132 protein-coding genes, 5 tRNA genes and 2 pseudogenes (1 of these 139 cut by a window edge) are annotated in these 109,903 nt (G+C 70.1%); 93 read left to right on the forward strand and 46 right to left on the reverse strand.

From position 1 onward, the window contains the following. Positions 1-226: pseudogene (locus BM204_RS22715) on the forward strand (HNH endonuclease); the annotation flags it as partial. Positions 227-242: 16 nt separating this feature from the next. On the opposite strand, the gene BM204_RS15760 reads toward BM204_RS22715, so the two are convergent. Then, positions 243-815 carry a helix-turn-helix domain-containing protein gene (locus tag BM204_RS15760; protein WP_091115295.1) on the reverse strand — a complete coding sequence of 191 codons (573 nt, stop codon included), beginning with the start codon at positions 813-815 and terminating at the stop codon, positions 243-245. A 47-nt stretch (positions 816-862) separates the two neighbouring features. Here BM204_RS15760 and BM204_RS15765 point away from each other — a divergent pair, with 47 nt between their 5' ends. Together BM204_RS15765 and BM204_RS15770 are read left to right on the forward strand one after the other, a co-directional pair. Next, the gene (locus BM204_RS15765) at positions 863-1,726 is read left to right on the forward strand and encodes a class I SAM-dependent methyltransferase (RefSeq protein ID WP_091115297.1); all 864 of its coding nucleotides are present in this window, start codon (positions 863-865) and stop codon (positions 1,724-1,726) included. Positions 1,727-1,789: 63 nt separating this feature from the next. Then, positions 1,790-1,865 (forward strand) — tRNA-Arg (locus tag BM204_RS15770). A 26-nt stretch (positions 1,866-1,891) separates the two neighbouring features. Here BM204_RS15770 and BM204_RS15775 read toward each other — a convergent pair. The 4 genes from BM204_RS15775 to BM204_RS15790 all read right to left on the reverse strand — a co-directional run bounded on the left by BM204_RS15775 (position 1,892) and on the right by BM204_RS15790 (position 4,252). Next, the gene (locus BM204_RS15775; protein ID WP_170259187.1) at positions 1,892-2,788 is read right to left on the reverse strand and encodes a tyrosine-type recombinase/integrase; all 897 of its coding nucleotides are present in this window, start codon (positions 2,786-2,788) and stop codon (positions 1,892-1,894) included. Positions 2,789-3,016: 228 nt separating this feature from the next. Beyond that, positions 3,017-3,364, reverse strand: a complete 348-nt coding sequence (locus BM204_RS15780; RefSeq protein ID WP_091115302.1) for a hypothetical protein — start codon at positions 3,362-3,364, stop codon at positions 3,017-3,019. After that, positions 3,361-3,834 carry an ImmA/IrrE family metallo-endopeptidase gene (locus tag BM204_RS15785; RefSeq protein ID WP_218031257.1) on the reverse strand — a complete coding sequence of 158 codons (474 nt, stop codon included), beginning with the start codon at positions 3,832-3,834 and terminating at the stop codon, positions 3,361-3,363. Before BM204_RS15785 ends, BM204_RS15780 begins: the two co-directional genes overlap by 4 nt. Before the next feature lie 28 nt (positions 3,835-3,862). Next, positions 3,863-4,252, reverse strand: a complete 390-nt coding sequence (locus tag BM204_RS15790) for a hypothetical protein (RefSeq protein WP_501037383.1) — start codon at positions 4,250-4,252, stop codon at positions 3,863-3,865. A 301-nt stretch (positions 4,253-4,553) separates the two neighbouring features. Here BM204_RS15790 and BM204_RS15795 point away from each other — a divergent pair, with 301 nt between their 5' ends. From BM204_RS15795 to BM204_RS15925, 29 genes and pseudogenes are all read left to right on the forward strand, one after another. Continuing rightward, positions 4,554-4,814 carry a helix-turn-helix domain-containing protein gene (locus BM204_RS15795; RefSeq protein WP_091115306.1) on the forward strand — a complete coding sequence of 87 codons (261 nt, stop codon included), beginning with the start codon at positions 4,554-4,556 and terminating at the stop codon, positions 4,812-4,814. Beyond that, entirely contained in the window at positions 4,811-5,332 is a 522-nt protein-coding gene (locus BM204_RS15800; protein ID WP_091115309.1) for a GIY-YIG nuclease family protein, read from the forward strand. Before BM204_RS15795 ends, BM204_RS15800 begins: the two co-directional genes overlap by 4 nt. After that, a complete protein-coding gene (locus BM204_RS15805) occupies positions 5,329-5,535 on the forward strand; it encodes a helix-turn-helix domain-containing protein (protein ID WP_091115310.1) in 207 nt (68 codons plus the stop codon). The genes BM204_RS15800 and BM204_RS15805 overlap by 4 nt, the downstream gene beginning before the upstream one ends. A gap of 78 nt (positions 5,536-5,613) precedes the next feature. After that, entirely contained in the window at positions 5,614-5,892 is a 279-nt protein-coding gene (locus BM204_RS15810) for a hypothetical protein (RefSeq protein WP_091115312.1), read from the forward strand. Positions 5,893-5,894: 2 nt separating this feature from the next. Further along, entirely contained in the window at positions 5,895-6,248 is a 354-nt protein-coding gene (locus BM204_RS15815; protein WP_091115315.1) for a hypothetical protein, read from the forward strand. Further along, positions 6,245-6,706 (forward strand): hypothetical protein, encoded by a 462-nt coding sequence (locus tag BM204_RS15820; RefSeq protein ID WP_143099795.1) that lies wholly within the window; start codon positions 6,245-6,247, stop codon positions 6,704-6,706. The genes BM204_RS15815 and BM204_RS15820 overlap by 4 nt, the downstream gene beginning before the upstream one ends. After that, positions 6,703-6,840, forward strand: coding sequence for a hypothetical protein (locus BM204_RS22720; protein ID WP_170259189.1), 138 nt, complete (start codon positions 6,703-6,705; stop codon positions 6,838-6,840). Before BM204_RS15820 ends, BM204_RS22720 begins: the two co-directional genes overlap by 4 nt. Then, positions 6,837-7,814 carry a hypothetical protein gene (locus tag BM204_RS15825; RefSeq protein ID WP_091115321.1) on the forward strand — a complete coding sequence of 326 codons (978 nt, stop codon included), beginning with the start codon at positions 6,837-6,839 and terminating at the stop codon, positions 7,812-7,814. Before BM204_RS22720 ends, BM204_RS15825 begins: the two co-directional genes overlap by 4 nt. Further along, the gene (locus BM204_RS15830) at positions 7,811-8,749 is read left to right on the forward strand and encodes a hypothetical protein (protein WP_091115323.1); all 939 of its coding nucleotides are present in this window, start codon (positions 7,811-7,813) and stop codon (positions 8,747-8,749) included. The genes BM204_RS15825 and BM204_RS15830 overlap by 4 nt, the downstream gene beginning before the upstream one ends. Continuing rightward, a complete protein-coding gene (locus BM204_RS15835; RefSeq protein ID WP_091115325.1) occupies positions 8,749-8,985 on the forward strand; it encodes a hypothetical protein in 237 nt (78 codons plus the stop codon). Before BM204_RS15830 ends, BM204_RS15835 begins: the two co-directional genes overlap by 1 nt. 2 nt (positions 8,986-8,987) lie before the next feature. Then, positions 8,988-10,187 carry a recombination directionality factor gene (locus tag BM204_RS15840; protein WP_091115328.1) on the forward strand — a complete coding sequence of 400 codons (1,200 nt, stop codon included), beginning with the start codon at positions 8,988-8,990 and terminating at the stop codon, positions 10,185-10,187. After that, positions 10,184-11,089 (forward strand): 3'-5' exonuclease family protein, encoded by a 906-nt coding sequence (locus BM204_RS15845; RefSeq protein WP_091115330.1) that lies wholly within the window; start codon positions 10,184-10,186, stop codon positions 11,087-11,089. Before BM204_RS15840 ends, BM204_RS15845 begins: the two co-directional genes overlap by 4 nt. Continuing rightward, the gene (locus BM204_RS15850; RefSeq protein WP_091115332.1) at positions 11,086-11,349 is read left to right on the forward strand and encodes a hypothetical protein; all 264 of its coding nucleotides are present in this window, start codon (positions 11,086-11,088) and stop codon (positions 11,347-11,349) included. The genes BM204_RS15845 and BM204_RS15850 overlap by 4 nt, the downstream gene beginning before the upstream one ends. Continuing rightward, on the forward strand, positions 11,346-11,963 hold the full coding sequence (locus tag BM204_RS15855; protein ID WP_091115335.1) for a hypothetical protein: 618 nt from the start codon (positions 11,346-11,348) through the stop codon (positions 11,961-11,963). The genes BM204_RS15850 and BM204_RS15855 overlap by 4 nt, the downstream gene beginning before the upstream one ends. A 252-nt stretch (positions 11,964-12,215) precedes the next feature. Then, positions 12,216-12,770: a RuvC family protein gene (locus tag BM204_RS15860; protein ID WP_091115338.1), complete on the forward strand. Its 555-nt coding sequence runs from the start codon at positions 12,216-12,218 to the stop codon at positions 12,768-12,770. After that, the gene (locus tag BM204_RS15865; protein ID WP_091115340.1) at positions 12,770-12,955 is read left to right on the forward strand and encodes a hypothetical protein; all 186 of its coding nucleotides are present in this window, start codon (positions 12,770-12,772) and stop codon (positions 12,953-12,955) included. Before BM204_RS15860 ends, BM204_RS15865 begins: the two co-directional genes overlap by 1 nt. Before the next feature lie 41 nt (positions 12,956-12,996). Then, positions 12,997-13,242 (forward strand): annotated as a pseudogene (locus BM204_RS23305) (WhiB family transcriptional regulator); the annotation flags it as partial. A 252-nt stretch (positions 13,243-13,494) separates the two neighbouring features. Continuing rightward, positions 13,495-13,725 (forward strand): Lsr2 family DNA-binding protein, encoded by a 231-nt coding sequence (locus BM204_RS23665; RefSeq protein WP_439895896.1) that lies wholly within the window; start codon positions 13,495-13,497, stop codon positions 13,723-13,725. Next, positions 13,722-14,075, forward strand: coding sequence for a hypothetical protein (locus BM204_RS15875; RefSeq protein ID WP_091115345.1), 354 nt, complete (start codon positions 13,722-13,724; stop codon positions 14,073-14,075). Before BM204_RS23665 ends, BM204_RS15875 begins: the two co-directional genes overlap by 4 nt. After that, complete coding sequence (locus BM204_RS15880; RefSeq protein ID WP_091115347.1) at positions 14,072-14,419, forward strand: MerR family transcriptional regulator; 348 nt, start codon at positions 14,072-14,074, stop codon at positions 14,417-14,419. Before BM204_RS15875 ends, BM204_RS15880 begins: the two co-directional genes overlap by 4 nt. Beyond that, a complete protein-coding gene (locus tag BM204_RS15885) occupies positions 14,416-14,625 on the forward strand; it encodes a hypothetical protein (RefSeq protein WP_091115349.1) in 210 nt (69 codons plus the stop codon). The genes BM204_RS15880 and BM204_RS15885 overlap by 4 nt, the downstream gene beginning before the upstream one ends. After that, entirely contained in the window at positions 14,622-15,236 is a 615-nt protein-coding gene (locus BM204_RS15890; RefSeq protein WP_091115351.1) for a hypothetical protein, read from the forward strand. Before BM204_RS15885 ends, BM204_RS15890 begins: the two co-directional genes overlap by 4 nt. A gap of 178 nt (positions 15,237-15,414) precedes the next feature. Further along, the gene (locus tag BM204_RS15895; protein ID WP_091115353.1) at positions 15,415-17,061 is read left to right on the forward strand and encodes a DnaB-like helicase N-terminal domain-containing protein; all 1,647 of its coding nucleotides are present in this window, start codon (positions 15,415-15,417) and stop codon (positions 17,059-17,061) included. Between the two features lie 529 nt (positions 17,062-17,590). After that, positions 17,591-18,043 carry a hypothetical protein gene (locus BM204_RS15900; RefSeq protein ID WP_143099797.1) on the forward strand — a complete coding sequence of 151 codons (453 nt, stop codon included), beginning with the start codon at positions 17,591-17,593 and terminating at the stop codon, positions 18,041-18,043. Beyond that, positions 18,040-18,306 carry a DUF7352 domain-containing protein gene (locus tag BM204_RS15905; protein ID WP_091115357.1) on the forward strand — a complete coding sequence of 89 codons (267 nt, stop codon included), beginning with the start codon at positions 18,040-18,042 and terminating at the stop codon, positions 18,304-18,306. Before BM204_RS15900 ends, BM204_RS15905 begins: the two co-directional genes overlap by 4 nt. Before the next feature lie 103 nt (positions 18,307-18,409). Next, positions 18,410-18,922, forward strand: a complete 513-nt coding sequence (locus tag BM204_RS15910; protein ID WP_091115360.1) for a hypothetical protein — start codon at positions 18,410-18,412, stop codon at positions 18,920-18,922. Continuing rightward, positions 18,919-19,185, forward strand: a complete 267-nt coding sequence (locus BM204_RS15915; RefSeq protein WP_091115362.1) for a hypothetical protein — start codon at positions 18,919-18,921, stop codon at positions 19,183-19,185. The genes BM204_RS15910 and BM204_RS15915 overlap by 4 nt, the downstream gene beginning before the upstream one ends. Beyond that, entirely contained in the window at positions 19,182-19,514 is a 333-nt protein-coding gene (locus BM204_RS15920) for a hypothetical protein (protein WP_091115364.1), read from the forward strand. Before BM204_RS15915 ends, BM204_RS15920 begins: the two co-directional genes overlap by 4 nt. After that, complete coding sequence (locus BM204_RS15925) at positions 19,511-19,990, forward strand: hypothetical protein (protein ID WP_091115367.1); 480 nt, start codon at positions 19,511-19,513, stop codon at positions 19,988-19,990. Before BM204_RS15920 ends, BM204_RS15925 begins: the two co-directional genes overlap by 4 nt. 29 nt (positions 19,991-20,019) lie before the next feature. On the opposite strand, the gene BM204_RS22725 is transcribed toward BM204_RS15925, so the two are convergent. Continuing rightward, positions 20,020-20,193, reverse strand: a complete 174-nt coding sequence (locus tag BM204_RS22725) for a hypothetical protein (RefSeq protein WP_170259190.1) — start codon at positions 20,191-20,193, stop codon at positions 20,020-20,022. A gap of 86 nt (positions 20,194-20,279) precedes the next feature. On the opposite strand from BM204_RS22725, the gene BM204_RS15930 reads away from it, so the two are divergent. The 34 genes from BM204_RS15930 to BM204_RS16090 all read left to right on the forward strand — a co-directional run bounded on the left by BM204_RS15930 (position 20,280) and on the right by BM204_RS16090 (position 49,222). Beyond that, the gene (locus BM204_RS15930) at positions 20,280-21,695 is read left to right on the forward strand and encodes a hypothetical protein (RefSeq protein ID WP_091115369.1); all 1,416 of its coding nucleotides are present in this window, start codon (positions 20,280-20,282) and stop codon (positions 21,693-21,695) included. A gap of 110 nt (positions 21,696-21,805) precedes the next feature. After that, positions 21,806-22,432: a hypothetical protein gene (locus tag BM204_RS15935; protein WP_143099798.1), complete on the forward strand. Its 627-nt coding sequence runs from the start codon at positions 21,806-21,808 to the stop codon at positions 22,430-22,432. Positions 22,433-22,531: 99 nt separating this feature from the next. Continuing rightward, positions 22,532-24,049, forward strand: a complete 1,518-nt coding sequence (terL, locus tag BM204_RS15940) for a phage terminase large subunit (RefSeq protein WP_246166306.1) — start codon at positions 22,532-22,534, stop codon at positions 24,047-24,049. A gap of 255 nt (positions 24,050-24,304) precedes the next feature. After that, entirely contained in the window at positions 24,305-24,730 is a 426-nt protein-coding gene (locus tag BM204_RS15945) for an HNH endonuclease signature motif containing protein (protein WP_170259191.1), read from the forward strand. Continuing rightward, positions 24,727-25,041, forward strand: a complete 315-nt coding sequence (locus tag BM204_RS15950; RefSeq protein ID WP_091115376.1) for a helix-turn-helix domain-containing protein — start codon at positions 24,727-24,729, stop codon at positions 25,039-25,041. Before BM204_RS15945 ends, BM204_RS15950 begins: the two co-directional genes overlap by 4 nt. Positions 25,042-25,049: 8 nt before the next feature. Continuing rightward, complete coding sequence (locus BM204_RS15955) at positions 25,050-25,511, forward strand: helix-turn-helix domain-containing protein (protein ID WP_143099799.1); 462 nt, start codon at positions 25,050-25,052, stop codon at positions 25,509-25,511. 26 nt (positions 25,512-25,537) lie between these two features. Continuing rightward, positions 25,538-27,106, forward strand: a complete 1,569-nt coding sequence (locus BM204_RS15960) for a hypothetical protein (protein WP_091115380.1) — start codon at positions 25,538-25,540, stop codon at positions 27,104-27,106. Positions 27,107-27,108: 2 nt separating this feature from the next. Further along, the gene (locus tag BM204_RS15965) at positions 27,109-28,170 is read left to right on the forward strand and encodes a phage minor head protein (protein WP_091115383.1); all 1,062 of its coding nucleotides are present in this window, start codon (positions 27,109-27,111) and stop codon (positions 28,168-28,170) included. 163 nt (positions 28,171-28,333) lie between these two features. Beyond that, complete coding sequence (locus tag BM204_RS15970) at positions 28,334-29,581, forward strand: hypothetical protein (protein WP_091115385.1); 1,248 nt, start codon at positions 28,334-28,336, stop codon at positions 29,579-29,581. 1 nt (position 29,582) lies between these two features. Further along, positions 29,583-29,978, forward strand: a complete 396-nt coding sequence (locus BM204_RS15975) for a DUF2190 family protein (RefSeq protein WP_091115387.1) — start codon at positions 29,583-29,585, stop codon at positions 29,976-29,978. A gap of 13 nt (positions 29,979-29,991) precedes the next feature. Next, complete coding sequence (locus tag BM204_RS15980; RefSeq protein ID WP_091115389.1) at positions 29,992-31,143, forward strand: phage major capsid protein; 1,152 nt, start codon at positions 29,992-29,994, stop codon at positions 31,141-31,143. A gap of 77 nt (positions 31,144-31,220) precedes the next feature. Next, positions 31,221-31,592, forward strand: a complete 372-nt coding sequence (locus BM204_RS15985; protein ID WP_091115392.1) for a hypothetical protein — start codon at positions 31,221-31,223, stop codon at positions 31,590-31,592. Then, on the forward strand, positions 31,592-32,017 hold the full coding sequence (locus BM204_RS15990) for a DUF6093 family protein (RefSeq protein WP_091115395.1): 426 nt from the start codon (positions 31,592-31,594) through the stop codon (positions 32,015-32,017). Before BM204_RS15985 ends, BM204_RS15990 begins: the two co-directional genes overlap by 1 nt. A gap of 10 nt (positions 32,018-32,027) precedes the next feature. Further along, positions 32,028-32,405, forward strand: coding sequence for an HK97 gp10 family phage protein (locus BM204_RS15995; protein WP_091115397.1), 378 nt, complete (start codon positions 32,028-32,030; stop codon positions 32,403-32,405). A gap of 5 nt (positions 32,406-32,410) precedes the next feature. Further along, positions 32,411-32,887: a hypothetical protein gene (locus BM204_RS16000; protein ID WP_091115399.1), complete on the forward strand. Its 477-nt coding sequence runs from the start codon at positions 32,411-32,413 to the stop codon at positions 32,885-32,887. A gap of 43 nt (positions 32,888-32,930) precedes the next feature. Next, entirely contained in the window at positions 32,931-33,260 is a 330-nt protein-coding gene (locus BM204_RS16005; protein WP_091115401.1) for a hypothetical protein, read from the forward strand. Positions 33,261-33,271: 11 nt separating this feature from the next. Continuing rightward, complete coding sequence (locus BM204_RS16010) at positions 33,272-33,691, forward strand: hypothetical protein (protein WP_091115403.1); 420 nt, start codon at positions 33,272-33,274, stop codon at positions 33,689-33,691. Position 33,692: 1 nt separating this feature from the next. Further along, positions 33,693-34,202 carry a phage tail tube protein gene (locus BM204_RS16015; protein WP_091115405.1) on the forward strand — a complete coding sequence of 170 codons (510 nt, stop codon included), beginning with the start codon at positions 33,693-33,695 and terminating at the stop codon, positions 34,200-34,202. Between the two features lie 99 nt (positions 34,203-34,301). Beyond that, the gene (locus BM204_RS16020; RefSeq protein WP_091115408.1) at positions 34,302-34,952 is read left to right on the forward strand and encodes a hypothetical protein; all 651 of its coding nucleotides are present in this window, start codon (positions 34,302-34,304) and stop codon (positions 34,950-34,952) included. 32 nt (positions 34,953-34,984) lie between these two features. Beyond that, positions 34,985-35,365 carry a hypothetical protein gene (locus tag BM204_RS16025; RefSeq protein WP_091115411.1) on the forward strand — a complete coding sequence of 127 codons (381 nt, stop codon included), beginning with the start codon at positions 34,985-34,987 and terminating at the stop codon, positions 35,363-35,365. A 43-nt stretch (positions 35,366-35,408) separates the two neighbouring features. Next, positions 35,409-39,506, forward strand: coding sequence for a phage tail tape measure protein (locus BM204_RS16030; protein WP_091115412.1), 4,098 nt, complete (start codon positions 35,409-35,411; stop codon positions 39,504-39,506). Between the two features lies 1 nt (position 39,507). Continuing rightward, the gene (locus tag BM204_RS16035; RefSeq protein ID WP_091115415.1) at positions 39,508-39,927 is read left to right on the forward strand and encodes a hypothetical protein; all 420 of its coding nucleotides are present in this window, start codon (positions 39,508-39,510) and stop codon (positions 39,925-39,927) included. Positions 39,928-39,929: 2 nt separating this feature from the next. Continuing rightward, entirely contained in the window at positions 39,930-41,498 is a 1,569-nt protein-coding gene (locus BM204_RS16040; protein WP_091115418.1) for a hypothetical protein, read from the forward strand. Continuing rightward, positions 41,498-41,695 (forward strand): hypothetical protein, encoded by a 198-nt coding sequence (locus BM204_RS16045; protein WP_091115421.1) that lies wholly within the window; start codon positions 41,498-41,500, stop codon positions 41,693-41,695. Before BM204_RS16040 ends, BM204_RS16045 begins: the two co-directional genes overlap by 1 nt. Continuing rightward, on the forward strand, positions 41,692-41,991 hold the full coding sequence (locus BM204_RS16050; protein ID WP_091115422.1) for a hypothetical protein: 300 nt from the start codon (positions 41,692-41,694) through the stop codon (positions 41,989-41,991). The genes BM204_RS16045 and BM204_RS16050 overlap by 4 nt, the downstream gene beginning before the upstream one ends. Continuing rightward, positions 41,991-43,775 carry a Kelch repeat-containing protein gene (locus tag BM204_RS16055; protein WP_091115425.1) on the forward strand — a complete coding sequence of 595 codons (1,785 nt, stop codon included), beginning with the start codon at positions 41,991-41,993 and terminating at the stop codon, positions 43,773-43,775. The genes BM204_RS16050 and BM204_RS16055 overlap by 1 nt, the downstream gene beginning before the upstream one ends. Before the next feature lie 25 nt (positions 43,776-43,800). Continuing rightward, a complete protein-coding gene (locus BM204_RS16060) occupies positions 43,801-46,269 on the forward strand; it encodes a polysaccharide deacetylase family protein (protein ID WP_091115427.1) in 2,469 nt (822 codons plus the stop codon). 102 nt (positions 46,270-46,371) lie between these two features. Continuing rightward, a complete protein-coding gene (locus tag BM204_RS16065) occupies positions 46,372-46,668 on the forward strand; it encodes a hypothetical protein (RefSeq protein WP_143099800.1) in 297 nt (98 codons plus the stop codon). 4 nt (positions 46,669-46,672) lie between these two features. Continuing rightward, on the forward strand, positions 46,673-46,843 hold the full coding sequence (locus BM204_RS22730) for a hypothetical protein (RefSeq protein WP_170259192.1): 171 nt from the start codon (positions 46,673-46,675) through the stop codon (positions 46,841-46,843). Next, a complete protein-coding gene (locus BM204_RS16070; protein WP_091115432.1) occupies positions 46,833-47,489 on the forward strand; it encodes a collagen-like domain-containing protein in 657 nt (218 codons plus the stop codon). The genes BM204_RS22730 and BM204_RS16070 overlap by 11 nt, the downstream gene beginning before the upstream one ends. A gap of 71 nt (positions 47,490-47,560) precedes the next feature. Next, entirely contained in the window at positions 47,561-47,752 is a 192-nt protein-coding gene (locus tag BM204_RS22735; protein WP_091115434.1) for a hypothetical protein, read from the forward strand. Further along, positions 47,752-48,342 carry a hypothetical protein gene (locus BM204_RS16080; protein ID WP_091115437.1) on the forward strand — a complete coding sequence of 197 codons (591 nt, stop codon included), beginning with the start codon at positions 47,752-47,754 and terminating at the stop codon, positions 48,340-48,342. Before BM204_RS22735 ends, BM204_RS16080 begins: the two co-directional genes overlap by 1 nt. Next, complete coding sequence (locus tag BM204_RS16085; RefSeq protein WP_091115439.1) at positions 48,339-48,998, forward strand: endonuclease/exonuclease/phosphatase family protein; 660 nt, start codon at positions 48,339-48,341, stop codon at positions 48,996-48,998. The genes BM204_RS16080 and BM204_RS16085 overlap by 4 nt, the downstream gene beginning before the upstream one ends. Further along, positions 48,995-49,222: a holin gene (locus BM204_RS16090; protein WP_091115442.1), complete on the forward strand. Its 228-nt coding sequence runs from the start codon at positions 48,995-48,997 to the stop codon at positions 49,220-49,222. The genes BM204_RS16085 and BM204_RS16090 overlap by 4 nt, the downstream gene beginning before the upstream one ends. A gap of 243 nt (positions 49,223-49,465) precedes the next feature. Here the strand turns inward: BM204_RS16090 and BM204_RS22740 are convergent, their stop codons facing one another. Further along, on the reverse strand, positions 49,466-50,314 hold the full coding sequence (locus BM204_RS22740) for a collagen-like triple helix repeat-containing protein (protein ID WP_218031258.1): 849 nt from the start codon (positions 50,312-50,314) through the stop codon (positions 49,466-49,468). 196 nt (positions 50,315-50,510) lie between these two features. Between BM204_RS22740 and BM204_RS16100 the strand changes: the two genes are divergently transcribed. Beyond that, complete coding sequence (locus tag BM204_RS16100) at positions 50,511-50,744, forward strand: hypothetical protein (RefSeq protein WP_091115445.1); 234 nt, start codon at positions 50,511-50,513, stop codon at positions 50,742-50,744. 10 nt (positions 50,745-50,754) lie between these two features. After that, the gene (locus tag BM204_RS16105) at positions 50,755-50,997 is read left to right on the forward strand and encodes a DUF3263 domain-containing protein (protein WP_091115446.1); all 243 of its coding nucleotides are present in this window, start codon (positions 50,755-50,757) and stop codon (positions 50,995-50,997) included. Between the two features lie 38 nt (positions 50,998-51,035). Here BM204_RS16105 and BM204_RS23570 read toward each other — a convergent pair whose 3' ends face one another. Next, positions 51,036-51,251 carry a helix-turn-helix transcriptional regulator gene (locus BM204_RS23570; RefSeq protein ID WP_091115449.1) on the reverse strand — a complete coding sequence of 72 codons (216 nt, stop codon included), beginning with the start codon at positions 51,249-51,251 and terminating at the stop codon, positions 51,036-51,038. A gap of 451 nt (positions 51,252-51,702) precedes the next feature. Here BM204_RS23570 and BM204_RS16120 point away from each other — a divergent pair. After that, positions 51,703-51,800, forward strand: a tRNA-Arg gene (locus BM204_RS16120). 186 nt (positions 51,801-51,986) lie between these two features. Continuing rightward, positions 51,987-53,201: a S8 family peptidase gene (locus BM204_RS16125; protein WP_091115453.1), complete on the forward strand. Its 1,215-nt coding sequence runs from the start codon at positions 51,987-51,989 to the stop codon at positions 53,199-53,201. A gap of 102 nt (positions 53,202-53,303) precedes the next feature. Here BM204_RS16125 and BM204_RS16130 read toward each other — a convergent pair whose 3' ends face one another. The 4 genes from BM204_RS16130 to BM204_RS16145 form a co-directional block, all read right to left on the reverse strand. Continuing rightward, entirely contained in the window at positions 53,304-53,960 is a 657-nt protein-coding gene (locus BM204_RS16130) for a helix-turn-helix transcriptional regulator (protein WP_091115455.1), read from the reverse strand. 183 nt (positions 53,961-54,143) lie between these two features. Beyond that, positions 54,144-55,163, reverse strand: a complete 1,020-nt coding sequence (locus BM204_RS16135; protein WP_174813025.1) for an adenosine deaminase — start codon at positions 55,161-55,163, stop codon at positions 54,144-54,146. A 21-nt stretch (positions 55,164-55,184) separates the two neighbouring features. After that, positions 55,185-55,916, reverse strand: coding sequence for a DsbA family protein (locus BM204_RS16140; protein WP_091115604.1), 732 nt, complete (start codon positions 55,914-55,916; stop codon positions 55,185-55,187). Positions 55,917-55,921: 5 nt separating this feature from the next. Beyond that, the gene (locus BM204_RS16145; protein ID WP_091115460.1) at positions 55,922-56,398 is read right to left on the reverse strand and encodes a MauE/DoxX family redox-associated membrane protein; all 477 of its coding nucleotides are present in this window, start codon (positions 56,396-56,398) and stop codon (positions 55,922-55,924) included. 79 nt (positions 56,399-56,477) lie between these two features. On the opposite strand from BM204_RS16145, the gene orn reads away from it, so the two are divergent. Both orn and BM204_RS16155 read left to right on the forward strand, forming a co-directional pair. Further along, positions 56,478-57,113, forward strand: a complete 636-nt coding sequence (gene orn / locus BM204_RS16150) for an oligoribonuclease (RefSeq protein ID WP_091115462.1) — start codon at positions 56,478-56,480, stop codon at positions 57,111-57,113. Between the two features lie 47 nt (positions 57,114-57,160). Further along, positions 57,161-57,236: transfer RNA gene (locus BM204_RS16155), tRNA-His, on the forward strand. 64 nt (positions 57,237-57,300) lie between these two features. Here the strand turns inward: BM204_RS16155 and BM204_RS16160 are convergent. After that, positions 57,301-57,720, reverse strand: a complete 420-nt coding sequence (locus tag BM204_RS16160) for a hypothetical protein (protein WP_091115464.1) — start codon at positions 57,718-57,720, stop codon at positions 57,301-57,303. 147 nt (positions 57,721-57,867) lie between these two features. On the opposite strand from BM204_RS16160, the gene BM204_RS16165 reads away from it, so the two are divergent. The 5 genes from BM204_RS16165 (at position 57,868) to BM204_RS16185 (ending at position 66,839) form a co-directional block, all read left to right on the forward strand. After that, entirely contained in the window at positions 57,868-58,167 is a 300-nt protein-coding gene (locus tag BM204_RS16165) for a helix-turn-helix transcriptional regulator (RefSeq protein ID WP_091115467.1), read from the forward strand. A 74-nt stretch (positions 58,168-58,241) separates the two neighbouring features. Beyond that, positions 58,242-62,180: a putative inorganic carbon transporter subunit DabA gene (locus BM204_RS16170; RefSeq protein ID WP_091115470.1), complete on the forward strand. Its 3,939-nt coding sequence runs from the start codon at positions 58,242-58,244 to the stop codon at positions 62,178-62,180. 1 nt (position 62,181) lies between these two features. Then, positions 62,182-63,516, forward strand: a complete 1,335-nt coding sequence (gene ccrA / locus BM204_RS16175; protein ID WP_091115472.1) for a crotonyl-CoA carboxylase/reductase — start codon at positions 62,182-62,184, stop codon at positions 63,514-63,516. 296 nt (positions 63,517-63,812) lie between these two features. Next, entirely contained in the window at positions 63,813-65,633 is a 1,821-nt protein-coding gene (locus tag BM204_RS16180; RefSeq protein WP_091115474.1) for a response regulator, read from the forward strand. A gap of 252 nt (positions 65,634-65,885) precedes the next feature. Then, positions 65,886-66,839 carry a DUF5995 family protein gene (locus BM204_RS16185; protein WP_143099803.1) on the forward strand — a complete coding sequence of 318 codons (954 nt, stop codon included), beginning with the start codon at positions 65,886-65,888 and terminating at the stop codon, positions 66,837-66,839. A 53-nt stretch (positions 66,840-66,892) separates the two neighbouring features. On the opposite strand, the gene BM204_RS16190 is transcribed toward BM204_RS16185, so the two are convergent. The 3 genes from BM204_RS16190 to BM204_RS16200 form a co-directional block, all read right to left on the reverse strand. Next, positions 66,893-68,878 (reverse strand): penicillin acylase family protein, encoded by a 1,986-nt coding sequence (locus BM204_RS16190; RefSeq protein WP_091115479.1) that lies wholly within the window; start codon positions 68,876-68,878, stop codon positions 66,893-66,895. Positions 68,879-68,901: 23 nt separating this feature from the next. Then, entirely contained in the window at positions 68,902-69,849 is a 948-nt protein-coding gene (locus tag BM204_RS16195) for a pirin family protein (RefSeq protein WP_091115607.1), read from the reverse strand. A gap of 70 nt (positions 69,850-69,919) precedes the next feature. Beyond that, positions 69,920-71,944, reverse strand: a complete 2,025-nt coding sequence (locus BM204_RS16200) for an ATP-binding protein (RefSeq protein WP_170259193.1) — start codon at positions 71,942-71,944, stop codon at positions 69,920-69,922. Between the two features lie 106 nt (positions 71,945-72,050). Here BM204_RS16200 and BM204_RS16205 point away from each other — a divergent pair, with 106 nt between their 5' ends. From BM204_RS16205 to BM204_RS16215, 3 genes are all read left to right on the forward strand, one after another. Continuing rightward, positions 72,051-73,622, forward strand: a complete 1,572-nt coding sequence (locus BM204_RS16205; RefSeq protein ID WP_246166309.1) for a phytoene desaturase family protein — start codon at positions 72,051-72,053, stop codon at positions 73,620-73,622. 79 nt (positions 73,623-73,701) lie between these two features. Further along, a tRNA-Lys gene (locus BM204_RS16210) sits at positions 73,702-73,777 on the forward strand. Positions 73,778-73,918: 141 nt separating this feature from the next. Next, the gene (locus BM204_RS16215; RefSeq protein WP_091115483.1) at positions 73,919-74,731 is read left to right on the forward strand and encodes an SGNH/GDSL hydrolase family protein; all 813 of its coding nucleotides are present in this window, start codon (positions 73,919-73,921) and stop codon (positions 74,729-74,731) included. Between the two features lies 1 nt (position 74,732). Here the strand turns inward: BM204_RS16215 and BM204_RS22745 are convergent, their stop codons facing one another. Further along, entirely contained in the window at positions 74,733-76,310 is a 1,578-nt protein-coding gene (locus BM204_RS22745) for a SpoIIE family protein phosphatase (protein WP_170259194.1), read from the reverse strand. Further along, on the reverse strand, positions 76,307-76,492 hold the full coding sequence (locus BM204_RS23005; RefSeq protein WP_218031259.1) for a hypothetical protein: 186 nt from the start codon (positions 76,490-76,492) through the stop codon (positions 76,307-76,309). The genes BM204_RS22745 and BM204_RS23005 overlap by 4 nt, the downstream gene beginning before the upstream one ends. Positions 76,493-77,004: 512 nt before the next feature. Between BM204_RS23005 and BM204_RS16235 the strand changes: the two genes are divergently transcribed. After that, the gene (locus BM204_RS16235) at positions 77,005-78,501 is read left to right on the forward strand and encodes an MFS transporter (RefSeq protein WP_218031260.1); all 1,497 of its coding nucleotides are present in this window, start codon (positions 77,005-77,007) and stop codon (positions 78,499-78,501) included. On the opposite strand, the gene BM204_RS16240 is transcribed toward BM204_RS16235, so the two are convergent. Genes BM204_RS16240 through BM204_RS16260 form a run of 6 tightly spaced genes read right to left on the reverse strand, consistent with a single transcriptional unit; the run spans position 78,461 to position 83,644 of the window. Further along, entirely contained in the window at positions 78,461-80,887 is a 2,427-nt protein-coding gene (locus BM204_RS16240) for a penicillin acylase family protein (RefSeq protein WP_091115488.1), read from the reverse strand. The genes BM204_RS16235 and BM204_RS16240 overlap by 41 nt on opposite strands. A 60-nt stretch (positions 80,888-80,947) precedes the next feature. After that, positions 80,948-81,196 carry a DUF3618 domain-containing protein gene (locus tag BM204_RS16245; protein ID WP_091115489.1) on the reverse strand — a complete coding sequence of 83 codons (249 nt, stop codon included), beginning with the start codon at positions 81,194-81,196 and terminating at the stop codon, positions 80,948-80,950. Then, a complete protein-coding gene (locus BM204_RS16250; protein ID WP_091115492.1) occupies positions 81,193-81,948 on the reverse strand; it encodes an energy-coupling factor ABC transporter ATP-binding protein in 756 nt (251 codons plus the stop codon). Before BM204_RS16250 ends, BM204_RS16245 begins: the two co-directional genes overlap by 4 nt. Positions 81,949-81,958: 10 nt before the next feature. Further along, positions 81,959-82,627, reverse strand: a complete 669-nt coding sequence (cbiQ, locus tag BM204_RS16255) for a cobalt ECF transporter T component CbiQ (RefSeq protein ID WP_091115494.1) — start codon at positions 82,625-82,627, stop codon at positions 81,959-81,961. Position 82,628: 1 nt separating this feature from the next. Further along, positions 82,629-82,937 carry a PDGLE domain-containing protein gene (locus tag BM204_RS22750; RefSeq protein ID WP_246166312.1) on the reverse strand — a complete coding sequence of 103 codons (309 nt, stop codon included), beginning with the start codon at positions 82,935-82,937 and terminating at the stop codon, positions 82,629-82,631. A gap of 8 nt (positions 82,938-82,945) precedes the next feature. After that, positions 82,946-83,644: an energy-coupling factor ABC transporter permease gene (locus BM204_RS16260; protein ID WP_170259196.1), complete on the reverse strand. Its 699-nt coding sequence runs from the start codon at positions 83,642-83,644 to the stop codon at positions 82,946-82,948. An 80-nt stretch (positions 83,645-83,724) separates the two neighbouring features. Between BM204_RS16260 and bcp the strand changes: the two genes are divergently transcribed. From bcp to BM204_RS16275, 3 genes are all read left to right on the forward strand, one after another. Further along, the gene (bcp, locus tag BM204_RS16265; RefSeq protein WP_091115496.1) at positions 83,725-84,198 is read left to right on the forward strand and encodes a thioredoxin-dependent thiol peroxidase; all 474 of its coding nucleotides are present in this window, start codon (positions 83,725-83,727) and stop codon (positions 84,196-84,198) included. A gap of 10 nt (positions 84,199-84,208) precedes the next feature. Continuing rightward, positions 84,209-84,290 (forward strand) — tRNA-Leu (locus BM204_RS16270). A gap of 30 nt (positions 84,291-84,320) precedes the next feature. Beyond that, complete coding sequence (locus BM204_RS16275) at positions 84,321-85,547, forward strand: hypothetical protein (RefSeq protein ID WP_091115498.1); 1,227 nt, start codon at positions 84,321-84,323, stop codon at positions 85,545-85,547. Between the two features lies 1 nt (position 85,548). On the opposite strand, the gene BM204_RS16280 is transcribed toward BM204_RS16275, so the two are convergent. Continuing rightward, complete coding sequence (locus tag BM204_RS16280; RefSeq protein WP_091115500.1) at positions 85,549-86,130, reverse strand: lysophospholipid acyltransferase family protein; 582 nt, start codon at positions 86,128-86,130, stop codon at positions 85,549-85,551. 62 nt (positions 86,131-86,192) lie between these two features. On the opposite strand from BM204_RS16280, the gene BM204_RS16285 reads away from it, so the two are divergent. After that, complete coding sequence (locus BM204_RS16285) at positions 86,193-87,071, forward strand: bile acid:sodium symporter family protein (protein WP_091115502.1); 879 nt, start codon at positions 86,193-86,195, stop codon at positions 87,069-87,071. Here the strand turns inward: BM204_RS16285 and rdgB are convergent. The 6 genes from rdgB to murI form a co-directional block, all read right to left on the reverse strand. Continuing rightward, on the reverse strand, positions 87,041-87,652 hold the full coding sequence (gene rdgB / locus BM204_RS16290; protein ID WP_091115504.1) for an RdgB/HAM1 family non-canonical purine NTP pyrophosphatase: 612 nt from the start codon (positions 87,650-87,652) through the stop codon (positions 87,041-87,043). The two genes, BM204_RS16285 and rdgB, sit on opposite strands and share 31 nt — an antisense overlap. Beyond that, positions 87,649-88,371: a ribonuclease PH gene (rph, locus tag BM204_RS16295; RefSeq protein WP_091115506.1), complete on the reverse strand. Its 723-nt coding sequence runs from the start codon at positions 88,369-88,371 to the stop codon at positions 87,649-87,651. The genes rdgB and rph overlap by 4 nt, the downstream gene beginning before the upstream one ends. 59 nt (positions 88,372-88,430) lie before the next feature. Beyond that, positions 88,431-89,204, reverse strand: a complete 774-nt coding sequence (locus BM204_RS16300) for an ABC transporter permease (RefSeq protein WP_143099804.1) — start codon at positions 89,202-89,204, stop codon at positions 88,431-88,433. Beyond that, a complete protein-coding gene (locus BM204_RS16305) occupies positions 89,201-90,115 on the reverse strand; it encodes an ABC transporter ATP-binding protein (protein ID WP_091115511.1) in 915 nt (304 codons plus the stop codon). Before BM204_RS16305 ends, BM204_RS16300 begins: the two co-directional genes overlap by 4 nt. A 70-nt stretch (positions 90,116-90,185) precedes the next feature. Continuing rightward, on the reverse strand, positions 90,186-90,941 hold the full coding sequence (locus tag BM204_RS16310; protein ID WP_091115513.1) for an MBL fold metallo-hydrolase: 756 nt from the start codon (positions 90,939-90,941) through the stop codon (positions 90,186-90,188). Beyond that, entirely contained in the window at positions 90,938-91,759 is an 822-nt protein-coding gene (murI, locus tag BM204_RS16315) for a glutamate racemase (protein ID WP_091115515.1), read from the reverse strand. The genes BM204_RS16310 and murI overlap by 4 nt, the downstream gene beginning before the upstream one ends. A gap of 30 nt (positions 91,760-91,789) precedes the next feature. On the opposite strand from murI, the gene BM204_RS16320 reads away from it, so the two are divergent. Both BM204_RS16320 and BM204_RS16325 read left to right on the forward strand, forming a co-directional pair. Further along, positions 91,790-92,857 carry an alkaline phosphatase family protein gene (locus BM204_RS16320; RefSeq protein ID WP_091115517.1) on the forward strand — a complete coding sequence of 356 codons (1,068 nt, stop codon included), beginning with the start codon at positions 91,790-91,792 and terminating at the stop codon, positions 92,855-92,857. A gap of 117 nt (positions 92,858-92,974) precedes the next feature. Then, a complete protein-coding gene (locus BM204_RS16325) occupies positions 92,975-93,310 on the forward strand; it encodes a hypothetical protein (protein ID WP_091115519.1) in 336 nt (111 codons plus the stop codon). Here the strand turns inward: BM204_RS16325 and BM204_RS16330 are convergent. Genes BM204_RS16330 through clpS form a run of 8 tightly spaced genes read right to left on the reverse strand, consistent with a single transcriptional unit; the run spans position 93,276 to position 98,196 of the window. After that, positions 93,276-94,373 carry a DUF3152 domain-containing protein gene (locus BM204_RS16330; RefSeq protein ID WP_143099805.1) on the reverse strand — a complete coding sequence of 366 codons (1,098 nt, stop codon included), beginning with the start codon at positions 94,371-94,373 and terminating at the stop codon, positions 93,276-93,278. The two genes, BM204_RS16325 and BM204_RS16330, sit on opposite strands and share 35 nt — an antisense overlap. A 55-nt stretch (positions 94,374-94,428) precedes the next feature. Continuing rightward, positions 94,429-95,376, reverse strand: a complete 948-nt coding sequence (locus BM204_RS16335) for a PLP-dependent cysteine synthase family protein (RefSeq protein ID WP_091115521.1) — start codon at positions 95,374-95,376, stop codon at positions 94,429-94,431. A 46-nt stretch (positions 95,377-95,422) separates the two neighbouring features. After that, the gene (locus tag BM204_RS16340; RefSeq protein ID WP_091115524.1) at positions 95,423-95,977 is read right to left on the reverse strand and encodes an NYN domain-containing protein; all 555 of its coding nucleotides are present in this window, start codon (positions 95,975-95,977) and stop codon (positions 95,423-95,425) included. A 5-nt stretch (positions 95,978-95,982) separates the two neighbouring features. After that, complete coding sequence (locus tag BM204_RS16345) at positions 95,983-96,267, reverse strand: MoaD/ThiS family protein (protein WP_091115527.1); 285 nt, start codon at positions 96,265-96,267, stop codon at positions 95,983-95,985. A gap of 23 nt (positions 96,268-96,290) precedes the next feature. Further along, positions 96,291-96,725 carry a M67 family metallopeptidase gene (locus tag BM204_RS16350; RefSeq protein ID WP_091115529.1) on the reverse strand — a complete coding sequence of 145 codons (435 nt, stop codon included), beginning with the start codon at positions 96,723-96,725 and terminating at the stop codon, positions 96,291-96,293. 42 nt (positions 96,726-96,767) lie between these two features. Beyond that, positions 96,768-97,268: a hypothetical protein gene (locus tag BM204_RS16355; RefSeq protein ID WP_091115532.1), complete on the reverse strand. Its 501-nt coding sequence runs from the start codon at positions 97,266-97,268 to the stop codon at positions 96,768-96,770. A 29-nt stretch (positions 97,269-97,297) separates the two neighbouring features. Next, positions 97,298-97,882, reverse strand: a complete 585-nt coding sequence (locus BM204_RS16360; RefSeq protein WP_091115534.1) for a DUF2017 domain-containing protein — start codon at positions 97,880-97,882, stop codon at positions 97,298-97,300. 5 nt (positions 97,883-97,887) lie between these two features. Continuing rightward, positions 97,888-98,196, reverse strand: coding sequence for an ATP-dependent Clp protease adapter ClpS (clpS, locus tag BM204_RS16365; protein ID WP_246166314.1), 309 nt, complete (start codon positions 98,194-98,196; stop codon positions 97,888-97,890). A gap of 68 nt (positions 98,197-98,264) precedes the next feature. On the opposite strand from clpS, the gene BM204_RS16370 reads away from it, so the two are divergent. Next, entirely contained in the window at positions 98,265-99,041 is a 777-nt protein-coding gene (locus BM204_RS16370) for an enoyl-CoA hydratase-related protein (protein ID WP_091115539.1), read from the forward strand. A 24-nt stretch (positions 99,042-99,065) separates the two neighbouring features. On the opposite strand, the gene BM204_RS16375 is transcribed toward BM204_RS16370, so the two are convergent. Continuing rightward, entirely contained in the window at positions 99,066-100,928 is a 1,863-nt protein-coding gene (locus BM204_RS16375; RefSeq protein WP_091115541.1) for a bifunctional metallophosphatase/5'-nucleotidase, read from the reverse strand. 175 nt (positions 100,929-101,103) lie between these two features. On the opposite strand from BM204_RS16375, the gene BM204_RS16380 reads away from it, so the two are divergent. Next, positions 101,104-101,616, forward strand: a complete 513-nt coding sequence (locus tag BM204_RS16380; RefSeq protein WP_091115544.1) for an ArsR/SmtB family transcription factor — start codon at positions 101,104-101,106, stop codon at positions 101,614-101,616. Then, positions 101,613-102,860 carry an MFS transporter gene (locus BM204_RS16385; RefSeq protein WP_091115545.1) on the forward strand — a complete coding sequence of 416 codons (1,248 nt, stop codon included), beginning with the start codon at positions 101,613-101,615 and terminating at the stop codon, positions 102,858-102,860. The genes BM204_RS16380 and BM204_RS16385 overlap by 4 nt, the downstream gene beginning before the upstream one ends. Here BM204_RS16385 and BM204_RS16390 read toward each other — a convergent pair. Then, positions 102,823-103,353 carry a DUF1697 domain-containing protein gene (locus tag BM204_RS16390; RefSeq protein WP_091115548.1) on the reverse strand — a complete coding sequence of 177 codons (531 nt, stop codon included), beginning with the start codon at positions 103,351-103,353 and terminating at the stop codon, positions 102,823-102,825. The two genes, BM204_RS16385 and BM204_RS16390, sit on opposite strands and share 38 nt — an antisense overlap. Positions 103,354-103,419: 66 nt before the next feature. Here BM204_RS16390 and BM204_RS16395 point away from each other — a divergent pair, with 66 nt between their 5' ends. Then, positions 103,420-104,073: a TetR/AcrR family transcriptional regulator gene (locus BM204_RS16395; RefSeq protein ID WP_091115550.1), complete on the forward strand. Its 654-nt coding sequence runs from the start codon at positions 103,420-103,422 to the stop codon at positions 104,071-104,073. Between the two features lie 7 nt (positions 104,074-104,080). Here BM204_RS16395 and BM204_RS16400 read toward each other — a convergent pair whose 3' ends face one another. Then, complete coding sequence (locus tag BM204_RS16400) at positions 104,081-104,932, reverse strand: SDR family oxidoreductase (protein ID WP_091115553.1); 852 nt, start codon at positions 104,930-104,932, stop codon at positions 104,081-104,083. Beyond that, a complete protein-coding gene (locus tag BM204_RS16405; RefSeq protein ID WP_246166316.1) occupies positions 104,929-106,269 on the reverse strand; it encodes a cytochrome P450 in 1,341 nt (446 codons plus the stop codon). Before BM204_RS16405 ends, BM204_RS16400 begins: the two co-directional genes overlap by 4 nt. Positions 106,270-106,343: 74 nt before the next feature. On the opposite strand from BM204_RS16405, the gene BM204_RS16410 reads away from it, so the two are divergent. Beyond that, a complete protein-coding gene (locus BM204_RS16410; RefSeq protein WP_170259198.1) occupies positions 106,344-106,985 on the forward strand; it encodes a TetR/AcrR family transcriptional regulator in 642 nt (213 codons plus the stop codon). A gap of 103 nt (positions 106,986-107,088) precedes the next feature. Here BM204_RS16410 and BM204_RS16415 read toward each other — a convergent pair whose 3' ends face one another. Together BM204_RS16415 and hppD are read right to left on the reverse strand one after the other, a co-directional pair. Further along, positions 107,089-107,745 (reverse strand): hypothetical protein, encoded by a 657-nt coding sequence (locus tag BM204_RS16415; RefSeq protein ID WP_174813026.1) that lies wholly within the window; start codon positions 107,743-107,745, stop codon positions 107,089-107,091. Between the two features lie 84 nt (positions 107,746-107,829). Next, positions 107,830-109,062 carry a 4-hydroxyphenylpyruvate dioxygenase gene (gene hppD / locus BM204_RS16420; RefSeq protein WP_091115558.1) on the reverse strand — a complete coding sequence of 411 codons (1,233 nt, stop codon included), beginning with the start codon at positions 109,060-109,062 and terminating at the stop codon, positions 107,830-107,832. 81 nt (positions 109,063-109,143) lie between these two features. Between hppD and BM204_RS16425 the strand changes: the two genes are divergently transcribed. Next, positions 109,144-109,620 carry an Lrp/AsnC family transcriptional regulator gene (locus BM204_RS16425; RefSeq protein WP_091115561.1) on the forward strand — a complete coding sequence of 159 codons (477 nt, stop codon included), beginning with the start codon at positions 109,144-109,146 and terminating at the stop codon, positions 109,618-109,620. 33 nt (positions 109,621-109,653) lie between these two features. On the opposite strand, the gene BM204_RS16430 is transcribed toward BM204_RS16425, so the two are convergent. After that, positions 109,654-109,903, reverse strand: the 3' portion of a protein-coding gene (locus BM204_RS16430) for an IclR family transcriptional regulator (RefSeq protein WP_091115562.1). 386 nt of this gene lie beyond the right edge of the window; 250 of the gene's 636 nt are visible here — the last part of the coding sequence; its start codon lies beyond the right edge, outside the window; its stop codon occupies positions 109,654-109,656.

The following is a 109,903-nucleotide window of genomic DNA, read 5'->3' on the forward strand; positions in this document are numbered from 1 at the left end:
AAAGAAGTCCAGGTCCTGCGACCTCGACCACCTCACCGCCCACACCAGAACCGGTGTGACCTGCGAATGCAACCTCGCACCCCTATGCAGACATCACCACCAGCTCAAGACCCACGCCGGCTGGACCTACCAACAACTCACCCCCGGCACCTTCCTCTGGCAAGAACCCCACGGCCAGACCATGCTCGTCACCCCCACCGGCACAAGAGACCTCACCGACCCCTGAGGTGCGCGCGAGCGTGTCAGCGGCGCAGGTGGGAGCGTTCGCCGTCGGGATCGAGGATGGCGATGATCTCGGCGGGGCCACCGTCGACGCCGAAGGCGTGCGGGACCATCGTCGAGAACTCCGCCGCCTGGCCCGCCTCCACCCTGATGGTGCGCTCACCCAGGAGCAACACCACGGTGCCGGACAGGACGGCGAACCAGTCATGGCCGGGGTGCACGGGCAGCTCGCCGTCGCCGCGGCGCGGAGGCGGTTGGGTGAGGCGAATCTTCACGACCTTCAGACCGTGCGGCCCGTGGTCGCGTGACAGGAGCCAGGTCGTCGTCCCTCGCACCTCGTCCTGGTGTGGCCGGATCACCACGTCCTGGTCGTCCTCGGCCTCGACGAGCTGGTCGATCGAGGTCCCCAACGCCCGAGCGATCGCGGTCAGCTGGTCGAGGCCGATGCGACGATGACCAGTCTCGATGCGACTCAGGGTCGACGCGCTGAGGAAGCAGCGTCCGGCGAGATCGTCGAGGGACCATCCGCGGGACGCCCGGAGACCCCGGATGCGCTGTCGCACGAGGAGGTCGAGCTCACCGTCTTGCGTCATACGCAAGATAGTATGCCAATCGCGCAAGTCGTGCCTACGCTGGACCCATGAACCCTGGCGGCCATCCCCATCCCCACTCCGCACGGCGCTCTCACCCGCACGGCGACGACCGGCCGAGCGGTCTCCCGACACTGCTCGACCTCGATGCGCAGGTCCTCGCGGCATCACTCGCGGACGCTCGCGCCGACGTCCGCACGCTGGTCGAGGGTCGGGTGCGCACCATCCTCGATCTCGGGGCGGGGACCGGAAGCGGGACGTTCGGTCTCCTGCAGTGCTTCCCCGGCGCCCACGCCCTGGTGCTGGACCAGTCCGACGACATGCTGCAGCACGTGCGAGACCGCGCTCGACACCTCGGGGTCTCCTCCCGCGTGTCGACGCTCCGAGCGGACCTCGACCAGGGCCTGCCCGACCTGCCCCCCGTCGACGTGGCCTGGGCGTCGGGCTCGCTGCACCACCTGGCCGAGCCGGACGTCACCTTGGCCGACATTGCATCGGTGATCCGACCAGGCGGCCTGCTGGCGGTGATCGAGCTGACCGGCCATCCTCGCTTCCTTCCCGATGACACAGCGGGGGGTGTCGCGGAGTCCAATGCCCACGCCCTGCTTGCCGGGGACCGAGCGGTCGACATGCCGACCATGGGAGGTGACTGGCGCTCGAGGCTGAGCCGCGCCGGACTCGCCGCGGAGACCGAACGCACCATCGAGGTCGACCTCGCGCCACCACTTCCTCCGGTGGCCGGCGACTACGCCTTCGCCCTGCTGACGCGCATCCGTGATGCGGTCGCTGGTCGACTCGGGCTGGTCGACGACGAACAGCTCGGTCTGCTGCTCGACGGCGGCACGGCCGACGTACGTCGTCGAGGCGACCTCCACGTCAGGGCCGAGCGCCAGCTGCTGATCGCGCGCAGGTGACGCACCGACTGCCCGATGGCGAGGGCTATCCTTGCGCGCGGATCGGTCCTTGACCGATCCCCCGCCCCCGTAGCTCAGTGGATAGAGCAGCGGCCTTCTAATCCGCCGGTCACAGGTTCGAATCCTGTCGGGGGCACCAACCTGACCTGCACGAACACCCCAATGTCACCCAACCCGCCCCCGCACCTGGGGCAAACCTGGGGCACCCAACGCCGCCAACACGCTCTCGTCGTCCCCCGGCTGCAGGTGCGCATACTTCTGGGTCGTCATCGGAGACACGTGCCCCAACAGCTTCCCCACACGCGCCAACGGCACCCCGTCCTGCAGCAACCACGACGCGTACGTGTGCCGCAGATCATGCGGACGACAGTGCCCGATCCCCGCCCGCTCCACAGCCGGCCGCCACACCCGCCCCGACCAGTTCGAATCCCGCAACACCGTCCCGCTGCCCGTGGTCAACACCAGCCCTGACCGGCACACCCCCACCCGGTGCTCGAGCCCACACGACCCCGGGTCGTCCTCGAGCGCCTCCCCCAGCATATTCACCAACCAGGCCGGGACCGGCACGTCTCGCACCCTGCGCCCCTTCGGGTACGCCTTCACCAGCCCCGACTTCTCCTCGAAGGTCTCCACCACCCTCGCGACCCCACGCTCCGGCACGAACCGTGCCCGGTGCCACCCAGCCATCTCGCCCCACCGCATCCCCGTGAACGCCAGCGTGTGCACGATCAGGTGATCCCGCGTCGTCGGCAGCTGAGCGACGACCGCGTCGTACTCCTCCCGGGTCAGGAACCGCTCGACCTCCTGCGCCCCCGGCGGCAGCTTGATCCCGGATGCGGGGTTGACGGTGATGATCTCAGCATCGACCGCGGCCGCCAACGACACGGACAGGAGCCGCACGCAGTGCTGCACCGTGCCCGGCCCGGTCCCGCTCTTCGCCAGGGCCGCGGCCCACTCCTTCACGTCATGCCGGCGGATCGACCCGATCGGAATCTTCGCCCACCTGGGGTCCAGGTGATTGGCTCGACGCCCGGCGTCCGTACGACGGGTCGAGTCCTCCACACCTCGGGTGGGCCACCACTCGTCGCACCACTCCCCCCACGGCCTACGACCGGCGTCCGGGTCGGCGGCCATCGACCTGCGCGCCTTCTCCTCGGCCGCCCCCGCGGCCCGCTCGGCCCGCGCCTTGTGGGTGTAGGTCTGGTCGAGCGACCGGCGCCGTCCGTGGCCGTCACGGTAGACACCGCGGTAACGCCCTGAGTCAAGCCGCTCAGCCCACGCCATGACTGCTCACTTCACCGTGAGCTCGCGAAGGACCCAGTCATCCCCGTCGAGCTCGACGACGCAGAAGTACCGTCCTCCGTCGAAATCAGCTTCGAGCTTCCATCGGTCGCCGATCTGGTTGGCGAGGTCCGGCGCTGAGAAGCCCCCGGCCCCGTACTGCTGCTTCGCGAAGCGCTCGCACGCTACTCGCGCGCCCCCCTCGCCCTTGACGTCGTCGCTGCTGTCGTCACCGTCGAGGAGCTGCCACCCGACCGCTAGGACGATCAGCGCGGTGACGATACCTACGCAACCCAGGCGGCCTCGCGGTTGCTTCTCGGGGGTGGGCACTTCTCCTGCGGTGTCTTCCTGGCTCATTGGTTCCTCGTCTCGCTCGTCGTGTCCTGCTCGTCTGTGCCTTCATCCGCGAGCCGCCGTCGCAGGTAAGCCCGCTCGGCGGGGTGCAGGTGCTGTAACCGGACCCGCAGGAGCGGGACGTCGACCCACAGCTCCTCGGCCGCCTCCTCGAGGTCCCTCGCCCACGCGAGCGCTTCGCCGAGCTCACGGATCCCGATCAACTTCTGTGCCGCGGCCCGCTCGATCTGGCATTCCTCCCGGGTGGTGCACGGCGACCAGCCGCGGTCAATGTGCTCGACCTCGTGCGCGATCGTCGACCGCCTCTCGGCCTGGTCGAGCCCGTGGGCCAGCGTCACCGTCTTCCCGTCGAAGTCGGTGACACCGAGCACCCCCTCGGGCAGGTGCGCCCAGCGGAGCGTGAAGTGAGCGAGATCCCGGAATCGTCCCCATGGGTGATACATGCGACCGAAGGTAAAGGCCTCCGCCGACACCGCCCCGTCCCCACATGAGGGACGGGCGTCAGGCACCGCCGTCAGGAGCGTCGCCCTGGTGTTCCTCGCCGAGCTCGTCGAGCGCAGCTCTCTTGCGCTGCCCTCTCGACGGCTCCCCGATGTCTCGTGCTGCTACCCGCAGATGCGGGGGTGCCGGCTCTCGGGCCGGCACTGTGGTGGCGGTGGTGTCTCCACCAGGCTCACCTCGCTCTCGTTGCTCGGCACGCGCGAACCTGCGTGCGATCTCTGCCAGGAGCTGGTCATCGCTGACGACTGTCAACGAGGGCGGAACCGGCGACCCGGGCTGTTCGCCCTCGAGGTACGCGTAGACCTTGTCGAGCTTCCAATCGAGCACCTTCGCTACAGCGGCGTAGGTGTCCGGCCCGACCCCGGTCTCGCCGTTCTCGAGGGCCTGCACCTGTCGGGCAGATCGCCCTACTTGGGCGGCGAAGTCCTCGCGGTTGGCGTAGCCGGCGTCTTGCCGGGCTGCTCGTACTGCCCGCCCCAGTCGCTTGCGGGCGGATCGGTCGTGTTCCACGGGGCACAGCCTCACAGGAAGAGATCGGAAGAGTCTAGGAGGACTCTGAAGAGGTCAGAAGGACGATAGCCGGAAGAACAACGATGTAGTGCCACCCCCAATAGTGGCTCTGACCTGCGTCTTTCCACTTTCTTCCGGCTTTCTCTAGACACCGCCGATTTCCTCTTCTAGTCTCTTCCGTATGGCAGTGAAGACCAGCAAGCTGAAGCGGCACAATGGGGCCGCGATCCGTGCGCTACGGGTCAAGGACGGCAAGAAGCCGGGCCCGTTCGCGACCGAGACTCTGATCTCGTACTCGACGCTCGACAACATCGAGAACGAGCGCAAGGAGGCCTCTGTTGAGGTCCTCTACCGCATCGCCAACGCGCTGAACGTCCCGGTCGAGGCGATCGTCCGGGACCCCGTGACGTTGGTCGTGCAGCAGGCCCGGGTGCCGGCATGACCGAGCTCTACGACGTGATCTCACACGTTCACTGCAACGCACCTCGGCCCGCCGGCGCCATGCGCACGAAGATCAAGACCACCTACGTGGTGTCCGAGCGGTCTCACAAGAGGTCTCGCGCGCACCGGCCCACCTACGCCGTCCTCGCAACCATCGACGGCCGCACGATCCTCGGAGCACGGTTCGCCTGCGGTTCCGCCAACAGCATCGTGCGGCCCATCGCCGAGCTACCCCAGCATGTGCTGGCCTGTGAGGCGTGCGAGGCCGCCGCCGCGAACCCTGGCGGCTTCGCGGTCTACGCCTACTACGACGCCACGGGACGTGTGCTGTACGTCGGCCAGAGCAACAACCTGTTCAACCGCCACAAGGCGCACCGATCCACCGCGCCGTGGTTCGCCACCGCAATGCACCGAGGGACGCTCAGCCGTCACGAGACGCGCTCGGCGGCACTGGCGGCCGAGGCACTGGCGATCGCTGAGATGCGCCCCCTCCACAACGTCCGGGGGGTGCCGTCATGAAGTCCACGACGATCTGGCTCTCGACCCGCGAGGTCGCCACCGAGACGGGCCGTCACCCCGTGACCGTGCGTCGGGCCCTCGAGTCCGGGGTGCTGCACGGCGGGCAGTCGAAGGCGGGCGCCTCGTGGCGTGTGCACCGCGACTGCATGAGCGCCTGGGTCCTCGGCGTCGAGTGCCCCCACGCCGCCGCGAAGGCGTCCTGAACCACCACCCGAAATAGCCGGCGCCCCGGCCAGAGCTTGTCGGCATGACCAGGGCGCACGAACTGGAAGGAGTCTCCCATGACGGAGACCAGCACCACCAACACCAACCTCGACCTCACCACGGACCAGATCGAGGACATCGCGCTCGACCTCCTCGAGACCCTGGTCGACAACGACCGCGGCTCGACCGTCGACCTCGGCCACATCCTTGGCGACGACACACCGAAGCGCTCCCTGTCGCTCGTCGTGGACCGGAACAGCGGCGAGTGGCTCGCCGTGACGCTCTGGGACGACGAGTCCGAGCCCGACCCCGTCGAGATCGCCGTCGTGCACATCCGTGTCGAGCGGGTGATCTGACGATGAGCACCGCGACCGTCACCCTCCAGGCGCCCACGGCGCTCCTCGCCCTGGTCCAGCACATCCACGACCACGGCCTCGGCGCCCCCCTCACCATCCACTCTCCCTCGACCGCCTCCCCGTGCTTCACGGTCAGCGTCGTCGCCGCGTCGTACGACGCCTGGGTCGCCTCCGGCTTCACCGCCACCGACACGACCTCACACCCGGTCGGGCAGCGGATCAGCGGGAAGCGGTGGGAGCAGGTCGCCACTACCGGGCTCCTGCAGCCCTACGGCATCCGCCTGGTCCTTAAGTTCACCCGCCCCCGCCCTACCGGCCGCCCGCTGGTTGCCGTCACCACCGGGTGCACGGCATGAGCGCCGCGATGCAGCCCGGTTGGGACGACGACCTCATGGCCATCGCTGACGCCGCCGGCGTCATCGCCTCGGCCCACCCCGACTTCGACGGACTGTTCCTCCTCGACCCCCTGGTCGCCGAGGGCCTCACCAACATGGCGATCGAGCTCGGGATCCGTACCTGGGCCACCACCGACCCCGCCGTCATCGAGGACACGATCTACGACCTCGACACACCCATCGACCTCCGCCCCACCGGCTACCTCCACGAGCCGACCGGGATGTGGGTCGAGGACGACCAGCACCACGGCTGTGTCGGCACCGACTGCGACCGCCTGATCTGTGTCTGCCCCGACGCCCTGTGCGCCGGGCACACCGAACGGGCGTGCCCGCACTACGAGTTGCTCTGTGACGAGTGCCGTGGCGAGTGCCGCGACTGCGTCATCGACGGCCAGGACGACGCCGGGGTGCTCGGATGAGTGCCCCGCAGTGGGAGGTCACGGCCGTTCTCGTGCAGTCCGATCCATGGCTCCGCCCACCCAGCGACGCCGACCGGGTTCTGGTGGAGGCCTGCGGCGGCACCGTCAACGAGACCGTGGCAGGTGCGGCATGAGCACCGAGCAGACCCCCGAGCCCACCGACCTCGGCCACCTCGAGCGGACCACCCGCTGGCCTCGCCACGAGTGGGAGAAAGCCCGGAGCTGGTCTTCGGACTTCGAGCAGCTGCTGCCCCAGCTCCTCGAGATCGACGGCCCGCCCGAACTCGTCGCGAAGTCTCTCCGGGCCAGCGCACGCGAGTCCGGCCTGCCGGTCACCTCGCCGGCCGCCCGACGCTACGCCGACGCTCTCGCCCGTGCAGCAGTGGCAGACGCCCGGGTCGACGCCCTGGTCGACCTCCTAGGTGTGGCCGAGTTCTTCCGCGAACAGGCCGAGTCCGAGATGTACGCCGTCCAGTCCCGCGTCGATCTCGGCGGGCGCCAGATCATCAACGGCACCGGTGAGGCGCCGCCCGACGACGTGCACGGGCTTCTCGATCTGGCGGACGGCCGGTGCTGGGTCTTCGATGGCACTGACCACGACGGCATCGCGTACTGGATCCGGGCCGACTCCGACCCTCGCGGTCAGACCCGCTACGCGTGGCCGATCCCGGACACGGGCCCGTTCATCGCCCTGATGGACAACTGGCACCTGGGCCGGGTCAACGACGCGGCCAAGGCATGGGACGTCACGCAGAACGCGCTGCACAACATCCTGCGGAACCTCCCGGGCTACTACGAGGAGGACAAGAGCACCTACATCCGGCCCGACCTGTCGTCGGCCGTCGCTCGCGTCATCCAGGCGAAAGACCGAGCCCGCTTCGACGCCGTGACAGAGCTGCGAACCGCGCTTGATGCTGCGCGGGGTCGCACCCCGTCGGGGTTCTGGTCTCAGCGTCGCTGGGAGGACTGGTCCTCCGAGCTCGCAGGGTTGATCCCTGAGGGAGACGAGTCGAAGTACTCCAACCCGGAGGGCGCTCAGGAGCAGATCGTCCTCGATGTCCTGAAGGCCTACATCGCCGAGCGCGCCGAGGGTGGTGGGCGGGCATGACGGCCCCAAAGCACGCCCGCGACATCAAGGGCAAGGGCCGCTACTACGGAGACTGCGGCACCGAGGGCTGCCCGCTGGCCGACCTGCCCGACCCCGGGTTCATGTCGGTCACCAACGCCCAGGGCGTCGTCGCCAAGCCCGCCCTCGTCCCGGCCGCTGCCAAGGCCACCGCGGCCGCGGCCTGGGACCGGCTCCCCCAGATGGTCGCCACCAGCCGCCAGCCCGCCGAGGGCCCATGCGCCCGCAAGCGGGTCGCCGAGCGGTGCGGAGCCTGCCGGTTTTGCATCACCTCCGCGATCAAGGCCGAGCACAAGAACACGTGGGAGAAGGCCGCCGACTTCGGCACCCTCGTCCACGCTCACGCCCACGCCGTGGTCCTCGGCGGCGCGCTCCCCTACGACGAAGAGGTCGCCCCATTCGTCGAGGGTCACGTCCGGTTTCTCGAGGCGTGGCGCGTTGACCTCGACCGCCACGTCGAGGCCGCCGAGCTCACCGTCATCAGCAGGAAGCACGGCTACGCCGGCACGGGCGACCTGTGGGTGCACCTGCCGCTGGCCTACGACCAGGCGACCGGGCGCACGTCGTTCACCGCATGGGACCGCCGCAAGCTGTGGCTCCTCGACGGGAAGTCGTCGATGACGAAGCCCGTCGACGTGGTCTACGCCGACCAGCCGCTGCAGCTAGCCGCTCTTCGGTACGCCGAGGAGGCGGTGCTGCCGGACGAGTCGGTGGTGTCGGTCCCGAAGTTTGAGGGGGCGGCGATCTTGAACTGGCGGCGTGACTCGCACGCGCTGATCCCGCAGCCGGCGGGGCGTGACGTGTTCAAGGCGTTCCTCGGTGCGGTGGAGCTTCAGCGGCTCTTCCACTCCCAGGAGGTCAAGGCGTGGGAGCGGATCGACGCCCCGGTCGTGGCCGAGCCAAAGGCGGTCGCCTGATGCCCACGACCTACGCCGTCGCCTTCCACGCACGCCGCGGCACCGGCTCGGTGGAGATCACCGTGCCCGACAACGCCGAGCCCCTCGACTACCTCGCGCACCAGATCGCACGCGAGCTCGACCTTATGCGGTTCGAGATCCAGATCGGATCCGACAGCGGCCACATCCGCCTCGTCGGCGACGACGGACCCGGGACCGCCTTCTCGTTCACCCCGCTCCAGACGAAGGACTCCTGATCATGCCCATCTCACCTCTCACCCTGCAGCGCCGCTTCGCCGAGCTCGGCCGCATCCGCCTCGGCGCCAAGGAAGGCGGCAACGGCCGCCCCCTGAAGCTCGCCGCGTTCCGCTTCACCTCGGCGAACAAGCGCTACATCGACGACCTCGCCGTCCTCTACGGCGGCCAGCCCCGAGCCTGGGACAACGGCGGCAAGCCCGAGTTCGAGGTCTTCACCGACACCACCAGCATCCCCGTGATCGCCATGAAGGGCGGCCTGTCGCAGTGGATGGAGTTCTGGGCCGCAGGCGGCTGCATTCACCGGTGCGACGGCGAGCGCACCGCAGACGGCGAGCCCTGCAACACCACCGAGCTCGTCGACGTCGGCCGCAAGCGCCTCAACCCGCACACCGAGGCCAAGCCCACCACCCGGCTCTCGCTCATGCTCCCCGAGCTCGAGGCGATCGGCGCGTGGCGCATGGAGTCCCACGGCTGGAACGCCGCGGCCGAGATTCCGGCCGTGGCCGAGCTCGCCCAGTTCGTCGGAGACCTTGTCCCCGCGCACCTCAACATGATCGAGCGCCGTAGCGTGAAGGACGGCAAGACGTCCCGCTTCGTGGTGCCCGTGCTCGACCTACAGATCGGCGCCGCGCGGCTGCGCGAGATTGTGGCCGAGAAGTCCGGCACCACGACCGAGCTCGAGGGACCCACGCAGGGCCGTGCCGCACTGCCCGCTGGCTCCTCGAAGACGACGGCCGAGCCGGACCCGTACGACGCTTTCTTCGCCCGCGTCGCCGCCGCGGCAAGCACCGACGACCTGATCGTGATCTGGGACCAGGGCAAGGCCGCGCATCTCCTCGGCCCGGCTGCTCCCCAGAACCAGCGGCACGTCGACCTGGTCGCCGCGTGGAAGGCCCGCGCGCACGACCTCAAGGACGCCGCCACCCAGCCGGCACCCGCGCAGCCCGCTGCTGCGGTGCCGGACGAGGACGGTGTCGTCGACGCCGAGATCGTTCCCGACACGGCCGCGGGCCCGTCGGAGGACGAGGTCTGGCAGCAGATCCTCAAGGCCGGCGGCGAGCAGGGCATGTCGCTGCCCGACGTCGAGGACGGCTACAACGCGTTCTCCGGTGGGTTGATGTCCGCTGAGGCATCCGCCGGCGAGCTGCAGGCCTACCTACAGCACCTGGTCGCCCGCCAAGACCAGGCGGTGCCGGCATGAGCGCCCCGAAGTGGCACGACCTGCCCCTGGTCGCCTTCGACACCGAGACCACCGGGATCGACCTCGCCGAGGCCCGCATCGTCACCGCTGCCATCGTCCACATGACCCCCGGCCAGCGACCCCGCGCCATGCGGTGGCTCATCGACCCCGGCGTCGAGATTCCTGACGAAGCCGCCGCGATCCACGGGTGGACCACCGACCGCATCGCCCAAACCATCGGGCGCCCCGGGTGGGCGCACCGCACCATGGTCGACTCCACCGGCAAGACCGTCACCTCCCTGATCCCGGCGCACGCCGCGGTCTTCGAGATCACCGCCCAGCTCGGCGCCGCCATGGGTCGTGAAGCCGGCGTGGTCATCCAGAACGCTGCCTACGACTTGACCCTGCTCGAGGCGGAGAACGGCCGTTACGACGTCCCCACCTTGTCGTCGCGGCCGGCTGGGGTCACTGGTGTCGTCGACCCGATGGTCATCGAGAAGCAGTTCGATCCCTACCGGAAGGCCTGCTACAAGGCGGCCGGCTGCAACCCCGAGGAGTCCCACCACGAGTGCGGGGGGTGCCGGGGCGGGAAGGTGAAGTGCGGGGGCTGCGGGTCGACCGACCGGAAGCTCGAGTCGCTGTGTGGCCACTACGGGGTCCGTCACGGTGGCGCCCACGACGCTGCCGACGACGCGGTCGCCGCTGCCCGGCTGCTGCGGAAGCTGCTTGAGGCGTGGCCGCAGGTCGCGGCGTGGAAGCTGGCGACGCTGCACCACCACGAGGTCGCGTGGCGCCGCGAGCAGATGGACGGCCTGCGGTCGTTCTTCGACCGTGTGGGCAAGGACCACGACGGGTGCTGCGGCGCCTGGCCCCTGCACGACGACGCCTGCGCCGGAGCCCACCGCCAGGCGGTGGCGGCATGAGCAGCCAGCCGCTCCACCTCGTCGGCCGCGTCGTCCCCGCCGCCGAGTTCCAACCTGACCCGGTCGAGGTCGCGATCGCGGCCGAGCGCGCCGACGGGATCGCCCGGTCCCACGCGCACCGGGTGGCCGGGAACCACGGGCGGGCGCACTACGAGATCCAGCGGTCCTTCCAGCGTCAGCTGCGGATCGCTGGGCTCGGCACCCAGGACACGGTCGTCGACTGCGTCTGCGGCGGCCGCTGCAAGGGGGCCCACCGGTGAGGTACGTCGTCCGTCCCATCAGCGACCGCACCGTCTTCTCAGGCAAGCACCGACCCTCACAGTTCGGCTCTTCGCTCCGAAACACTCAGACTCTGCTCTTCAGCGAGGTCGGACACCTCAAGGGCCGCGACTTGGTGCTCGAGGTGGACGTAGCCGAACGCCACATCCGCAACGACGGGATGCTCCGCGCCGACGCCCGCCCAGTCAGCCCGGCCGTGCGGATCGCATTCGAATCCGCGCACGGCCCGCTCACCTACGGCACGGACACCTTCTCCACCTGGCAGGACAACCTCCGCGCGATCGCCCTCGCCCTCGAGGCCCTACGCAAGGTCGACCGGTACGGCATCACGAAGCGCGGCGAGCAATACGCCGGATTCAAGGCGCTCCCGGCCGGCCGAGAGATGCCCGCCTCCCACATGACCCGCGAACGAGCGGTCGCCATCCTCGCGTGCTACGTCAACGTGCCGCCCGAGCACCTCAACCTCGAGCACGACTCGCTGAGGTCGACCTGGCGGAGCGCCCGCCGTCACGCCCACCCGGACCGCCATGCCGGCGACCAGACCAAGTGGGACCAGGTCGAGCAGGCCGCTGTTGTGCTGGGGGTGGACCGGTGATCGGCGTCTTCCTCGACTGGCTCCTCGGCCCCCGCTGCCACGCCTGCCGCACCCGCGTCTTCCCCGCCGACACCAACACCCACTACACCGCCTGCCCCGGGGTGGTCCGCCGATGAACCCCTCCTGCACCGACGACCGCGGCCCCGGCCCCTGCCACAACCCCACACCCCACGACGCCCCCAAAGGGTGCGTCCACCACTCCACCAGCGGCGTCCCCGACCGCCACGACCGACCGGGACGAGGGGACTCAGAGTGAAGATCATCGGCCTCGACCTCTCCCTCACCTCCACCGGCGTCGCCGTCATCGAGACAGGCGACGGCCGCGAGTCCTGGACCGTGCAACGGGTCAAGTCAAACGGCAAGAAGGACGCCACCCTCGCCGACCGCACCGACCGCCTGCGCCGACTCGCAGTCAAGATCCTCGTCCCGGTCAACGGCGCCGACCTCGTCGTCATCGAGGGGCCGGCCTACCACCAGTCCAACCCCGGGATGCACGACCGCTCCGGGCTCTGGTGGCTCGTCACCGAACGCCTCCACGCCTACGGCTGGCCCACCGTCGAAGTCCCTCCCTCGGTCCTCAAGAAGTACGCCACCGGCAAAGGCAACGCTTCCAAGGACCAGGTCCTTGCCGCCGTCGTACGCCGCTACCCCGACGTCGAGGTCGGCGGCAACGACGAAGCCGACGCCCTCGTCCTCGCAGCCATGGGCGCCCGCCACCTCGGCCACCCCATCGAGGCATCCCTGCCCGCCACCCACGCCGCCGTCACCGCATCCGTGCGGTGGCCCTTCGAAGAGGTCCCGTTCTGATGGTCACCCAGCTCGCACACATCCGCGTGTCCCGCGTCGAAGCCGGCGGCGGCTTCACCGCCACCTGCTCCACCTGCAGCTGGCGGACGCTGCGCCCCAGCCGCCTCGGCGCCGACGTCGCCGGCCAAGCCCACCAGCGCGAGCACGTCACCCGCGACCCAACGGACCAGATCACGGCTCTCTGATGGCCATCCATCGCCAAGACCACGCCCCAGCCGTTCTGTCCATCAACCGACCTGGCCACGAGCTGTCCAGCATCGTCGCCCCGCCACCCTGGACCGCCGACGCCCTGTGCGCCCAGGTCGACCCCGAGCTCTTCTTCCCCAACAAGGGCGGATCCACCCGCGAAGCCAAAGCGATCTGCCAGTCCTGCGACGTCCGCGAGCAGTGCCTCGAAGCCGCGCTCGACCGCGACGAACGGTTCGGGATCTGGGGTGGCCTCTCCGAACGCGAACGCCGCGGGCTCAAGAAGAACCGCCAACCCACCACGACACCGGACCCGGTGCCCACACCAGCTGTACCGCTGCACCTCATCACGAAGGACCCGATCACCATGGCCGAAACCCAGCCGTCGTACGCCGACCAGATCATCACCGTCCTGGCAGCCACCGAAGGACACCCAGACCCAACGGTCCGCGCCGCCCGCAAGGTCGTGGCCAACGCCCTGGTCGCACTGAACAAGACGCTGCAGCACCCCGACGCCCCGCCCTCGCCCGTGGCCCCCATGGCACCCATCGCACCCATCGCACCCATCGCACCCAAGGCAACCCGTCAGGGACGGCACCGCAACCACTACAACCCAGCCCAGCGAATCGCCGCCCTCGGCGTCACCTCGAAGAGCATCCGCGAGTGGGCAACAGACCAAGACCTCGACGCCCCCACACGCGGCGTGCTGCCCGCGCACCTGCTCGACGCCTACGAAGCCGCACACCAGCAGACGGCGGCCGCGTCATGACCCTCCCCGACAGCATCGTCGCCTCCCCCGCAACCCGGGCCATCGCCCGCCAGATCATCACCGACACCCAATGGGACGGCGCCGAAGCCACCCTCCGCCACCTCCCCGACCTCCACCCCACCCAGATCCCCGCCCTCATCCACCTCCTCGCCGCCGCAGCAGCCACCGGCGACATCCCAACCAGCCCCGCCGCCACCACCCGCAAGCCCCTGCTCCTCACCGAAGACGAACGCCGCCGAGCACACGCCCGCTTCGTCGCCGGCGCCACCGACCCCGCCACCCGCCGCGGCGAGCAGGAATACCAACGCGCCCGCCGCCGCATCCAACGCACCCAGGACGGTGCCGCATGATCACCGCCCACGACCTCACCATCGTCGCCGACCTCACCTACCGCCAGGTCGACTACTGGACCCGCGCCGGCTACCTCACCCCCACCGGCAACCCGGCACCAGGCAGCGGCATCCCCCGCAAATACCCCGACGACCAAATCGACCTCGCCGTCCAGATGTCACGCCTCACCAAAGCCGGCATCCCAATGCCCCAAGCCCGCGACATCGCCCACGAGCTCCTCGAGCACGGCCGCGCCCGACTCCGCGGCTACCTCCTCTTCCCCATCGCCGACGTCGACCTCGCAGGAGACCCCCTCCCCGACGTCATACGACCCATCAGCCGAACAGGAGACACCGCCGCATGACCCGCCAGTCCAAGACCCCGCACCAGCGCGCAGAGGAAGCCCTCGGAGTCGCGCAACGCCGGGTCGAACGCATCGACCAGGCACTCGCCCACCAGCGCAGCCTCCTCGCAACGTACGAAGCCGACCTCGCCGACGCCCAGGCCCGCCTCGACTACGCCCGCCAAGACCCCGCACTGCCCACCACCTCGACAGGAGCCACCGCATGACCACCACCGCCAAAATCGCCACCAAGGGCACCAGCTCCACCGGCATCACCGAAGAACTCGCCAAGCGCTGCCACGACAACCTCGGCAAGAAAGTCCTCGCCGTCGTCGAGCTCGTCGCCGAAGCCCGCGCCGAGAAGCGCAACGGCGACGAGTCCGTCGTACTCAACATCCTCACCATCGAGCCCGCCCCCAACACCATGACCGAGGACCACCTCCGCGAGCTCGCCCGCTCCTTCCACTACGAGCGCCAACTCGCCGACGGCCAGCTCCGCATCGAGACCGGCGACGACCTCGAGCCCAAGGTCACCGACGTCCTCGCCGCCGGCGCGAAGCACCGCCCCCACACCTACGTCCAGGACCCCGAGGCCATCGACGGCACCACCTGCAACCTCTGCGGCGCCGACGACCAGGCCCCGCTGCACTCCGCCGAGGCCGCGGCCGCCGACCCGTTCGCCAGCACCGACGAGGACCCGGACGACGACGAGGACCTGGACGACCTCGACATCGACGAGGACCCCGACCTCGGCGGCGACGACGACGGCGACGACATCCCGGGCGACGAAGAGATCGACGACGACCGACCAGCAACAAACCCCTTCGCCGTGGCCTAACACCACGCCCGGGGAGTCAACGCCACCGACAGCCCACCAGCGCCGCAGACCAGGGCCCATCGGACCGAAGGACGCCCACCCAGGCCGGACACCTTCCAAGCCGGCCGGCGCACCTGCTCCCCGGGCGAGCACCACCACCCACCATCCGCTTCCCCACGGACCGAGGGACAACCACCCAGTGACACACACCGACGACCGACCACCACTCGTCGACGAACCACCAGCCTGGGAAGACCCACCCGAGCCAGCCACCCCACGCAGCAACGGCACCACCCGACCACCCACGGGTGACCGCACCCCACCCTCAGACCACGCAGCCGAATCCGCCGTCATCGGCGCCATCATGGCCCACCCCGACACCTTCCCCACCGTCGCGAAAATCGTCACCGGCACCGACTTCTACTGGCCCCACCACGAAACCCTCTGGCGCACCGTCTCCCACCTCCACGGCGCCGGCCAACCCACCGAAGCGCCCGCCGTGATCGCCCGCCTCGTCGACACCGGCCAACTCCGACCACCCCTCGACGGCCCCCTGATCTACGACCTCTGGTCCTCCGCCTACGACCGCCCCGGCATCGCCGAGCACTACGCCCACCGCGTCGACCAACTCGCCCGCCGCCGCGCCGCCATCACCCTCCACGAACGCAACCTCCAGAAGCTCCGCAACCCCGGCCCCGACACCGACGTCGACGAAATCCTCAACACCACCGCAGCCGCGTTCATCCAAGCCCGCGACGACCTCGCCAACCCCCCAACCACCACCACCTGGTCACCCGTCGACCTCGAACCCGTCCTCGCCGGCGAACACCTCGACCCACCCCCCACCATGCTCCGCCGCACCGACGGCATCGCACTCCTCTACGACGGCGCCGTCCACACCATCAGCGGCGAATCCGAATCCGGAAAAACCTGGCTCACCCTCATCGCCGCCCACCAACTCCTCGAAGACGGCAAGAACGTCGTCTTCCTCGACTTCGAAGACCGCGCCGACCGCGTCATCGGACGACTCATGGCCCTCGGCGCCACCCCCACCCAAATCCGCGCCCACTTCGCCTACATCCGCCCCGACCGCCCCCTCGACGACGACGGCCGCGCACAACTCGCACCCGCCCTCGCAGGCGTCGCCCTCGTCATCCTCGACGGCGTCACCGAAGCCATGACCACCCACGGCTTCGACCTCAACTCCAACGCCGACTCCGCACTCTTCCAAGCCATGCTCCCCCGCTGGCTCGCCGACCACGGCCCCTCCGTCGTCATGATCGACCACGTCGTCAAGGACAAGGAAAAGCAAGACAGGTTCGCCCTCGGCGCCCAACACAAACTCGCCGGCATCGACGGCGTCGCCTACATCGTGAAGATGATCCAACCCTTCGCCCGCGGCAAACGCGGCCTCGCGAAAGTCGAGATCGCCAAAGACCGCCCCGGCCACGTCCGCGAACACGCCTTCGGCCGCACCATCGCCGAATTCACCCTCGACGCCACCATCTCCGACGTCATCCTCACCGCCCACCTCATGCCCCCCGGAGAGAACTCCGGCCGCACCGGCGACACCTTCGAACCCACCCACCTCATGGAGAAGATCAGCCGCACCGTCCAACTCACCCCCGGCCTCTCCCGCAGCGCCCTCATCGAGATGGTCGGCGGCAACAAGAAAGCCCTCGCCGCCGCCTTCGAGCTCCTCATCGCACGCCAATACATCCTCGCCAAGACCGAGTCCCGCGGCCGCATCAGCCACCACCACATCAAGGCCTACTACCAGGCCGAAGACACCACCCACCCCGCCAAAGACGGCGCCCTCGACGACCCCGAACAGGAAGCCTCATGAACACCATCCACACCCCCAACAACCCACCCCGCCCCACCTCGCCCCACCTCGCCCCGACCAGCAGGGGCGACCTCAAAATCGACCTCGCCCCCCCGTCCCCCTCCCTACGGGGGCGAGGTCGAACTGGAGCCCAACCAGACACCACCAACAACCCCCCACCTCGCCCACCCAAAAAGGGCGACCTCAACACCACCCACGACCACCCCACCCAGCACCTCATCCAGGCAGCCCACGTCGCACGCATCACCGGAGACCCCGACGCCACCCTCGCCCTCCTCCTCAGCTGCTCGAGGTGCTTTCCGTGACCGGCCGGGCCATGCGGCAGGACGACCCCATGCGGCGCTCGGGGGCTGTGTGGTGTGAGGAGCACGACCGGTGGGAGTGCGCCCGGAACGCCAAGCGCACCGGCGATCGCTGCCACGGCTCGGCGATCCGGGGGCGTGATCGGTGCCGGATGCACGCCGGCCGGTCGTCGACGCTCGAGAAGGTCATCGGTGAGGGCAACCTCGCTGCCTGGTCCACGGAGCACGTGTCCGCCGACGCCTCACCGCTCGATCCGGGGACGGTGGTGCTGAACCAGATGCGGATCGCGGTGCTGCGCTCGGACGGGTACGGCGAGCTGCTGCGGATCCAGATCGAGATGGACACGGAGCCGGGTCACGAGCTCGCCGGCCTGGTCGGGACGACGTTCGCGGCTGGTCGTGATGGGACTCGGGTGGAGACGGGTGAGAGGGCCCGGGCGTTGGCGACGGAGGAGCGGTTGTGGCGTGATCGTGCGGTGTCGTACGCGAAGGCGGCGCATGACATGGGGATCGCTGAGCGGCATGTGGAGCTGGAGCAGGAGCGGGCGCAGCTGGTGACCACGGCGTTCTTGGCGGCGCTCGAGGTGGGTGGCCTGTTGCCGGAGGTCCGCAGCCTGATGATCGAGCGGTTCCTGGAGCGGCTTGGTGGGTCGACGGTGGCCGGCGAAGTGGTCGCATGAAGGTCATCCACAAGTACGTCCTGACCGAGGCGGCAAGCCGGGTTACGACCCACGAGGGCGCCCGGTTCATCCACGCCGCGAACCAGTACGAGCAGATCACCGTCTGGGCAGAGGTCAACACCCTCGAGCGCGAGTGCACCGCCGAGCTGCACGTCGTCGGCACCGGCGGTGGTGTGCCTCCCCGGACGCGGCATGTCGGCTCCGTGCTCATGGCTGACGGTGCCTACGTCTTCCACGTCTACGCCCCTGAGGAGACCAGATGAGCACGTGTCGTCCGTCCTGTAACTGCCAGTGCCAGCAGCAGGGGTGCGGGTGCAACGAGCGCCCCAAGCCCTACGTCCCGAACCGCCCCACGAAGGACACCCGATGAGCGACCAGATCACCCGGCCCGACCAGACCGCACCGACCATGCGCCTCGGCCGAATCCGAGGACCTGCTGTCAAGACCGACCAGACCATCCTGGCCAGCGACCCGAACCGCAAGGGCAACTGCGTCGCGGCGTGCATCGCCACGATCTGCGGCGTACCTCTCGCCGAGGTGCCGCACTTCATCGAGTTCGGCATCGCCTACGGCGATTCTGACGACGTCGCCGAGGTCAGCCACGGCAACAACTGGTGGGCGATGGTCCTCGGCTTCCTCGCTGGCCACGGGCTGTGGGTCGTCGAGCACGAGCACGTGACCGACGTCGACCGGTTCGACTTCGCCCTGGTCGCCGGGATGAGCCCCCGCGGCGTCATGCACCAGGTCATCTACCGCGAGGGACGGCTCTGGCACGACCCCCACCCGAGCCGCGACGGCGTGCTCGAGATCCGCGAAGTGCTTGCCGTTCAGGCCCTGCCCGGTTTCGACCACACCCCCACCACCGAGGAGACCCGATGAGGCCCACACCCATCCCCGACGCCGAGGTCTGGGAAGGCGCGACCCGTCTGGTCATCGCTGCTCCGGACGGCGACCTGACCAACCCCGACATCGCGCCAGTCGAGGCTCTGGTCGACCGCGGACCGTCGGGCGCACGCAACCTCTCGGTGCGCTGCGAGCTCGAGGACGACGACCTAGCCAAGCTCGCCGCGGGCGGCACGATCTGGATCACGTTCTGGGGCGGCATGGTGCCCTGGTCGGCGAGCGTGGTGGACGCCCGATGAGGTGCGAAGCGTGCGAGGCCCAGCGGGAGTACGACCACCACGTGCACCCCGAGGGCTGCCTCTGCGAGTGGGACGGCCAGCGCCGCGGGTTCACCGGTGGCATGGTCCGCATCGAGTACTCACGGTGTCCGCTCCACGGGTCGTGTGCCTGGGTCGAGTGCTCGACGCCGGGCTGGCACGAGCACCCCGACCAGTTCGTTTGGGTCAACCCGGGCGACCCGACCGCCGGTGAGGTCCGCGTCCTGGTGAAGGCCGACGGCACGGTCACGATCAGCGAGGCTGCGCTGGCGCAGCTGCTGGTTGACGCCGGCTGGGAGCGGGCCCGATGAGTGCCATCCGCGCAGTCCGTGCCTTCGGCTGGCAACTCGACTGGCGGCCCGATCGCTGGCTCCCGCTCGGTGTGCGGGAGGGATGGCCTGGCGCTCCCCGCTGGTGGATCCTCGACCTCGGCCGCCTGGGGATGGCCACCCTCGGCAAGGTGGTGCCCCTCGGTGAGGTCGCGCCACCCGCACGGCTGGTGTTCCCCGAGCCGACCGACACCCAACGCCGAGCGCAGGCCCGGCTCGCGGCCTTCCTCGGCATCGACCTCGCCCACGTGCACGGCTGGATCCGCGTCAACACCGAGGACTTGCGCCGAGACCGCTACGGGATGCCACTCAACGAGCCGGTCTCGCGCATCACCTACACCGGCACCGTGCACGCTCGACCCCGGCTGGGCCACCTCGTCGCCACCACGGTCGACGAGGGTCTGTTCAGCTGGTCGGTCCAGGTCCTCGCGAAGGACCTGGCGGAGGCGCTCCGATGATCGATCTCACCTGCCCCCGCCGGCAACGCCTACTTCTCGATGACGCTGCTGCCCGGCTGCGCCCCGCCCTTGACGGCGCGGTAGGCAACCGCGGCATCGCGGACCATCTCTGCTCGGGTGTTGCCCGAGTAGTCCTCTGCGTCCTTGAGCAGGCCGAGGATCGCGTCGTAGAGCGCTGCCTGGGCTTCTGGAAATTCCGCCATGTCTGGCCCCTTTCGTCGGGGCGTCCCGTGTGGACGCCCAGTCCGATGACCGTAACTCCGACCGCCGACACCACCCAGGAGCACGCGTGACCGACACCCGCCGCCCACCCGCCTGCCACCACGACCAAGAGGCCGGCCACAGGGTCACCCGCGAGCACCGCGACGACTGCCCTGACCCGTCCACCCACAACGGATGCGTCCCCTGCACCGCACCCCATTGCGTCCTCTGCGGACGTGCGCACGCCGACAACGACCACCCCCTCACCTGCCCCGAATGCATCGGCAAAGTCAGGGTCGACCTCGACGACATCCGCCACCTCTGCCGCCACCTCCGCTGGCAAGCCGCAAGGGGTGGCCGCGACGGCCGCCTGATCGCAGCCGCCCCCATCCCCGGCGGCGACGCCATGGTCCTCATCGCCAGGGCCGGCGCCGACGCCGATGACCTCATCACCAGCTTCGGCCCCATCAAGGGCAACCCCAAGGCCAACCTCCTCGACGAGGACCACCACCCCCACGACGTCGTCCCACCCCTGCTCCCGCTCATCGGGTGGGACTACCAGTGGCGCCACCACTTCGACCACCACCCACCCGCGAAGCCATCGGTCACCGGGATCACTCACTACCTGGCCGACCACCTCACCCGCATGGCCCAGGCCGTCGACGGCCCCGACTGGGTGCGGTTCGCCGACGACATCGCCGCCCTGCGCCGCCAGCTCGAGGGCGTGCTCCACGACGAGCGGGAGCCCGAGCGTGGGATCGGGTGCTTCGAGTGCGGCCGCCAGCTGGTCCGGAAGTTCGGTGACCCGAAGCCGTGCCGGCACCGCACCCCCGGCCGGGTCCACCTCGACCAGGTCAAGGCCGACGCCACGGCCGCTCGCCGGCGGCTGCAGGTGCTGGCCACGTACCCCGAGCTCGGGCCGCCGACGTACGCCGAGGAGCGCGCCGCCCGCCGCGTCCCCACCGCGGCCGAGGAGTCGCGGGCCCGGATCCCCTGCTCGGAGTGCACCAACCAGGGCGGGATCGTCGACCCTTCGATCGGGCAGTCGTGGGAGTGCACCGGCTGCCGGAAGGCCTACACCCCGGGCGAGTACGCCAACGCCGTCCGGTCCCACCTCCTCAAGGGCGGCCCCGACGGCGACGGGTGGACCCACATCACAATGGCGGCCGAGGCCGCGACCACCCAGACGGGGCTGCCGATTCCGGCGTCGACGGTGCGGAAGTGGATGGACCGCGGGAAGGTCGCCGGGGTGTGCCGGTGGACGTCGTCGATCGACGGCCGCACCGCCGTCGTGCCCCAGGCTGCCCCGGGCCGCGCGCACTCCGTGATCGTGGCGGAGTATGCCGGGCGGGTGGTGCCGGCGGCGTGGGGCAGCCGGCTGGTGTTTTGGCCAGACGTCGCCGACCAGGCCGCGAAGATGGTCGTGCGGTCCCACGATGCGGAGGTCGCGCGGCGGCTGCGCGCGGAGAAGGCGGCGCTCGAGGCGACCGGCAAGGCATCATGACCCGCGTGAAGCCATCACCCAGGAAGCGCAGCAGAGCGGCGGACACCCGCGCCCGGGGTGTCCTCGTCCTGTCTTGCGTCGCTGCAGCTCTCCTTGTGCTCAGTCTGGCCATGCTCGCGACCTGGCGATCAGGCGGAGCATGGGCGGACGTCGCCGGGTGGATAGAAGCACTCGCCACTCTCGCCGCGTTCTCGGCTGCCGTGGTCGCCGCGGTGGTCGTGTCACGCACCTTCGAGGTCGAGCGCGCCCGCGACGATCGGGCGCAGGCCTCGCTCATCGCAGCCTGGACAACGGGCGAAACGGAAGGGGACTACGCGATCGACCCAGTCACCGAACTCGAAGTGGATCGTGGGATCACCTTCGTTCAGGTAGCTGTCCGCAACGCTTCCCCAGTCCCAGTTCGCAACGTTCAAGTGCGGCTCGACCTGCAAGCCGTGCCCGTCCGCCCCACGTCTCGCGAGGACAGCGGCACCACGCACGCAAGCCGCTACTTCGGTACGGCCGACATTGAAACCCTGCCTCCGGAGGATGAACGGGAGATTCACTGGGTGACCGCTCGCATGCCGGTCGACCCACTCGCTCCGGAGTTCCCCCGCGAGCACACCGTGCGATTTCACCTGTCGATGCGCTTCACAGACGCTGCTGGCTACACGTGGGAGCGCGACCACATCGGTCGCCTGACCCGTATTGCAGCGCCGCGACCGACCGCGGTTCCGATGGGCCGGCCGGACTACTAGTTGACACGACACCCAGATCGGGTGTCTCATCTCCTCAAGACCTCGCGACCCCGAAACACGGACCCGCGGGGTTTTCGTGCGTCCAGGGGGTGATGGGCCATGACCGCCACCGGCCACGACCTCATGGTCGACATGATCCGCACCCAACTCGCCCCCGAGCTCCGCGAACGCCCCTGGGACACCCCCGGCGCCATGGCCGCGGCCCTCGACCGCACCACCATCCAGACCCCCGCGCTCGACCTCATCGACGCCCACCTCGTCAAGGTCGCGAACGGCGAGATCGAACGGCTTATCATCTCGATGCCACCTCAGGAGGGGAAGTCCGAGCGGGCCTCGCGCAGGTTCCCGCTGTGGATGCTGCACCGCGACCCCAACCTCCGCATCGCGATCGTGTCGTTCGGCCACGACGTCGCCCGCCGGTGGGGTCGCAAGATCCGTGACGACCTCAAGGCCAACCCCCGCCTCGGCCTCACCCTGTCCGAGTCCACCCGGGCCCAGCACGAGTTCGAGCTCGTCGGCTACTCCGGCGGCGTGATCTGCGTCGGCGTCGAGGGCGGCCTCACCTCCCGACCGGTGGACCTGCTGATCATCGACGACCCCTACAAGGACGCGAAGCAAGCCGACTCCGCAGCCTGGGCCGCCACCGTCCGCAACTTCTGGACCGAGGTCGCCCTCCCCCGCCTTGCCCCTGGCGCACCCGTGGTGATCATCCAGACCCGGTGGCGCGAGGATGACCTCGCCGGGTGGCTCGCCACCGAGGGCGACGACTGGACCGTCCTCAACATCCCCGCCCAGGCCGACCACAACCCCGAGAGGGGCGAGACCGACGTCCTCGGCCGGCAGCCCGGCGAGTTCATGGAGTCCGCCCGCCGCCGCTCCACCGCCGACTGGGCCAAGAAGATCCGCGAGGTCGGATCCCGGGCTTGGAACGCGCTCTACCAGGGCCGCCCATCACCGGCCGAAGGGTCGATGTTCAAGCGCGACATGTGGGCCGAGTACGACGTTGCCCAGCACCTCGTCCGCGACGACGGCACCTGTATCGTCACGAGCTTCGACGACATGCTCATCTCCTGGGACCTGACCTTCAAGGGCACCGAGGGCACCGACTTCGTGTGCGGCCAGGTCTGGATGCGCCGCGGTGCCGACGCCTTCCTCCTCGACCAGGTCCACGCCCGCATGGACTTCCCCGAGACCTGCAGGCAGGTCCGGCAGCTCGCCGCCAAGTGGCCGCAAGCGCTGCTGAAGATCGTCGAGGACAAGGCCAACGGTCCAGCCGTCATTGCGGCACTCTCCCGCACGGTCCCCGGGATCGTGCCCGAGGAGCCGCAGGGTGGGAAGGAAGCCCGTGCCGCCGCGGTGTCCCCGCTGGTGGAGGCCCGCAACGTGTGGCTCCCTTCACCCGAGCTCGCCCCTTGGGTCGGCGGCCTGATCGACGAGGCAGCCGGCTTCCCGACGGCCGCTCATGACGACCGCGTGGATTGCCTGACCCAGGCGCTCAACCGGTTGATCCTGCAGCCGCTGATGCACGGTGAGGGCGGGCTGCAGGACCTCCGGCATGGTCTCGGTGCTGACTTCGAGCAGGCCGAGGCGCGAGGGTTCTGGTCCAGTCCCGTCTAGGCCGCCGGATACGTAGACGTCGTGGGCGAATAGTGGGAGAATGAGAGCGGCTCCCGAGGTGCTGGAAACACCGCCGGGAGCCTGACCCACTCACTCGACTACAACGAGGAAAGGGCTGCCGTGAAGGCTACCCACTGCTCGGTCCCAGAATGCGACCGCCCGATCAACGCTCGGGAACTCTGCAAGGCCCACTACTACCGGTGGTCGCGCTACGGCGACCCGCTCGGTACGCCACCACCGCGTGCACCACGACCCTTGAAGGCAAAGAACCCGTGCACTATCGACGGGTGCGACCTGGTCCAGTACGGGCGTGGCTGGTGCGAGAACCACTACGCCCGGTGGCGGCGGCACGGCTCGACCCACGACAAGCGCGCAGAGAGCCGCGACGCCCGTGTTCGCTTCGAGGAGCGAGTCGACCGGACGACCACCCCACTCGGGTGCCACCTCTGGCAGGGACCACCCAACGGGTCGGGTTACGGCTACTTCAACCTGAACGGCCGAAGCGTCGGCGCTCACGTCGCGGCCTGCCTCCTGGCGGGTGTCGACGTGCCTTCGGGCTACGAGCCCGACCACCTGTGCCGCGTCCCACTGTGCGTCCGCATGGACCACCTCGAAGTCGTCACCGCGGCCGAGAACAAGCGCCGAGCGGCGTCGGTGCGTTGGGGCAAGGTGTCGGCATGACCGCCGACCTACGTCATGTCGTCTACGCCAATCTGCGCAAGAACCTCCGCTTCCTGCGCCGCACGACCCGCAGCGGCGACCACTGGATGAAGCAACGCGACCTCGTCGACGCCCTCGCCCTGCAGGGCATCAGCGGCTGGCACCCGCAGACAGTCAGCCAGGTGGAGAACGGCAGTCGAGGCGTCGACGCGGCAGAGCTGGTTGCGCTCTCACGGATCTTCCGGGTGACTGTCGATGAGCTTCTGAACGCGGACGCCGGGCACGACCCGAGGCCCAGCATCGGGATCTACGAGCAGCTGACATGGCCGTGAATCCTGGGGTGCTGCAGCAGTTTGCCGACACGTACAGGGCGGCGTACAACACCAAGCCGCACCACGCCACGTCGATCACTGCCGCCGCGCTGGGGATCTCGCGCGCCACCGCGATTCGTCGCCTTGCCGCTGTCCGTGCGGCCGGGCTCTTCGTCGAGAGCAAGCACGGCCCGAAGCACGCCCGCTGGACTAGCGACGGGCCGTCGTGGCTTGCCTGCCGCCACTGTCGCGAGCCCTGGCCGTGCACATCTGCCCGCGACGGAGAGACCGCCGTCGACGGCCCTCATCTTTGCCCGGAGTTGACGGAGAGCTGCTCTCGCTGCCGCCCCATGCTTGGCTTATCGCCCGATACCCCCGCCCCCGTCGCACCCGGACCGTTGTGTGACGACGCCACCGCGCAGGACATCGCGGCCCACGCCGCCGCTGTCGTCGCCTACACCGTCGCGACCGCTGCTGCGAACCCCGTCTGACCCACCCCACGCCCGAGGAGGTCCACATGCCCGACTGGACCCTCACCGAGGCAGACGAGACCGCCGCCCTGGCGCCCCTGCAGGAGCAGCTGGCCGCCGAGCAGCAGATGGTGTGGCTCCTCAAGGAGTCCTACGCCGACCTAGAGAACCTCTACCGCGACGACCTCGGGTGGAAGAAGCTCGGCGGCGAGTCCACCGCCTTCACAGCCGAGGGCCGCAACCGCATGGCCGCCCTCGCCGACCTCTCCGCCACCGGCAACGCGCTGATCAAGCGCGGCCTGAACCTCCGCATCGCCTACGTGTGGGGCCAAGGCGTCACAGTCGCCGTGCGCGACGACGGCTCCACCGGCCAGGACGTCAACGCCGTGTGGCAGGCGTTCTGGGACGAGGCCACCAACCGCCGCGAGTTCACCTCCTCGGAGGCCCAGACCCGCTACGAGCGGCGCCTCGGCACCCGCGGTGAGGCGTTCTGGGCGTTCCCCACCGACCCGCTCACTGGTCGTGTCCGGGTCCGGCACATCCCGGCGAAGGAGATCGTCGACCGGGTCTGCAACCCCGAGGATGTCGCCGACGTGTGGCTCTACAAGCGGTTGTGGACCGCCGTCACCCTCGACCGTGCCACCGGCCGCAAGGGCACCGAGCAGCGCATCACGTACTACCCGGCGCTCGGGTTCTACCCCCGCCAGCGCGCGCAGTCGTGGGACGGCACCGAGATCCGGTGGGACGCACCCATGCGCCCGGTCACTGTGAACTGCCCCGACGAGGACTGGCGCGGTGTTGGCGACGTCCTCGCCGCGATGCCCTGGGCGAAGATGGACAAGGAGTTCTTGGAGGACCTGGCCGTCTACATGCGGGCCCTGACCCGGATCCTGGGCCAGATCACTGCGAAGTCCGGCCGCGCGGCCTCTGCCGCAGCCGCGGCCGTGAACGCCGCCAACGTCGCCGGTGGCACCCCGGCCGGCGCCTGGGCCGCGACCGACGCTGGGACCACGATGTCGATGGTCTCCAAGTCCGGCGCCCAGATCGACGGCGAGACCCACCGGCCGTTCGCGACCATGGTCGCCGCCGCCCTCGAGGTCCCCCTGACCATGCTGCTCGGCGACCCGGGCGTCTCCGGCTCGAGGGCGACCGCCGAGACCCTGGACCAGCCGACCGAGCTCATGGCCCGGCTGCGCCAGGAGGTCCACGCGGAGTTCTTCCGCGACGTCGCCGGCTACGTCATCGACATGGCCGTCGTCGCACCCCGGGGCTCGCTGCGTGGCAGCGTCGTGCGCGACGGTGACCGCCTAGTCGTGACGCTGCCTGAGGGCGACGACCGCACGGTCGACATCGACTGGCCCGAGTTCGACTCCACCCCGCTCAAGGACCTGGTCGCCGCGATCGCCGAGGCCGACGCCACCGAGAAGGTCCCGCCGGTCGAGATCTTCAAGCTGTTCGCCCGGGCGTTCGGGCTCGACGACATCGACGACCTGATCGACGCGATGACCGACGAGGACGGCAACTGGATCGACCCGGCTGCTAGCGCCGGCGACGTGGCCGCCCAGAGGTTCCGCCGCGGCGGCGACCCGGCCGGCGTGACCGACCCCGAGGCCTGACCGTGGCCGTCACCCGCCGCACCCTGCGCCTCCAGGAGCAGCTCCGCCGCGAGCTGCTGGCCATCACCGACACCCAAACCCGCACCCTGGTCAGCGCCTGGGTCGACGCCTGGAACGAGGTCGAGGCCGACCTCACCGCCGTCCTCCTCGACATGCTCACCGCCGGCGACCAGGTCACCCGCGCCCAGCTGCTCCGATCCACCCGCCTCCGCAAGGCCCTCGGCGTCATCGCCGACCACCTCGAGCGGCTCATCGAGGACGCCGGAATCACCATCACCGGCGACCTGCGCACGGTCATCGACACCGCAGGCGGCGCCCAAGCCTCCGTCATCGACTCCCAGCTCCCGCCCCGCTCCAACCTCCTCGACGACCTCGACTCCTGGTCGCGCGTCAGCGAACGCCAGATCGAGGCGATCGTGACCCGGTCCACGCAGCAGATCACCTCGCTCCTCGACCCCCTCTCCGGTGAGGCGTACGACGCCGTACGCCGCGAGCTCATCCGCGGCGTCGCCTCCGGCTCCAACCCCCGCGCCACCGCGGCGCGGATGGTGCGCCGCGCCGAGAAGGGCTTCAACGGCGGCCTCAACCGGGCACTCACCATCGCCCGCACCGAGACCCTCGACGCGCACCGCACCGCCGCCGCTCTCGGCCAGGCGCAGCACGGCGACGTGCTCGCCGGGTGGACGTGGCTCGCGAAGCTCGACACCCTCACCTGCCCCTCGTGCTGGTCCCAGCACGGCACCCTCCACGACCTCACCGACCCGGGCCCGTTTGACCACCAGTCCGGCCGGTGCGGACGGATGCCCACCGTGAAGCCCTGGTCGGACCTCGGCCTCGACATCGACGAGCCCCCGTCGTTGATCCCCGACGCCGGGGACCTCTTCGACGGGCTCACCTCAGCCGAGCAGCTCGCGATCCTCGGCCCGGCCCGGTACGACGCCTGGGCTCGCGGGGAGTTCCCGCTCACCGCCTGGTCGGTGCGGCGTACGACGCCCGGGTGGCGCGACTCGTTCGGTGTCGCGCCGGTGCCTCAGAGCGGTGGCCGGGTCCGGTCCGTGGCCTGAGCCGGTTCGTACCTGACCGACCCGCAGCGGACGCACGACGACGTGACGTCCAACCGGGTCCTGCGCAGCCCCACCTCGACCAGCCGCCACACGTGCTCGACGCAGTCCGCGTCGTCGTCAGCACCCATCCGCCGAACGCTACCCGTGACCGGGAGGTCTGACCATGCCCAAGCCGCTCACCGAGAGCGTCAACCTCGCCGAGGCTTCCACCTCGACGACCGACGACGCAGGCCTACTCGAGGTCGAGTTCATCACCCCCGGCTGGGGCTCCTCGGGCTACTACTCCCCGAAGGTCATCGAGGCCGCCGCCCCGCTCTTCGCCGTCGGCACCCACATGTACTTCGACCACCCCACCGAGACCGAGCACCACGAGCGCCCCGGTCGTTCCGTGCGGGACCTCGCTGCCGTCATCATCGAGGCCGGCGTCGTCAACAAGGCCACCGGTGGCATCCGCGGCAAGGTCAAGCCCCTCGCTCCCTACCGCGAGCTCCTGACCGATGAGGCATTCGCCTCCAACGTCGGGGTCTCCATCCGCGCCTCCGCCTCCGACATCGTCGTGGGCGAGGCCGAGGGACGCCGCGGACCCATCATCGAGGGCCTGGTCGAGGTCGACTCTGTCGACTTCGTCACCCGCGCCGGCCGCGGCGGGAAGGTCCTCGCGGTCCTCGAGTCCGCCCGGCACGCCGACGTCCATGAGGCCACAGCCTCTGACCGCCACCAGCAGCTGCAGCGCGCCGTCCGCGCCGAGCACGACGGAACGAACGGGTGGGTCTACGTCCGCGACCACGACGCCGACGAGCGCGTCGTGTGGTTCGAGATCTCCGGCGAGGGCCCCACCGAGACCTGGCAGCAGACCTACGACGTCGGCGCCAACGACGTCGACATCACCCTGACCGGCGAGCCCACCCGGGTCTCGGCGCTCACCACCTACGTCCCGGTCACCCGGCCGGACAGCACCATCCCAACCACGGAGTCCCAGGAGGACACCATGCCCAAGATCCAGATCGAGGAGGCCGAGCACGCTCGCCTCACCGAGACGGCCGGTCGGGTGGACGCGCTCGAGTCCGAGAACGTCACCCTGAAGGCCGAGCGCGACCAGCTCCGCGAGGCCGACGCCACCCGCGTCCGCACCGACCGTGCCCGCGAGATCGTCGCCGACCGCGCCAAGGAGGCCGGCGTCGAGTTCACCGCTCTCGAGGCCCGCGGCCTGATCGCTGACCTCCCCATCAAGGACGGCGCCCTCGACGAGGACGCGTTCACCACCACCGTCGACGAGAACGCCACCGCCAAGAAGAGCCCCGGCACCGGCGTCAAGGGCTTCGGCGCCTCCGCCCAGACCACCGAGGAGTCCGCCACCGAGCGGCCCACGACCACCCCGTGGGGCCGCCCCCTCACGGTGAAGGGAGCCTGACATGGCCACCAACGAGAAGTTCCGCCCCGGCGACAAGGTCTCCCTGCCCGTCGCGGCCGGCAAGAAGTCTGGCGACCCGGTCCGCGTGGGCAGCCTCAACGGTGTCTGCGCCACCGACCGCGCCAAGGTCGACGTCTCCCCGACGAACACCGACGGCACCGTCAACGCCACCTACAACTACGGCGGCGGCAACATCACCGGCAACGCGTCGGTGTGGCTCGACGGCGGTCACGAGTTCACGGTCGCGTTCGCGGTCGCGAACATCGGCGACCCCGTCTACATCCTCGCCGACGGCTCCGCCCTCACCGGCACCGTGACCGCGAACAACCTGTACGGCCACGCCCTCACCACGAAGGGCGCGCCCAGCGGGCCCCTGACCGTTCGCATCGCGAACTGATCGGAGCACGACCATGACGATCGAGCTGCTCACCGGAGACGCCGCGGTCAACGCCGCCTCGGACTCCGACTTCTCCGGCACCTTCAACCCCCGCGCCCTGCGCGTCGGGGAGTCGCTCGCCGAGCGTGCCACGACCATGTTGGGCGAGGCCTTCGCCAACAAGTGGGGCGCCGACGTGCGCCTCGCCGAGGCGTTCTCGACCAGCGACTTCAAGCTCGCCGCCTCGGTCGAGCTCGACAAGGAGATGCTCACCCAGTACGACGAGCTCCCCTCCACGTGGGACCAGTACTCCGACACCACCACCGTGCGGGACTTCCGTCCCAAGCGGCTGCAGTCGCGCTGGCGCTCCACGATCGGGATGTCCCGGGTCCCCGAGCTCACCGAGTACCCGGCCGACGACCGCCGCGGTGCCACCGAGTACGCGATCCAGGTCGCCAAGTACGGCCGCCGGTTCGCGATCTCGTGGGAGGCCTGGATGAACAACGAGGCCATCGGTGAGATCGAGGACCTCCCCGGCGAGCTGGCCCGCCAGGCCCGCGAGACCGAGATGATCGCCGCGGTCTCCAACCTGCTGCTCGTCGACCCGGCGACCAACACCGCCACCGACGTCAACACCGGCTTCTTCAAGGCCGGCAACGGCAACACCCCCACGGCACTGCCGCTGAACCGCGCCAACCTCAAGTCGGTGTGGGACGGCATGGCGACCAAGAAGGACCCGAACAGCAAGCGGGTCATCGCCCGGCCTGACATGACCCTGGTCATCCCGAAGTCGCTCGAGGCCACCGTGCTCTCGATCGTGCGACCGACGGTCGTCCGGACCACGGTCAACGGTGTCGAGGTCGAGGAAACCAACGAGTTCTCGTCCTTGTCCTACGTCGTCGAGCCGATGCTCGACTTCGTCAACGCGCACGCGAACGCCGCGACCACGTGGTTCCTCGTTCCCAAGCCGCGCAGCACGCGCCCTGCCCTGTGGGTCGCGAAGCTGGCCGGCCACGAGCAGCCCGACCTGCGCGTCAGGGCCGACACCGGCCAGCGCGTCGGTGGCGGTGACATCTCGGCGCTCGAGGGGTCCTTCGAGATCGACGACATCCAGTACCGCGGTCGTCACATCGTCGGCAACCAGCAGGGCGACCCGCTGTTCACCTACGTCTCGCGCGGCGCCTGAGCCGAGACCTGCACCGCCGGTGGGCGGGGCGGCGATCCCGCCCCGTCCACCGGATCAGCACCACCTGAGGAGGACCCATGGCCACGCCCAACGAGCTCGTCCGGTTCCTCGTCAACGACGTACGTCTCGGGGACGTCACCGGCAACGCCTTCTCTGACCTCGAGATCGACGGCTACCTCGCGCTCGAGGGCGGCAATGTCAAGCGTGCCGCCGCGCAGGCCATCGACACGATCGCCGACAACGAGGCCCTCGCCTCGAAGGTCTACCGCTCCCAGGACGTCGGTACCGACGGCGCGAAGATCGCCGACGCGCTCCGCAAGCGCGCGACCGCCCTGCGCGCCCAGGCTGACCGTGAGGACGACCAGGCTGACGAGAGCACCCACTTCTCGCTGGTGAACTTCGACGGACCCACCCGTTGCGGGCCCGAGCTCACCGAGCGGCCCTGGTGATGCAGCGCCAGCACACCGGCCGCCCCGGCACCCGCGTCCTCCCCAACGAGACCGCCGGCCGCGCCGTGCTCGGCCGCACCATGACCGCCCCTGTCATCCTCCGCGCCCCGGGCACCGTCCAGGCCTGGTCGGACGCCGAGCAGCAGATGGTCGCCACCCCGAACGCCCCCTACTTCGACGGCCTGGCCCGCATCCAGGCCATGACCAACGACGCCCGCGAGACCAACGCCGCCGAGGACACCATCACCGTGTCCGGCTACCTCGTCACCGTGCCCGCGACCGTGGCTGCCTCCGTCGACGACGAGGTCGTGCCCACCAACACCGGCGACACCACCCTCGACGGCCGCGTCCTCCGTGTCCGCGACGTCGTGCGCGGCACCGCCGTGCGGTTCGAGCGCGACCTGATCTGCACTCTCGGGACCTAGGAGACACACCATGGGCGCCAACCTCGACATCACCCAGGCCGTCGCCCACGGGTCCCGCCTCGCCCAAGCAGGCGTACGGATCGGCGCGCCCGCCTCGGCGGTGCTGCGTCGTACGGCGTTCGCGATCGAGGCCGACGCCAAGGCCCTCATCGTCGCGATGGACGCCGTCGACACCGGCGACATGCTCAACAGCGTCACGACCGAGATCACCGGCGACGGCCGCTCCGGGTCGATGTCGGCCGAGGTCGGCCCCACCGTCGACTACGGCATCTACGTCCACGAGGGCACCTCCGTCATGGCTGGCCGCCCCTACCTGGCCAACGCTTTCGACCGCCAGGTCCCCGGCTTCCAGGCTGCCCTCGCCCAGCTCGCCGCGGCCGGGACCTGAGCGCCGTGCCCGAGATCTCGCGCCGTCTCGTCGCGGTCGCGGTCGCGACCCGCCTGGTCGGGGTCACCAACGCGACCGGGTACGTCGGCAAGGTCTCCGCCCTAAGCGGCCTCCCCGGTGTCACCGGCACCCCCGACTCCCCGCCCGTGAAGTCCGCGTCTGACGCCCGCGTGAAGCCCTACTTCGTGCTCTTCCCCGGCGCCGGCACCCCCGGCCCCGAGACCGATCTCGGAGACAGCGTCGTCGACCTGGACCTCCCCTTCCAGCTCACCGTCGCCGGCGGCGACCTCTACGACGTCCTCGCCCTCGCTGACCGCGTCCACGCAGCCCTCCACCGGTGGGCCCCTGTCGTCGACGGACACCAGTGCGGGCCCCTGCGCGTCCCGCCCGGCTACGCCCCCGGGGTGGTCCTCACCGACCGCGACTTCACCCCCCACCGCCTCTACACGCCGCTGCAGTACCAGCTCACCGCGCACACCTGACCCTGGCGCTCGTCCGGGGACCCGCCACCCAAGGAGAACGCTCATGGCAACCATCCCCTACCAGCAGGTCGCGATCCCGGGCACCGTCCCGGCCCTCGCGGCCGCGTCTGTCGGCGGCGACAACGTCGTTCCCAACAACCGCGGCGCCCTCATGGTCCGCAACGGCAGCGCCGCCTCGATCAACGTCACCGTCGCCGTGCCCGGCAACAGCCGGTACGGCCCCGCCAACCCCGACCCCGTCATCGCGGTCGCCGCCGGCGCCACGACCCTCATCGGCCCCTTCCCCTTCGACCTCGCCGACCCCATCGACGGCCTGGTCGCCATCACCTACAGCGCGGTCGCGACGGTCACCGTCGCCGCCGTCCAGATCTGAGAGGCGCACCCATGGACGGCTTCACCGAGGTCTACGACACCCGCACCGGCTTCAAGCAGCGGGTCCCGCAGGGCTGGCTCGCCGACCCTGTCCTGGGCCGACTCATCAAGAAGAGCCCCTCCCAGCGCGCCCTTGACGGCGAGATCGGTCCCGCCCCCACCGCGGACTCCACCGTCCCGGAGATCCGCGAGTTCGCGAAGTCCGCCGAGATCGACCTCGGCGGAGCGACCAAGAAGGACGAGCTGCTCGCCGCCGTCCAGGCCGTGATCGGTACGGACCCCCTGCCCGTCGACACCGCAGCCGCCACCGACGTCGCCGTCGTGACACTGCCCGTCGGCCAGGCCGTCGACAGCCCCGTCGGCGCCCCCACCAGCACGGACCCCGCCCCGGGATCCGGAGAGACCCCGGCCACCGGGGACGAGGAGAACTGACATGCCCAAGAGCCTCGCCGACGGCCACATCAAGCTGGCCATCCTGACGACTGCACCCGCCAACCTCGCCGCGCCCACCGTGGCCGAGCTCAACGCCGGCATCAACGCTGCCTGCCGGATCCTGGCTTCCGACTTCACCTTCGGGCCCACCGACTCCGACAAGGTCGCCGAGAAGGCGCTCTGCGACATCAACAACGTCAACGCCATCGGTGCCTCGAACTACCAGGCGGGTCTCACGATCTTCCGGTACTTCAACGCCGCCACCGGTGTCGCCGACCCCACCGAGGACTCGCTCTTCACGGCCACGAAGGTGAAGGGCACGACCCTCTACATCTACGCCCGCGAGACCGGGAAGCTCGAGACCTCGCCGTGGGCCACGAGTGACGAGATCTTCCTCGGCGGCGCTGTCCTGACCGACACCCCGCAGCGCCCGTCGGACGCGGGTGGCTACATCAAGCGCCGCGTCCCGATGGAGCCGCAGTCGATGTTCCCCTACATCGCCGTCGCCTGACCCGCAGGCCCCTGAACGGGGTGGTGGGCGTTCGTCGAGGGCCGCCCGCCACCCCACTACCTCGACATCCCCTCGACACACCTCGACAGGAGCCCCACCATGACCCAGCACACCGACGACACTGCCCTCGGCGACACCACCCCAGCGCCGGCCGCTCACCCCTTCGGCAACCCCGACGCCCCCCTCGACCTCCCAGATGTGGTGCGCTCCCGCACCGTCGAGGAGATCCTCGCCATGGCCCGCCGCCCGGAGAAGCACGCCCGCGTCTGCCTCCGCGCCGACTTCGAGGCCCGCCTCGACCGCATCCTGGGCGAGCTCGTGACCCTGGTTACCCCGCAGGGCGAGCTCATCGAGGACCCCGAGGCATCCATGGGCGAGGAGAGCACCGCCTCCCGCGCCCGGGCCCTCAACGACGACGCGACCGCGATCCGCCGGGAGATGAACGACGCCATGTGGTTCCCCCTGTTCCGCGGCATGTCCTCCGAAGACATCGCGGTCTTCAACAAGAAGCACTTCCCGAAGAACGCCGACAAGGACGGCAACGTCGACCTGTCCGAGTACAACATCCTGCTCACCGCAGAGTGCTCGGTCGAGCCGAAGATGACGTCCGACGAGGTCCGCGCCCTCAAGTCGACGCTGGGGTCGAAGGCCTACAAGGCGCTCGTCAAGACCGCCCAGGACGTGTGCACCGAGGGCGGGGTGGATGTCCCAAAATCACCGCTCTCATTGCGCAACCTGACGCTGCAGTAGCGCGTCAGGTCATCGCCGCTGCCAGGGCGTCGATGGTCGCTCCGACGATCTTCCTCGGCCTGCGGATGCGGTCCACGACCTACCTGTACGACGACCCCGGCCACCCTGACCGGCCCACCGGGACCATCGCGTCCCCGGACTATGTGGCCGAGGACCGGGCGCTCCTCGTGGCGCTGCAGGCCTACGAGGCAGACCTGTGCCGGTGCGGGCAGCCGCGGTCTGTGGCGTGGCACACCGACATGGACGGGTTCTACGGCGAGGGCGGCGAGGCGCTGCAGGTCGTGTGCTTCGCGTGCACGGCCATTCAGGGCGGCGAGAAGAAGGTCACCTACCCCGTCGTGTGGAACACCCGCCCCGCCTCGAAGGGCCCGCTACCGCCCTTCGTTCTCGGCGTGACCACCACCGACAGCTGACCCCCCTTGTGCTTCACGACGACGGAACGGAGGTGGATGACCGGTGAGTGCTGAGGTCCGCTCCGTCGTCGTGAAGCTCTCCATGGAGAACGCGCAGTACATCGCTGCCGCGATCGCCTCCGGGGACGCCCAGGTCAAGGCCATGGGCAAGGCCAAGGCCGCGACCATGTCGCAGGGCCAGGCCATCGACAGCCTCGGAGGCAAGGCCGGGAAGATCGGCCTCGTCGCCGCGGCGGGGCTGGGCCTCATGGCCAAGGCCGCCATGGACTGGGAGTCGCAGTGGGCCGGGGTCACCAAGACCGTCGATGGCACCGGAGCCCAGCTCAACGAGCTCGAGGGCGACCTCCGCGACCTCGCCACCAGCCTCCCCGCCACCCACGAGGAGATCGCCGGCGTCGCGGAGGCTGCCGGCCAGCTCGGTGTGGCTCGCGAGGACATCACCGCGTTCACCAAGACGATGATCGACCTGAGTGAGACCACCAACCTCACCGCCGACCAGGCTGCGACCGACATCGCACAGATCTCCAACGTCATGGGCACCGGCGTCGACGACGTCGACAACTTCGGTGCCGCCCTCGTTGCGCTCGGCAACGACGGCGCCTCCACCGAGGCGCAGATCCTCGGGATGGCACAGCGCATCGCCGGTGCTGGTGCGCAGATCGGGCTCGCGGAGTCCGACATCCTCGCGATCGCGAACGCCGCGGCGTCCATGGGCATCGAGGTCGAGGCCGGCGGGTCGGCGATCTCGCGGGTCTTCACCGACATGGCGAAGGCGACCGCTCAGGGCGGTGCCGAGCTCGACAAGTTCGCCGCCGTCGCCGGTATGACCGCCGCCGAGTTCGCAACAGCGTTCGAGAGCGACCCGGCCCAGGCGTTCGCGTCGTTCACCACGGGGCTCGACCGGATCAACCAGGCCGGCGGCGACGTCTTCACCACCCTCGACGGCCTCGGTCTGTCCGACGTCCGCGTCTCCCAGGCCCTCCTCGGCATGGCTGCCTCTGGCGACCTCTTGACCGACTCTTTGGCCCTTGGGGCTTCGGCGTGGGAGGAGAACACCGCTCTCGCCGATGAGGCCGCGAAGCGGTACGACACGACCGCGGCGAAGACCCAGGTGGCGTGGAACAAGATCAAGGACGCCGGCATCGAGGCCGGCGGCGCGCTGCTGCCCGTGGTCGCCGAGATCGCCGATGGCGTCGGGATGATCGCGGACGCCTTCGGGTCCCTGCCCGCCCCCGTGCAGGGTGCGCTGACGAAGCTGCTCGCCATCACTGCGGTGGTGGGTGGGGCTGCTTGGTTCGGGTCGAAGGTCATCAGCGGTGTCACCGAGACCCGTGAGGCGATTCGTGGCCTCGGGACCGATTCGGGGACGGCCGGCGGGAAGCTGCGCGGCCTGGGGATCGCCGCGTCGATCGCGGTTGGGCTCTACGCCCTCGACGAAGCCCTAGACGCGATCGCGGAGTCCACCGACCGGGCGGTACCCGGCGTGGAAGGCCTCACGAACAACCTCCTCAACATGGGCAAGGCCGAGGCCATGAAGGCCCTCGCCCAGGACTTTGGTGACCTCGGCGCCGCGATCAGCGCCCTCGACGACCCGGGGATCATGGCGGACATCGCCGGGTTCTACGACTCGATCCCCCTCGGCCTCGGTGGCCTGGCTGACAACGTGATCCCTGGTCTGCAGTCGACCAAGCAGGAGTCCCGTGAGGCGGCCGCGTCTATCAAGGCCCTCGACGACGCGCTGGCCGGGATCGTCGCAGCTGGGGCGCCGGACCAGGCCGCTGCTGCACTCGAGGGCCTGGCGGGTGCCTACCAGCTCACCGAGGCCGAGCAGGCGAACCTGCTGGCGTTGCTCCCGACCTACCGTGAGTCCCTTGACGCCACCGCGAATGCCGCCATCCTCAGCGGGGAAGCCACCGAGGGGGCAACCGGGGCGACCGACTCGTACGTGAGGGCCGCTCAGGCGGCGGCCAAGGCGTCCCAGGAGGAGGCCCAGGCGCTCGCCGACGCTACGGACGCGATGCACGAGAAGCGCGACGCGACCCTGGCCGCGTTTGACGCCGAGACCGCCTACCGCCAGGCTCTCAAGGCCGCCCGCGAGCAGGGTGACAAGAACCAGGCGGGTATCAAGGGCAACTCCGCCGCCGCCTTGGAGAACCGCGCCGTCATCTCCGGTCTCGCGTCTGCGTGGAACAGCCAGTCGGCCGCGGTGAAGAACAACAACGCCAAGTTCCGCGAGGCCCGCTCCGCGTTCATCGAGACCGCGACCGCGATGGGTGTCCCCATCGGCAAGGCCCGCGACCTCGCCCGCCAACTCCTCGAGATCCCCCGCTCCCGTCTCATCGAGATCCAGGCCAAGACGGAGGCCGCGGCCGCACGGTTGGCTGACATCAAGCGCGGCATCGACGTCATCCAGTCGAAGACCGTCACGGTCACCGTGCGGCACCAGGAGTCGGGCACCGCCGACAACGCCCCCTTCGTGTCCGGCGGCTCCACCGTCCCCCGCCGCGCCCGTGGCGGCCCCGTGTTCGGGCCCGGGACCAGCACCTCGGACTCCGTCCCGATCCTTGCCTCCACCGGCGAGTACGTCGTCAGGGCCGCCGCCGTCGACCACTACGGCGTCGACACCTTCGAGCGCATGAACGCCCTCCGTCTCGCCGGCGGCGGCCTCGTGTCGTCGACGTACGCCCGCACACGCGGCACCTCCGGCCCTGGCGACGACGCTCTGGGCCAGCTCCGCGACGACGCCCTCATGCTGGCCGGCGCATTCGCCGAGGCTGCCTCCACCACGCAGGACGCCACGAAGGGGATCCGCCGCAACGTCGAGGAGCGCCTTGAGATCGCCCAGGCCATCTCCGGGATCCGCGACCTCAAGCGGTCCCTCAACGCCGACGGCAAGGACCGCCTCAACGGCCTCGACCGGAAGATCGCCCAGCTCGAGCTGCAGGCCGCCGAGCGGGCCTTGAAGCTCCTCAAGACCCAGGAGCAGCGCGAGGCCCGACAGGAAGCGCGCGACGCACGCCGCGAGGCCCGCGAGGAGCTCGCAAGCCGCCGCGACGCGCTGCGTGGAATCGGCGACAACCTGTCCTTCGACAACATCACCCCCGACAACACCCCCCGCACCGTCCTGATGGACATCAACGCCGAGATCGCACAATTCCGCGCCGACATCATCGAGGCCGGTGGCACCTGGACCGGTGCGCTCAAGGACTGGGCAGCCGAGATGCGCGCCACCGCCAAGGCCTTCGACACCGTCCAGGCCGCACTGGTCGAGGAGACCCGCAAGCGCGACGAACTGATCGAGTCCCTGAACTCCCAGCAGCAGGCCCTCGACCAGCTGATGCAGACGATGTCGTCGTACGCCTCGTCGGTGTCCGGGAACTTCCTCTCCGACCCCTTCAACGGCGGCTACACGACCAGCACACCCGGCACCGGCACGACCCCCGAGCTCGAAGGGCAGCGGTCCGCCCTGGCCGCGGCTGAGGCGCAGCTCATCGCGATCCGCTCTGGCCCCGGGGCGGACTCCGTCGCAGCTGCCGCCGAGGCCTCGCGCCTCATGGTCCAGATCCAGGCCATGCGCGCCTCCGTCGAGGCGGCCGCTGCGCAGGCCTCGGAGCCCGTCGAGACCACCGTCACGGGGCTACAGGCCCTCGAGCAGGTCCTCCTCGCCGACACCGCGGCCGCCGAGCGCATGGCCGCTGCCCTGGCGCTGCTCGAGGAGAAGGGCCTCGACACCGAAGGAGCACTCGGTGGGCTCTACGAGCAGCTCGCCGCATCCGGGGACTTCGCCACGGCCGAGGAGCTCGCGGCCCTGTCCGAAGAGCAGATCGCCTACTACGAGCAGCTCTTCACGACCCGGGAGAACGCCGCGGCGACCGTAGGGGCGCTCGCCACGCAGGCCGTCTACGGGGAGCAGCAGGCCGTCCTGGTCGCGACCATCGCCGCCACCACCGCAGCGATCGCCGCCCAGGACCTCACCATTGCGGCCCTTAACGCTGAGCTCGCGACCCTCGGGGCCGAGGTCCGCGCCGGCGCTGCAGCCGGGGTCCAGGCGCTGCAGCCGATGATCAGCGGTCTCCGCGCCGACGTGCGGCAGATCCCCCGCGAGACCGCCCAGCTCGTCCGCCAGCAGGGAGGCCGCTGACATGCCGATCGTGATCGGCGACGGAGTCGGCGAGCCCGGCGGAACCCTCGCGTTCTGCGCGATCTGGTTCAACCTGGCAGCCAACCCCGCCGACCTCTGCTCCTTCCGCAAGGCCGACGAGAAGATCGGCATCACGATCGACACCCGCACCGAGGTCCGCCAGCTCGCCAACCGGCGACGCATCGTCCGCCGCGGCGTCGCGGCCTACACCAGCATCGACCTGTCGCTGCCCCACTGCGAGCCCGCGCAGATCGAGTGGCTCCGCGACCACGCCGGGCAGCTCGTCTGCGTCCGTGACCATGTAGGGACCAAGGTTTACGTCGTCTACGCCCAGCTCCCCCGCGAAGTCCTCACCCGCGTCCGGGACTGGGCCGACGTGAAGCTCAGCCTCGACGAGATCACCCACACCGAGGCGGTCTGACGATGCAGCCGCTGACCGCCGCGCCGCGCGAGGACCTTACCGACGACCAGGTTCGGGCCCTGCTGACCGGCGACGACATCACCGTCACCGCCGGCCTCGAGCTCCTCGACACCCAGAACCGGGTCGTGGCCGACATCAGCGACGACCTCGCTGCGGGCGGGGTCGTCGAGCACGACGGTCGCGCGGTCGTGCACGGCGTGTGTCGGCTCTCGATCAGCCGGTGGTTGGCGTGGGGCCGCGACCGGGTCCGCCCCTACGTGACCCTGTCCAACGACGCAGTGACGGCGCGGTTCAACTGCGGCGTCTACGTCCTCACCACCCCGCAGTCGCGGCGCAGCGACGACACGCCCATGTACGACGTGCAGGGCTACGACCTGCTGCAGCTGCTCCTCGACCCAGTCGGCGACACCTACCTCGTGGTGCCGTACCCGGGCGCCGACCTGGTCGTGAACGGGTCGGTCGAGACCGACACGACGGGCATCGACTCGAACTCGGGGTTCGGGACCTACACCCCGGCGACCTTCGCGAGGACGACGTCGAAGCACTCCGGTGCCGGGGTGGCCTCGCTCGAGGTGACGTGGCCGACCGCGGCGAACTCGTGGGTGAACTGGGGCCTCTCGGGCCTCATCGTCGGGAAGACGTACCTCTTGACCTGCGACGTGTGGGTCCCCGCCGGTGGCCCCGACGTACGCCTCGACATCCTCTTCGTCGCGTCCTCCCCGTGGCAGACCACAGCGAAGGACCAGTGGGTGACGCTCGACTTCCTGTGGACCGCCACCACCTCGAACGTGTTCTTCGGTCCTGCGGTCCGCATCACCACCGCGGGCATGAAGACGTGGGTCGACCGGATGACGTTCACGCCGCTGTCCACGACGTACCTCGACGCGGTGAAGGCCGCCATCTCTGCTGCTGGTGCCGGTGCACCGGTGCGGCTCGACGGGACCGAGCACGTCGCGGTCCTGCCCTCGACGATGGTGTGGGCGCTCACGGACTCCAACCCCGCGACGTGGCTGCAGATCATCAACGACCTCCTCGCCTCGATCAACTACCGCGAGCTGTGGTGCGACGAGGACGGCACCTACCGGTCCGAGCCCTACCAGGACCCGAAGACCCGACCGGTGGAGTGGACCTTCGACACCGCCGACGAGCGGACCAACCTCGTCGGTGAGGAGTCGACCGTCGACGAGGACGTGTGGTCGGCGCCGAACCACTGGCGGTTCGTGCGCCGCGGCATGGACGTCACCCCGATCGAGGGCGACGGGATCTACACGGTGCAGAACCTCAACCGTGGGGCGTCGTCGCAGGCCTCGATCAAGCGGGTCCGGCGGCGGGTCGTGTTCCTCGACGCGGCGAACCAGGCGGCCCTGGTCGCGCAGGGCGACCGCATCGTCATCGAGGACACCGCCGCGACCAGGACGCTGACGTACGAGATCGACCCGCTCCCGATCGTGGGGCACCTCGACGTGGTCCGGATGATCGACGGCGACTCGAACGACAAGGTTGAGGTCATCAACTCGACGACGAGTCTCGACGGCGCCCCGGGGCGTTGGGTCATGGAGGTCGTGGGCTGATGGCCACTCGTCCGATCACCGAGGTCCAGACGGCCGCGACGGTCACCATCAGCGTCCCGCTCACGATCCTCGTCGACGGCGCGACCACACCGTGCCCCGCGAACGTTCTCGACGCCGGTGTCTACGGCGTCGGGCAGAGGGTCACCGTCACCGTCCGCAACCCCCTGCTGCCGCTAGTCCAAGGAGTCGAGTCATGACCGTGCCCCTGACCCTGCGTGAGATCGCGATCCAGGCCGCTCAGGACGCGAGCGCAGCCCGGACGGCCATCGCCCGGGGTGTGCTCGCGGACGTGCTGCAGCCGGCGGATGTGGCCGGGCTGGACGTGGTCGATGACACCGTCGAGGTTGTGGTGTTCGGTGACACCGACGGGACCCGCCTCTCGGTGCGCGGCGACGCAGTCGCCCTCGTCGACGGTGAGACCGGTGGGGCGTGGACCAACCTCGGTGCGGTGGGGTCGCTCGTCGAGCTCGGCGCGATGCTGGGCGCCGGCTGATGGGCGCCTGGCAGCAGATCGCGCCACTGCCGGTCGCAGTTGCGACGGGCGCGGGTTTGTTCCACGACGGCAAGGTCTACGTCTTCGGTGGCGCTAACAACAGCGGGCTCACGTCCTCGACGTTTATCTACACCCCCGAAACGAATACCTGGGCGAGCGGTGCCCCGGTCCCCGCGGCGCTCTTCGGCTACGCGTTCTCGGTCGGCACCAAGATCCACTTTCTCGGTTTCAGCACGACCAGTGGAGCCGTGAAGCACCACTACCGCTACGACCCGGCGACCAACACCTGGGAGAACCGCGCGACCCCGCCCACGTTCCGCGGCCAGCCCCTCGGCTTCCAGGACGCGGCCGGCCGCATCTACCTGGCTATGGGGCGCGAGGGTCTCGGCGGCAGCAGCGGCTACTCGCCCTCCTACATCGTGGAGCGTTACACCCCGGGATCAAACACCTGGGAGACTCTGACGCCCGCCCCGTACTCTGATGAGCAATACAGCATCACTGGTGTCATGGGTGACGACGGCAAGCTCTACTGCGGCCACCAGACATTCGCCAGCAGGTTGTACGTCTACGATCCGGCAACCGGAGTGTGGTCCCTCACCCCCGAGACCGCATCCCTTCCCGACTGGGGCTCCGGCGCCTACAACCAGCCCGTGTCACGGCTTGCGAGCGGAACGATTCTTGCGCTCCCAGGCAATCACGGAGGCGAACGGCGGAAGCGCGTCGACGGCTACACCCCCGGCGCAAGTGCGTGGGCGCTTGGCGTGATCCCGGACTACCCAGGTGCCGTGCTCGACTATCCGGCTGTCGCGACGGATCCCTCCGGGTTCGTCTACCTCATCGGCGGCGAGGACAACTACGGCGGGGGCTCGTCATCCGCCCAGGCCTACGTCTACCTCGAGAACCGCACCCCCAACGCACCCGTCCTGACAACTATGGTCGGTGGCGCGCTGATCTCGACCGCGTCACCGAACCGTGCCGCGCACACCTTCAACGACCCCGACACCGGCGACTCCCAGTCGAAGTTCGAGCTCCGGCACCGCATTGTCGGCACCGTCACCTGGACCACCGTCGTCGTCAACAGCCCCAACCCGTTCTACGACTTCCCGCCCGGGACCTTCACTCCCGGCAACTACGAGCGCCAGGTCCGCACCTGGGACGCCGGAGGCCTCGTCGGGCCCTGGTGCGCGTCCGGGTTCTTCACCGCGGCCAACCCGCCCGCTGGTCCGTCGATCACGTACCCGATCAACGGTCAATCCGTCGAGCAGACCGAGACCCTCGTCTGGTCCACGGCCGAGCAGGACGCCTACCAGGTCCGCCGGGTCGGCAACACCGCCGGCGCACCGAACACCGCGGTCATCTACTACGACACCGGCGAAGTCGTCGCACCCCTACCGCGATCGATCCCGCTGACCTTCGAGACCAACAACCGCCCCGAGCACCTGCAGGTCCGGGTCAAGTTCGCCGGTCTCTGGTCGGTGTGGATCAGCGTGATGGTGAACGTCGACTACACCGAGCCGATGGTGCCGTCGTTCGTGATCTACCCCGACCCCGACACCGCGTCGCTGCAGATCATGCTCACCAACCCAGCCCCCACCGGTGGCGCCCCGGTGACGGTCTACAACGACGTCTACGTCACCGAGGGCGGGGTCGAGGAGCGCAAGGCCACCGAGCTACCCACCAACGAGGGCTGGCGCTACTGGACGCCCGTGTCCGGCCGGGACTACTCGACCGCGATCCGGGTCGTGGCCGTCGCCGCGAACGGCACGACCGCGAGCACCCCATGACCACGACCCCCGAAGGAGTCCTCTGATGGCCCGCTCACTGTTCGGTGGCCGCGTCGGCGACTCCGTCGTCTCGCTGTTCGCGCTCGGTCGACGCCAGCTCCTCACCCTCCCCATCGACGCCAACGGCGACCCGACGTCGGTCACCCTGCAGGTGTGGTCCGGGCCAGCGGCCAACGGCGGGGTTCGCTACCTCAACCTCATGCAGGCGGACGGCACCACCGCCACCAGCGTCGTGGTCGTCCCCTCGACGGGGCAGGTGCCTGCGTTCTACGGCCCCGACGGCATCAACGTCGAGGTGTGGGTCCGCGACCCCGACGGCGACTTCTTCCGCATGGACGCCCGCGCGGACTCAGCTGCAGCAGCCGCCGCTGCAGCTCAGGCGGCGGCCGAGGTTGCAGCGGCCGCGGCGGTGGCCGCGAAGGTCGCTGTCGAGGGTGTTGTGGCAACGACCGGGGGCCTGATGACGGCCGTCGATGCCGACGCCGGCAGCCTCTTCCGTCAGCAGCAGGACGCGAGACATACGGCCACGATTGCAGCGGAGGCTGTCGTCCCGCTCCCCGCAATCAGGGCGCCCCGACCCGTGGTGTGCTTCACCTTCGACGACTGCCCCGCTGCCGACTGGACGGCCATGAAGCCGATCCTCGACACGGCCGGGATTAAGGGCGGGTTCGTCATGCCGTCCGGCTACCCCAATGCGGGCGGCAACATGACGTGGGCGCAGGTCAAGTCGCTCTACGACGCGGGCCACGAGATCGTCGCCCACTCGATCGACCACTCCGACCAGATCCCTCAGGACACCGCGACCCGCACCACTCAGATCAACAATCGCGCCGCCTATGAGGCGCAGGGCGTCAAGGTGCGCGGGTACGCCTACACGTTCGGCAACCATGACGCCGGGGTCCGCAAGATCGTCCGCGACTACTACGACTACGGCCTCGCCACCACACAGGCGGGCACCTCGGGGTCGCAGCAGCCGCTCTCGACGTTCGCGATCCGGCGCATCGCGATCAAGGACTCGACCGTCACCGCGACGCACTACGCCCAGATCGACACCGCGATCGCCAATGGCGAGATCCTGGTTTTCATCCTCCACTCGTCGGCCACCGTCGCGGAACTCACCAGCGCGGGCGGTGGCTACACGCGCCTGGCTAACGTGATCGCCTACGCGCAGTCTCTCAGCGTCCCGATCCTGACGCCCTCCCAGGCGTTCGACCTCGTCAAGAACACCCTCGACTCGGGCGACTTCCCGGGCGGCGCTGACTACACCGTCGTCACTGGCGGCGGGCGACTCGTCGCCCCGCCCGTCGTTCGGCAACTCACCGACTCGTCGGCCGCGATTGGCACCGTACCGTCTGCCTACGCCGTGGGCGAGACGTTGCAGAACGTCCTCTCCCCGTCGCCCGCTGGCCCGCGCGCCGACAACGGTCCCGGCGTCCTCAAGACGTTCATCACAGTCCCCGGCGTCGTGGCCGCCAACGGGCAGTTCAACTATCAGGAGTTCCACGGCACCAGTGGCAACGGTGTCTGGGTGCGCTCGGCGTCCTCCACTAACGCAGCTTGGAGCGCGTGGTCGGAGCTCGTTCTTAACTTCACCCTGAGTGCATGGACGGCGAACCTCTTCATCTCTGCCCACCAGCGGGTGCGTCTCCCCAGCGGTGGCCTCGGCTACCTCACGACGGGCCGGACCACGCGCGCCACGTGGGACGCCACCGAGCGCGACTTCTGGACCTTCCTGCCTGGTGGGCACGTCGAGCAGGTCGCAGCGGGCACCACGACGTGGAAGTCCCCGACCGGGATCAACCGCCTGATTGCGCTCGACCTTCTCGCGGCCGGATCGGGCGGCAATGGCGGCGGGTCCGCAACGGCAGCCCTTGACCAGCGCGGCGGTGTTGGTGGCGGACCGGGCGAGCGGTCGGTGCGGCGCAACCTCGCCGTCACTGCCGCCACCTCCTATGTCGGCGCGGTCGGCACGGGCGGGGCTGGCGGGGCTGGCGGCGCAGCGGGCGGCAACAATGCGGGCGTGGTCGGCACGAGGGGTGGCGACACGACGCTGACCATCGGTGCGACCACCTACCGGGCGAGCGGCGGGAACATTGGCTCGGCTACCCCAGGCAACAGCACCGCGACAGTCCACGGCGCATCTCAGGGTGCAACCGGCAATGTCGTTACCACGACCGGCATCCCCGGCACGGGCGGCGCTGCTGGCGGCGTGGGAGTGTCCCCGGTCCCCACGGGCGGCGTCATCGGCGGCTCTGGTGGCGGTCCAGCATCAAGCGCCACATCCAAGGGTGGACTGGGCGGCAATGCCCGCACCGCTCCCAATACCAGCATCGGCAGCGTCGCGGGCGGCGGCTCGGCAACCGCAGACGGTGCCACCGGACAGACCGCAACTGACCTCGGTTGTGGTGGTGGCGGCGGCGGCGGCGGCTGCGCTGGCGGTGCCGGTGGCACTGGTGGCGGAGGTGCTGACGGCCTGATCGTCGTGGAGTTCTAGGCGTAGCACTTTGCTCGTTATGCACGGCTGACCCCTCACCGTCTCGGTCTCGCAGCAGCGCGCCCAGACCCCCTGCCACGACCACCAGCGATGGAGGCCCCCATGCCCGAGCTCGACCACGTCCTACGAGCAGTCCTGACCTTCGAGGCGATGCTCGCGCTCCTCTTCGCCGGACACTGGGTCGGCTCAACCTGGCACGAACGGACGTGGCCGATCAGGGTGATCCTGATCGGGATCGGGCTGGTCATGACCTACCTACTCGCGGGCCAATTCAAGGCCTTCAACCTCGGCATCCCCTTCGACGCGTTCTCGTGGCTCGGGCTCATCGCCTACGCCGTCCTGCTGTCCGGCTTCACCTGGCAACGCCACCGGGAGCGACGCACTCGAAGGGGTCGGTGACGGTGTGGACCCCGTTCTCGGCACCGTCGTCGCGTCGTTCATCGCCGCATCGGCCTCCATCACGATCGCCATCATCACCTCGCGAAACTCCGCGGCGATGCTCGAGAAGGAAGACAAGATCCGCCGCCAGGCCAAGAAGATCACCGAACTCGGAGGAGATCCGGATGACGTCTGAGAAGCGTCGCCTCATCCTGGGGATGCAGCCCATGGGCATCGCCCTGGTCGCACTGATCGCCCTCGCCGCCCTCACATCGGGCATCGCGATCGCGCTCCTGCTCGACGGCCGCGACACCGCACGCACTGAGCGTGACGTCGTGGCCGGTCAGTCACAGGAGCTCGTCGACTGCGTCAAGGACCCCGACACCCCCGACTGTGACGCTGAGGCCGACCAGGTCGAGGAGACCATCGACGAGGTCGCCCAGGGCGATCCAGGTCCTGCGGGCGCCCAGGGACCCGCGGGTCCACCAGGTGTCCAGGGTCTGACCGGCTCGGCCGGCGCGCAGGGTCCGCGCGGATTCATCGGACCCGTCGGACCAGCCGGTCCCCCCGGCGATGTCGGCAACACCGGCCCGGCCGGCGCGCTCGGCCAGCAGGGGCCGCAGGGCGACACGGGACCTGTAGGCCCACCCGGTGACCCCGGCCCGCAGGGGCCTCCCGGTCCGGCTGGTGAACCTGGCCAGGACGGTCGTGACGGCACCGCCCAACCCGGCACCTACACCTGCCCCGAGGGCCAGTACCTCGCCGGCTTCACCGTCGGTGACGCCGGCGCCGTGTTCCTCGACTGCCGCCCGCTACCCGCCCCAGCCCCCGCCACGACCTGATCCACCGACTCCGCACCCGCCTCGCCCACCTCGTGGCCGGCGGCGATCAAGCACGCCCACAGGAGGCACCCGTGAGCACAATCCGTACCGGCACATGCGCTGACCCTGGACCCTCCGAGGCCCACTGCACCGACGATCCCGGTCATCGCTACTCGTGCTACGACGCTGGCGAGGACGTCTCGTTCAACGACCGGCACGACTTCACGCACGAGTGCACCGACCCAGCCTGTCCGCAGCAGAGCTTCGTCAACGAGGGCGACTGATGTCCTGGCGCACCGCGTACTCCCTCGACGAGCTCCTCGACGCGATCAACGCTGCCGCCCCCGACCGGTCCAAGGCCGCCGACGGATCTATCGGCGACACCGCCCACTCCTCCCGGACCTCCGACCACAACCCCAACCCCGCCGGGGTGGTCCGCGCGCGCGACTTCACCCACGACCCCGCCGGCGGCTTCGACGCCCACGCCTTCGCCGAGGACATCCGCCAACTCGGCATCGCCGGACACCCCGCCCTTGGGCCCGGCGCCTACGTCATCAGCCGTGGCCGGATCGCCTCAGCCACCTACGGGTGGGACTGGCGCGACTACGACGGCTCCAACCCCCACGACCACCACACCCACGTCTCCGTCGCAACCGCGGCGGCCGGCTACGACTCGAACGCCCTCTGGGGCGTGATGCAGGAGGACACCATGCAGGACGCCGACTTCGACAAGATCCGCACCATCGCCCGCGAGGAGGCCGAGCGCGCCGTAGCGAAGGCCGGCGACATCGTGAAGATCGACGTGGGCACCAAGGCCAAGAGGTCTCTGGCCACGGTCCTCAAGGAGATCCGCAACGGGACGCGTCCGCAGTGACGGTCTACAGGGTCGCGAACCTCACCTACCAGTGGGGCAACGACGCACGCCTGATCCGCCAGCTCGCGGACGGCGCCAACGGTGACGCACCCGCAGACGTACTGCTCCTCGTCGAGGCCCGCGACGCCGACAACGACCCAGTCGACGTGGCGAAGATCCTTCCCGGGTGGGACGTGTCCCAGGACCGCGCCAACGGAGCCCGCGCAGGGTCCGTGATCGCCGTGCGACGCGGCGCGGGCGTGCGGCGCCGCTGGACTCTGTCGCGGCTCCTGTCCCGTCGAGGCCGGAAGGTCCAAGACAGGTACCGCCGCGTTGCCGCCCTGCGCGACCACGGCATCACCACCAGGGTCGCTGTCATTCACAACCCCCTGCCCTCGACTGGTCGTCAAGCCGACGCGGTCGAGTCCACCCGCCGCTGGGTTGACCGCCAGCGCGCCCGCCTCCGAATCCAGCCCCGGATGCGGTGGGGCGTGACCGGGGACTTCAACCTCCACCACGCCGCGATGCGCACCGACCTCGACGCCCCGAATTCGTACGGCGCTGACGTCATGGGCTTCGTCTACGGCCATGGCTGGGGCGACGTCAAGCGCACCCACCAGGAGTACGACGGCACCGACCACGCGGTGCTGACCCTCACCACCAAGGAGAACCGATGAAGCCTTACCTGCTCGCCACGCTCGAGCGTGCCATCAAGACCGCCGCACAGGTCTTCCTCGCCCTGGTCGGCACGAACGCCACGGGCATCACCGACATCGACTGGGCCGGCGTCGGATCCGCTGTCGCGCTGGCCACCCTCGTGTCGCTCGTGACGTCGCTGGCGGGCATCAAGCTCGCGCCCGGCGACGGCCCGGCCGCGTTCGGCCCCGAGACCGTCGACTAGGCCATGCGCACGCGACTCCCGTGGGTCGCACTCGGGGCGCTCGCCTACCCAGCCGGGGTCATCCTCGGCCACCTACTCGCTCGCCGCGCGCTGCTCTGACCGCGTAGGCTGGCCACTTCCAGTGGCGCCCCGCTGCACCGTCGGTGCGGCAACTGACCGCCCCACCTGGCCAATGGCCGGGTGGGGCGATTCGTCGCTTGATGGGCGATATCCGCGACCTGACCCGCATAGACCCTGCAGGACCTACTGGACCTGACGAACGGCAGCCGACTCCGGCAGGTAGTCGACGCCAAACGTGGCAGTCACGGTGAACGACGGGACTGGGACGTTGCCGTCATTGTTACTGCAGCTGACGTGTGCACGGAAGCGTCCGTCCTCGTTCCTCGCGACGAGGTCGCTTGTGCCGGTCACCTCTCGGCCTGGCGGGTTGACGAACCCGTTGCCCACGAACTCAGCGTAGTAGTAAAACAGCGCCGTCGACTCTCCAAGACCGATGGAGTATCCGGCGTCTTGGCAGTTGTTCTTGAACCAATCCTCGACCTCGGCGGGCACTGTGATGTCGATGGCGTAGACCGCGGCAGGTCCGCTGATCGAGTCGCTGGAGTACACGGTGTTGTACTGGCCAGGGCGACCAGCAAAAACGGGGTCATTCTCGTTGTGGGTCCACGTCCAGGAGACGTACTCGTCGACACCTCCGTCGCCAGCCGGGCCGGGGACGCCATGGGAGCCCTGCGGCCCGGTCTCCCCCCTGGGCCCGGCCGGGCCGGTTGCTCCAGCCTGCCCGGCCGGGCCGGCCGGGCCGGTCGCTCCAGTCGCCCCCTCGGGACCAGCCGGACCAGCCGGACCAGCCGGACCTGCGGGTCCCGCCGGACCACGGACACCCCTGATGTCACCACGGAACTTCGCCGCCGACAGCGACCCATCCTTGATGTCGATGCCGCGGATGGAACCGTTCTTGATGTCCTGCGAGGTGACCAGCGGGCCGGCGACGGCGAAGGTGGTGCCGCCGAGCACGAACGCTCCGGCGATAGCGGTGGCAGCGAGGATCGAGTTCTTCATGTGGTCTCCGAGTTCGGTGATGTTGAACTGCACCGTAAAGCATCATGCGGCTGACCGCCGGGGACCTTGTGCAGCACAACCGGGCCGACGCAGACGCTTCACTTCGTCAAAGTTCAGCGCCACGCTGGGCCGATGGACGCCTTTCTGCTGCTGACCCACCTTGCCGCGGCCACCGGCGGCGGCCTCATCGGGTGGTCGATGTGTCGACGCCGCCTGACACCCTGACCCCGTGACCTACGTACGCGCCGACCCCAACGACCCACCCATGGTCCAAGTCCTCGTCGACGGCGTCTGGCACCACGGCCACGTCATCGCCCAAGAGCTCGTCGACGGCGCCTGGCAGGCCCACGTCCAGTACCGCACCCCCAGAGGCTCGAGCACCCTCGGAACCTTCACCGGCGACGACATCCGCCCCGACGACACCGACCACTCCAAGGGACGCACTGTCGGCGGGCCCGCCTAACGTCACCCGCATGACCACCGAGCAGCTGACCAACCAGGACCACGCGATCCTCACCTTCGAGCGGCAGTGGTGGAAGTTCGCCGGCGCGAAAGAGACCGCGGTGCTCGACCGGTTCGGGGTCACCAGCACCCGCTACTACCAGCGGCTCAACTGGATCATCGACCACCCCGACGCGCTCGCCACTGAGCCGCTCGTCGTACGCCGGCTGCTGCGCCTCCGAGACGCGCGCACGTCTGCCCGCACCAGACGATAGGGCGACGAACCCACGCGGCGGCGCTACCGCCGTTCCACTCAGGTCGGCTTTGGGGTCTCAGGGCGCCCCGGACGCCGCCCTGCATGCTCACGACCCCACTGCTCAACCTCGACGAGAAGCCACACCCTCCCCGCCACCAGGTTGGCCACCGGGGCAGGGAAGTCCTCGCGACTGGCCAGACGGTGAACCTGCTGACGACTGACCCCGAGCAACTCAGCAACCTCGGCGACACCAGCGAGCCGGAGGGGATTCACGCGCGAAGGCTAGGGACGCACTGGCCGCAACCGCACAGAATAGGTAACGTCCGTCACTCATATTCGAATACCCCACGGAGGACTATCACCATGTCTGCCGCACTCTCGGGATCCGCTTCTCCAACCGCAGCAGCCTCCTCGGAACATGCTGTCGAGCTCCACTGGATGCTCGGGATCGACGTGGCCATGAATACCGGGTACGGCATCCCTGTCCCAGCCCTATGTGGGGCCTGGATTGACCCTGACGAGCAGCTCGCCGCGAACCTCACCAGCGGCCGAACTGGCACCACCTACTCCAGCTGCTGGCTTTGCGACGCACTCCACGCCCTCCGCGACCTGGACGGCCCAACCGACTAGGCGCGCTGGCGTGGGGCAGAACCTGGGGCACCCACCCGTTTCACCCCACCCCACCCCGCTACACCCCGACGCCCCCGAAACCGCCCCTGACCAGGCCACATAATCAACTGGCTACACCCCACTCCCACCGGCTTCAGACCCCGGATCGGACTTCTAATCCGCCGGTCACAGGTTCGAATCCTGTCGGGGGCACCCACCCACGACCGTCACCGAAACTCGCAGGCACGGGGGCTCGCGGGCAGGGTCGAGGGTTTCCCCGCTACCGGCGCCCGACCTCCGCGGGCGAGAGTCCTCCTCAGCGACAACCAGGTCGCTCGCTGTCCGTTCTCGGGACGGTGTCGGACTCAGGACCCACAAGGTCCGAGGAGGAACACGTAGATGTTGAGCAAGACCAAGATCGGTGTGGCCGCTTTCGTCGTCACCCTCGGCGGCGCGGCCGCTCTCCCCGGAGTGTCGGCCACCGCCGCACCCGCCGCCGGAGACCGTGCTTCTGACACCCAGGCCCACGACACGCAAGCCCCGCTCGTGCAGGCAGCGAAGGCCATCGACGGCCGCTACATCGTGGTCTTCGACCACGACACCACGCGGGCCGAGGCCACCGACTCACGTGCGGACGCCCGTCAGGACGGCGCCGAGATCAAGCGGGTCTACGCCAACATCGGCGGCTATGCCGCAGCACTGTCCGACGCCGAGCTGGCCGAGGTCCGCAGCGACCCCGAGGTCTCGTTCGTCCAGGAGGACGGCCGCGTCAGCATCGAGGCGACGCAGACAGGCGCCACGTGGGGTCTGGACCGCAGCGACCAGCGCGCCCGCCCCGTCAACGGCAGCTACACCTACACCCGCACGGGAGCCGGCGTCCGGGTCTTCGTCATCGACACCGGCATCAACGGCTCGCACACCGAGTTCAGCGGCCGGGTCGCCGCCGGCGCCACCGCGATCAACGACGGCCGCGGCACGACCGACTGCAACGGCCACGGCACCCACGTCGCCGGCACCGTGGGCGGCACCCGTTACGGCATCGCCAAGGGCGCGACGCTCGTCCCCGTGCGGGTCCTCGACTGCCAGGGCAGCGGCTCCAACTCCGGTGTCATCGCCGGCATGGACTGGGTGGCCGGCCAGACCGGCGGCGCCCGCGTCGCCAACATGAGCCTCGGCGGCCCCGCCGACGCCGCCACGGACGCGGCCGTCCAGCGCATGGTGTCCTCCGGAGTCACCGTGGTCGTCGCGGCCGGCAACGAGAACCAGAACGCCTGCAACGTCTCGCCGTCGCGCGCCACCAACGCGATCACGGTCGGCGCCACCACCAGCACCGACGCGCGCTCGAGCTTCAGCAACTACGGCTCCTGCGTCGACATCTTCGCGCCCGGCAGCTCCATCACGTCGGCATGGATCGGCTCCACGACGGCCACCAACACCATCTCGGGCACGTCGATGGCATCCCCGCACGTCGCGGGCGCCGCTGCGCTGATCCTCGAGGCCTCACCGTCGGCCTCGCCCGCCACGGTCGCCAGCACCCTGATCGCCAACAGCACCACCGGCGTCGTCACCGGCGCCAACGGCTCGCCGAACCGGCTGCTCTTCACCAACCCCTGAAGAGTGACCTGATCCATCCCCCGCACCGCCCGCCCCTCCCCCGGGGCGGGCGGTGCCGCGTCCGGCCGTGATGTACCCCGGCCCTCACCCGCCGGGCGGGTCCTACTGACCGGTCGGGTCCAGGATCCTCACCCGGTCGGGCGAGAATCCATGCGTCATGCCCCAGACCACGGCCTGCGAACGACGCGTGACGTCGATCTTGCGGTAGGCCGTGCGCACGTAGGTCTTGACCGAGTTGATGCTCAGGTAGGACCGGTCGGCGATCTCCTGGTTGGACAGCCCCTGCGTGATCAGCGCGATCACCTCGGCCTCACGAGCGCTCAGCCCGTGCTCACGGCCCGGCCAAGGCCCGGCGTCGGCAGAGGTATCGGCCGGCGGTCCCGGCCGCACCACGTCGCCGCCATGGACGGACTCGACGGCAGCGACGACCTCCTCGGCGGTGAAGGCCTTCGAGACGTAGCCGCGAGCACCCTTGGCGATCGAGCGGTCGACCAGCTCGGGCTGCACGTTCCAGCTGTAGATCACGACCTTGGCCCGGCCACCGTGCACCAGGTCCTCGAGGTCGACGCCGTCACCCTGCACCTGCCCGAACGTGTCGTAGAGGATGACGTCGACGTCCTGGGAGACCGACATCCCGGCATCGAGCTCGACGACCAGGACCCGCTCGGCGTACGGCTCGAGCATCGCCGCCACCCCGGCCACCACGACCTCGTAGTCGTTGACGATCGCCACTCTGATGGGTCCAGCTCGCTCTGCCATGGGGACATGATATTTCACCCAGGCGGAGGATGCGCCGCCCCACCCTCATTCATCGGTGGAAATCGTGCGGGAACCCCAGATGACGGCGGCCGGACCCCGGCGAGCCTCCCCGTCCCACGGCGGGGCAGCGGATAGAACAGCAGTGGCCCCGCGCTGTATGAGAGCGCGGGGCCTTTGGTGTCCCTACGAGCTCGCGGCCGCCACGTAGGCGTCGATCTCGCCGCGCACCGCGGCCTTCACCTCGTCGGGAGCGAACGACACGTCGATCGCCGTGCGAGCCAGGTCCGCCACCCCGTGCTCGTCCAGCCCGAGCAGGTCGGCGGCGATGGCGTACTCACGATTGAGGTCCGTGGCGAACATCGGCGGGTCGTCGGAGTTGATCGTGACCACCACGCCGGCGTCGACGAAGGCCTTGAGCGGGTGCTCGGCCAGCGTCGCGACCGCCCGGGTCGCGATGTTCGAGGAGGGACAGACCTCGAGCGGGATCCGGTGCTCGGCCAGGTGGGCGAGCAGGGCCGGGTCGGCCGCCGCGGACGTGCCGTGGCCGATCCGCTCGGCCCCCAGGAGGCGGATCGCGTCCCAGATCGTCTCGGGACCGGTCGTCTCGCCCGCGTGCGGCACCGAGCGCAGCCCCGCTGCGCGCGCGGCGTCGAAGTGCGGTTGGAACTGGGGGCGCGGCACCCCGATCTCGGGCCCGCCCAGGCCGAAGCCGACGAGCCCCTCGACCCGGTGGTCCAGCGCGTAGCGCAGCGTGTCCTCAGCGGCGGGCAGCCCGGACTCACCGGGGATGTCGTAGATCCAGCGCAGGACCAGCCCGAAGTCACGCTCAGCGGCGTGGCGGGCGTCCTCGAGGACCTCGGAGTAGGCCTCGATGGGGATGCCTGCGGCGACCGACGTGTACGGCGTACACGTCAGCTCGGCGTAGCGCAGCGACTGCCCCTGCGCCATCTCCCGGGCGATCTCGTAGGTGAGGTAGCGCAGGTCCTCCGGCGTGCGGATCAGGTCGACGACCGCGAGGTAGACCTCGACGAAGTGGGAGAAGTCGCGGAACTCGTAGAACGAGCGCAGCTCGTCGATGTCGGACGGCACCCGGCCGGGGTGGCGAGCGGCCAGCTCGCTGACGATCCGCGGTGACGCGGACCCGACATGGTGGACGTGGAGCTCGGCCTTGGGCAGGCCGGCGATGAAGTCGTTCAGGCTCATCCCCAGCATGCTGCCAGGCCCTCACTCGAGCGCAGCCACCAGGTTGTCCGCGATCTCCTGCATGGTGCGCCCGTCCTGGTAGAACTGGCCGTCCAGCAGGAGGGTCGGGGTGCTGCTGACACCGGCATCGGCCGCTGCGCTCGTGGCGTCGGCGACCCACTGCTCCTGGGCACCGTCTTCGATGCCGGGGCGTACGTCGGCCTCGGCCGCACCGGCCTCCACGGCCTTGGCGACGAGCCAGTCGGCGTCCGGGTAGGGACCGCCCTCGGCGGGCTGGTCGGCGAAGAGCTCGTCATGGAAGGTTTTGGCAACCTTTGGACCGGCGGCGTCGAGCACCACCGCGAACGCGTTGGCGGCGTCGACGGAGTAGTCGCTGCGCAGCAGGTTGAACGGGCGGTAGTCGACGTAGACCTTGCCCTCGTCGGCCAGCCGGGTCAGCTCCTCGCTGGAGGCCTGCTCGAGCTGGCCGCAGTAGGGGCAGAGGAAGTCCTCGTAGATCACGACCTGGTGCGGCGCGTCGGGATCGCCGATCGCGACGCCGTGGTCTGTGGCGCCGGCCGGCGAGGCGCTGATGTCCTGCGAGGAGTCGCGCAGGCTGTTGACCAGGAAGCCGGCCCCGATGACCAGGATCATCGCCAGCACCACCCCACCCACGACGAGCGCGTTGCGGCGCCTTTCCTGGGCGCGTTGACGACGCAGGTGCTCGGCTGCGCGCTCGGCTCTGTCGGCGCGGTTCTGGGCCTTGGCGCTCATGGACATCACGATCCTTCGGTGATCACGGTCGTGCGACGGAACAACAGGTTGTCGAGCGCCAGGCGGGAGGTGCGCAGCCAGACGAGGTAGCCGGACAAGGCGAGCAGAGCGAGGTCGCGCGCGATCTCCCACGGGTAGTTGGAGGTGGCGTCGGGGTCGTAGCCCCCACCGCCGAAGCAGCCGCAGTCGATCTCCAACCCGCGCGCCCAGACCGACGCGATGCCGGCGATGAACACGACGAAGAGCAGCCCCGACGCGACCGCTGCTCCGCGGGTGAGCAGCCCGAGCATCAGGGCGACGCCGATGACGATCTCGACGACCGGCAGGAGGTAGCCAGCAGTCTCGGCGGCCGAGGCCGGGAGGATCTCGTAGGCACGCACCGCCTGCACGCTCGCGTAAGGGTCGGGCAGCTTCACCGCACCAGCGGCGATCCACACGCCTCCGGTCACCAGGCGCGCCAGCAGTCCGAGCCATTCCTTCACGTCTCCAACGCTAGGCCCACCCCCTGGGGAGGGGCTGAGAGGCGAAGGTCCTTCTCAGGCAGGTCTAAGGTGACCTCTCGTGACTGACCGACTGGTGTGGATCGACTGCGAGATGACCGGACTCGACCTGGGAGCGGACGCCCTGATCGAGGTGGCGGCGCTCGTCACGGACTTCGACCTCAACGTGCTCGGCGACGGCATCGACCTGATCATCAAGCCCCCTGCCGAGTCGCTGGAGCAGATGATCGACTTCGTCCGGGACATGCACGAGAAGTCCGGGCTGCTCGAGGAGCTCGACAGCGGCATCACCCTGGCCGAGGCCGAGGAGCAGGTGCTGGCCTACGTCAAGGAGTACTGTCCCGACGGCTCCCGACCGCCGCTCGCCGGCAACACCGTAGGCACGGACCGGCTCTTCATCTCCCGCGACATGTTCGACCTCGACGCGTTCCTGCACTACCGGATCGTCGACGTGTCCTCCATCAAGGAGCTCTCCCGCCGCTGGTTCCCCAAGGCTTACTTCGCCGCCCCGGCCAAGCGCGGCAACCACCGGGCCCTCGCGGACATCCAGGAGAGCATCGAGGAGCTGCGCTACTACCGCGAGGCGGTCTTCGTGCCCTCGCCCGGACCCGACTCCACCTCTGCCCGCGCCATCGCCGAGGTACACGGTGGAGCGCTCACCGGCATCCCGGACCCCGATTCGAAGACCGACGCCTGATCCGACTACACTCCTCATCGATCCCGGGCTGTGCCCGGATCGACCTGGTGGGTATAGCTCAGCTGGTAGAGCGCCGCCTTGTGGTGGCGGATGTCGCGGGTTCAAGTCCCGTTACTCACCCCAGCGTGATCGAGCCCCTGACCTGCGTAGTCGCAGGTCAGGGGCTCGACGTGATCGTGGACCCAGGTCAGTTGCGGCGCCGGCCCTCGAGGTCCGTCGTGCCGGTCGTGGCGTCGGTCGTGGCGCCCGGCGCGTAGCCCTTCGTCCTCGTGTTGACGTCCGGGTCGATGCGGTCGGCCTCGCGCAGGTGGTTCTCGCGCTGCGCCTCCTCGGCGGCGAGCGCGCGCTTGAGCCCGACGACCTCCTCGTCGGCCTTGCGGGCCTCGACGTGGGCGAGCTCGGCGCGCGCCTCGGCGTGGTGCAGCCGCTCGGTGGCGGTGCGGACGTCGGGGGTCGCGGCCACGGCCTCGTAGCGCAGCTGACCGGCCTGCTCTCGCCGCAGCTCGCGGTCGCGCTGGCGCTTCTTCTGCATCGCCATCACCAGTGCCACGACGGCCAGCACCACGACGACGGCGACGATGATCCAGACCAGGGTGTCGGTCTCCATGAAGTCCTCCTCAGGTTCGGCGACGCGGTACCCGCTTTGCCTGGCCACCACGCATTGACTCCGGTGCGAGCCGCTCTCGGTGGGTCACGATCGGGACCAACTTCCTGACGTCCCGACCGGAACCACCTTCTCGCGTAGAATTTGGTCATGAGCGATGGTCGTTGGACATTCTTGTCGAATCACGGCCACGTCCTGGTCTCGCTGGCCCGCGATCCCGATGCCCGCATGAGGGATGTGGCCGAGTCCGTGGGGATCACCGAGCGTGCCGTTCAGCAGATCGTCCGCGACCTCGTGGAGCAGGGATATCTCCGCAAGGCCAAGGTGGGCCGACGCAATCGCTACGAGGTGGCGCGGGAGGCGCACTTCCGGCACGCGCAGGAGGCGAGCGTGACCTTGGGTGAGTTCCTGGACCTGGTGGTCAATCGGACCGGAGCGCACACGTTCTGACCCCGTTTCGCAACGTGCGCTAAGTCACTCGCGCATTCAAATTAACGAATCTAAATTCGTGTATCTTCTTTCTTATGACGACACTTCGGCTGTCCCGTCGAGCCGCCACCGTTCTCCTGGTGCTGGCGGCCGCTTCCGGCGTTCACCTGGCCACGGGCCGAGGCCCGCTCAACGTCGGACCGGAGGTCGCGGGAATCTCCCTCGGCCTGCATCTCGACCTCACTGCCACCCTGCTGTACGGCTTTGTCGGCGCCCTCGGATGGGTGGTGACGACCTACTCCCTCACCAACCTGTCCGGGCAGCACCGGGTGCCCCGGTTGGGCTACGCCTTCACCGTCGCCCTTCTGGCACTCGCCCTCCTCATCGGCGGCGCCAGCCTTCCGGTGATGGCGCTGGGATGGACGCTGAGTGGACTGGCCGCCTCGTGGCTGGTGGGTCACCCTGCCAACGCCGGCGCCCGCCGCGCCGCCTCCGGGATGCGCCGCTCGCTCGCCGTCGGTGACGCCGCCGTGTGGACGCTCGTCGTGGTCGCCGCGTACACCCTCCCGTCCCTCGACCGCGCCGACCTGACCTCGTCAGCAGCGGAGGTCGACCACGGCACCGGGTTCGTGCTGGCTGCGCTTCTGGTGATCGCCTTCGTCACCCGCTCCGCACTCCCTCCGACCCAGCGCTGGCTCCTCGAGACGACCGAGGCCCCCTCCCCGGTCTCTGCGTTCCTGCATGCCGGTGTCGTCAACGGCGGCGGCGTCCTGCTCCTGCTCCTGTGGCCTCTCCTGGCCACCCAACGCCCGGCTCTGGGCGCCTTGGTCCTGCTCGGTGCGACCGCGTTGGTGATCGGCACGTGGTCGATGAACGCTCGCGATGACGTCAAGGGCCGGCTCGCCTGCTCCACCACGACCCAGATGGGTTTCGTCGCGATCCAGCTGGGCCTGGCCCTCCCTGCGGCGGCACTGCTCCACGTCATCGGCCACGGGGCGTGGAAGTCGTGGCTCTTCCTTCGCGCGGGTGGTGCAGTGCAGCGCTCTTCCACGTCGACCTTCGTACGAGGAGATCGACGGTCCACGCTCCTCGTGGGCCTGCCGCTCGCGGTCGGCCTGGCGGTAGGGACTCCTCCCGCCGTGGATCTGGTTGAGGCGTCAGGTCCGGCCGGGCTGCTCCCCGTCGGGTTGGCAGTGCTCTTCGCCCTCACAGGCGGCTTCCAGCTCGCCGCCGTTGACCGTGCGGGCCAGGTCAAGCGGGCCGGCGCTGGGGTCGTGATCGGCGCCGCTGCAGCCGGAGCGCTGTGGATCGTGGCGCTCTGGAAGCAGTCCGTCTCGGGCGGCCTGGTCGTGGCGGGTCAAGGGTGGCCCGACCTGCCGGCAGCGCTGTTGCTCGCCCTGGTTGCTGCGGCACTGATCACCGCCTGGGCCGGGGCGATCGACCTGCAGCGCCGTCCCACCGGACCGATCGCCGTGGCGCTGCTGCTGTGCGCGGTCTCCCCCGGTCTCACCCGACGCCAGGACGCCCGCTGGCCCGATGTCAGCGCCCCATCCGAAGCTCCGGGAAAGCGCGCCCTCACAGACGCCGACGTCGCGCTCGCCGTCCAGGTCGCCCGCCGTGTCGTCGGCGCCGCGTGGCCACTCGGTTCCTCGGTGGCGGTCAACCCCGTCGCGCCCTTGGAGTCGATCCCCTTTGCCGACGCGGTCGGAGTCGCCCGCCGCCACCACGGCGCCGAGTTGCTGCCCCAGCTTGACTGGTTCCTACGCCAATGGGCCGAGGGTGGCATCACCTCCGCGGCACTCCTGGAGGCACTGAACGAGGCGGGCCACCCCGGCTGCTTCCCCACCCCCGTCAACCTGGCCGACTTCATCACCTCCAGCGAGGCCCTGCGAGACCAACCGTCCTCGTCGACGACGGCGCTCCGGTCCGGCGTGGTCCCCCGGCTCTGCGAAGCCTTGCCCGATCGAGTCTGCGCAGAGCGTGCCGCACGCCGCGTCGACCAGGAAGCGAGCTGGTGGTGCCAACGGGCGTGGGCCCAGTCGAGCGCGACCGGGCCAGGGCCGTGGCAGCTCTGGCGCGCCGCGGCCGCAGGTCACGTCTACCCGATCTCGGCGGGACTACGCGGTGTCGACCGCCTCGTGAAGGCCCTGCCCAGCGCCCCGCTGGCCGCGATCGCGGCGATGACGAGTGCCGCCTCGATCCCGGGACCCAGCCTCGTGGGCTACGTCATTCGCCTGCTCGTCACCGCGCCGGGTTGGGCAGCACACGCGCGATGGCGCAGCGAGCAAGGTCAGACGGAGGCGTTGCTGGAGCTGGTGGCGCTCCGGATGGCGCTTGACCTGCTGCACGCGGGGTCGGCCGGCGGGACTGCGCTCGATGTTCGCCCGCAGCTCGAGCCCGCCGGCGGCGCCGAGTTCGGTGATGACCACCGGCTGGTGTGGCAGCGTGCCCTGGAGCTCACGGTGCAGCAGTCGCTGCTGCCGGCCCTGGTCCATGCCGAGGGGCGACGATCACCCGCACCCGGGCAGGGACAAGCGGCTCAGACCCAGTCCCTCTGGTGCATCGACGTCCGGTCCGAGCGGGTCCGTCGGCACGTCGAGGCTCTGGGCAGACACCACACGTTCGGCGTCGCCGGATTTTTCGGCGTTGCGACGCGCCACCGGCACGACGGACACTCCACTGACCAGTGCCCGGTCCTCCTGGTCCCTTCGTCGGAGTCGCGGAGTGACATCCAGCAACGGAGCCTGCGACAGATCCTGCATCGGGCCGTCAGCGGGACCAGCTCCACTCCCGCTGTCCCCTTGCTGAGCGCAGAGGCCTACGGTGGGGCAGCGGCAGTGGTCTCCGCGGTCTCCTCGATCTGGCCGACCAGTGCCCAACGGACATGGTCCGCCTGGGTGCATGGCTCCGACCTCATGGCGCCCCCGCTCTGGTCGACCGACACCGAAACCAAGGTCGCCGCCATCGAGGGAACCCTGCGCGCGGTCGGACTGGTCGATGACTTCGCGCCGCTGGTCCTCGTCGTGGGTCATGCTGCCAGCGCCGAGAACAACGCTCACCGCTCCACCTACCAGTGCGGCGCCTGCGGGGCGAACTCTGGCTTCGTCAACGCGAGGCTGTTCGCCGAAGCCATGAACGACCCGGACGTGCGTCAGCGTCTGCGTGGTCGTGGGATCGACGTGCCTGCCACCACTCTGGCCATGGCCGCCGTCCACGACACCACGACAGACCTGATCGAGCTCGCCCCGGAAGGAGCTGACGGTCAGCACCGGCATCCGCTCCACGTGGGGGCCCTGGACGAGGCACGTGGAGCTCTCGCCGAAGCGGGTCGACGCGCAGCTCAGGAGCGAGTGCCGCGGCTGCCCCGGGTCCGCCGAGCCGCGTCCGGTGGGGCCGCGCGCAGAGCTGCGACCCGACGCTCCACCGACTGGTCCGAGCCCACCCCCGAGTGGGGCTTGGCCGGGAACCGAGCGATCATCCTCGCCCCGCGCTGGATGACCACCGGGCTCAATCTGGGCGGCCAGGTCTTTCTGCACTCCTATGAACGGTCCCAGGACATCGACCACCAGGTCCTCGACCAGCTGATGGCTGCGCCGGTCGTCGTGAGCCAGTGGATCAGCGCCCAGTACCAGTTCTCCACCACGGCGCACGAGGTGTTCGGCGCCGGTGACAAGACCACCCTCAACGTCGTCGGCGATGTGGGTGTCCTGGCCGGAGCCCACGGGGACCTTCGGCTCGGCCTGCCCTGGCAATCACTCTTCGAGCACTCGCCGACCGACTTCCCGAGCCCCCATGGTGCGCACGACCCGGTGCGGCACCTGGTGATCGTCGCTGCGGACAAGGACGCGATCCTCACCAGCATCCGCAACCACGTCGGCCTCCGACAGCTCGCCGAGCACCAGTGGGCCACCTTCGTCGCCATCGACCAGGGTGCCCACGAGCTGGGCCCCGACCTCGAGTGGCGGACGCTACTGCCGCAAGCACGCCTGCCGCAGGTGATCAGCACCTCTCCGTTCGCCCTCAGGAGGGGATGACGTGCAGCACATTCTTGACGCGATCAGTGCCGAAGCCACGAGCGAGGACTTCGCCGCGCTCGACCTGCCCCCGTCATACCGGGCCGTCACGCTCCACAAGGACGAGGTCGACATGTTCGAGGGCCTCGCAGCGCGTGACAAGGACCCCCGCAAGTCGCTGCACCTCGACGACGTCGCTCTGCCCGAGCTGGGCCCGGGCGAGGCCTACGTCGCCGTCATGGCCTCGGCGATCAACTACAACACCGTGTGGAGCTCGATCTTCGAGCCCGTCTCCACGTTCGGCTTCCTCGAGCGCTACGGCCGGATCTCCGAGCTCACCAAGCGCCACGACCTGCCTTACCACGTCGTCGGCTCCGACCTGTCCGGCGTCGTGCTCAAGACCGGCCCCGGCGTGACGAAGTGGAAGCCCGGCACCGAGGTCGTCGCGCACTGCCTCTCGGTCGAGCTCGAGGACTCCGACGGCCACGACGACTCGATGATGGACCCCCAGCAGCGGACGTGGGGGTTCGAGACCAACTTCGGTGGCCTCGCGACCATCGCGCTGGTCAAGTCCAACCAGCTGATGCCCAAACCGGCGCACCTGACCTGGGAGGAGGCGGCCTCGCCCGGCCTCGTCAACTCCACCGCCTACCGCCAGCTGGTCTCCAAGAACGGCGGCAACATGAAACAGGGCGACAACGTCCTGGTCTGGGGTGCCTCCGGCGGCCTCGGCGGCTTCGCCACCCAATACGCCCTCAACGGTGGCGCCGTCCCGATCTGCGTGGTCTCCAACGAGGAGAAGGCCGCCATCGCCCGCTCGATGGGTGCGGAGCTGATCATCAACCGCTCCGAAGAGGGCTACCAGTTCTGGAAGGACGAGCACACCCAGGACCCGAAGGAGTGGAAGCGCCTCGGCGCCAAGATCCGCGAGCTCACCGGCGGCGAAGACATCGACATCGTCTTCGAGCACCCCGGCCGCGAGACCTTCGGCGCCTCGGTCTACGTCACCCGCAAGGGCGGCATCATCACCACCTGCGCGTCGACCTCGGGCTACATGCACGAGTACGACAACCGCTACCTGTGGATGAACCTCAAGCGGATCATCTCCTCACACTTCGCCAACTACCGCGAGTCCTGGGAGGCCAACCGCCTCATCGCCAAGGGCATGATCCACCCCACCCTCTCGCGCACCTACACCCTCGAGGAGGTCGGTCAGGCCGCGCTCGACGTGCACCACAACCTCCACCAGGGCAAGATCGGCGTGCTCTGCCTCGCACCCGAAGAAGGCCTCGGCGTCCGCGACCACGAGATGCGCGCCCAGCACCTCGACGCGATCAACCGCTTCCGCGGCGTCTGAACGGTGGCCCCCTGACCGGCTCCCCAGGGACTCTCGCAACACCGGTGCAAGTGGTTCGACACACAGACCTGCGGGTTGGCGAGATGGAGTCACTGATGACCGGTCCAGGGAGAACGCCGCTGACACCGTTGGTCGGACACACCCGCTCCCCACGACGCCGGCGAACATGAACAAGTTCTTCACACTACTTTCGTCCTGATCTCGTTCGGTGAGGACTAGATTTTTGGGGATGTAGTCAGCGGATTCGCGAACTTCGGAGCGTGCTACCGCGGCCGAAGAGATGAGGGAAGACCATCGTGAAGATCGCACCCGAGAGCCTGCTCTCCCAGCTCGCCGATGGATGCGTTCATCCGCCGGACGTCGCCACACTCCTGACCCGCTCGCTTCCGCTGGTCCTCGAGGTGACCGGCGCCGGCTCGGCGTACGTCCTGCGCGGTCAGGTCGAGGACGTGCAGGTGGTTGCCCACGCGGGTGCGCAGCTTCCCAGCGACGCCCTCTCCAGCAACATGGCGGACGAGCACCCGGGGTGGCGCGACCTCCCGGTTCCCAGCAGCTGGCGCGAGGGTGGCGTCAGCACAGCATTGGCGCACAGGCTCTCAGGACAACCCGGGCCGCTCGTGCTCGTGCTCACCTACCACCGTGACGCGACGCGCAGCGACCTTCTCGACCTGGTGGGCGCACTGCTCGAGACGGCTGTGAGAGGGGCGCAGTCGGCTGCCGATCTCGCGGACCTCACGCAACGCGTCGACAACGCCCAGCACCTCGCCGGCATGGGCGACTACGACTGGCACATCGCCAGCGACACGAACCGGTGGTCCGACCAGCTCTACCGCATCTATGGTCACGAACCGCAGTCCTTCAACGCCAGCTATGAGCGCTTCATCTCCCACCTCCATCCCGACGACCGCGAGCGGATCATGGCGATCCACCAGCAGGCCTACGCTTCCGGGGAGCCTTACCAGATGATCGAGCGGGTGCAGCGTCCCACCGGGGAGACGCGCTACCTCTCCTCCAACGGGCAGGTGCTGATGGACGCGACGGGGACGCCGGTCCGGATGCGTGGGACCTGCATCGACATCACCGACCTGGTCCTCTCCGAGCAGGAGGTCGCGCGGGTCAGCGCCCGGTTCGAGGCCCTGGTGGAATCGAGCAGAGACGCGATCATGGTGCTCCAGGGTCGCCTGGTCGTGCAGACCAACGACCGAGGGCGTGCCCTTCTGGGCGGCGACCCGGTCGGTCTGCCCCTCGACAGGTTCGTGCACGTCGAAGGCGCCGAGAGTCTCGGTGTCCCAGGGCAGGGGCTCGAGGGTCAGGAGCTCACGCTGGATGTCTTCACCACCGAGCTGAATCCAGGAGTCGACGACGACCTCGTCGCGGTCTTCGTGCGCGACGCCACACCCCGGCTCGCCAGCGAGGCGCTGGCTGTCAGCCTGGGAGAGGCGCAGGTGCGCCGCCGACAGGCAGTGGAGATCAACGACAACATCATCCAGGGCCTGACCGCGTCCGTGTACTGCCTCGAAGACTCCAACGTGAGCACCGCCGCGGAGTACGTCCAGCTCACCCTCGCCTCGGCCCGGGCCATGATGAACGACCTCCTCGAGCCCCTGGACGGTGAAGATCTCAAGCCCGGGGACCTCGTGCGCCAGAGCGCCACCACCCTGCGCGGCAGGACTGAAGCCGCCGCCGGGCCCGATCCAACGCCGGTCGTGGTCGCGCCGGTGACGAGCGATCGGAGGGTCCTGATCGTCGATGACTCCGAGGACATGCGCATGCTGGTCCGGCTCTTCCTCGATCGCAAGGAAGGAGTCCAGGTCGTCGGTGAGGCAGCCACGGGACGCGAAGGGATCCGGCTGGCCCTCGAGATGCAGCCCGACCTCGTCCTCCTCGACCTCGCCATGCCCGAGATGGACGGGCTCGAGGCACTGCCACACATCCTCACCGACGCCCCGAGGGCCAAGGTGATCGTGCTGTCCGGCTTCGACCACCGCCTGGGCGACCAGGCACTGGCCCTCGGCGCGTCCCGCTTCGTGCAGAAAGGTGGAGGGTTGGAGGAGTTGATGCGCGCCATCGACAAGACCCTGCCGTTCGGGGTGCCACCGCAGCGCGCGGCGGGCTAATCAGTCCTCCACCGACGTTGAATCCGAGGTGCTGATCCTCCGGCTCGCGTGCGCAGCGTTGCGCGATCGCACCGCCCTTAGTCAGCTTTGACTACGCGCCCAGCGATCGGGTCGGCGTCCTGGTCCTTTCGGACCACAGACAAGGCGAGTAAATCCCACCAGAATTTGGCGCTACGCGCACCCGTGCCCTTGGGAGGGAGCCACATGCACGCGAGATCCGTCATCCGTCAGTTCCGATCGGCTGTTGGAGCGGTGTCTGCTGTTGTCGTCGCTTCCTTGCTGACCGTCGCCACGACGGCGGGCCCGGCGCGCGCTGACCTCGTCCCCTACGTTCCGTGGTCCTCCCACCTCGCAGGATGGACCGACGAGTACATCCCCAGCAGCGACAACGACTGCGTCGCTGGGAGATCCAACTGCCTGAACGCGACGTTGAAGGAACAGAGCCGGATCGCCGACGACACTGCGAGCACCTGCAGCCACAACGCGATCTTCGCTCGCGCCTATGTGCGGATGACCCAGCTCTATGGATACACACGGGCGATGCCGGGCTACTACCAGGACGTGTCGTACTTCAACCACGTCGACGCTGTGTTCGCCCGCTACTACACCGACTCCTACTACAACTGGCAGTCCGGCAACCGCTCAGCCGTCCCGCAGTCCTGGCTGACCGCGCTGGACGCCGCGAAGAACAAGTTGGTCAGCGGCACCGGCGATCTGCTCCTGGGAATGAACGCCCACATCAACCGCGACCTGCCGTACGTCATGGCCGCTGTGGGCCTCGTGGCCCCCGACGGCTCGTCTCGAAAGGTCGACTACACCGCAGTCGAGGCGTGGCTGTACCAGGCGACCGCCCCGCTCATCGCCGAGTTCGCCGCCCGATTCGACCCATCGATCGATGACACCGCTGACCCGCACGGAATCAGCAACGCAGCGCTGTTCCAGATGGTCTCCGGTTGGCGGGAAAATGCCTGGCGCAACGCCGAAGCATTGGTCTCGGCCCCGAGCCCACAGGCTCGCGCACTCGTCGCAGCGAACATCGAGGCGCAGGCCAACACGGTGGCACAGGGCATCCTGGCCACGCAGTCCTACGTCCCCTTGCTCACCTCGACCGTGCCACGAGACACCTACTGCGCGGCACACAAAGCAGACGCACCACCCGTCGCGTACGCCTTCGGCTACGCAACCGCGTGGGGCTACGCCTACTGAGGAACGGCGAAAGGCAGTCGATCGGGGTGCCACCGCAGCGCGCGGCGGGCTGATCAGTCCTCCTCGAGACGCTCCCAGTCCGTGACCACAAGCACCAGCGTGCCCTCCGCCCACCGCGTCAGCTGGTCGTGGTGGCGAGGGTCGCGGGGGTCTCCGGAGGCACCCAGCGGCACGATCCAGGCACTCGCGGCACGGTCGGCGAGGTCCCACACATAGCGGGCCACAGCGCCGCGGTAGACCTCGTCGGAGACGCCGGGCAGCGAACCGGTGCAGCGCACGCAGTCCTGGTCGCCGCTCATGCCCACACGCGGCACCGGCGGCGCCTCGAGCCGACCCGGCGCGAGGTCGAAGGCGTGCAGCGGCGCGAAGACGTGGGTGTCGCCCCAGGTCCTCCCCGGGTCGGCCGCGATCTCGGCATCGGCCTCCGCGAGCGCAGCGCGGGCGAGCCCCGCCAGGTCGATCTCGTACGGCGACCCGTGGGCAGCGAGGTGGGCCAGCGCGAGCCCGATGCGGGTCGTCACGTCGAGTGACGAGCGGAAGGCCGGATCGTGCCGCGGCTCGTGCAGGGGCGCGAGGACCGGCTCGGCCGCGACGCGTCGTACGAGTGCGGAGCGGTAGGCCGCGAAGCGGGCGGCCTGAGTGGACACGGCGTCCATCACACCGTCCCAGCCGTCGAAGGCTCCGGGCACGAGGGCCACCAGGGGCGCGACGGTCGCCAGGTAGGAGTCGTCGTGGATCGCGGCGAAGTCCTCACCGGTCAGGCCGGTGCGCGAGCCGAGCAGGGCGGCGATGCGGTCGGCGCGGTAGGGCGGGGCGAACGCCGAGCCCACGAGGTCGCTCTCGGGCCCGCGGCGCTCGTTGGCGGTCACCACCTGCCCATCCGGTCCGGCATCGACCCGGTGGACGTCCCCCAGCCAGCCCGTCCACGCGGTCGCTGGGTCGCGGGCGTCGACGACGCCGCGACGGTTGGCCTCCGCCCGCAAGGGAACCCGCCCGGCGAGCCGGTAGCGCACGTCTCCGTGCACGTCGGCGACCACCACGTTGTTGACCGGCTCCACCCACGCGTCGAGCGCCCGGTCGACGTCGTCGACGGTGCGCGCACGCAGCAGCGGCAGGAGCGCGTCGAAGCCGAGGTCACCGAGCACCGTGGAGGCGGCCCGCAGGCTCAGCCCGTCCTCGAAGACCGGCCCCCGCGGGGTCACGACGACCTCGACGTCGACGGGGTCACCGTCGCGGACGGCGACGGTCTCGACCCACCGCTCCACCACGTCGTACGGCGTGGGCTCGGCGTAGATGTCCTGGTAGTCGGCGCTGGCGTTGGTGATCGCCCAGGCCACGTCGCCCGCATGGGCGAAGTGCGGCACGCCGGGCACACCGGGGAACGCGAACCCGACGACGTCGAACGGGTCCTCGGGGTCCTCGCAAGCCAGCCGGACCTGCTGATAGACACCGGGCGACTCGAGCACCCGGTGCGGGTCTCCGCCGATCAGCGGCAGACCGGAGGCCGTGCGGTCGCCCCCGACGGCCCAGGCGTTGCTCCCGCTCGAGGCAGGTCCCTCGTAGGACAGCAGCGCCGCGTCGGGCCCCAGCACCTCCCGGGCACGCTGGGCCCAGAGCTTGGCGCCGAGGTTGGCGAAGAGCAGGTGCTGCACGAGGAAGACCGCGAGCGGCGTCCACTCCTCCCACGGCTGCGGCTCGACGCCGAGGGCCCGCAGCTCCGGGGCCCCCGACCCGACTGCGTCCAGGCCGGCGTTGACCCCGTCGACGTACGACGACACGAAGGCTCGTGCCTCGGCGCCCAGGTGGTCGTGGGCCCGGCGCGCGGTGTGGGCGATCAGGGTGCGCCGGGCGAGGACGTCCCAGCCGAGCGCGCTCGCCCCCATGATCTCGGCGCTGGTGCCGGTCGCCCGGCGCCGCTGCCACTCCAGCTGCCAGGCGCGATCGCGTGCGGTGACCTCACCCTGTCCATGGGCGACGTCGAGCGCGGTGGTGCCGCGCACGTGAGGGACGCCCCAGGCGTCACGGTAGATCCTGGCCATGGGCCACGACCGTAGTCGCAGTGTCAGCCGGGCACGTGCCCGAAGGACCCCTTCTGGAAGTCCTGGTAGGCCTGGAGCACCTCGGCCTTGGTGTTCATGACGAACGGACCCGCCCACGCGAGCGGCTCGCGGATCGGCCGGCCACCCACGACGATCACGTCGAGCCTCGACGAGCGGCGCTCCTGGCCCGGGTCGGCGGTGAGGGTGAGGTAGTCACCCGCGCCGAGCACGGCCGACTGTCCGGTGTGGATCGGCTGCGCGTCGACGCCGACGCCGCCGGAGCCGTTGAGCACGTAGACGAGCGCGTTGAAGTCGACGTCCCACGGCAGGTCGAGCCGGGCGCCGGGCTCGATGCTCGCGTGCACGAGCGACATCGGGGTGAACGTCGCGCCGGGGCCGTCGTGGCCATCGACGCTGCCGGCGATGACGCGCACGAGCGAGCCCGCGTCGGCCGAGGTCAGGAGCTGCACCTCAGCGGAGCGGATGTCCTGGTATTTCGGAGTGTTCATCTTGGCGTCGCGCGGCAGGTTGACCCACAGCTGGATGCCGTGGAACAGCCCGCCGGACTGGACGAGCCACTCGGGCGGCGCCTCGATGTGCAGCAGCCCGGACCCTGCGGTCATCCACTGGGTGTCGCCGTTGGTGATCGTGCCGCCACCGCCGTGGGAGTCCTGGTGGTCGAAGGTCCCGTCGATGATGTAGGTGACGGTCTCGAAGCCGCGGTGAGGGTGCCACGAGGTGCCCTTGGGCTCGCCCGGCGCGTACTCCACCTCGCCCATCTGGTCCATCATGATGAACGGGTCGAGGTGCTTGAGGTCGATGCCGGCGAAGGCCCGGCGCACCGGGAAGCCCTCGCCCTCGAAGCCCTGCGGGGCGGTGCTGACCTGCCACACCGGTCGGGGCTGGTCGCCCAGCCCGGGCGGGCGGAGGCGATCGAGGGCGGTCAGGTCGTCAACGGTGATTGCGGGCACGGTGCCCACCTCCTTCACGAAGTCACTTGCTGCAACGGTAGTTGAATCTTTGATATTCCTGGCCGCCCGGTCAGGTGACGACCGGGAGCCGCACCCGGAACGTCGTACCGCCGTCGGGCTGGCTGCTGGTGAAGTCGATGCGCCCACCGTGCTGCTCGACGATCGCGCGGGTGATCGAGAGCCCCAGGCCGCTGCCGGGGATGGCCTGCTTCTGGGCCAGCGTGGAGCGGAAGAACCGGGTGAAGAGGCGGTCCTGCTCCTGCGCCGGCACCCCGATGCCGTTGTCGCTCACCACGATCTCGGCCTCGTCGCCGTCGACGCCGAGCGAGAGCCGGATCGCCCCACCGTCGGGGGTGAACTTCACCGCGTTGCTCAGCAGGTTGAGCACGACCCGCTCGATCATGTCCCGCTCCCCCAGCAGCGGGACCGGTTCGTCGGGCAGCGTCAGGCGCACGTCGAGGTCACGGGCGCTCCACCCCGGGGCCACGACCTCGTAGGACTCACGCACCGCCTCGGTGAGGTCGAAGATCCGGTCGGAGTGCACGAAGCCGTCGCTGTCGACCCGCGACAGCGTCAGCAGGTCGTCGATCAGCCCGAGCAGGCGGGTGGTGTTCTCCGAGACCCGGCGCACAGCGTTGACCTGGCCGTCGCTGAGCTCACCGTAGGCACCTTCCCCCAGCATCTCGAGGTAGCCCAGGATGCTCGTCATCGGGGTGCGCAGCTCGTGGCTGACGCTGGAGACGAAGGCGTCCTTGACCGCGTCGACCTCGCGAAGGCGGTCGACTGCCTCCCGCTCGGCTGCCAGTGCCTCCTCGAGCGCCCGTCGTGCCGTCAGCTGGTCCGTGACGTCCTCGGAGGTGCTGACGTAGCCGGTCGTGCGCCCCCGGTCGTCGATGATCTGCGACAGCGTGATCGTGTGCGTGCGCTCGACGCCGTCCTTGCGCAGGAAGCGCATGTGCGTGCCGGCGCGCCCCGGTCGGACCAGCTCACGCACCACGGCCATGAAGTCGTCCTCGACCCCGAGCTCGACGGCCTTGTCGCGGATCGCGGTCCGGGCGTGGAACATCCGGGTTGAGCGTCCCACCACGTCGTCCACGTCGTAGCCGAGCAAAAGCCGCGCACCGGGGTTGAAGAGCGTCACGCGACCGTCGCGGTCGGCGCCGATGATCGCGACGCCAGTGGCTCCGTCGACGATCCGCTGCACCTTGTCCCGCTCGGCGGCGGCCTCGCGTGCGGTGGCGATCTGCTCGCCCACCCGGATCATCAGCGGCACCACGATGCTCACGCAGGTGATCGCGTAGGACGCCAGCAGCACGCCGCGCGAGTCGACCGGAAGGCCGTAGCGTGCGGGCACGTCGGCGAAGGGACCCAGCCCGGCGGTAGTCATGATGATCGCGAAGCCCAGCACGGCGACCAGCTGGCCCAGCGACTCCCGCGGGCTGATCCGCAGCGCGCCCCACGCCAGCACCGGGATCGCCGCGAAGACGACCGACGGGAAGTCCTGCGGCAGGAACACCGCCGGGGTCACGACCAGGATCGTGAGCCACTGCAGCACGCGCTCGCCGGGCGAGGCCACGGACTCCTGGTTGGGGAGCCGGCAGAAGAACGGGATCAACGAGAGGTTGGAGGCGATGTGGGCGGTGCCGATCGAGGCCGCGACCAGGCCGGGCGTGCCCCACCCCGTGGCAGCCGAGGTGACGAACCCGGCGCCAGCGGCGAGCAGGCCGCCGGCGGCCACGGAGCCGAAGTAGGACCGGAGGTCGTCGTCGGAGCGCAGCGACGGCTTCTCGTCGACGCCGTCGGTGAAGAGGCGCGACACCACCAGCGCCTCGACTGCGCTACCGAGCGCGAAGCCCATCGCGACCTCGGCCGGTCGTCCGCCGAGCCAGATCGTCAGGAAGGCCACCGCGAGGATGCCCGCGATGATCGCCCGCGTGTGCCGGCGACGGGCCAGGAGCAGGCAGCCGGTGGCCAGCCCGGCCGGCCACATGCCGGTCACCCGACCACCTTCGGGCGCGCCCCAGACGGTGATGAAGCCGAAGACCGCCATCAGCGCGGCCACCAGCCACAGACGCGTTACCCAGGACGTGGGCACCGGCGACATCCCTCCCCAGGTAGATTCCCACGAGCATCAAACCGCACACCGCCGGCTTCCGCGGGCGAACGCGACTGCGTCACACCGGTGCCGTAGGTTCGCTCGCGTGAGCTCAGCACGCAAGCACTACGACGCCGTCATCGTCGGGGGCGGCCACAACGGCCTGGTCTCGGCCGCCTACCTCGCCCGCGCCGGCCTGTCGGTCCTGGTCCTCGAACGCCTCGCACACACCGGCGGTGCGGCGGTCTCGGCCGCCGCCTTCGCGGGCCGTGAGACCCGTCTCTCGCGCTACTCCTATCTCGTCTCGCTGCTCCCGACCCGGGTCATCGACGACCTCGGCCTCAACCTCGCGCTGGCCTCGCGGGCGACCGCGTCCTACACCCCCGTCGTGCGCGAGGGCCGCGCCAGCGGGCTCTTCATCGAACACCAGGAGGGTGAGGCCACTCAGCGCTCCTTCCGCGAGCTCACCGGCTCCGACGACGAGTACGACGCGTGGCGCGAGTTCTACGCCGACGTCTCCGAGCTGGCCCACGTCGTCTCCCCCACGCTGACCGAGCCCCTGCCCGCCGAGCGCGCCGTGCGCGACCGCGTCGATCCCGGGATCTGGCGCGATCTCGTCGTCAACCCGTTGGGCGCCACCATCCAGGAGCGCTTCCGCGACGACACCGTCCGCGGCGTCGTCGGCACCGACGGCCTGATCGGCACCTTCGCCTCGCTGCACGACCCGTCGCTGATCCAGAACCGCTGCTTCCTCTACCACCTGATCGGCAACGGCACCGGTGAGTGGCGCGTGCCGATCGGTGGCATGGGGGCGGTCACCACCGAGCTGCACCGCGCCGCCGTCGACGCCGGGGCCGAGATCCTCGTCGACGCCGGCGTGAGCCGGATCCAGCCCGTCGCCCAGGGTGGCTACGTCACCTGGCACGACGCAGGCGGCGCCCACACCGTGATGGGACGCACGGTCCTGGCCAACGTCGCACCCTGGGTGCTCCAGATCCTGCTCGGCGAGCAGGAGGATCTTGCCACCAAGCCCGAGGGCGCCCAGCTCAAGATCAACTTCCTGCTCGACCGGTTGCCCGCGCTGAGGTCGGGCATCGACCCCGCCCTCGCCTTCGCCGGGACCCTCCACCTCGGGGAGGACTTCACGCAGCTCGAGGCGGCGTACGACGACGCGGCCGCCGGGCGGGTGCCCACGACGATGCCGGGCGAGGTCTACTGCCACTCGCTGACCGATCCCTCGATCCTCGGCGACGTGCCGGCCGGCACCCACACGCTGACCTACTTCGGGCTGCACACCCCTGCGTCGCTCTTCGTGCAGGACCCCGAGGGCGCCAAGGCGCTGGCCGTGCAGCGGGCCATCGCCGCGCTCGACGAGCACCTAGTCGAGCCGATCATGGGGTGTGTCTCCCGCGACGCCCACGGTGAGCCGTGCATCGAGGCCAAGATCCCCCAGGACGTCGAGCGCGACCTCGCGATGCCCGGCGGCCACATCTTCCACGGCGACCTCGAGTGGCCCTGGGCCGCCAACCGCGCCCGCCTCGACACCCCCGCCCAGCAGTGGGGCGTCCAGACCGAGCACCCCCACGTCCTGCTGTGCGGCTCCGGCGCCCGCCGCGGCGGCGCCGTCTCCGGCCTCGGCGGTCACAATGCCGCCCAGGCCGTGCTCGCGTCACGGTGAGCCCTGCGACATTGCGCCGACTCGGCCCTCGATTTTTCCCGACCGCCGTGCGCTGGTAATGTCTGCGTCGCTTCACCGCGCGGCATTAGCTCAATTGGCAGAGCAGCTGACTCTTAATCAGCGGGTTCGGGGTTCGAGTCCCTGATGCCGTACCACCCACCCAGCCCCTGGACAGCCTTCGTGCTGGACAGGGGCTTCGTGCATCCGTGCACGGTTCAGGTCCTTGCCGCCCTGCGGTCCCCTCCAGGACACCCCACGATGTCCGTCCCGGCGCCCGGGCAGGGCATGGTGAGAGGATGCGACGTCTTCTTCTCACCCTGGGCATCGTCGCCGGCGCGGTCGCGACCTTGGTCTTCGCGCTGCGTGAGGGCTTCCGGCACCAGGCCCGGATCGCGCGTCGGGTGATCGGCAAGCCGCTCGGTGAGGACCCGCACTCGGCGGACCGCACCTACAAGAAGTCGTACGGCGACCCGATCGAGCTGCTGCTGCTGGGCGACTCGATCGCGGCCGGTCTCGGGGCCGAGACCGCCAAGCAGACGCTCGGCGCCCAGCTGGCCCGGAGGCTGGCGAAGAGCACGCACCGGGCCGTCCGGCTGCACACGGCCGCTTTCGTGGGGGCCGAGAGCTCGATGCTGCGCGCCCAGCTCACCTCGTTGCCGCGGCACTACCGCCCGGACGTGGCGGTGATCGTGGTCGGCGGCAACGACATCACGCACCGGGTCAAGACCTCCGAGTCACGCCGCCACCTGGCCGAGGTGGTGGGGGCGCTGCGCGAGCGCGGCACCCCGGTCGTGGTGGGCACCTGTCCGGACCTGGGGATGCTCACCGCGGTGCCGCAGCCGCTGCGCTCCCTGGGCAGTCGCGCCTCACGACAGCTGGCGACGGCGCAGCGAGAGGTGACCACCGAGCTGGGCGGCATCGCGGTCAGCCTCGCCGACGTGGTCGGCCCGTTCTTCATCGCCCAGCCCGACGAGATGTTCGCGGTCGACCGCTTCCACCCGTCGAGCGCGGGCTACCGACGCACCGCGAAGGCGCTGCTGCCCAGCGTGCTCGCCGCCCTGGGCTGGACCCACGAGCTCCCCTGGGGACACCACGGCCCGGCTGCCTGAGTCACTGCGGCGCCCGCACCACCAGCAGCGCGATGTCGTCGTCGGTGCGCTCCCCGAGCTGACCGATGACATGGTCGGCGAGCTCCGCGGCCGTCAGGTCCTGGCGCCCGGCGACCGTGGCCTGCAGCCAGGCGTGCCCTTCGTCGAAGCTGGCGTCGCGGCGCTCGACCAGGCCGTCGGTGTAGAGCAGCAGGCTGGCGCCCGGCTCCAGCGAGCACCGGAGGTCGCGGCGCGGCGTGCTCGGCTCGGCCCCGAGCAGCACGTCGTGCTGCGAGTCGTGCGTGCGGACGCGGCCGTCGGGCTCGAGCACCAGCGGCGGCGGGTGGCCGGCGTTGGACCAGGTCAGCTGCAGCGGGTGCACCCCCTCCTCCGGTGAGCGATCGACCCGCACGAGGAGCGCCGTTGCGACCGCGTCGACCTCGAGACGGTCGATGGCCTGGTCCAGGCAGGTGAGCACGGCGGCGGGTGAGGCGTTGGCCAGGGTGTGGGCGACCCCGCGCACGAGGTTGCGCAGCTGCGCCATCGCGGCCGCCGCACGCTGGTCGTGGCCGGCGACGTCGCCGATGGCGAGCATCTGGCTGCCGTCGGGCAGCAGGAACGCGTCGTACCAGTCGCCCCCGACCTGGGCGAGGTCGGAGGCCGGGACGTAGCGCACCGCCAGGTCGAGCCCGAGCGAGCCCGCGGGTCGGGTCAGCAGCGCTCGCTGGAGCGCCGCTGAGAGTTCGCGCTCGGCGCCGAGGCTGCGCACCCGGGTCAGGGTCTGGCCGAGGTTGGCCGCGATCAGGCGCAGGAAGTCGAGGTAGAGACCGCCCGGCTCCAGCTGCTCGCTCAACCGGACCACCAGCATCCCGCCGGTGGCGAGCGGGAGCCACGCCACCGGGGACGGACCGTCGGTCCCCAGGTGCAGGTCGGTCCCGGCGGTCACGCCGGGCGCCGCGCCGAAGGGGGACGCCGGCGGGACCGGGGCACCCGGCAGGCGCAGCTCCACCTCGGGCAGGTCGGCGGGGTCCGTCGCCAGCACCTCCAGGGCCCGGGCCACAAGGGTGTCGTCGTCCTCTGCCGAGGACAGGGCGTCGGAGAGCTGCGCGAGAACGGTCAGCCGGCGACGGGCGATGACGTAGCCGGTCGTCTCGACCGCGATGTCGAGGACGCCCTCGATCCGGCCGTCGTCACCGCGCACGGGCGAGTAGGAGAAGGTGAAGAAGCACTCCTCGAGGAACGCCGAGCGCTGGAGCGGCAGGTGGGCATCAGCCACATAGGTCGGCACGCCCGTCTCCAGCACCGAGTGGAGCATCGGTCCGATGACCTCCCACGCCTCGGGGAAGACGTCCTCGCAACGCCGACCGAGCGCGTCGGGGTGCTTGGCGTCGATCAGCTCGGTGTAGCCCTCGTTGTAGACCAGCACCAGCTCGGGTCCCCACAGCAGCGTCACCGGGAACCGGGTGCTCAGGCTCAGGTCGACCGCGCTGCGAAGCGCCGGGCTCCAACCGTCCACCGGACCGAGCGGGGTGCTCGCCCAGTCGACCGCGTCGTACGCCGGCCTCAGGGCGCCTGCCTGGGCGAAGGGATGCGGTCTCACTGGCGCAATGTAGCCGAGGGGGAGGGCTCCGATACGCCGTTCTGCCCGGCCGCGGGAACGCCTCGGCGTTGCAGCACCGCCGCAACCAGGCTGGCGGTCGCACAGGTCCTGTCGAAGACCAGGCCGTAGGAGAACCGGACGGTCTCGCTGCCGTCCGCCGCGGCCTCGAGGTCGCGGTCCATGTCGACCTCGCGTGCTCGTAGCGGACGCGAGGTGGTCTGAGGTTCCACTGCACCCGGCTCGCGAAGCCGGCCGAGCGGTGGACCCGCACGCCGGCCGGTGCGACGAGGTGTCGGTCCCGCTCGACCACGACGTGGATGAGGGCATCCCGGTGCCCGCACCGCTCCCCCTCTGCTGCCCGGATCGCGGAGTCGAGCGTGAGAGCGGCCGGCCACGAGAACAGGACGGCTGCCCATGCGCGCTGCCGCCAGGTCAGGTCGCCCGTGTGATCGACGTGGTGAGCCCCGCGGCCAGCGCCTGGCGTCGCGAGACGACGCCGTCCTGTTCCTTCAGGAGCACCTCGATCGTGGTCATTCCGGGACTCTGCGAGCTCACCGGCCCCGCGCCAAGGCCCGTTCGGCGCGCTGTGGACGGGAGCGTGGTGGATCCAACGCTCCCCGTCGCTCGGATGAACCACGCTCCACTACACTCGGTGATTGGTTGCACTCGGCAACTATCCGAAGGAGCGCCCACTGTGTCCAGGCCCGGCCGCGGAAGCGCCACCTTCGCCGTGCTCGCGGTGTCGGTGTCGTCGTTCTCCCTGCTCCAGTCGATGATCGTCCCGGTCCTCGCCACCATCCAGGCCGAGTTCGAGACCGACCAGACGACCGTCACCTGGGTCCTGACCGGCTACCTCCTCAGCGCCTCGATCGCGACGCCGCTGCTGGGCCGCATCGGTGACGTGGTCGGGAAGACCCGGATGCTCGTCCTCACTCTGTGCGCCCTGGTCCTCGGTTCGTTGCTCGCCGCGCTCGCACCGAGTATCGGCTGGCTGATCTTCGCGCGCGTGGTGCAGGGAGCCGGTGGCGGCGTGCTCCCACTGGCCTTCGGCATCGCCCGGGACGAGTTCAAGGACAACGTCGCCACGGCCCTGAGCGTGCTCGCCTCGCTCACCGCGGTCGGGTTCGGTGTCGGCATCGTCATCGCCGGCCCGATCGTCGAGGTGTTCGGCTTCCGCGGGCTGTTCTGGATCCCGATGGTGGTCACGGCGATGGCCGCCGTCGCCGCCCGGCTGTTCGTGCCGGAGTCCCCCGTGCGCACGCCGGCGCGGCTGCCGATCCTGCCCGCCGTGCTCCTCTCGGTGTGGCTGGTCGCCCTGCTGCTCGCGCTCTCCGAGGGCAACGTCTGGGGCTGGTCGTCGCCGCGGATCCTGAGTCTCTTCGCCCTCGCCGTGATCGGCCTGGCCACCTGGGTCACCGTCGAGAGCCGCGTCCCGGTGCCGATGATCGACATGCGCATGATGCGGCTTCGGGGCGTGTGGACGACCAACCTGGTCGCGATGTTCGTGGGCTTCGGGATCTTCGCTGCGTTCGGCTTCCTGCCACAGTTCCTCCAGACGCCCTCCTCGGCGGGCTACGGCTTCGGCGCCTCCATCTCGGAGTCCGGCTTCCTGCTCGTGCCCTCCGCGATCGCCAGCTTCCTGGTGGGCTTCTTCACCGCCCGACTGATCCACGCGGTCGGCGCGCGCGTGGTCATCGTGACCGGCACCCTGATGACGGCCGCGTCGTTCGTCTCGATCGCGTTGTGGCACGACGTCACGTGGCAGCTCTATGCCGCCACCACGCTCCAGGGCCTGGGCTCGGGCCTCATCTTCTCCAGCCTCGCCGGCGTCGTGATCGCCTCGGTGCCCCAGGAGCAGACCGGGGTGGCGAGCGGCATGAACGCCAACATCCGCACCATCGGCGGCTCGGTCGGCGCCGCGGTGATGGCCGGCATCGTCACCGCCCAGGTGGGGCCGACCGGGATCCCCGACGAGAGCGGCTACACGATCGGCTTCTTCGTCCTGGGCGCCGGCATGCTCGTCGCCGCCGCTGCCGCACTCTTCATCCCCGACCTGCGCGACCAGCCCACCGCGGGGCCGCTGCAGGACGCCGTCGACGCCGAGCTCGCCTTCCTCCCCGGAGCACCCAGCCTCCCCGGAGCACCCGGCGTCAGCTCCGGATCACGAACGACCGCACCAGGTCCTTCCTGATCTGAGCATCGGTCCACGCGAAACGGACCCAGCGGCCCTGCGAGAAGAGCGCGGTCTGGTCGCTGGACCAGCGCGAGCGCGGGTTCTCGTCCTGGCTGTAGGTCAGGATCGTGCGCGCGTCGACCCGACCGCCGTCCAGGAACGAGATCGCCTGGATGTGCGAGGAGCCGTAGGTGATCGCGCGGTATTTCTGCTTGTTCTGCATGGGGTTGCGCGAGGCCAGCGCGTTGGCGTTGCCCACCGAGTCGCCGGTGCCACCACCCAGCGGCAGGGCGGGAGCACCCCGGTCGCCGGCCACCTGGAGCGAGCCCCAGGTCGCGTCGAACGGGATCTTGCGCGCACGCAGCGAGGCGATCGCGTCACTCATCGCCTGCACGACCTGCGGGTTGTCGGTGGCGAGCCCGCGCGGGGTGTTGAGCGGGTCGGCGGGTGAGAACGGCACGGTCCACACGGTGTCGGCCAGGCCGAGCGGCACCGTCGGCAGCCGCGAGACGAACTCCTCGAAGACGTGCGTGCCCACCGAGGTGATCTCGGAGCGGCCGTCCCACTCGGCCAGCACGGCGCACGCTCGGGTCTCGCCGGTCTGCGCACAGACGTCGTCGAGTGCCCCGCCGGCCCGCATGACCTCGGCGGCCCGGAGGCGGTTCTCGTGCTGGTGCCCACGGAAGCTCAACGGGGTCTCCTTGCGGTTGCCCCGCAGCCGGTCGATGACGTATTGGGACACCATGCGCGTGCGCATGGTCCGCTCACAGCGCTCGCAGCCGATGATCTGGTCGTAACCCTCGAGGCGGGACTTCGGGTTGGGCAGCCAGTAGGAGTCGTTGGCGTTCATCACCCAGTCGCGACGGATCACCGACGGTAGGTTCGCGGGCCCGAAGATACCGGGGCGCTGGGCGTCGGCGTCGGCGCCCCAGGCGCAGGAGGAGTCGGCGAAGGTGCCGTCGAGGCCCGGCAGCCCGGCGACCTCGTTGAGCACCCGTCCGACCGGCGTCATGCAGCGCTGGGCCATCTCGTTCGTCACGTGCGGGACCACGGAGTGGTCGGCATAGAGCACGTCGCCGTTGCGGTCGGCGGCGGTCGTGTTGACCCACGGCATGCCGCCTCCGGCGTCCTGGCGACGCAGCAGGTCGCGCACGTTGCGCGCCTTCCCCATGTTCAGGAACGTGTCGATCGTGCGCAGCTGCTCGCCGTTGGCGTCGCGGAACGCCCACACGCTCGTCGGGCTCCAGGGCATCAGCAACGCCGGGGCGTCGAGCACGTAGCCCTGGGGCGTGCGGTAGAGGTCCTCCGTCACGGTCCCGATCGAGCCGTCGGCCCGCTTCACCCGGACCTTGACCGTGCGCCGCTGCAGCTCCTGCGGACCGGCGTCGGTGAGGTAGGTCGTGGGGCCGAGCGTCTTGTACTCGTAAGGCGTGAAGCGGTAGGCCGTGGAGACGGTGTGGCTCCAGGCGACGTCCTTGTTCCACCCGATGTTGACCGCCGGCGAGCCGATCAGCGACGCCCCCGCCACGTCGTACTTCCCCGGGATCGTGAGGTGCTGCTGGGTGAAGTGGTAGCGACCGCGCCAGGGGAAGTGCGGGTTGCCGAGCAGCATCCCGCGCTTCGTCGAGGTCTCGGCGCCACCGACGGCGGTCGCGTTGGAGCCGAACGGAGCCTCGGGGTCGCGCCCCAGTCCCTTGAGCAGCGCGTCGCGGTCGACCGCCGACGCGCGGACCGGCAGCTCGGGCAGGCCCGGGTCGTCGGCCGAGGGCGGGTCGGCGTCGACGATCTCCTTGACGAAGACCCCCGCAGAGGCGAGCAGGTTGGCGAGGTAGACGCCGTACCAGAGGTCGACCGCGGTGGCGTCGGGCTTCAGGTAGGCCGCCTTGCGGCACGCCGGGTCGGTGACGGTGTTGGTGCGGAGGTATTTGTTGATGCCCGCGACGTAGCCGTTGACCAGCTGGCGCGCCTCACGCCCGGGCCCGGCCTGGGAGGCCAGGAGCTTCTCGACGACGCGGCGGTTGCGCAGGTCGGTCACGAACGCGTCGACCTGGAGGTTGGACGCCTCCAGCGTCACCTGGTCGTCGTAGCGCGCCTGCGGTCCGAAGAAGAGCGAGCGCTGGCCCCGCCCGGTCACCAGCGTGTCGGCCAGCGTGCAGATCGACGCCGACGCCGCTGCATAGCCGCTCCCGAAGCCGAGCGAGCCGAAGCTCTTCGCGGTGATGTGCGGGATGCCGTGCTCGGTGATCTTGATCGTCGCGGCATATGCCGGCGCCTTCGGCTGCACCACGGCAGCAGCCACCGCGGACGGGGCCGACGGGGACGCGCCGGCGCTCGTGGCGACGACGGCACCTCCCGGCACCAGCGTGAGGGCAGCGAACAGAGCGGTGACGCGGTGTCGGAGCATGACGGCTCAACGCCGTGGTGTGACCAGGGTTACGGACCGGACTGCAACGTGTTGCAGCGTTTAGTTGACGACCTTGCGGATCACGACGAAGAGCACGATGACCCCGATGACACCGCCGACGGTCTTGAGGATGTTGTCGGTGCGGGGCTCGCCCGTCGCCGCGTCGACGTAGTGCCCCTTGATCTGGGCCACCTCGCGGCTCGCGATCGTCTTGGGGCTAGAGCGGTAGAGGAGCTGGTCGATGGTGACCGCCAGCCGCTCACGGGTGGATTCGATCTCGGCCTCGAGGTCAGACTGCGCTTTGGTCACTGCGGAAGGCTATCAATGCCGCGGGGGTCGAAGCCGAACGGGAGCTCGAGACGGTGGGCGCGCATGAGCGCGTCGTCGGTGAGCACGTCGTACGTCGAGTCGTCGGCCACCACGTGCCCGTCGCTGAGGACGACGGCCCGGGGGCAGAGCTCGAGGGCGTAGGGCAGGTCGTGGGTGACCATCAGGACCGTCACGTCGAGCGAGCGGATGATGTCCGCGAGCTCGCGCCGCGAGGCCGGGTCGAGGTTGGACGACGGCTCGTCGAGGACCAGGATCTCCGGCTCCATCGCCAGCACCGTGGCGACCGCGACCCGACGCCGCTGGCCGAAGGAGAGGTGGTGCGGTGGGCGGGCGGCGAAGTCGGCCATGCCGACCAGGTCGAGTGCCGTCATGACCCGCTCCTCCAGCGCGGCCCCCTTGAGGCCGAGGTTGGCCGGCCCGAACGCGACGTCGGCGCGGACCGAGCCCATGAACAGCTGGTCGTCGGGGTCCTGGAAGACCACACCGACGCGACGCCGGATCTCCTGGAGGTTCTCCTTGGCGACCGGCAGGCCGCTGACCCTGACCGAGCCCGCACCGGCGGCGAGGATGCCGTTGAGGTGCAGCACGAGCGTCGTCTTGCCGGCCCCGTTGGGGCCGAGCAGGGCGACCCGCTCGCCCTGGTGCACGTGGAGGTCGACGCCGAAGAGCGCCTGGTGGCCGTCGGGGTAGGCGTAGGCCAGGCCCTGGACGTCGAGGACGGGCACACTCATCTGGGCACACTCATTTGGGCAACTCCCCGGTGTAGCCCCGCGAGAGCATCGCGAGGTGGACCCGCTCGCCGCGCTCGTAGGAGCGGATGAACAACGAGCCGAGCGTGCGGGCCAGCGTCGGCCAGCTCCGCGGGGACCTCGGGTCCATCCCGCGCGACCGCATCGAGACCATCATCCGGCCCAGGTCGGAGGTGACGACGTCGAGGTAGCGGATCATGAAGCCCATGATCTGCACGATCAGGTCGGGCATGCGCAGCCGGCGCAGCCCCACCAGCACGTCGGCCGGCTCGGTCGTCGCGGCCAGCGTCAGCGACGCCATCACCCCCAGCGATCCCTTGACGGCCAGGCCCCAGGCGGCGAGCAGCCCGGGCTCGGAGACGCTCACCCCGAGCACCTCGACCTGGGGGCCGGTCGCGATGAAGGGGATCAGCGCCGCGAAGACCAGGAACGGCACCTCGATGACCATCCGGCGCACGATGTAGAGCAGTGGCACGCGCGCGGCGGTGATGACGGCGACCACCACGAGCACGTAGACCCCAAACACGGGGAACCAGTCGCGGGGCGTGGCCACGACGGTGAGCATGAAGCCGACCAGCAGCAGGACCTTCAGGTGGGCCGGCGCCCGGTGGACCGGGCTGTGGCCGTGGAAGTGCAGCCGGTGGCCGTGACCGGCACCCACGTCAGTGCTCGGCTTCTGCAGGCGTGCGGCGGCGTACGGCGTAGGCGACCCCGCCCGCGATGACCAACGTGAGCAGCACGCCGATCACCCCGGCCAGTCCCCCGCCCAGGCGCTCGTCGTCGACCCCGGCAGTGTCGTAGTTGGCAAACGGGCTGTCGGAGGTCGGCGAGTCCTTCGCGGAGTCGCCGAACCCCGTCCTGTCAGCGACGTATTGCAACCCGTCGGGGTGGCTGCTGGCGTAGTAGCTGCCGAAGCCGGCGACGAGCAGCGCGACCAGCAGGCCGGTGATGACGAAGGTGCGGGTCCTCATGCCTGTCCTCATGACTGGCCTCCGGCCGGGACGGTCCGGATCTCGAGCTCGGCCGCGGGCACCAGCGTCCGCGCGCCGTGGACGAGGTCGGGCCGCACGGCCACGACCGAGGCGACGACCAGCCCGGTCACGACAGCCTCGCCGATGCCGATGACGGTGTGCCAGCCCAGCATCGCCACCAGGACGTCGCTGGCATCGACCGGGGCGGTGCCGCCGACGGCGAAGAGGAGCGTGAAGACCGCGGCTGCGACCGGGACCGACAGCAGGGCACCGATGGCGGCCGCGGGGGCGATGGAGGAGAGCCTCTTGGGCAGGACCGCGGCGACCAGACGGAAGACGAGGTAGCCGGTGAAGCAGCCGACCAGGGCCATGAGCACGATGTTGGTGCCGAGCGCGGTGATCCCGCCGTCGGCCATGAAGAGCGCCTGGACCAGCAGCACCACGCTGATGCAGAGCGCCCCGGTCCAGGGTCCGACGAGCACGGCGGCGAGCGCGCCACCGAGCAGGTGGCCGCTGGTGCCGGCACCGACGGGGAAGTTGATCATCTGGCCGGCGAAGATGAACGCCGCCACGAGACCGGCCATCGGTGCCGTGCGGTCGTCGAGCTCGGTGCGGGCCTTGCGCAGGGCGAACGCGACCCCACCCGCCGCGACCACAGCGGTCGCGACCGAGGTCGGTGCGTCGAGGAAGCCGTCGGGCACGTGCATCGCACTTCTCCGGACTCGGTAGGTTGGCGGACGAAGCCCACAGTACGTTATTGCACATAACTCGCAACAAGGAGCACGTCGTGTCCGATGCCCGCCTCGTCCCCGGCGACGCCGCCCCCGACTTCACCCTCACCGACGACACCGGCGCCGAGGTCACGCTCTCGGGCCTGCGCGACCGCCGGGTGATCGTCTACTTCTACCCCGCCGCTATGACCCCCGGTTGCACCAAGCAGGCCTGCGACTTCACCGAGTCGCTGGGCTCCCTGCGGGCCGCGGGCTACGAGGTCGTCGGCATCTCCCCCGACAAACCTGAGAAGCTCGCGAAGTTCCGCGAGAAGGACGGGCTGAGCATCACGCTGCTCTCGGACCCCGACAAGGCGGTCATGAAGAGCTATGGCGCTTTCGGACCCAAGTCGCTCTACGGCAAGGTCGTGGAGGGCGTGATCCGCTCGACGTTCGTGGTGGCCGAGGGCGGCGCGATCGAGCTGGCTCAGTACAACGTGAAGGCCACCGGGCACGTGGCCAAGCTGCGGCGGGACCTCGGCCTAGACTGAGCCCTCGCTCGCCGGAGTGGTGGAATTGGTAGACACGCAGGTTTTAGGTACCTGTGCCTTCGGGCATGGGGGTTCGAGTCCCCCCTTCGGCACTGCTGTGACCGACTCTCCCGGAAGGCGCCATGGAGCTGCACGAGAACCTCTACGAGCTCGGTCTCAGCTCGGGCCGCGGCGTCTTCGACGACGCCGACCTTCTGCGCGCGGCGCTCGACGACTACCTCGACGAGTCGGCCGCGTCGACCGGTGACATCAACCTGCTCGTCGACGCGGTGCGGCTCGGCGCCTTCCGGATGATGCAGCGGACGATCGACAGCGGGGCCGAGCCGACGCGGGCCGTCGAGTCGGCCGGTGACCTGCTGGCGCGCGACCGAGGCACCTCCGACGTCGCCGCCGCCCGGTGGGCCTGCGCGGTGCTCGGTTTCGCGGTCGGCAAGGTCGGCGCCACCGACGTGCGCCGCTTCGACAGGACCATCACCCAGCCGCGGCCACCGGCCTTCCCGCCCGCAGCGACACAGCAGCCGACCCCGCCCGCGCCCCCGAACCAGGGGGTCTGGGGCGTCCAGTCGCCCACGGGTCCCCCGCCGTCCTCGCCCCCGCCCACCTCATCGCCGCCCACCTCACCACCGGCCTCGTGGCCGCCGGCGCAGCCGTACGCCGGGGGCTACCCGCCGTCGTACCCCTCGGGGCCAACCGGCCCGACGACCCCGGGGAGGAGCCGGACACCCTGGATCCTGCTCGCCCTGGCATCCGTGGTCCTCATCGCCGTCATCGGCGGACTCGTCGCGGTGCTCGCCGGTGGCAACGACGACACCGTCGACTCCGCGACCGACGACCCGTCGACCTCGGCCCCCACGGACCCGGCCTCGGGCCCCACCCCGCTCCCGACGATCCCGCCGAACCCGGTCAGCGGCAGCGGCTACGCCTTCTCGTTGCCCGAGGCCTGGACCGACATCACCGAGGAGATCCTCTCCGGCGGCCAGTCCGGCGCGACCGACAAGGCGATCGCCTGGGGCCAGAGCTTCGAGGGGGCGCGGGCCAACCTCATCATCGAGACCGGCTTCGCCGGCGGCGAGACCGACCCCGAGGTCATCCGACCGACCTGGGAGAACAACATGGTCGGCGCCACGGGCGCCACGCCGGTGGACAACGGCGACACCACGATCGACGGCGAGAAGGCCGTGTCGGTGCTGATCTCACGGGTCAACGAGAACGGCGTCGCGATCGAGCAGTACGGCTACCTCACGATCCACGACGGCGACCTCTACTCGATCATCCTGTCCACCCAGGAGGGCGACCAGCTGGCGCAGGACACCTACGCCGACATCGTCGAGAGCTGGACCTGGCAGTAGGTCAAGAGCGATCTTCCTCGCGCAGGCGCGGGGTCGTGGCGAGCTCGGGGTGGATGCCGTGCTTGTCGGCGTAGAACGCGCGGACCTTGTCCATGTCGGCGCCGACGTCCCCGGTGACGGGGAACGTCGGGCCCCAACCGACCGTGCGCGACGGGCCGTCGACGAAGGCCAAGGTGATCGGCAGGCCGGTCTGCTGGGAGATCCGGTAGAAGCCGGACTTCCAGTAGTCCACCTTGCTGCGCGTGCCCTCGGCGGCCAGGCCCAGGAGGAACGTCTCGTCGGTCTCGGCATCGGCGAGCAGCGCCCGGATCGTGCCGCCCGGGTTGGCGCGGTCCAGCGGGACCGCGCCCGTGGCGCGCATGAAGATGCCCACGGGGCCCTTGAAGAACGACTCCTTGACCAGCAGCCGGATCTGCACGTTGCTGTCCCAGGCGAGAAGGATCGTCAGGACCCAGTCCCAGTTGGAGGTGTGGGGCGCCCCCACGAGGATGCCCTTCTGGGGCACCTCGCCGGTGGTGCGCCAGCGCGCGAGCCGCAGGGCAACGCGCGCGAAGGTCCTGCGGACGAGGAAGTGTCGGGCCATCGCGAGAACCTATCGCGAGCGTCGTGGTGTGACCGCGGTCACCCATGCCCTAAGGTCCGCCCATGGACTCCGCGCTGACCGAGATCGGGCTGCCCATCGCGCTCGCCATCATCATGTTCGGCCTCGGGCTGGACCTGACCATCGCCGACTTCCGTCGCGTCGGCACCCAGCCCAAGGCCGTCGTCGTGGCGCTGGTCTGCCAGCTGGTGCTGCTGCCTGCGGTCTGCTTCGGCCTGGTCGTGCTCTTCGACCTGCCGCCCCTGTTGGGCATCGGCATGCTGCTGCTGGCCGCGTCTCCCGGAGGCACGACCGCCAATCTCTTCAGCCACCTGTTCCGCGGCGACGTGGCGCTCAACATCACGCTGACCGCGATCAACTCCATCATCGCGATCGCCACGCTGCCGCTGATCACGAACCTGGCCATCGACTACTTCGACAAGTCCGAGTCGGTCTCGATGCCACTGGCCGAGGTCGTCAAGGTGTTCGCGCTGATCTTGATCCCCGTCGGCATCGGGATGTTGGTGAGGGCCAAGAAGGCGTCGTTCGCCGCGGCCATGGACAAGCCGGTGCGGATCGCCTCGGCGATCATCCTGGCCATCTTGGTGCTCGGCATCCTGCTGGGCGAGAAGGACCGGGTGGGCGACTACCTCGCCGACGTGGGCATCGTGGCCGCCCTGTTCTGCGCGATCAGCCTGGTCGTCGGCTATGCCGTGCCGCGCGCGTTCGGCGTGCGCGAGGGGCAGGCCATCGCCTCGTCGTTCGAGATCGGCGTCCACAACGGGACGCTGGCGATCTTCGTCGCCGAGAACATCCTGGAGGTCAACGAGATCGCGGTTCCCGCCGCGGTCTACTCGCTGCTGATGTTCTTCATGGCGGCCGGTTGGGGCGCGATCATCAGCAGGCGCGTGGGTCAGCGGGAGTCGAGCAACGCCGCGACCTGAGGCGCGATCTCGCGCAACGCCTTGCCCCGGTGGGAGATCGCGTCCTTGTCCGCACGGCTCAGCTCGGCCGTCGTGAGGCCGGGGCGGTCGTCGGCAACGAACAGCACGTCGTAGCCGAAGCCGCCGTGACCGCGCTCCTCGTGCAGCACCACACCGTCCATCCGGCCCTCCACCACGATCTCGCGACCATCGGGGTGGCAGAACGCCACGGCGCACGCGAAGTGACCGGTGCGGCGCTCCTCGGGCACGTCGGAGAGCTGCGAGAGCAGCAGCCTGTTGTTGCGGTCGTCGTCCTTGGGCGGTCCCGACCAACGCGCGGAGATGACCCCGGGCATGCCGTTGAGCGCATCGACGCACAGCCCGCTGTCGTCGGCCAGCGTCGGCAGACCCGTCACCTCGGCACCGGCTCGCGCCTTGAGCAGCGCGTTGCCGACGAAGGTCGGCGCGTCCTCGACCGGCTCGTCGTACGACGGCACGTCGTCGAGGCCGACCAGCTCGACGTCGGGCACCTGCTCGCGCAGGATCCGGTCCATCTCGGCGAGCTTCTTGGCGTTGCGCGATGCCAGGAAGACGCGGGTCAACGGGCCAGGGCCTCGTGCTGCATGAGGGTCAGGTCCGCGCAGCCCTTCTCGGCCAGGGCCAGCAGGGCGTCGAGCTCGGCGCGGTCGAAGGCCGCACCCTCGGCCGTGCCCTGGACCTCGACGAACTTGCCGTCGCCGGTCATCACGACGTTCATGTCCGTCTCGGCGCGCACGTCCTCGACATAGGGCAGGTCGAGGCGTGGGACGCCGTCGATGATCCCGACGCTGATCGCGGCCACGGAGCCGGTGAGCGCCTTCGGCACGCCGAGGTGGGCGCAGGCGTCGGCCAGCGCGATGTAGGCGCCCGTGATCGCCGCGGTGCGGGTGCCACCGTCTGCCTGGAGCACGTCGCAGTCGAGCTGGATCGTGTGCTCCCCCAGCGCCTGGTAGTCGATGACCGCGCGCAGCGAGCGACCGATCAGGCGGCTGATCTCGTGGGTGCGCCCACCGATGCGGCCCTTGACCGACTCCCGGTCGGAGCGGGTGTTGGTGGAGGCGGGGAGCATCGCGTACTCCGCCGTCACCCAGCCCAGGCCCGAGCCCTTGCGCCAGCGCGGCACCCCGGTCGAGGCCGACGCCGCGCAGAGCACCTTGGTCCTCCCGAACTCGATCAGCACCGACCCGGCCGCGTGGTCGAGCCAGTTGCGGGTGATCGTGACCGACCGCAGCTCGTCGTCGGATCGGCCGTCCTCACGGGGGGTTCGCTCAAGAGACGTCATGCGCCCGACCCTAGTGGGGGTCGGGCGCATGACGGTGATCGGCTGCTGAGAGGTGGGACCTACTTCACCTCGGCCCGCATCACGCGGGCCCAGCCGGCCATGAACGGCAGCACGATCCAGATCAGCGCGGTGGTGCCGAGCTGGGCGTAATGCTCTCCGGTCAGGTTCTCCTCGCCGCCGAAGGAGGTGAACAGCGGCTGCTGGGCAGTCCCGAGGTCGAACCACGGGGCGACGTCGGAGAGGAACGGCACCAGGGCGAAGACGATCGACGAGGCGATCGGCAGCACGAAGAACGTCACGATCGCCGCCGGGGTGTTGAGCAGGATCAGGCCGTAGGCCAGACCCTGGAGCACGGTCAGGAGCTGGAGGGCCAGGAAGAGCACGAACACCGTCGCTGTCAGGCCCTCGAAGCCCTCGCTGGCACCGCCGAGGACGGTGGCGAGCGCGGCGATCAGGACCGCGGCGGCGAAGGCGGCCACGCCCAGGATCAGGGCGGCGACCGTCTTGGCGGCGATCACCTTGGTGCGCGAGGGCGCCAGGGCGAAGGTGACCATGGCGGTGCGCTGGCTCCACTCGCTGGTCACCAGCAGGATCCCGAGCACCGGGAGCAGGAAGCCCTGGGGCGTCGAGGCGATGCCGATGAAGTTGCCGAAGATTCGCTCCTCGGAGTCGGCCACCAGGAAGAAGATGATCATGAAGAGCGCGGTGATGCCGACGATCGCACCGAGCAGCCAGCGACCGGCGCGGGTGTCGGCGGTCTTGCGCAGCTCGACGGAGACGAGGCGGGTGAAGGGGATCTGCGCGGTCCCGGAGACGTCCAGGGTCATGCTCATGCCGAGGCTCCTTCGATGTGGCCTTCACGTTGGGTGTCAGAGGTCAGCTCGAGGAACAGTTCCTCGAGCCCGGCGCCGCCGAAGCGCAGGTCGGTCAGGACGATCCCGGCCTCGAGGGCGGTGCGGCCGACCTCGACCGCGGGTGCTTCGACCTTGAGTCCCTCGCCTGCGGCGACGAGCGGGATCCCCTTGCCCTGCAGGGCGGCGGCGAGCGCGCCGTTGTCGAGCGAGGTCACGAGGGTGGACGGCGCCCCGCCCCTGTCGAGCAGCGTCTTCTTGTCACCCTGGGCCACGATCTTGCCGCGCCCGATGAGGATCATCTCGTCGGCGATCATCTCGACCTCGTGGAGCAGGTGGCTCGAGAGCAGCACCGTGCCGCCGCGGTCGGCGTAACCCTTGAGCAGGCCGCGCATCCAACGGATGCCGGCGGGGTCGAGCCCGTTGGCCGGCTCGTCGAGGATGAGCACCGACGGGTCGCCGAGCAGCGCGTGGGCGATGCCGAGGCGCTGCTTCATGCCGAGGGAGTAGTTGCGCAGCCGGCGCTTGGACTCCTCGGGGCTCAGCGAGACCAGCGCGAGCATCTCGTCGACGCGCGCATCGGGCAGTCCCATGGTGCGGGCACCGATGGTGAGGATCTCGCGGCCGCTGCGACCGGCGTGCTGCGCCGAGGCGTCCAGCAGCACACCGACGTGACGGCCGGGGTTGGGGATGTCGTGGTAGACGTGACCACCGATCGTCACCCGACCCCGCGATGGCGGGGTGAGCCCGACCATGACACGCATGGTGGTCGTCTTGCCAGCCCCGTTGGGGCCGAGGAAGCCGGTCACGCGGCCGGGCTGGGCCACGAAGCTGATGTCGTCGACGGCGGTGAACCCGCCGTACGTCCTGGTGAGTCCTTCGACTTGGATCATGGCTCCAGCCTGCCTCACGCTGCCCGCCGCGCTCATCCGGCCACGCGGAAGGCATCCGCCGGACGTGGCCTCAGAGCTCGTAGACCGCCCCGGCCGCTGCCAGCTCGAGGGGACCGTCGTAGACCGCCCGGGCCTCCTCCAGCGCCGTCTGCTTGTCGAACCACGGCGGGACGTGGGTCAGCACCAGACGTCGCGCCCCACCTCGGGTGGCGGCCTGTCCGCAGTCGGTGCCGGTGAGGTGCAGGTGCGGCGGGTTGGTGTCCTGGGAGCGGAACGACGCCTCGGCCAGCAGCAGGTCGGCGTCGGCCGCCAGCGCGTCGAGGCCCTCGCAGGGGCCGGTGTCACCGCTGTAGCCGATCACGCGGCCGTCAGCCTCCACCCGCAGCCCGAAGGCGTCGACGGGGTGGTCGACGGGCACCGGGGTGATCAGGAAGGGACCGATCCGGAACGGCCCGTCGTAGACCCGGAAGTCGAACTCCTCGTGCATCCCCGGGTCGAGCGGCAGGCCGTAGGCGAGCGCCATGCGGTCGGCGGTGCCGGCCGGCCCCCAGACGGGGATCCGCGGCTGGGCGCCGGTCGGGTGGTATTTGCGCATCACGTAGTAGCCGCAGAGGTCGAGGCAGTGGTCGGCGTGGAGGTGGCTGACCAGGACCGCGTCGACGGTCAGCGGATCGACGTAGCGGTGGAGCTGGCCGAGGGCGCCGTTGCCGAGCTCGAGGAGGATCCGCCAGGTGCGCCCACCGTCCTCGGCCTCGAGCAGGTAGCAGCTGGCCGCCGAGTCGGGGCCGGGGTAGGACCCGGAGCAGCCCACGACGGTGAGCCTCATGCCAGGCCGCCGGCGAACTGGCTGGCGCTCACCATCTCGGGACCCAGGAAGCGGCGCCCGATCGTCTCGAACTCGTCGGGCGACCCGGTCGTCACGAAGGTGTAGGCAGGCTCGCCAGTGGATCGCATGAGCTCGGTGCGCACGAGCATCTTGTAGACGTCCTTGGCGCACTCCTCGGCGCTGCTCACCAGCGTCACGTCGTCGCCCATCACGTAGGAGATGACGCCGGTCAGGAGCGGGTAGTGCGTGCAGCCGAGGATCAGCGTGTCCACGCCGGCGGCGGTGAGGGGGTCGAGGTAGTCGTGGGCGACGGCGAGCAGCTCGGCGCCACCGGTCACGCCGGCCTCGACGAAGTCGACGAAGCGCGGGCAGGCCCGGGTCGTCAGCTCGACCTGGGGGGCCGCGGCGAACGCGTCGTCGTAGGCCATGGACTCGGCGGTCGCCGCGGTGCAGATGACCCCGATCCGACCCGAGCGGGTGGCGGCCACGGCTCGGCGGGTGGCGGGGTAGATGACCTCGACCACCGGTACGTCGTACCTCTCGCGGGCGTCGCGGAGCATGGCTGCGCTCGCGGAGTTGCAGGCGATGACCAACGCCTTCACGCCCTCCCTGACGAGGTGGTCGAGGCACTCGAGGGCATATTCACGGACCTCGCCGATGGGCTTGGGGCCGTAGGGCTGGCGGGCGGTGTCGCCGACGTAGCGGATGGACTCGTGCGGCAGCTGGTCGATGACCGAGCGGGCGACGGTCAGTCCACCGAAGCCCGAGTCGAAGATGCCGATCGGGGCATCGAGGTCGACATCGCGGAGAGGCGGCACGACGACGGAGCCTATCGGTAGGCTCCGAGCATGTACTGGACCCGCACGCTGCGTGCCCGCACCGCCGTCCTCTGTCTGGCACCGCTCCTGTCGGTCACGGGCTGCGGAGCCGTGTCGTCCGCCAGCACCGTGTCGTCCGCCAGCACCGCGTCGTCGGCCACCCAGGGGCCACCTGCGGCAACGGAGGCCCGCGCCTTCCCGGCCCAGGTGCTCGCCATCTCGATCGACGCCCTCAACCCTCGTGCCCTGACCAAGCTCGGACGCGACGACGTGCCTCACCTGTGGCGCCTCCTCGACGAGGGCGCGGGCACGCTCAACGCCCGCAGCGAGCTCGAGATGACGCTCACGCTGCCCAACCACACCGGCATGGTGACGGGACGCCGGATCACCGCCAGCAAGGGCGGCCACGGCGTGACGTGGAACGACGACCGAGCCGGCACCACCGTCCAGAGGGCCGCCGGCCACCCGGTGTCGTCGGTCTTCACCGTGGTCCACGAGGCCGGCGGCTCGACCGCGCTCTTCTCGACGAAGACCAAGTTCAGCCTGTTCGAGCGGTCGTGGCCCGTGGGTGTCGACCGCAGCCTCATCAAGGAGGAGCAGGACGCCGCCCTGGTCAAGGCCGCGCGGGCCGACCTCGTACAGCGTGACCGGGCGTTCACCTTCCTCCACCTGGGGATCGCTGACCAGACCGGTCACGCCTCGGGGTTCATGTCGCCCGCCTACCTCCGCGCCGTCGAGACCGCCGACACCCTGGTCGGCAAGATGCTCGCCGCCATCGACAACCACCCCGACCTCAGCGACGTCGTCGTTGTCCTCACCGCCGACCACGGCGGGGCCGGCGAGAGCCACTCCGACCCGAAGAAGCTGGCCAACTACCGCGTCCCGTTCGTGGTATGGGGGCCGGGCGTCGACCACGGCAACCTCTACGCGATGAACGCGTCCTACACCGACCCCGGCACCTCGAGGCCCGGCCTCAGCGGCCCCCAGCCGATCCGCAACGGCGACCTGGCCAACCTCGCGCTGGACCTCCTGGGGCTGGGCCCGGTGCCGGGCAGCCGCTTCGACGTGCGCCAACAACTGGCCGTCGCCGCGGACTGATCGTGCCGTCTGGGCCCACGAACCCCTCTTCCGGGCCACACTGAGATGCATGAGCGAGGCCTAGGACGAGCTGAGGGCGCTGCGCGACGAGCTGGCGCATCCCCACCGACACCGCGGATGCGCGGCACCTGCATCGACATCACCGACCGGGTCCTGGCCGAGACCGAGCGCGAGCACGCCGCTGTTCGACTCGGCGAGGCGCACGAGCGGCGCCGACAGGCCTCCGAGCTCAACGACAACGTCGTGCAGGGACTGACGACGGCGATCTATGCCCTCGAGCTTGAGGACACCGCGCGGGCCTGGCAGCTCCTCCAGAACACCCTGGAGGCCGCCCGCGGACTGATGTCCGGCCTCGGAGGCGGCGAGGCGGGCAAGGAGATCCCCGACAGCGACCTGCTGCGGACGTCCGCAGCCCGGGTCAGCCCAGCTCCCGGGGCGTCGGCCACGGATTGAAGCGGCAACCGTCGAGGCCCTTGCTCTGCTGCATCATCACGGGGGCGAGCTTGCCGCGGCCCGAGCACCCGGCGTGGCCGTAGCCGAGCCAGTGCCCGGTCTCGTGGTTGACGACCATGTGGCGGTAGTCGCGCAGCGACCCCCCTGCCGCGTTCCACGGCGGTGTCGCCCGGTTCCACCGGGTCTGGTTGATGATCACGTAGCGGCCGACCCGGCAGCTGTAGGTGCTGCTGCAGCCCGAGGAGAAGCTCGGCACCGTGGAGGCCTCGGCCAGGACGAGGGTGAACGAGCCGCGGCGCTCGACCCGGACGAACCGGACGCCCTTGCCGCGCCAGCCGCGGGGATCGTCGTACGACTGCTGCGCGAGGCGCTTGAAGTCCCTCATGCTGGTGGTGATCCGCCCACGCGTCTCGACGTGATAGGTCACGGTGCGGCGCAGGTCGACCCGATGACCGACCGGAGCGGTGCGCGGGGACGTCGCCGTCGCGAGCCGGTAGCCCGGCACCTTGACGCCGACGCGGACCCGCACGTGGCGGCCGACGTCGTCGGGGGCGAGCGCATAGCGCCGACCGGTGGCCCCGTCGATGGGGCGGGGGCCGCGGAACCACTGGTAGGTCGTGCGTTGCGGCGTGCGCGACCAACGGCCGGGATCGGCCTGCACGGTGCGTCCGAAACGGCTGGTGCCCACGACGTGGGGCGACTGCCGGAGGGTGAGCGTGCCGCGCACGACTGGGCCCGTCTGCTCGGACGTCGCGGCCGAGCCGGCGCCCTGCGCGTCGGTCGCGGTCGCGGTCACCGAGAGCCGGTGGCGCAGGTCGTCGAGGACGACGCGGTAGGAGCGCGCGGTCGCCCCGGCGATCGGACGCTCGTCGCGCAGCCACCGGAAGGCCACCTCCACCTCCGCCGGGTCCCATCCCCCACGCCCCGCCTTCAGCGCCTCCCCGACGGCCGCGGTGCCCGTCACCTGGGGCTGTGACGTGCTCACCGGCTCCCCCTCCGCCCGCGCCGGAGCGGCCAACCAGAGCACGGCGCACAGGGCGAGGACGAGACCGCGAGTCAGCACCGCGCCACGATAGCCCGCCGGGCGGTGACCCTTGCCCGGCCCGACCACCGCCGGGCTAGGCCCAGAGCTGGCCCTCGAGCCGGTCCTCGGCCTCGTCGATGGTGCCCTCGTAGGCGCCGGTGGAGAGGTATTTCCAGCCGCCGTCGCAGACGATGAAGGCAATGTCGGCGGACTCGCCGGCCTTGACGGCCTTGGCGGCCTGGCCGAGGGCCGCGTGCAGGATCGCGCCGGTGGAGATGCCGGCGAAGATGCCCTCGAGCTCGAGCAGCTCGCGGACGCGGCGGACGGCGTCGCGGGGGCCGACGGAGAAGCGGGAGTCGATGAGCGAGGCGTCGTAGAGCTCGGGCACGAAGCCCTCGTCGAGGTTGCGCAGGCCGTAGACGAGCTCGCCGTAGCGCGGCTCGGCGGCGACGATGCGGACCTCGGGCTTGGCCTCGCGGAAGTAGCGGCTGACGCCCATGAGGGTGCCGGTGGTGCCGAGCCCGGCGACGAAGTGGGTGATCGAGGGCAGGTCGGCGAGCAGCTCGGGACCGGTGCCCTGCTCGTGGGAGAGCGCGTTGGCGGCGTTGCCGTACTGGTAGAGCATCACCCAGTCGGGGTGCTCGGCGGCGACCTGCTTGGCCACCCGCACGGCCTCGTTGGAGCCGCCGGCGGCGGGCGAGGAGATGATCTCCGCGCCCCACATCCTCAACAGCTGGCGCCGTTCCCCGGAGGTGTTCTCCGGCATGACGCAGACGATGCGGTAGCCCTTGAGCTTGGCGGCCATCGCCAGCGAGATGCCGGTGTTGCCCGACGTCGGCTCGAGGATCGTGCAGCCGGGGCGCAGCGTGCCGTCCTTCTCCGCCTCCTCGATCATCTTCAGCGCGGGGCGGTCCTTGATCGAGCCGGTGGGGTTGCGGTCCTCGAGCTTGGCCCAGAGGCGCACGTCGGGGCTCGGCGACAGCCGCGGGAGGCCGATGAGCGGCGTGTTGCCGACCGAGGCCAGCAGGTTGTCGTAGCGCATGGATATCAGGATGCCATTCGGTGGGGAGGGGCCGGCCGGAGCCGGCTCAGCGCAGGTAGCGCTCGGGGTCGAAGTCGTCCAGGTCGATGATCCGGACGCGCGGGAGCGGGACGTTGAAGGCCCGGACGTCGTCCTCGAGGTCGTGGATCTTGATGTCCAGGTCGCTGAACTGGATGCTGACGTATTCGTGGAGACCCACGATGCCGATGCGGCGCTCGGTGCCGAGGAGCCGCTGCATGTGGGGCGCGAAGTCGGCGTCGTGGCTGACCAGCATCACGTCGTCGTCGTGGCCGAGCAGCGCGTCGAGGGTGCGCTGGATGCCGACGTCGACGACCTTCTCGTCACTGCGTCCGGCGAGCGGGATCGGCCGGTAGTCCATGGCCAGGAGGGCCTGGATGAAGCTGCTGGGCAGCTGGCCGTTGGAGGCGTTGAGGAAGAACAGCCCGACGACGGGCTGCCCCCAGATCGCCTCGGCGTACTGCGTCACGCGCTCCCAGCGCGGGCGCTCCTCGGGCAGTGGACGGCGCCCGAGGAGGGAGTTGCCGAGCGTGGCGTCGATGTTCTCGCCGTCAACGAGGACGAACGTACGCCGGCCCGACATGGCGCTCAGCCCCCGGCGACCGCGGGGAGGACGACGACCTCGTCGCCGTCGGCGAGCGTGGCCTCGAGACCGCCGATGAAGCGGACGTCCTCGTCGTTGATGTAGACGTTGACGAACCGACGCAGGTCGCTCCCGTTGCTGTCGGGGTCGATCAGGCGCTCCTTGATGCCGGGGTGGCTGGCCTCGAGGTCGTCGATCAGGGCGCTCAGGCTCGCGCCGTCACCGCGGACGGCCTTCTCGCCGCCGGTGTAGGTGCGCAGGATGGTCGGGATCCGGACCTCGATGGCCATGGGTTGAACTCCTCGATCGGTGCCTAGACAGTGGGAAGCTGGGTGACGACGGAGACCTCTTCCTCGGTCACCGCGCCGTCGGTGATTCTGTAAGACCTGAACTCCACAGGGCCCTCGTTATTCCCGTGCTCGCGTGTGCTGACCAGCACGTAGTGCGCATTCGGCTCCTGCGCCAGGCCGATGTCGGTGCGGCTCGGGTAGGCCTCGGTGGCCGTGTGGGAGTGGTAGATCACGACGGGTTCCTCGTCGTTGACATCCATCTGCTTGTAGAGCTGGAGCAGGTCGGTGGAGTCGAACTCGTAGAACGTCGGGCTGCTCGCCGCGTTGAGCATCGCGACCAGCCGCTCCGGGCGGTCGCTGCCCTCGGGCCCCGCGACGATGCCGCAGGCCTCGTCGGGGTGGTCGCGCTTGGCATGCGCGACGATGCCGTCGTAGGTCGCCTGGTCGATGGTCAGCACCGCTCCAGCCTAGGGCGTCGGCCGCAGCGGCTCCGAGCGGTCTCAGCCCTTCTTCTTCTTCGCACAGTCGAAGGAGGCGACGACCTGGACGGTCTTGCCCCCGACGTTGAACGCCTCCGCGTCGATCTCGGCGATCTTGCCGTTGGGGCGGATGTCGAGACCGGTCGCGGTGCCCGGCTGGGTGGCGAAGACCTGCGTGCCGTCGTAGAAGTTGACCGAGGGCGGGAAGTCCTCACCCTTGGCATAGGCAGTCACGGTCTGCTTGCCGTCGGCCGTGAGGTAGACCGCGCTCGGGCCGGCCTCCTCGCCCCGCACGGTCGCCTTGCCCTCCCACGTCGCCTCGACGGTCCCGGTCACCGACACCGTGGCGCGGCAGCCGCGCTCCTCGCCGGGGACCTGCGACTCCTCCTCCGAGGGGGCGTCGGTCGCCTGCGAGGCGGCGTCGCCGGCCGGCGCGTCGCTCTCGGAGGAGTCGTCACCGCTGCAGGCGGTGAGGGCGGCGGTCAGGGCCAGAGCGGTGAGCAGCAGTCGTGGGGAGCGCATGGCGCCGAGTCAATCATCCGCCCGAGCGCTCAGCGGCTGAGGGCCCCGACGATCGTCTCCTGGAGGTAGCCGACCCACTCGTAGATGTCGTGGGCCTGGGAGCGGGGGTCCTCGTCGGGCAGGGAGGCCCAGTAGTCCTCGTCGCCGTCCTCGATCTCGAGACGGGTCGCGAGCGCGAGCCTCAGGTCGGTGAAGGAGCGCATCCAGCTCACGGCGGTGGGCTCGTCGAGCTCGACGTCGATCATCAGCCCGTCCTCGCTGAGCTGATCTGGCAGGCCGGCCTCCTCGAGGGTGTCGATGATCGTGACGGCCGCGGCGGCCTTGCCGTCACGCAGGCCGCCCTCGGTGAAACGACGGAACTCCGAGGCGGCCTCGTCGTCGTTGGGGTAGGCGGTCGGGAACAACCGGGCGAGGACGGGGTCCTCGGGCTCGGCCGTGGGCCCGGAGAAGTCCATCATCGCCTCGAACGGGTCCTGGTCGTCGCGTGGGACGGCCGCCTCGTTGCGCAGGAGCTCGACCAGCTGGGAGGCCAGTGACCGCAGCAGGTCTGCCTCGAAGCCGGTGAAGTTGGCGATGATGCGCTTGCTGCGCCGGTGTCGTGCGAAGCCGCTCAACCTGCTCAGTCCGCCTTCTGGAGCGTCGCCCACAGGCCGTACTCGTGCATGGCCTGCACGTCGCGCTCCATCTCCTCGCGCGACCCGGTGCTGACCACGGAACGGCCGTCCTCGTGGACCTCCATCATGAGCTTCTCGGCCTTCTTCTTGGCGTAGCCGAAGTGCGTCTGGAAGACGTAGGTGACGTAGGACATCAGGTTGACCGGGTCGTTCCAGACGATGGTCACCCAGGGCGTGGCCACGAGCGCGACCTCGTCAGGGACGAGGTCCTTCTCGGTGTCTGGCTCGACCTCGACAGGACTAGGAGCGGACACGGCTCCATGGTGGCACATCGCGACCCGCGTCCCACCACTCTCCCCGGGCACGCCGGTAGCCTGCCCGCATGACCGACCCGGAGCTCGACGTACGGCTCGAGGGTGGTGCCCTGTGGCTCACCCTCGACCGGCCCGAGGTGTTCAACGCCCTCAGTCCGCAGATGGCCGTCGACATCGCCCGGCTCACCGAGGAAGCGGTCGCGCGCGACGACGTGCGCGTGGTGGTGCTGACCGGGACGGGCGCGGCGTTCAGCACCGGCGCCGACATCTCCGGCGCCGACGCCCACGAGAACTTCGACGTGCGCGCGTTGGACGCGGCCAACCGGATCATCCGCGCGATCGTGGCGCTCGACAAGCCGGTCGTCGCGGCGGTCAACGGCGTCGCCGCCGGCGTCGGGTGCTCGGCGGCGCTCGCGGCCGACATCATCGTGGCGGCCGAGTCGGCCAGCTTCCTGCTGGCCTTCGCCCGGATCGGGCTGATGCCCGACGGCGGCGCCTCCACGACCGTCGCCGCCTCCATCGGGCGCGCGCGGGCGATGCGCATGGGCCTGCTCGCAGAGCCCCTCACCGCTCAGGAGGCGTACGACGCCGGCCTGGTCACCCACGTGGTCCCGGACGCCGACTTCCCGGCCACGGTCGACAAGGTCGTGGGCCGGCTCGCGTCCGGGCCGCCGCTCGCGCTCGCCGCGACCAAGCGGGCGATCAACGCCGCGACCCTGCACCAGCTCGAGGACGCCCTGGAGCGCGAGCGCGCCGGCCAGAGCCTGCTGCTGAGGACCGCCGACGTCGCCGAGGGCATGCGTGCCTTCGGCGAGCGCCGGCGGCCCGTCTTCACGGGCGAGTGACGCCGGTGAGATCAGCTCAGGCGATCAGGAGACCGTGATCGGCTGACCCCCCGAGACCAGGCGCCAGTCGACCGATGCGTACTGCGCGGGGTCGATGGTGCCGTTGGCGATCACCCAGTCGATGAGCAGCTGGCGGATCTCGTTCTGTCGGTTGTAGACGACCGTGGCCGTCGACACGGCCGGGAACCCGCCGCCGCCGGACTGGCGGTAGTTGTTGACCGCCAGCACGAACTGCTGCGCGTCGGTCACCGCGATGCCGTCGTAGGCGAGGGCCGTGATCCGCGATCCCGCCGGCTGCGAAACGTCGATGTCGTAGGTCAGCGGGGCGTCGAGGCCGGCGATCGAGTCGAAGTTGTAGTCGGGCGTGCCACTGGGAGCCGTCGGCGTCACCGCGTTGGTCACGTCGGCGATCGCGAACGGACCGGTGCCGCTGACCTGCTTGAAGTAGCGCGCGGAGAACTCCAGGTAGCTCCGGACGTCGGCCCCGCTCACGCGCACCCCGAGCAGGGTGTTGTCGTAGATGTAGAGCCCCGCGACGTCGCGGATGGTCACCTCCCCGGCCGGGAAGGAGGCCTGCCGGTTGAACGGTGCCGCGATCGAGAGCACGGGCAGCGCGGCGTCGATGCCGGTGAGGTCTGCCTTGACCGCGTCGGCCTGGACGTAGTTGACGAAGTCGATGATCGGGACGTCCTCGACGACCGCCCGGGCAGCCGACAGCGCGACCGCGGAGGCGCCGACGACCGAGTTGACGTAGGAGACGACCGTGTCGTGCTGGTCGCGCACCGCCGCTGCCACCTGGGGGTCCTCGGCGACGGTGTTGGAGTTGAGGCTCTGGCCGGTCGCGCTGACCAGCGTCCAACGGCTCGTGCGGCCGCCACCCTCGCCGCCACCCTTGCCGCGTCGCTCCTCGACGACGAGGTCCATGACCGCCAACCGGTTGCCCCAGAAGTAGGGCTCCACGAGGAGCACGTCCTGGCCGGTCTTCTCGTTGCGCACGTAGCGCTGGGCGATCTCCTTGTGGGCGTGGCCGACCAGGATCGCGTCGACGCCGGGCACCTGGGCCGCCACGAGCGACGCGGCGTTCTCCGGGAACGGCAGCGCGTCGCCGTACGACGAGGAGGTGTCGGCACCCGAGTGGGCCGCGACCACGACGAGGTCACAGCCGCGCTGCCTCATCTCCGGCACGAACTTCTGCGCCTGCTCGACCAGGCCGGGGAACTCCATGCGCCCCTCGACGTTGGCCTTGTCCCAGATCGCGATGCCGGGGTTGGTCAGGCCCAGGACACCGACGGTGAGCGTGCGCCCGCGGCCGACCCGGTAGGTCGTGACGATGTAGGGCGGGAAGACGGGGCGCTTGGTCGACGGGTCCACGGCATTAGCGCCCAGCAGCGGGAATTCCAGCTGCGACTCGAAGGTGCGCAGCGTGTCGATGCCGTAGTTGAACTCGTGGTTGCCGAGCGCGGCCGCGTCGTAGCCGACCAGGTTCATCGCGGTCGCCATCGGGTGGGTCGCGCCCTGTGTGATCGGGTCGATCTTGGCGTAGTAGTAGGCGAGCGGGGTGCCCTGGATCGTGTCGCCCGCGTCGATCACGAGGACCGGTTGGCCGGCGCGCTCGTGACGTAGCGCCTTGACGAGCGTCTGGATCTTCGCGATCCCGATGTCGTCGTGGGCTGCGTTGTCGAACTCCGCGTTCTTGAAGTAGTCCCAGTTGTAGACGTTGCCGTGCAGGTCGGTGGTGCCGAGCACGGTGAGGGTGACCCGCCGGGCGCCGGGCCCGCCACCTCCCCTCCCGGCGTACGACGGGGCAGCGACGTAGCCGGCAGCGGCGAGCGCCGCGGTTCCGGTGAGGACGGTGCGGCGTGTGGGGGCAGGGGTGGGTGAGGTCATCGAACATCCCGAGTAGTCGACGTGGAGGTGGGCGGGTGCGCCCGGTTCAGTTCTATCCCCCCGCGCGCTCCCGGGTCGAGGGGGGGACACGCGAATTTCACGTAGCAACTCCCCAAGAACTGTTTGACAGTCCAGGAACGCCGACCCATACTCCCCAGAACCCTGGGGAGGTCCCGTGTCCGACGCCGACGACATCACCGCACTGCGCTCGACCGCGCACCCGCTCCGGCTGCGCATCCTCTCGCTGCTGACCGGGGCCGAGCTCAGTGCCGCCGAGGTGGCGCGCGAGCTGGGGGTCGCGCACGCCAACGCGTCCTACCACCTGCGCGTGCTGCTCGACGCCGGCGAGGTCGTCGTGGCCGGCGAGGAGCGGATCCGCGGCGGGGTGGCGAAGCGCTACCGGCACCCGTGGCGCGAGGAGGACCACGCAGGTCGCCGCCGTGGCGTCGACGTCCGCACGATGGCCCACGAGATGGTCCGCCGCACGGAGCTGCGCGACCCCACCGCGAAAGCCAACTTCACCGACGCCGAGCTGTGGGTCGAGCCCGAGGTCTGGCAGCGGGCCCTGAGCCTGCTGGTCGAGGCCTCCGAGCTGGTCCACGCCGAGGCCCGCCCGCCCCGCACCGAGGGCACCCGGTTGGTCAGCGTCACGGTCGCGGCCTTCGGCATGACGGCAACGACGTCGTGAACCGGAGCGAGGCCTTCGCGCCCCTGCGCGAGCCCAACTTCCGCTACTACTTCTACGCGCGCCTGGTGAACCTGCTCGGCAGCACGATGAGCGGGGTCGCCCTCGTCTTCGCCGTGCTCGAGGTCAGCGACTCCCCCAGCGCGGTCGGCGTCGTGCTGGCCGCGCACAGCATCCCGATGGTCGTCTTCCTGCTCGTCGGCGGCGCCATCGCCGACCGGTTCGGCCGCACCCTGGTGATCCAGGTGTCCAACGTCGCCGCGGGCATCAGCCAGCTGGCCATCGCGGCGCTGGTCGTCAGCGGCTCGGCGCAGCTGTGGCAGCTGGTCGTCCTCACCGCCGTCAACGGCGTCGTCGCCGCGGTCAGCTTCCCCGCGCTCGCCGGCGTGCTGCCCCAGCTGGTCCCCCGCGACCAGCTGCAGCCGGCCAACGTGCTGGTGTCGGTGACGCGCAGCGGCCTCACCATCCTCGGGCCGAGCGCCGCCGGCATCCTGGTCGTCACCGTCGGCGCTGGCTGGGCGCTCGCCGTCGACGGCCTCACCTACCTGCTCTCGGCGGCGCTGCTGCTGCGCGTGAGGCTGCCGCGGCCGCAGCGCGACGCCCGGGGAGCCTCGGTCGTCACCGACCTCCGCGAAGGCTGGACGTTCTTCCGGCAGACGACGTGGCTGTGGGTCGTCGTGCTCGCCTTCTGCCTCATCTGCGCGATCCACCAGGGCGGCATGTTCACCCTGGGGCCGGTCCTCGCCAAGGACAGCTCGATCGGCGAGCAGGGCTGGGGCCTGATCCTGTCCGCCGAGGCGGCGGGCCTGCTCCTCACCGGCCTGGTGATGCTCAAGGTCCGCCTGGAGCGGCCGCTCTTCTGGGGGATGATCGGCACGGCTGCCTACGGCCTGCCCATGATCGTGTTGGGCCTGGACACGCACCTGGTCCCGGTCATGATCGCGGCGTTCGTGGCCGGCGTGGGCATCGAGGTCTTCGGACTCGGGTGGAACCTCGCGATGCAGGAGAGCATCCCCGAGGACATGCTCTCGCGCGCCTTCTCCTACGACGCGTTCGGCTCGTTCGTGGCGATCCCGATCGGTCAGCTGGTGGCGGGGCCACTCGCGCTGGTCTTCGGGATCGAGCGCGTCATCCTGGTCGCGGGCATCCTGCTGGTCGTCGTCGCGGTCGTGACGCTGACGTCGCGCTCGGTGCGCACCCTGGCGCGCGTCAGCACCACTTCTGCACCAGCGCCCGCAGCACCGTGAGGTTGCGGTTGGTGGCGACCCCGAGGTGCTTCTCGACGACGGCGTTGCTCAGCGCCGCCAGGTGATAGCTCTCCCCCAGCACCAGGTGCACGCCGCGGCCCGCGACGTGGACGCGCTCGTCCGGGGTCGAGCGCGCCTCGAGCGCGGCGACGACCGCGGCCCCCGGCTCGACCTTGAGCAGGGAGACGTAGTGCCGTCCGGCGTGGTCGGGGGCCAGCCGTGCGGCCTCCTCGACGACCGCCCGCAGCTCGGCCGGTGTGAGCACGATCGTCGGGACCTCGAAGCCCTGGGCGGCGAGGTAGGACTCCTCGAGCGCCGCCTCGATCCGCGCCCGTGAGCGCATTGCGGTCTCCAGGCGCACGTTGCCGGTGTTGATGTGTGTCGCGACCCCGGAGAAACCCGCCGCCTCGGTCGCGGAGACGATCGCGTCCTTGGGAAACTTGCGCGTGGCGCCGAGGTTGATCGCCCGCAGGAAGGCCAGGTAGGTCGCCATGCGCTGATGATGCCAGCGACGCCCCGGCCCGGCCCGGCCCGGCCCCGCCCCGTCTAGTCTCGACACATGTCGATCCAGCCCGACGGCCGCTCCTCCCGCTGGGACGCCCACCGCGAGGAGCGACGCGCCGACCTGATCGCGGCCGCCGTGCGCGCGATCGACGATCAGGGCCCCGAGGTCAACATGACCGACATCGCTGCTGAGGCCGGGGTGAGCAAGCCGGTGCTCTACCGCTACTTCGCCGACAAGGACGAGCTGCACGCCGCGGTCGGGCAGTGGGGTGCCGACGAGGTGCTCGCCGGCGTCGTGCCTGCCCTCCTGGTCGACGCCCCCGTGCGTGCCCGCATCGAGGCGGCCGTCGACGCCTACCTGCGCGTCATCGAGGAGCACCCGCAGGTCTTCTTCCTGCTGGTGCGCCACCGGGCGAGCGGCGCTGGCGGCGCGGGCGACCCCCTGGCCGACGGCAAGGCACGGATCGCCGCGATGCTGACCCGCTTCCTCGCCGAGACCATGCGCGGCCTGGGGGTCGACCCCGGTGGCGCCGAGCCCTGGTCGCAGGGCATCGTCGGCCTCGGCCTGGCCACCGGCGAGTGGTGGCTGGAGAAGCGCACGATGCCGCGCGCCCAGATCAGCGCCTACCTCAGCTCCTTCATCTGGCACTCCCTCGAAGGGCCGGCCGGCGAGCTCGGGGTGCCGCTGTCCGCGCTCGACGGCTCCTGACCGGACCTCAGCTGCCGCCGCGCACCCGCGCCTCGTAGGCCGCGCGGGCGCCCTGGTCGGCCTCCGCCAGGGCGGAGTCCGCCTTGAACGCGTGGGCCACCGCGTCCTGGACCCCGCGGGGCAGCAGCTGGCTGACCTTGGTCAGGCCCTGCGACCAGCGCGGCACCCAGAGCTCGGGCTTGGGCCTGCGCACGGCCTGCTCGATGACCTTCGCGACGTCGTCGGCGGTGACGGGGCGGACCCCCCGCGTGGCCGGGACGCCCGCCGAGAGCTCGGTGAGCACGACGGTCGGCAGCACCACGGTCACCTCGATCCCGTGCGGACGGAGCTCGGCGCGCGTGGCCTCGCTGAAGCCCACGGCGGCGAACTTCGAGGCCGAGTAGGTCGCGCCGTCGGCGAGCGCGATCCGACCCACGGCCGAGGCGACGTTGACGACGTGGCCGCTGCCGCGCTCGATCATCCCCGGCACGACGGCCTTGGTGCCGTTGATGACCCCGTGCAGGTTGATGTCGACGATGCGCCGCGTCACCGCGTCGGGCTCCTTCAGGACCGAGCCGAGCGGCATGATGCCGGCGTTGTTGACGAGCACGTCGATCGGCCCGGCCTCCGCGGTCTCAGCGAGGAACTCCTGCCACGACGCCGGGTCGGTGACGTCGAGCCGGGCTGCGGTGACGCGGGTGTCATAGGTGTCGGCGACCGAGCGTGCGAGATCGACGTCGAGGTCGCCGATGACGACCGTCGCACCCTGCCGGGCGAAGCGGTCGACGGTCGCCTGGCCGATGCCGCGAGCACCGCCGGTGACGACGAGCGTGAGGGCGGAGAGGTCGCGGCCCTGAGGATTCCTGGAGGTGCGCTTCATGCGGGGGTCCTTGCCTGGTAGGGGTGCAGCTCGATCGGGAGCCCGTCCGCGGGGAACGGCAGCGAGTGGTAGTCGAGCGGAGCGACGTAGTCGGCGTCGATGCGCCACTCGAAGCGGCGCAGCACCTGGTGCAGGATCAAGGAGACCTCGGCACCGGCGAAGGCCATGCCGAGGCACTTGTGCACCCCGCCGCCGAACGGCTCCCACGCGTAGCGGTGCGACTTGTCCTCGCGTCGCTCGTCAGAGAAGCGGTCGGGGTCGAAGCGCTCCGGGTCGGTCCACAGCTCGGGCAGGTGGTGGGAGAGGTGCACCATCACCGCCGTGAAGCGGCCCTTCGGGACGGGGACGCCCAGCACCTCGGTGGCTTTGACCGTACGCCGCGCGAGGAGGGGCACCGGCGGCACCAGCCGCAAGCTCTCCTTGATGACCAGGTCCAACGAGGTGAGCGTCTCCAGCTCGGCCAAGCTCGGGTGCTCCGGCAGGGCCAGCGACTCCTCCCGGCAGCGTTGCTGCCACTCCGGGTGCTGGCCCAGGTGCTGCAACGCCGTCGTCACCGTGATCGTCGAGGTGTCGTGAGCGGCCATCAGCAGGAAGATCATGTGGTTGACGACGTCCTCGTCGCTGAAGGTCTCGCCGTCGTCGGTGCGCAGGTGGCACAGCACCGAGAACAGGTCGTTGCCCTCGGTGGCGCGCTTGGCCGGCAGGTGCCGCAGCAGGAAACCTTCGAGGAGCCGGCGACCGCGGTGGGCACGACGCCAGCGGGTCCCGGGGAGGTCGAGGCGCACCAGTGCCCCACCGGCCTGGACGCAGGCGATGAACGCGTCGTTGAGCGCGTCGAGCTCGGCGTCGTCGGCCAGGTCGGCGCCGCCCATGAAGATCTGGGTGGCGAGGTCGAGGGTCAGCTCCTTGAGCGCCGGGTAGGCCAGGAAGGCTCCCCCGTCGACGGTCGCACCCTGCGCCACCCAGGCGTCCAGCCCGCGGCTGATCGCCGGCACCAGCTGCTCGACGTAGCCCTCGATGCGCGGGCGGGTGAAAGCCTGCTGGAGGAGCAGTCGGTGGCGGTGGTGCTCGGCGAAGTCGAGCAGCATCAGGCCGCGGTCGAAGAACGGACCGACCAGGAACCCCCAGCCGGGGCCGTTGGCGAAGGCCTTGTCGGCGTTGCGCAGGGCGGCCTCGCACGCGTCGGGCCCGCTGAGCAACGTCCACCGCAGGCCCATCATCCGCCGCTCGGTGACCGGCCCGAGCGCGTGCTGGCGGCGCATGAAGGCGAGGGGGTCGGACATGTAGTCGAGCGTGTGCCCGATCAGGGGGATCTTGGCGAGCGGTGGTCGGAGCACGACCTTCACCTCGGATGGCTGGACATCTGACAGGGACGTCTGTCAGTTTTGTCCTGGACGAGAAGGAGTGTCAAGTGGTCCAGCCAGATCAGCAGGACCAACTAGGTCGTTCCTACGGCGGGCGCAGCAAGGCCGAGCGCGCCGCCGAGCGCCGCGAGCGCCTGGTCGCCGCCACGATCACGCTGTTGGGCACGCAGGGCGAGGACCGGACCACGATGACCGCCATCTGCGCGGAGGCCGGCCTGACCGAGCGCTACTTCTACGAGAGCTTCCGTGCGCGCGACGAGGCGCTCACGGCCGCCCTCGACGCGGTGTCCACGGAGATCGCGGACGCGGCGCTGGCCGCCGTCCGGGCCAGCGACGGCTCACCGCAGGCCCGGGTGCGCGCGGCGCTCGGCGCGGTCGTCGACGTGTTGTCGACGACTCCGGCCAAGGGGCGCGTGCTCACCCGGGAGTCCAGCGCCAATGCGGCGCTGCGCGAGCGCCGACAGTCGCTGATCGGCTGGTTCGCCGACTTCGTGGCGACCCAGTCCTCGAGCCTGTTCGGCGACCAGGCGTGGGGCGGTGCCAGGGCGGGCCACCACGCGATCGTGTTCGTGGCCGGCTACGCCGAGCTGGTCGGCTCCTGGCTGGACGGCGACGTCGCGCTCGACCGGGACCAGGTCGTCGACCTCGGCGCCGACCTGTTGGCGGCCGTCGTACGCCGTCCGACCTGAGGCGCCCAGGACGCAGACGCGGAACGACGCCGCCCTGGAGGAGCAGGACGGCGTCGTTCGCGCAGGGATTCGTGCAGGGATTCGTGCAGGGAGAGCGGTCAGGTCAGCTGGGGACCTTGACGGTGATCTTCGCGACGCCGACGAGGAGCTGGTCGGTGACGGCGTCGGTCTTGAACGTGTCGTTGAGCAGGCCAGCGGCCACGTCGGAGATGAAGACCTTGGTGCCCTCGAGGATGGCGGTGTCGCCCTCGGTCTGCAGGTCCTTCAGCGTGCTGCCGTTGAGGCGGAACAGGTAGGCGGACGTGACGGCCACCTCACCGTTGACGACGACGTCGCCGTAGACGCGGGAGACGCCCGGGTCGACGTTGAGGTTGCGCAGCTCGACGGTGGTGCCGCCGGCCTCGAGCGAGAGGCCGGAGGACTCGTGAGCGATCTGACCGATCACATAGGGCGAGACCTCGCCCGGGGTGAAGATCGTGACGTTGCCGCCGGTGATCGGGAAGATCAGCGAGCCGTCGGTCAGCTTGGCGCTGCCGAGGACGCCCGGGGTGAGCTTGAGGGAGGCGAGCGCGTCGGTGAAGCCCTTGTCGAGCTTGATCGCGGTGGTCTCGCCGCCGCTGAGGTCGTCGATCGCGGCGACCGGGGTCGGCGCCTTGCCACTGCCGGCGTCGTCGTCGTTGCCGCAGGCGGCAAGGGGAGCGGCGAGGAGCAGGAGACCGGCGATACCGGCGATGGACTTGCGGCTGGGCTTGATACGCATGGGGTTCCAATCGATGGGGAGAATGTGCCTGGTCTTCGACACCAGGGGCTACCCGGATTGGATCGACGGTGTGGTCCGGGCCACTCAGAGGTTGCCCCGGGCGTCCTGCTCACGCTCGATCGCCTCGAAGAGTGCCTTGAAGTTTCCCTTGCCGAAGCCGAGCGATCCGTGCCGCTCGATGAACTCGAAGAAGACGGTGGGACGGTCACCCATGGGCTTGGTGAAGATCTGCAGGAGGTAGCCGTCCTCGTCGCGGTCGACCAGGATCTTGCGCTTCTTGAGCTCCTCGATCGGCACCCGGACCGCCCCGATGCGCGCGCGCAGCTCGGGGTCGTCGTAGTAGGAATCGGGGGTGTCGAGGAACTCGATGCCGTTGTCGCGCAGGATGTCGACCGAGCGCAGGATGTCGTTGGTCGCCAGCGCGATGTGCTGGCAGCCGGCGCCGGCGTAGAACTCGAGGTATTCGTCGATCTGCGACTTCTTCTTCGCGACCGCCGGCTCGTTGAGGGGGAACTTCACCCGGTGGTTGCCGCTGGCCACGACCTTGGACATCAGTGCGGAGTAGTCGGTGGCGATGTCGTCGCCGATGAACTCCGCCATGTTCGTGAAGCCCATCACCTTGTTGTAGAAGGTGACCCACTCGTCCATGTGGCCGAGCTCGACGTTGCCGACGCAGTGGTCGACGGCCTGGAAGAGCCGCTTGGGCCGGGTGGGATCCAGGGCAGCTTCACGCCGCGCGACGGTGGTGGCGCGGGCGACGTAGCCGGGCAGGTAGGGCCCCGCGTAGCGGCTCCGGTCGACCAGGGTGTGCCGCGTCTCACCATAGGTAGCGATGGCGGCGGTGCGCACGGTGCCGTGCTCGTCGGTGACGTCGTGGGGCTCCTCGAGGATCCGCGCGCCGGCCGAGCGGGCGTGGTCGATGCAGCGGTCGACGTCGGGCACCTCGAGGGGCAGGTCGACGACGCCGTCACCGTGGCGTCGGTGGTGCTCGAGGACGGGGCTGTCGGGCGTCACGCCCCCGGTGAAGACGAAGCGGGCGCTGCCCGAGCGGAGCACGTAGGACTTCGAGTCGCGGGTGCCGGTCTCCGGGCCGCGGTAGGCCTCGAGCTCCATCCCGAGCGCGAGCTGGTAGAAGGTCGCGGTCTGGGTGGCGTTGCCGACCACGAAGCAGACCGCGTCCATCGCGGTGACGGGGAAGACGTCGGCACTGGCGTCGTAGTCCACGAGGCCCACGAGCTCCTTGAGCTGCTCGAGGGTCAGGTCGGCCTTGAGCTCGTCGGCGGTCAGGGCGCCGCCGGTCGATTGCGTCGTCGTCATGGCTTCAGCGTGTCGTCGGACGACACTCTGTGCAACACTGCCGCAAAACCTTGCACAACCTGTCCAGCAGCGGAGGGCCACGTGGACGATCTCGATCGCAGAGTGATCGACCTCTTCGCTGACGAGCCGCGCGTCGGTGTCCTCGAGGCGTCGCGCCGGCTCGGCGTCGCGCGCGGCACGGTGCAGGCGCGCCTGGACAAGCTCGGCTCGTCGGGCGTCATCACCGGTTGGGGCCCGGACCTGTCGCCCGAGGCCCTGGGCTACCCCGTGACGGCGTTCCTGACCCTCGAGATCCGCCAGGGCGCCGGCGACGCCGTCACCCACGAGGGCGCGCACGACGCGGTCGGGCGTCACCTCGCCGGGATCGCCGAGGTGCTGGAGGCGCACACCATCACCGGCTCCGGCGACATGTGGGTGCGCGTCGTCGCGCGCTCCAACGCCGACCTCCAACGGGTGATCGACCGCGCGCTCGACGACGAGCGGGTCGAGCGCTGCTCGACGGTGATCGCGTTGGCCGAGCAGGTGCCGTTCCGCACGCTGCCGCTGGCACGGACCTGATCGCCCTCGCGGGCTCGGCCCGCCGCGGCGCGACTACCTCAAGCGGTCGGCGATCGCCGTCGCGGCGGCCGCGACGCGCGGTCCCAGCACGTCGGCGTCCAGGTCACCCAGCGTCACCACGCCGACGCTCGCCTCGAGCCCGGCGACCCCGAGCACCGGAGCCGCCAGCCCCTGCGCTCCCGCCTGCAGCTCCCCCGACGTCAGGACGTACGGCGCCGGGTCGGTCTCGCGCCCCAGCAGGATCGCCTTGCCGGCGGCACCGCGGGTGAGCGGGTGGCGGGAC

The organism is Nocardioides psychrotolerans, assembly GCF_900113685.1.
Classification (GTDB): domain Bacteria; phylum Actinomycetota; class Actinomycetes; order Propionibacteriales; family Nocardioidaceae; genus Nocardioides; species Nocardioides psychrotolerans.

Bases quoted from the DNA above. Each gene is read 5' to 3' on its own strand.
- BM204_RS15760 (WP_091115295.1), bottom strand. From the start codon at position 815: ATGACGCAAGACGGTGAGCTCGACCTCCTCGTGCGACAGCGCATCCGG.
- BM204_RS15765 (WP_091115297.1), top strand. From the start codon at position 863: ATGAACCCTGGCGGCCATCCCCATCCCCACTCCGCACGGCGCTCTCAC.
- BM204_RS15780 (WP_091115302.1), bottom strand. From the start codon at position 3,364: ATGAGCCAGGAAGACACCGCAGGAGAAGTGCCCACCCCCGAGAAGCAA.
- BM204_RS15795 (WP_091115306.1), top strand. From the start codon at position 4,554: ATGGCAGTGAAGACCAGCAAGCTGAAGCGGCACAATGGGGCCGCGATC.
- BM204_RS15800 (WP_091115309.1), top strand. From the start codon at position 4,811: ATGACCGAGCTCTACGACGTGATCTCACACGTTCACTGCAACGCACCT.
- BM204_RS15805 (WP_091115310.1), top strand. From the start codon at position 5,329: ATGAAGTCCACGACGATCTGGCTCTCGACCCGCGAGGTCGCCACCGAG.
- BM204_RS15810 (WP_091115312.1), top strand. From the start codon at position 5,614: ATGACGGAGACCAGCACCACCAACACCAACCTCGACCTCACCACGGAC.
- BM204_RS15815 (WP_091115315.1), top strand. From the start codon at position 5,895: ATGAGCACCGCGACCGTCACCCTCCAGGCGCCCACGGCGCTCCTCGCC.
- BM204_RS15820 (WP_143099795.1), top strand. From the start codon at position 6,245: ATGAGCGCCGCGATGCAGCCCGGTTGGGACGACGACCTCATGGCCATC.
- BM204_RS22720 (WP_170259189.1), top strand. From the start codon at position 6,703: ATGAGTGCCCCGCAGTGGGAGGTCACGGCCGTTCTCGTGCAGTCCGAT.
- BM204_RS15825 (WP_091115321.1), top strand. From the start codon at position 6,837: ATGAGCACCGAGCAGACCCCCGAGCCCACCGACCTCGGCCACCTCGAG.
- BM204_RS15830 (WP_091115323.1), top strand. From the start codon at position 7,811: ATGACGGCCCCAAAGCACGCCCGCGACATCAAGGGCAAGGGCCGCTAC.
- BM204_RS15835 (WP_091115325.1), top strand. From the start codon at position 8,749: ATGCCCACGACCTACGCCGTCGCCTTCCACGCACGCCGCGGCACCGGC.
- BM204_RS15840 (WP_091115328.1), top strand. From the start codon at position 8,988: ATGCCCATCTCACCTCTCACCCTGCAGCGCCGCTTCGCCGAGCTCGGC.
- BM204_RS15845 (WP_091115330.1), top strand. From the start codon at position 10,184: ATGAGCGCCCCGAAGTGGCACGACCTGCCCCTGGTCGCCTTCGACACC.
- BM204_RS15850 (WP_091115332.1), top strand. From the start codon at position 11,086: ATGAGCAGCCAGCCGCTCCACCTCGTCGGCCGCGTCGTCCCCGCCGCC.
- BM204_RS15865 (WP_091115340.1), top strand. From the start codon at position 12,770: ATGGTCACCCAGCTCGCACACATCCGCGTGTCCCGCGTCGAAGCCGGC.
- BM204_RS23665 (WP_439895896.1), top strand. From the start codon at position 13,495: ATGGCACCCATCGCACCCATCGCACCCATCGCACCCAAGGCAACCCGT.
- BM204_RS15875 (WP_091115345.1), top strand. From the start codon at position 13,722: ATGACCCTCCCCGACAGCATCGTCGCCTCCCCCGCAACCCGGGCCATC.
- BM204_RS15880 (WP_091115347.1), top strand. From the start codon at position 14,072: ATGATCACCGCCCACGACCTCACCATCGTCGCCGACCTCACCTACCGC.
- BM204_RS15885 (WP_091115349.1), top strand. From the start codon at position 14,416: ATGACCCGCCAGTCCAAGACCCCGCACCAGCGCGCAGAGGAAGCCCTC.
- BM204_RS15890 (WP_091115351.1), top strand. From the start codon at position 14,622: ATGACCACCACCGCCAAAATCGCCACCAAGGGCACCAGCTCCACCGGC.
- BM204_RS15905 (WP_091115357.1), top strand. From the start codon at position 18,040: ATGAAGGTCATCCACAAGTACGTCCTGACCGAGGCGGCAAGCCGGGTT.
- BM204_RS15910 (WP_091115360.1), top strand. From the start codon at position 18,410: ATGAGCGACCAGATCACCCGGCCCGACCAGACCGCACCGACCATGCGC.
- BM204_RS15915 (WP_091115362.1), top strand. From the start codon at position 18,919: ATGAGGCCCACACCCATCCCCGACGCCGAGGTCTGGGAAGGCGCGACC.
- BM204_RS15920 (WP_091115364.1), top strand. From the start codon at position 19,182: ATGAGGTGCGAAGCGTGCGAGGCCCAGCGGGAGTACGACCACCACGTG.
- BM204_RS15925 (WP_091115367.1), top strand. From the start codon at position 19,511: ATGAGTGCCATCCGCGCAGTCCGTGCCTTCGGCTGGCAACTCGACTGG.
- BM204_RS22725 (WP_170259190.1), bottom strand. From the start codon at position 20,193: ATGGCGGAATTTCCAGAAGCCCAGGCAGCGCTCTACGACGCGATCCTC.
- BM204_RS15935 (WP_143099798.1), top strand. From the start codon at position 21,806: ATGCTCGCGACCTGGCGATCAGGCGGAGCATGGGCGGACGTCGCCGGG.
- terL (WP_246166306.1), top strand. From the start codon at position 22,532: ATGACCGCCACCGGCCACGACCTCATGGTCGACATGATCCGCACCCAA.
- BM204_RS15950 (WP_091115376.1), top strand. From the start codon at position 24,727: ATGACCGCCGACCTACGTCATGTCGTCTACGCCAATCTGCGCAAGAAC.
- BM204_RS15960 (WP_091115380.1), top strand. From the start codon at position 25,538: ATGCCCGACTGGACCCTCACCGAGGCAGACGAGACCGCCGCCCTGGCG.
- BM204_RS15970 (WP_091115385.1), top strand. From the start codon at position 28,334: ATGCCCAAGCCGCTCACCGAGAGCGTCAACCTCGCCGAGGCTTCCACC.
- BM204_RS15975 (WP_091115387.1), top strand. From the start codon at position 29,583: ATGGCCACCAACGAGAAGTTCCGCCCCGGCGACAAGGTCTCCCTGCCC.
- BM204_RS15980 (WP_091115389.1), top strand. From the start codon at position 29,992: ATGACGATCGAGCTGCTCACCGGAGACGCCGCGGTCAACGCCGCCTCG.
- BM204_RS15985 (WP_091115392.1), top strand. From the start codon at position 31,221: ATGGCCACGCCCAACGAGCTCGTCCGGTTCCTCGTCAACGACGTACGT.
- BM204_RS15990 (WP_091115395.1), top strand. From the start codon at position 31,592: ATGCAGCGCCAGCACACCGGCCGCCCCGGCACCCGCGTCCTCCCCAAC.
- BM204_RS15995 (WP_091115397.1), top strand. From the start codon at position 32,028: ATGGGCGCCAACCTCGACATCACCCAGGCCGTCGCCCACGGGTCCCGC.
- BM204_RS16005 (WP_091115401.1), top strand. From the start codon at position 32,931: ATGGCAACCATCCCCTACCAGCAGGTCGCGATCCCGGGCACCGTCCCG.
- BM204_RS16010 (WP_091115403.1), top strand. From the start codon at position 33,272: ATGGACGGCTTCACCGAGGTCTACGACACCCGCACCGGCTTCAAGCAG.
- BM204_RS16015 (WP_091115405.1), top strand. From the start codon at position 33,693: ATGCCCAAGAGCCTCGCCGACGGCCACATCAAGCTGGCCATCCTGACG.
- BM204_RS16020 (WP_091115408.1), top strand. From the start codon at position 34,302: ATGACCCAGCACACCGACGACACTGCCCTCGGCGACACCACCCCAGCG.
- BM204_RS16025 (WP_091115411.1), top strand. From the start codon at position 34,985: ATGGTCGCTCCGACGATCTTCCTCGGCCTGCGGATGCGGTCCACGACC.
- BM204_RS16035 (WP_091115415.1), top strand. From the start codon at position 39,508: ATGCCGATCGTGATCGGCGACGGAGTCGGCGAGCCCGGCGGAACCCTC.
- BM204_RS16040 (WP_091115418.1), top strand. From the start codon at position 39,930: ATGCAGCCGCTGACCGCCGCGCCGCGCGAGGACCTTACCGACGACCAG.
- BM204_RS16045 (WP_091115421.1), top strand. From the start codon at position 41,498: ATGGCCACTCGTCCGATCACCGAGGTCCAGACGGCCGCGACGGTCACC.
- BM204_RS16050 (WP_091115422.1), top strand. From the start codon at position 41,692: ATGACCGTGCCCCTGACCCTGCGTGAGATCGCGATCCAGGCCGCTCAG.
- BM204_RS16055 (WP_091115425.1), top strand. From the start codon at position 41,991: ATGGGCGCCTGGCAGCAGATCGCGCCACTGCCGGTCGCAGTTGCGACG.
- BM204_RS16060 (WP_091115427.1), top strand. From the start codon at position 43,801: ATGGCCCGCTCACTGTTCGGTGGCCGCGTCGGCGACTCCGTCGTCTCG.
- BM204_RS16065 (WP_143099800.1), top strand. From the start codon at position 46,372: ATGCCCGAGCTCGACCACGTCCTACGAGCAGTCCTGACCTTCGAGGCG.
- BM204_RS16070 (WP_091115432.1), top strand. From the start codon at position 46,833: ATGACGTCTGAGAAGCGTCGCCTCATCCTGGGGATGCAGCCCATGGGC.
- BM204_RS16080 (WP_091115437.1), top strand. From the start codon at position 47,752: ATGTCCTGGCGCACCGCGTACTCCCTCGACGAGCTCCTCGACGCGATC.
- BM204_RS16090 (WP_091115442.1), top strand. From the start codon at position 48,995: ATGAAGCCTTACCTGCTCGCCACGCTCGAGCGTGCCATCAAGACCGCC.
- BM204_RS16105 (WP_091115446.1), top strand. From the start codon at position 50,755: ATGACCACCGAGCAGCTGACCAACCAGGACCACGCGATCCTCACCTTC.
- BM204_RS16125 (WP_091115453.1), top strand. From the start codon at position 51,987: ATGTTGAGCAAGACCAAGATCGGTGTGGCCGCTTTCGTCGTCACCCTC.
- BM204_RS16130 (WP_091115455.1), bottom strand. From the start codon at position 53,960: ATGGCAGAGCGAGCTGGACCCATCAGAGTGGCGATCGTCAACGACTAC.
- BM204_RS16135 (WP_174813025.1), bottom strand. From the start codon at position 55,163: ATGAGCCTGAACGACTTCATCGCCGGCCTGCCCAAGGCCGAGCTCCAC.
- BM204_RS16140 (WP_091115604.1), bottom strand. From the start codon at position 55,916: ATGAGCGCCAAGGCCCAGAACCGCGCCGACAGAGCCGAGCGCGCAGCC.
- BM204_RS16160 (WP_091115464.1), bottom strand. From the start codon at position 57,720: ATGGAGACCGACACCCTGGTCTGGATCATCGTCGCCGTCGTCGTGGTG.
- BM204_RS16165 (WP_091115467.1), top strand. From the start codon at position 57,868: ATGAGCGATGGTCGTTGGACATTCTTGTCGAATCACGGCCACGTCCTG.
- BM204_RS16170 (WP_091115470.1), top strand. From the start codon at position 58,242: ATGACGACACTTCGGCTGTCCCGTCGAGCCGCCACCGTTCTCCTGGTG.
- BM204_RS16190 (WP_091115479.1), bottom strand. From the start codon at position 68,878: ATGGCCAGGATCTACCGTGACGCCTGGGGCGTCCCTCACGTGCGCGGC.
- BM204_RS16215 (WP_091115483.1), top strand. From the start codon at position 73,919: ATGCGACGTCTTCTTCTCACCCTGGGCATCGTCGCCGGCGCGGTCGCG.
- BM204_RS23005 (WP_218031259.1), bottom strand. From the start codon at position 76,492: ATGGACCGCGACCTCGAGGCCGCGGCGGACGGCAGCGAGACCGTCCGG.
- BM204_RS16240 (WP_091115488.1), bottom strand. From the start codon at position 80,887: ATGCTCCGACACCGCGTCACCGCTCTGTTCGCTGCCCTCACGCTGGTG.
- BM204_RS16250 (WP_091115492.1), bottom strand. From the start codon at position 81,948: ATGAGTGTGCCCGTCCTCGACGTCCAGGGCCTGGCCTACGCCTACCCC.
- BM204_RS22750 (WP_246166312.1), bottom strand. From the start codon at position 82,937: ATGAGGACCCGCACCTTCGTCATCACCGGCCTGCTGGTCGCGCTGCTC.
- BM204_RS16260 (WP_170259196.1), bottom strand. From the start codon at position 83,644: ATGCACGTGCCCGACGGCTTCCTCGACGCACCGACCTCGGTCGCGACC.
- BM204_RS16275 (WP_091115498.1), top strand. From the start codon at position 84,321: ATGGAGCTGCACGAGAACCTCTACGAGCTCGGTCTCAGCTCGGGCCGC.
- BM204_RS16280 (WP_091115500.1), bottom strand. From the start codon at position 86,130: ATGGCCCGACACTTCCTCGTCCGCAGGACCTTCGCGCGCGTTGCCCTG.
- BM204_RS16285 (WP_091115502.1), top strand. From the start codon at position 86,193: ATGGACTCCGCGCTGACCGAGATCGGGCTGCCCATCGCGCTCGCCATC.
- rph (WP_091115506.1), bottom strand. From the start codon at position 88,371: ATGACGTCTCTTGAGCGAACCCCCCGTGAGGACGGCCGATCCGACGAC.
- BM204_RS16300 (WP_143099804.1), bottom strand. From the start codon at position 89,204: ATGAGCATGACCCTGGACGTCTCCGGGACCGCGCAGATCCCCTTCACC.
- BM204_RS16305 (WP_091115511.1), bottom strand. From the start codon at position 90,115: ATGATCCAAGTCGAAGGACTCACCAGGACGTACGGCGGGTTCACCGCC.
- BM204_RS16310 (WP_091115513.1), bottom strand. From the start codon at position 90,941: ATGAGGCTCACCGTCGTGGGCTGCTCCGGGTCCTACCCCGGCCCCGAC.
- BM204_RS16320 (WP_091115517.1), top strand. From the start codon at position 91,790: ATGTACTGGACCCGCACGCTGCGTGCCCGCACCGCCGTCCTCTGTCTG.
- BM204_RS16325 (WP_091115519.1), top strand. From the start codon at position 92,975: ATGCGCGGCACCTGCATCGACATCACCGACCGGGTCCTGGCCGAGACC.
- BM204_RS16335 (WP_091115521.1), bottom strand. From the start codon at position 95,376: ATGCGCTACGACAACCTGCTGGCCTCGGTCGGCAACACGCCGCTCATC.
- BM204_RS16340 (WP_091115524.1), bottom strand. From the start codon at position 95,977: ATGTCGGGCCGGCGTACGTTCGTCCTCGTTGACGGCGAGAACATCGAC.
- BM204_RS16345 (WP_091115527.1), bottom strand. From the start codon at position 96,267: ATGGCCATCGAGGTCCGGATCCCGACCATCCTGCGCACCTACACCGGC.
- BM204_RS16355 (WP_091115532.1), bottom strand. From the start codon at position 97,268: ATGCGCTCCCCACGACTGCTGCTCACCGCTCTGGCCCTGACCGCCGCC.
- BM204_RS16370 (WP_091115539.1), top strand. From the start codon at position 98,265: ATGACCGACCCGGAGCTCGACGTACGGCTCGAGGGTGGTGCCCTGTGG.
- BM204_RS16375 (WP_091115541.1), bottom strand. From the start codon at position 100,928: ATGACCTCACCCACCCCTGCCCCCACACGCCGCACCGTCCTCACCGGA.
- BM204_RS16390 (WP_091115548.1), bottom strand. From the start codon at position 103,353: ATGGCGACCTACCTGGCCTTCCTGCGGGCGATCAACCTCGGCGCCACG.
- BM204_RS16395 (WP_091115550.1), top strand. From the start codon at position 103,420: ATGTCGATCCAGCCCGACGGCCGCTCCTCCCGCTGGGACGCCCACCGC.
- BM204_RS16400 (WP_091115553.1), bottom strand. From the start codon at position 104,932: ATGAAGCGCACCTCCAGGAATCCTCAGGGCCGCGACCTCTCCGCCCTC.
- BM204_RS16415 (WP_174813026.1), bottom strand. From the start codon at position 107,745: ATGCGTATCAAGCCCAGCCGCAAGTCCATCGCCGGTATCGCCGGTCTC.
- hppD (WP_091115558.1), bottom strand. From the start codon at position 109,062: ATGACGACGACGCAATCGACCGGCGGCGCCCTGACCGCCGACGAGCTC.